This is a genomic window from Sinorhizobium sp. M4_45, assembly GCF_002885915.1.
GTDB lineage: Bacteria > Pseudomonadota > Alphaproteobacteria > Rhizobiales > Rhizobiaceae > Sinorhizobium > Sinorhizobium meliloti_A.
Genome location: NZ_NWVE01000012.1, coordinates 1 through 115,343 on the forward strand (window position 1 = coordinate 1; position 115,343 = coordinate 115,343).

Genomic DNA, 115,343 nt, shown 5'->3' on the forward strand with positions numbered 1-115,343 from the left:
GACGGATTTTACCAAGGATCCGGTGGTCATCGCAAAGCGCCAGCAAGCCCTCGCGCAGCTGAAAGCGGCGGAGTGACCGGCGTGTCAAAGCTAAAGTTTATCTTGCACCTCAAGCCATCCGCCGCCGACCGGGCTGCGCAACCCTGACCAGCTCCACCCGGCCGGCGGCTTGCGTCTCCGTACTTTGTAAATATAGCAACTTGCAAATGCAGTAGTAATGGATAGGATGTTGTCGCGTTTCTAAGTTGACTACTTTGTCTCATCTTTAAATAGCTGTGACAATGCATGTAGCCGGGTACATTCTATTTCCAAGTGCGACATGGCAAGAAAAACAATGGCTTGCCTCTTGGAGATTTTTGGATGTCGCTCTGCTATTCGCAGCTCACCCTTTCCGATCGCCGACGTTTGCATCAGCTCATGGAACGCAAGGTTCCTGTCGGTGAGATCGCCCGCCAACTCGGTCGGCATCGATCAACGATTTATCGTGAGCTGAAGCGCAATAGCTTTCATGACGCCGAGTTTCCGGAATACAGCGGCTATTACGGCGGCATCGCCAACGACATCTCGAAGGAGCGTCGGCAACGGCTTGGCAAGCTCAGGCGCCACCCGCAATTACGCGAACTTGTCATCGAGCAACTGAAGGCGCTTTGGTCGCCGGAGCAGATCGCCGGTCGCCTGCTTGCCGATGGCGTAAGCGCCGTCCGTGTCTGCACCGAGACGATCTATCGCTTTATTTATGGCAAGGAAGATTATGCGCTGGAGCTCTATCGGCATTTGCCGGAAGGCCGCCGCAAGCGCCGCCCACGCCGCGCCCGCAAGCCCCGTGACGGCTTGATCCCGTTTGACTGCCGGATCGGTCAACGTCCTGATTTTATTGCCGATCGTTCGCAGTTCGGCCATTGGGAGGGCGATCTCCTGATCTTCCAGCGCGCGCTCGGGAACGCCAATGTCACCTCGCTGGTCGAGCGCAAGAGCCGCTACACGGTGATGATCAAGAATGGCAGCCGCCACTCGCAACCGCTCATCGGCAAGATCGTCGATGCCCTTGCACCGCTGCCCGCCTTTGCTCGGCAGAGCTTCACTTTCGACCGCGGTACCGAGTTTCGCGGCTTCAGGGCTTTGGAAGATGGACTCGGCGCCAGGAGCTGGTTTTGCGATCCGAATTCACCTTGGCAGAAAGGCGCCGTCGAGAACGCCAACAAGCGGTACATTCTATTTCCAAGTGCTACATGGCAATAAAAACAATGGCTTGCCTCTTGGACATCTTTGCACGTGCCTCAAGAGACAGTGATCTCGGCTTCCGTATCGGATTCCAACTCTAAACAGGCTGTCCATAGAGGTGTTTTGTAATAGGTACCGTCCTGCAGAAAATCTAGCCCTTCGCGCTCTTCCTGCAGCAATCCCAGCCAGCACAGGGGCCGAATAATGTCGTAGCGGAACTCCCCTCTGATCGTCGTAGCTTGGATAATCATTTCTGCTTGCGCCAGCGAGTACGACTGCCTCGGGTATAACTCGCTCACCAGGTCGTCCAGCGAACAGCCCTTTCTCGCCTTGATATTGATAAGATTGAGAAAGACGTGCCACCACCGCATCCGCACACGCACATCGTCCCGTGTCTGCCCGTAGTCGATATAGGCATAAAGATAATCCGTCGCGATCTGATCGAAGAAGGTTTGGGGTCTTGCAAGAAAATCCCGACCGCGTTTGGTGGGAAGCAGTCGGTCTTTTTTTCGCCGCACAAGCCTTAGGTGCTTGAGCATGTCGTGGACCACCGAAAGCGGCGGCATGTCAGCTTCGTTCAGAACCTTGTTGACGCTGTATAGATCCTCCGGCGTGTTGCCGGGCCAATCGAAGTGAACAGCGGCCCAGTGCACAAACTTGCGGTTCATCGCACCGGACGCAGTCAGACCGATGCCGCCTTCGGTCTCGGCATAGGAGATGGCCATGACCATGCCGCGAACCAGTGGCGACATAGCCACTACGTCCACGTCCGCAACGAGCTTAATTTCCGGAAGCATTGGGCGCGCTCCTGGCGAATCCGGTCGTTTGAATTTATCCGGAACGATCTCCCAAGAGCGCGGAGATTGAAACCCCGAAAAGCTAAGCAAAGGAAAGAAAGCCCCTCACCCGGCCCGGCTCTTGCAACCCGGACCAGCCCGTCACATTCTACCCGATAGACATGCGACAAGCCGCACCTCTCGGGGTGCCGGACAACGTCAACGCTGAACCGCTTGATTTAAAGGAGACACGGTATGGACCGATTCACAGGCGGTTGCCTGTGCGGCAACTTGCGATTTGTGGCGTCGGGACGACCATACCGAGTCGGTCTCTGCCATTGTCTCGACTGCCGCAAGCATCACGGGGCCCTTTTTCACGCGTCCGCCATTTTCCCTGAGGATTCTGTGACGGTCGATGGCGAGACACGCGATTACGTCGGTCGGCATTTCTGTCCCCGTTGCGGCTCGATCGTCTTCGCACGCACCGGAGACGAAATCGAGGTGAACCTGGGATCCCTGGATGCCCCGGATCAATTGATGCCAACCTACGAAAGCTGGACCGTCCGTCGCGAATCCTGGCTGCCGCCGTTTCCCCTCAAGAGACGATACGAGCGGGATCGTGATGAAACGAGTCGCTTCGAGGATTAGCCCCGCGAACGGACGATGGATGCGCGTCACTCCGGTAGGCCCGCCTTGCGGTAGCCGTCAACGAAATGCGCAAGCGTCACAGGGTCGCGGAACGGCTCCGTACTCGCCCAGTGTCGCGTTGTAAAATGCGGGTTGGCGACGAGGAACAGCTCGACCTCAGCGCGCGCCTCGTCGAGCCGGCCCAGTTGGGCAAGGCTTGCCGCCAGGAAACGTCGCGAGCTGGTGCGATACGTCTCGTCCCTCCGCAGTGTCTCGACGGCGGCTTCGTATTCGCCGGCGGCATATTGGGCCTGGCCGAGCGTCAGATAGTACCAGCTTGCCGGAAACGGGTTCAGCCGGAACGCCTTGCGGATGTGCTCAAGGCCCTCATCCACCCGCCCGGCCAAGACCGCTATGTCGGATAAAGTCGCCCAGGTATCGGCCTCATTCGGGTCGAGCTCGATCGCCTTGGCGAATTCCGCATCCGCCTCGGCGAAGCTGCGCTCATATGCAAGCAGGTTGGCCAGCACCCAATGGCAGCCGGCATCGTTCGGATCGATCGCCACGGCTTTGCGTGCCAGTTCCAAAGCAATGCTACGGTTCGGCTCGACCGGTTCGCCCCAATGCACCCATCTCATCCAGTGGTTCATGGCAAGCCAGCGATTGGCCTCGGCATATTCCGGATCAAGCGAAATCGCGCGCGTGAGCATCAGATGCGCTTCCCGCGCCGTCTGAGGCGAATCATCGATCAGCTTGCGCGCCCGCACGCAGAGATCGTAGGCCTCGAGATTCTTGGGGCGATTGCGCGGCGGCTGTGGGCGCAGCCGGCCGAGCAACGCCTCCACGATCTTGCCGGTGACCTCGTCCTGAACTGCAAAGATATCTTCGAGGCTGCGGTCGAAGCGTTCCGCCCATAGATGATTGCCGCTCACCGCATCGACCAGCTGTGCGTTGATGCGCACGCGCCCTGCGGCGCGTCGTGCGCTACCCTCCAGCAGATACCGCACGCCAAGGTCCGCAGCGATCTCGCGCACGTCCCTCGCCTTTCCTTTGAAGGCGAAGGCCGAGTTGCGCGCGATGACGAAAAGGCCGGAGATCCTGGACAGGTCGGTGATCAGGTCTTCGGTCAACCCATCAACGAAGGATTCCTGCTCCGGATCGCTGCTGAAATTAACGAAAGGCTACACGGCGATCGATGGTTCGTTGGGCAGCGCCAGTGGATTTCGCTTCGCGCCACCGACCTGTTCGACAGGGCCAGTGAAGCGGTAGCCGACCCGCGGAACCGTGGCGATCCATTCTCCGCCGTCGGGGGGCGCACCAAGCATTTTCCGCAGCTGCGCGATCTGGACGGTGAGGTTGCCTTCCTCGACCGCCCTGCCCGGCCACGCCGCATCCATCAACTCGGCTTTTCCCAGGATTTCGCCCGGCCGTCCGGCGAGCGCCTCAAGCAGCTTCAGCCCGCGATAGCCGACGGCGACGGGATCATCGTTCCGGACGAGCGTTCCCGCACCCGGGTCAAGGACGAATGGACCAAAGACGATGCGCGATCGCTGCATAGGCGCATCTATAGTGCGTTTGGAAGTTTTTGAGAACTTTTTGGAGGAGCTTAATTACGACGCTTTTCGTATCCTGCAGAATTCGTCCTCCCCAGGTCGAGGGCTCTGCCCCTCAAACGTATGGAGGTTGCCATGAACGATATTCCCTCCGTTATGACGGAAATGCCGCGTTGCCGCCTCGCGACCCTTCGAAGCATTGTCGCGACGTGGGAGGAGCGAAAGCGCTTTCGCTGCGAACTTGAGCAAAAGTTGAAGGACGATCCGCATCTGATCTGCGACATCGGTCTGACGCGGCTCGAGGCCGAGGCGGAGATCGCCAAGCCCTTCTGGCAAGTATAGGCGTAGTCTGCATGACGACTGAAAGCACGACATTATCGCTCCACGAGCGGATCCCATGGGCCGCCATGGCCGGCATCATCGCGACCGTCACGGTGTTCGCCGTGGCACAGGGGCTTACCTATCCCCTGCTCAGCTTCATCCTGGAGCGGCGGGGGACGACGCCCGGCCTGATCGGCTTGTCCGCGGCGATGACCCCGCTGGGTTTCATCGTATCCGCCCTCTTCATACCGGCACTGGTGCGGCGCATTGGCGGGGCGCGGCTTGCGATCCTGTGTTCGGGCCTGGCCGCGCTCACGCTGCTCGCAATCGGCTGGTCGCGGGAGGTCTGGATCTGGATGCCGCTGCGTTTCCTGCTCGGCTTTTTCGCCAATCCGCTTTACGTGATCAGCGAGACCTGGCTGCTCTCGATCACGCCCGCGCGGCGGCGCGGCCGCATCATGGGCCTCTATTCGTCGATCGTCTCGGGCGGCTTCGCTATCGGCCCGCTCTCGCTCGGTCTTGTCGGCACGCAAGGGTGGCCGCCCTTCATGGTCGGCATCGTGGCCTTCCTTCTCTGCGGGCTGATCGTGCTTGCGGTCGTGCCGCACCTGCCGAAGATGCCACATGAAGGCGAAGCGACATCGGTCGGAGGCTTCTTCGCACTGGCGCCGCTCCTCTTGTTCGCGGTTTTCGCCGCAGCCGCCTTGGAGCAGACCCTGCTTTCCCTGTTCGCGGTCTATGGAGCGGCGCTCGGCAGCACAGAAGGGCGCATCGCCTCGCTCATCACCTGTTTCATCGCAGGCAATGCCGTGCTGCAGATATTGCTCGGGCGGGTGGCCGAACGGTTCGGGTCGCTGCGGACGATGATGCTCTGCGCCCTGGCTTCACTGGGTGGCTGCCTGCTGCTGCCGGCGATCTTCGAATCATGGCTCATCTGGCCGCTCTTTTTCGTCTGGGGCGGAGCCTCGTTCGGAATCTACACAATGTCGCTGATCCAGCTCGGCGAACGTTTCACCGGCCAGGCCCTGATCGCCGGCAACGCGGCCTTCGCCTTCGTATGGGGCATCGGCGGCATCGTGGGCTCGCCCGCGACCGGACTGGCGATGCAAGTGATCGGACATCAGGGGCTGCCATCGTCCCTTGGCCTGCTTTGTTTCGTTCTGGCGGTGCTTCTCGTGGCAGAGAGACGCCGGATCTGACCGGGACTTGCGTCGTGCCGCGGTCCAACATTTTGAAACCATGCACTTCCGGACGGAATGCCGCTATCCCGGAAGTGCTCTAATGTGCCGTAAAAGCACCGTCGACCGGATGATAGCTGCCGGTGATGAAGCTCGCCTGCTCCGACAGCAGGAAACAGACGAGAGCCGCAACTTCCTCCGGTTTTCCCCGCCGGCCGAGCGGCTGCAGCGCTTCCAGGCGTCGTGTCTTCGCCAATTCCGAATGTCCCGACAGAAGCGGCGTTTCGATCCAGCCGGGGCCGACCGCGTTGACGCGAATCCCCATTCTTGCATATTCGATCCCGGCAGCTTTGGTGAGCCCCACCACCCCGTGCTTGGCGGCGGTGTAGGCAGACGCGGTGGGCAAGGCGACCGCGCCGAGAATCGAGGACATATTGACGATGGCGCCCCCGCCCTTTGCGAGCATGGCGGCGATCTGGTATTTCATACAGTAGAAGACGCCGTTCAGGTTGACTTCTATCAGCCTGCGCCAATCTTCGAGCGGGTAGTCCGCGGTCGCTTTGCGCGGCCCCTCTATGCCTGCGTTGTTGACCGCCAGATGCAATCCGCCGCATTCCCGCACGGCGAAGGCGACCATTTTCTCCACCGCCCCCGCGTCGGTGACGTCGACGGTGAAATCTCGCGCCCTACCCCCGGCTGAGCGAATCTCGGCCGCGACGCTGCGCGCCGCGTCGGCGTCGCGGTCGGCGACGATCACTTCCGCACCCTCGCCGCCAAGTTGCCTGGAAACGGCGGCGCCGATGCCGGAACCCGCGCCGGTCACGATTGCGATTTTTCCTTCCAGGCCGAGTTTCATCGTGCCGCTCCTTGTCTCCGCTGCTTCCCCGAACCAGTCGATCAGACGCCGGTTCCGGTCGCAAGAGGTTTCATCCTTGCGGTCGTAACCGTTGCAAGGCTTGGCCGACACGCGCTTGGGTGTTAAACACGAAATCGTAGGGACTCACAATTTACTCAGCAGGTGAGAATGGAGAACGATCGCATTACGCGCCGGGTACTCGTGCTGGGTAGCCTGGCTCTATTGGCCTCCGGTTGCAGTTCGTTGCGACCAGCCGACAGCCCGCAAACGGCCAGGACCCGTATAGACCCACGATACCGCAGGCAGGAGGTCGCCTATTATGGCGGCGAAGCGCCCGGAACGATCGTTGTCAATACGGGAGAACGCTATCTCTATTATGTTCAGGGTGGCGGTTCGGCGATTCGCTACGGGATCGGCGTAGGTGAGGAAGGCCGCACTCTCAAAGGCCGGGCGAAAATCGGCCGCAAGGCGGAGTGGCCCTCGTGGACGCCGACTGCAAACATGATTCGCCGCAAGCCGCATCTGGCACAATATGCCGGCGGCGTGAGCGGCGGGTTGCATAACCCGCTTGGGGCCGCGGCCCTCTATCTTTACCAGGGCGGAAACGACACTATGTTCCGGCTGCACGGGACGAACGAGCCCTGGACGATCGGGCAGGCCGTATCGAGCGGGTGCATTCGCTTGACGAACGACGACATCGTCGATCTCTACAGCCGTACCCCGGTGGGTACGACCGTGCTGATCATATGATGGCGTTTTCCGTTACATTTCGGTATAAATGACTAAGCCCCGTGTGTTCCGACGCGGTTGATAACCCGGTAACCATAAAGCGGTTATCAACTGTGTCCTTTCTGCACTAGGCCCCGGCGCAAATCGCCACTATTACTTGAAGTGTTGCCTTCGATAACCCATTCCGACTATTGAGGAAAGGACTACTTGATGAGCCGAATTCTAGTTGTGATGATTGCGTTGCTTTCCGTTGCCGGCCTCACCGCGTGTGATACGATCGGCAAAGGTAAGGGTAAGGCCCCGCCGCCTGCTGCCGTCGATACGGTAGAGCCGGCGCCGGTATACAAGTAACAGTGACTTTGCGCCGTGGGAGAGCTCAACGAGCGCTCTCCCACGGCGCGTTATTCAGGGTTAGACCGGCTGTGAGACTGACGGCATAGTACGTGTCAAGAACTCCAGCAAGCCGGCCCGAGGTCTGGATTGTCAGAACTCGGAAGACAATCTAAGTGGTGTGATGACGCTTGCACGAGGCCGCATATCCTTTGTGATCTTGGTCGCACTGGCAGCAGCAGCATGCCAGACACAAGACAAAAATCCCGAACCGCGCTACGTTTCCAGCAGCCTGAATGCGCCGGCGAAGCTTGAATCTCAAGCGCGAGAGCAGGGTTATTTCATCGAATTTCGCTCCCGCTACGCGCTGAGCTATGGCCACACCTACGTCATCTACGGGCGCACGAACAAGTCTGGCGCGGTCGTTCAGCGTCAGGTTGCCGGCCTTGCACCCGCCACGCTCGATCCGACGCCGTATGTCCTCGGCCATTTTGTGCCCGTTCCCGCCGAAACCGGCGCGAGCGACGGTGACCTCGAGGAAGAATACCGCTCGGCAAGCTGGCGCGTCATGCTGACGGAGGCGGAATACAAGAAGGTCGTGGCTTTCATCGACAAACTGAAAGCCAAGTCGAAGGTCTGGCACGCGTCGCTCTACAACTGCAACGCCTTCGTGGCCGAAATCGCCCGCTCCATGGGCTATAAGACGCCCGGCATCTGGCTTCGACCGCAGGAATTCATTACAAGGCTTCGGGAGATGAACGGAGGTTGAGAGGCGACGGGCACAGAGCTCGCGATCCAGCCGTCACCGTTCGACATAGAATCACGCTGCGAAGCATCGGCTGAAGAAGGTTCCCGCCCGATCGTTGACGCCAGGCGCATGCTAAGGATTTGGGGAACTAGACATGTCGGTATCCTCCATCGGCGAGATCGCCTGGGTGCTCGGAATCGTTGCCTGGTACTTCATTCGCCGCCCTTATGAACGCCGGGCCAAGCGCGTGCGAGTCGTCAGCCATCGCCGCTCAACCTCCGAGATGCTGGGGCTGGCGGCAGCCCTGCTCGGCCTCGCGATCATTCCCGCTTTTTATGTCGCAACCGGCATCCCGGAAGGAGCCGACCACCCTGCCCGGCTCTGGGCCGTCGTGGTCGGTGCCGCTATTTTCTGTCTGGCCATGTGGGTCTTTCGCAGAACCCACAAGGAACTCGGGCGCAACTGGTCGATCACGCTCGAGATTCGCGACAAGCACGAACTGATTCGCCGCGGTCCTTACGCCCTGGTCCGCCATCCCATGTATACTTCGTTCCTGCTGATGGGCGTCGGCCAGGCGTTTCTTCTGCCGAACTGGGTCGCAGGGCTGGCGGGTCTTGCCGGTTTCGCGGTCCTCTTTCTTCTGAGGGTGGACAAGGAGGAACGCATGATGATGGAAATGTTCGGCTCTGAGTATCGCGACTACATGGCGGACACCAAGCGGATCATTCCGTACATTTACTAGAGGTGCATGATGCGAGGCCGAGCCCTCAAGCTTTCAGCGTCTCGGCGCCTGGTCGGGGATCTCATGCGATTTTCGATGAAGGTGCCGCGGGTGAGCGTGCAGCGGCGGATGAATCTCGGGCCGTTGCTCAAGGCCAGAACATCGCTTGAAAGCAGGCCATCCTGGACGGCGCTCTTCCTCAAAGGATACGCCCTTCTCGCGCAGGAGACGCCCGAGTTGCGGCGCGCTTACGTCAAGTTTCCCAGACCGCAGCTCTACGAGTATCCGGGAAGCATCGCTTCCATCGCGCATGAAAGGGAGTACGAGGGCGAACGAGTCGTGCTTCTGACGACGATCAAGAATCCGGAGCGCCGTTCGATCACGGAGCTGGGCTCCTTGATGCAGACGGCGCGAACCAGCCCCGTGCTGGAGGTCAAGGAATTCCGGCGCGCCTTGAAGATCGCCCGCCTCCCCGGCCCTGTCAGATGGCTTCTAATGTGGCTCGGTTTGAATATCGGCCGGCAAAGGGCGCGCCGTTTCGGTACATTTCAGCTGTCGGTCTATTCGGGCCTCGGCGCAGAATCGCTCAACCCTCTCACGCCTTTGACCTCACTTCTGAATTACGGCCCGATCGACAAGGATGGCTCGGTCACGGTGCGTATCCATTATGACCACCGGGTCATGGACGGCGCCAACGTCGCGCGCGCCCTCGAGCGGTTCGAGAGGATATTGAACGGCGAAATCACCGCCGAGCTGGAGGGGCTTGCATTTGGGCGCGACGTGACCGCTGCGGCAGGTTCCGGGGCAGCGCGATGACTTCGGGCGGTCAAAGTCGTCCGGCCGTAGTCATCGTCGGTGCATCGCGGGGAATCGGCAAGGCAATCGCCGAAGTGGCCGCGAGGGATGGCACGCCGGTCGTAATGGTAGCGCGTTCGGCCGAATCACTGGCGGCCGCCGCCGACGGTATCCGGAAGGCCGGAGGCGAGGCGTTCACGGTCCCGCTGGATTTCCTGGCTGATGATGCGACGCTCGGTCTCGAGAACTTCCTGTCCGCAAACGGCCTGTTCTGCGACGTACTCGTCAACAGCGCCGGTTATGGATTGCGCGGAGGGGCGACGGTACTGCCGCTCGATGAACAGCTCGGCCTCGTCGACCTCAACATCCGCGCCCTTACCGAACTCACCCTGCGTTTCCTGCCGGCAATGGTCGCGCGCGGTCGCGGCGGCGTCATCAATCTCGGTTCGGTCGCAAGCTTCACGCCGGGTCCGTATATGGCGCTCTACTATGCCAGCAAAGGTTTCGTCCGCTCCTTTTCGGAAGCGCTGCATCAGGAACTGCGTCGCACCGGCGTGACCGTCACATGCGTGGCACCAGGGCCGGTCGCGACGGAATTTCTGGCAACCTCCGGCGCCAATCGCGTCGCGCTGTTCAAGATCCTGCCCAAGCTCGAATCGGGCTATGTCGCTGAAAAGGCCTGGCGCGGCTACAAAGCAGGCCGCCGCCTCGTCATACCCGGCATTGCGTCCAAGCTGACGATCCTGTTGGCGGCACTGGTCCCGTCGGCGATCATGCTGCCCCTGATCGGCCGATTGCAGCGCAGGAGCAAGGATCCGTGCCCTTGCGGATCCGGAAAAAGTTTCACCTCATGCTGCGGTGCCCGCAGCAATTCGCTCGGAATCACCACGCAGAGTCGATAGCGGAGTATTCGCGGAGTGGCGAGCGATCATGAAACACCGGCGCCTCTACGATCGCTGAATAAACAGATTAAATGGCGTCCATATGCCCTTGATGATCAAGCGACATCGTCAAAGTCCCCCTTCTATAGCGTTTTACTGTGGCATTGAAACAGTGAGACGCTATAGCCCTCTGAAACTACGCGCTTTCGGGCAGAGAACCGCCACACCTTTCTAGCAAGTGCTCTAACAAAGGCCAGTTTAGATTCGGGATTCCCGCAGCGGTTTGTTTTGTTTGATCTCCTCATTCCTGTGCTTGTCACAGGAATCCAGCCAGACCAAGGCCTGAAAGAACGTTTCCCGCGCCGCAGACGCGGCGCTGCTGGATCTCTGTGACAGGCACAGAGATGAGGGTAGAGAGGGTGCGGTCCCTCGGCGCGTTTCAGGAACCGTAAAGATAGTAAGGCGGCGCGGAAGCTCCCGCCCGTATACAGCGTCCCGCTTCGCTTCGATGTAGTGGCCGCACATCTCGGTCCCTCATTCCTGTGCTTGTCACAGGAATCCAGCCAGACCAAGTCCTTGGGCTGAAAGAACGTTTCCCGCGCCGCAGACGCGGCGCTGCTCTCATCTCTCTGTGACAAGCACAGAGATGGCGAAGGAGGAGAGGTTGCATTGAAGCAAGCACGTCCGGCGGGAAACTGCTACGACGCGATCGACTGACTTCCAGATCCGAAACGCATCGTTCGGGGATTGGCCAGGCTCCCATGGACGGCCGGGCGGCCTTTCCCTGACACGGGAAGAACCAGAGCATCCGATCCTGGAAGACCGGATGCTCTGGTCGTGGCTTCAGCACCTCCGTGATGTTGTCAGTCCTTGCTGTAGTCGGCGCCGTACCACTTGGTCGTCAGTTTTCCGAGTGTGCCGTCTGCCTTCATCGCTTTGATGATTTCACCTATTTTGGCAGTCCATTCCGGGTCGCCTTTATCGGCAATGACGACCGCGGGCGACCGAAAGGGATAGACATCCTCGAGGATACGGACGGGATAGTCGTTTCTGACTGCATTTTTTGCGGTCTGCTCGGGGGCGATGACCGCGTCCAACCGAACACCGTTGCCAAGACGCAGGTCGTCGAAGGGCATCATGGAATCGGGAAACGTGCGCACCTCGCCCGGTTCGAGATTATATTGAACCGGTGGCAAGCCCGGCGCATCGATCTCCAGGCGACGGTTGATGAAGTCTTCGGACGCCGTGCCTGTCTCGACGCCGATAACCTTGCCATTCAGATCTTCTTCCGATTGAATGCCGCTTTCGGCATGAACGACGTAGACATAAGGGCTGTAATAGTAGATTCCGGCGAAATCGATGACCTCTGCGCGCGCCTTGGTCGGAGCGACGGAACCGACCCCGAGATCGAAACGTCCCTGCCAGTGCCCCCCGGTCATGGTTGCCCATTCCGGAGTTTCGAAACGCACGCTCACGCCCAACCGGTTGCCGATTTCCTTGGCGACATCAATGTCAAAGCCGACAAGGACGTTGTTTTCATCGAGGAAACCCTGCGGTGGCCAGCCGACATTGGTGGCGACGACCATCTCTTTTCTCTCGTTGACGCGATCAAGCGTAGGGCCCGCCACTGCCGAGCTGCAAAATATAAACAGAGACGCCGATGCTATAGCAGCAATTCTTTTCATGTTTTCTCCTACCCCCCGTTGAACGGTCAACAACGTCCTAGACGTTTTTTTGCTGGGATAGTTCTACAAACGGACGCCGTCCGCAAACCCATTTATTAGAATTGTGCTATCGGAATTTCCGATTCCACCTTCCAAAATCGGTTCTGATAGCTTCGGGTTGTCGAAATGAAACCATCGCCGCCGGCGGGTCCATTTCGTTTCTGTCGGTGGAAGGCCGTCGGTGACGGCCTCGTTCAGGGGGAGCCAAACTTTCGGGCGCGCAGATCGCAGTTACCGGCGGGCCACGCGAAGATCACACCGGTGGCAGATCGCCGCGCTGCCAGCCTTCCATGGTCTCCGCCATGAAATCGGTATAGCGCCCTTCTTCGATCGCCTTGCGGATGCCGGCCATCAACTCCTGATAATAGGCCAGATTGCTCCAGCTGAGCAGCATGCCACCGAGCGATTCGTTTGAACGGATCAGGTGGTGCAGGTAGGCGCGCGAATAGTCGCGAGTCGCCGGACAGGAAGACTGTTCGTCGAGCGGGCGCGTGTCTTCCGCATGTCGTGCATTGCGCAGATTGATGCGGCCGTAGCGCGTGAAGGCAAGCCCATGGCGTCCGGAGCGGGTCGGCATGACGCAGTCGAACATGTCGATCCCATGCGCGACCGACTTCAGGATATCGTCCGGCGTCCCGACGCCCATCAGATAGCGCGGCTTGTCGGCCGGCAGGACGGGGCAGGTCACGTCGAGCATGCCGAGCATGACCTCCTGCGGCTCACCAACGGCCAGCCCCCCGACGGCATAGCCCTTGAGGCCTAGATCCCTGAGGGCCAGGGCCGAGCGTTCGCGCAGCCTGGGAATATCGCCGCCCTGTACGATGCCGAACATCGCCTTTCCCGGCTGATCGCCGAAGGCGACCTTGCAGCGCTCTGCCCAGCGCAGCGACATTTCCATCGCGCGCTCGATCTCGTCGGGTTCCGCCGGCAGCGCCACGCATTCGTCGAGCTGCATCTGAATGTCACTGCCGAGCAGGCCCTGGATCTCGATCGAACGTTCGGGCGACATATGATAGAGCGCGCCGTCGACATGGCTCTTGAAGGTAACGCCCTGTTCGTTGAGCTTGCGCAGGCTTGACAGCGACATGACCTGGAAGCCGCCGCTGTCGGTCAGGATCGGCCGCTCCCAGCGGATGAACTTGTGCAGTCCGCCAAGCCTGGCGACCCGTTCGGCGCCCGGGCGCAGCATCAGGTGATAGGTATTGCCCAGAATGATATCGGCGCCCAGATCGCGCACCTGGTCGAGATACATCGCCTTGACGGTGCCGACGGTTCCGACCGGCATGAAGGCAGGCGTACGGATCGTCCCGCGAGGGGTCACGACTTCGCCACGGCGCGCATTGCCGTCGTTGGCAAGCAGTTTGAATTGAAACGCTTCGGTCATCTAATCTTTCCGGAAGAGCAGGCTCGAATCGCCATAGGAATAGAATCGGTACCCCGTTGCGATCGCATGCGCATAGGCGGCGTGCATCGTCTCGAGCCCCGCAAAGGCCGAGACGAGCATGAACAGGGTCGATCTCGGCAGGTGGAAATTGGTTATCAGCATATCAACCGCGCGGAAGCGATAACCCGGCGTTATGAAAATCCCGGTTGCGCCCGACCAGGGACGGATGCTTCCGTCTTCGGCGGCTGCGCTCTCGATCAGCCGAAGCGATGTCGTGCCGACACAGACGATGCGGCCGCCGCGTTCGCGCACGGCATTGAGCTTCGCAGCGGTCACCGGATCGACGTGACCGATTTCCTCGTGCATCACGTGGTCGGCGGTATCGTCTGCCTTGACCGGGAGGAAGGTTCCCGCACCTACATGCAGTGTGACGAAATACCGTTCGATCCCGGCCTCGTCCAGGCTGGCGAAAAGCCGGTCGGTAAAGTGCAGCCCCGCAGTCGGCGCGGCTACCGCCCCTTCCTCGCGCGCATAGACCGTCTGGTAGTCGGTCCGGTCCCGTGCATCGTCGGCACGCTTGGATGCGATGTAAGGCGGCAGGGGAATGTGTCCGACGGCCATGATCGCCTCATCGAGCGAGGGGCCCGAGAGATCGAAGCGAAGCGTCACCTCGCCGGCATCGCCTTTCTCCTCGACCACGGCCTCCAGCGATCCGAGCAGGCAGGCATTGCCGCCATGACCGAAGCTGATCCGGTCACCCGGCTTCAATCTGCGGGCCGGACGGGCGAAAGCTTTCCAGCGACTGGGCGCGACCCGCATATGCAGCGTCAGCGACACGGGCGTGCTTATGTCCTCACCCCGGTAGCGGACGCCTTCGAGCTGCGCCGGTATGACCTTGGTGTCGTTGAAAACCAGCGCATCGCCCGGCCGCAGGAATGACGGCAGATCAAGGACGCCGCGATCTTCGAGAACCGGTTCGCCGTCGGGGCGAACGATGAGCATGCGGGCGCTGTCGCGCGGGCTTGCGGGCCTCAGCGCAATGGAATTTTCCGGCAGGTCGAAATCGAACAGGTCTACGCGCATCTATGGTATCAATTAAAAGCAAACCCGCCCCGGCGGCTCGCGCGCGATCGGGGCGGGCAGGTCAGTGCGCTACAGCGCCGCGCGTCTGACGAGACGCGCAAAGATCGCCGCAGCACGTCGAACCGCTGCATGTTACGTCCTTGGATCGGGGACGATCCAAGGAAACATGCAGTAGCGCAGATCAGGCGTCGGCGGCAACCCGCATCGAAACAATGGTATCCGGATCGCGGACCGGTTCGCCGCGCTTGATGTTGTCGATATTCTCCATTCCTTCGACGACCTGGCCCCAGACGGAATACTGCTTGTTGAGCCAGGGAGCGTCGGTGAAGCAGATGAAGAACTGGGAATTGGCCGAGTTCGGCATCTGGCTGCGCGCCATGGAGCACGTTCCGCGCACATGTGAAACGTCGGAGAATTCGGCCTTCAGATCCGGCTTCGAGGAGCCGCCCATGCCCGCGCGGGACGGGTTGAATTGCTCGCCGCCGGTCTTGCCGTATTGCACGTCACCGGTCTGGGCCATGAAATCCTCGATCACGCGGTGAAAGACCACCCCGTCATAGGCGCCTTCACGCGTCAGTTCCTTGATGCGGGCGACATGGCCCGGAGCCACGTCCGGCCGCAGCTCGATCACCACCCTGCCCTTTGTGGTTTCCATGATGATCGTATTTTCCGGATCCTTGATCTCGGCCATGATTCTTCTCCTTCTGTTTCAGTCTTACCTGCCGACCTTAACGCTGATCATGCGATCTGGATCGGCAACGGCACCATTATTGGCGTCATCGCCGAGCTTGATCTTGTCGACATTCTCCATGCCTTCGACCACCTTGCCGACGACCGTGTATTGGCCGTTGAGGAAATCGCCCGGTGCGAACATGATGAAGAACTGCGAGTTGGCACTGTTTGGATCCTGGGCGCGGGCCATACCGACCGTGCCGCGCTCGAAGGGAACGTCGGAGAACTCGGCCGGAAGGTTGGGCTTGGACGAGCCGCCGGTTCCGGCGCGATCGGGCTGGTAGCCGTCCTTCACGTCGCCGAACTCGACGTCGCCGGTCTGGGCCATGAAGCCCTTGATGACGCGATGAAAGGCGACATTGTCATATTCGCCCGCCGCGGCCAGTTCCTTGATCTGCTGGACGTGCTTCGGTGCGATATCCGGACGCAGTTCGATGACCACCGGACCATCCTTGAGCTGAACCGTCAGAATGTTTTCGCCGGACTGCGCCAGCGCACCTCCCGTGAAGGTTGCGAGCGCCAAGGCTCCGGCAAAAGCGAATTGGAGAATCTTCATTGGGACTCCTTGCGTGATGTAAAGCTTTATTTGCGCTTTGCCTGCAGCGCCTGGTGAACCGCCCCAGGGACGAAAGCGCTGACGTCACCGCCCATAGCCGCGATCTGCCGAACCAATGTGGCCGTAATGGGCCGTGAGGCGGTACCTGCCGGCAGGAACAGGGTCTGAATGTCAGGGGCCATCTGCCGGTTCATGCCCGCCATCTGCATCTCGTAGTCCAGGTCCGTTCCATCGCGGAGCCCCCGGACCAGCAGCCTTGCGCCGTGCTTGCGGGCGGCATCGACCACGAGATTGTCGAAAGAGACGACGGAGATGTCGGCTGCCCTCTCCGGCAACGTCTCCTCAAGCGCGGCCCGAATGAGATCCGCCCTTTCGTCGAAGGTGAAAAGCGGCGCCTTACCGGGATGAACGCCGATCGCGACGATGACCTTGGCTGCGACGTTCAATGCCTGGACGAGTACATCGAGATGCCCGTTGGTGATCGGATCGAAGGAGCCGGGATAGAAAGCCGTGGTCATCGCGCCTGTTTCCGTTTGGTGAAGCCTTTTGTCACGGACGGCCGCGGACCGCAAGGGTTGTACGATCCTTGCTTCCTGTTCCCCCGGAAACAGCGGCGGCAAAATGGTGAATGCTAGATGAATGCAACGTTCAAGAGGGTTTCACATCGCAAGTCATAGTGTGGAACCAAGTCGACGGGAACTTTTTTCAGTACATGCCGTTTAAAACCACGAAAGGAGACGGCCATGGGACTTGCTCTATTTTCGATGGCGATGTTCTTCGCGATGGTCGTTGCGACGATCCATGCGCTGCGAGACGAGGACCGTGACCGCGCGACCGTGCTGTTGCCGCTGGTCGATAGACGCAGGCGCAAATGACGAATTCTAATATCGTGGCTTGCCACAGTTGAAACCAATGCCTCCAGGAAACTTCTCGCCGGAAGTTTCACAAGCGATCCCATTCTTCCCCTGATGCGATCGCTTCTACAAGCCGGACGGTCTCCCCTGCCCGTCCGGCTTTTTCTTTGCGCAAATGCCCTGCCTTTCTGGCTGGATACCTGTGACAAGCACAGGAATGAGGTAATCGAACAAGACGCCGCTTGTATCCGATCTCGACAGGCCTTAGCCGGCCGGGGCCACGCTCACCCTGCGGAGGAGACGGAAGAAGCGCCAGTTGAGCAACAGCGCCGCAGACGCAAGACCGAGGACGAAGCCGAACCAGACGCCGACGCCGCCGAAACCAAGCGGAAAGGCAAACGCCCAGGCGCAGAAAAACCCGATCGGCCAATAGGCGATCATCGCCAGGATCATCGGTATGGTCGTGTCCTTGAGGCCGCGCAACATGCCGGCGGCAATGGCCTGCAGGCCGTCGACGAGCTGGAAGGCACCGGCGATGACGATCAGCGGTCCTGCAAAGGCGAGAACCTCGGCTGCATCGGGCCGCCTCGTATCGAGGTAGAGACCGGCAAGCTCGCGCGGAAACAGGGCGAAAATCGTGCTGCCGACGGCAGCAAAGCCGACGCCGAGCGTCAGCACGGCGATTGCGGCACGCTTCACGCCTACCATGTCGCCGCTGCCATACGCCAATCCTATGCGAACCGTTCCGGCCTGCGCCAGCCCAAGCGGAATCATGAAAGCGATGGACGCGAACTGGAGTGCTATGCCGTGGGCAGCCAGTTCGATGGTTCCGATCGTGCCCATGAGCAGCGAAGCCACGGTAAACAGGCTGACTTCCGCGAGAATCGTCACGGAGATCGGAATGCCGAGATAGACCACCTCTCCGAAAGCCGGCCAATCCGGCCGCCAGAAGCGGACGAACAGCTCGTAGCGATGCAGTTCCGGCTGCCGGCGGATATAGCCTATCGTCAGGGCCGCACCGAGCAGGGCCACGCCGAGAGCGGCGACGGCCGCTCCGAAGATGCCCAGCTCCGGAAAACCGAAATGGCCAAAAATCAGAACATAGCAAAGCGCGGCATTCAGAACCAAGGTCACGAGGGTCACGTAGAGGATCACCCCTGCCCGCTCGAGCCCGCTCAAAAATGCCCTGAGGACCATGAAAATGAGGCTGGGGAAGATCGCCCATTGGGCGATACGCAGGTATTCTCCCGCAAGCGCAGCAACTTCGGGTTTCTGCCCGGCAAAGAGAAGGATCGGCTCGGCCATCCAGAGGACCGGCGCAGTCAGCACGCCGTAAAGCAGCACCACCCACATGCCCATGCGTACCGAGCGCCGCACGGAGACCTGATCGCCCCGGCCCTGCGCCTGAGCGACCATGGGAACCACCGCATTGGCAAATCCGCTGCCGAAGATGAAAACCGTGAAGAAGACCTGCGTCGCGAGGATGATCGACGCCAGCTGGGTGGCGCCCAGCTGGCCGACCATGAGCACGTCCGTCGTATTGATCGCCAACTGGGCGAGCTGGGCGCCGATAAACGGCACGCCAAGATAGAGGCTCGCGCGAAAATGCGTGGGCCATGAATTGTCGCTCTGCGCAAGCACGAGGTCTTTGGTCGCGGTCAGCATGAGGAATCCTGGCTCTGCACCGGCAATGGGCAAAGGGAAAAATGAAGAAGAGAGAACGAATTAGAGCACCACCAGGGCTTGCGCCAGCGGTAAAGGCCGAACTGCTCGATTTTTCATCGATCGATCAAGAATATTGATCAATCTGGAGGCAGGGAAGCCACGGACCGCTATGCCTCCGTCACGCTCGGAACGGCATCCCGGATGACATTTCCCCGGCCGGCGCGGACCTTGGCAAGGAAAATCACCAGCGCGGCGACGATCAAACAGCCTGCCAGGGCATAGGGGGCGCCTGAAAAGCGATAGGCGGCTGCAGGGTCGGTGAAAAAGGCGAAAATTTGCGTGAACATCAGAGGCCCGAGGATCGTGGTGATGCTGGATATGCTGGTGAGCGCGCCTTGCAGCTCGCCCTGTGCCGAAGGCGGGACATGGACGGAGGCTATGCTGCGGAGCGGCGGGTCGGCGAGGCTTTCGAGCGCCGTCGCGACGATCACCGCATAGACCATCCAGCCTTCCCAGGCGGCCGCATAGCCGGCCATCCCGAGGGCTGTGAAAGTGAGCCCGAGTGCTGCCGTGCGCCTTTCTCCCAGTGCGGGCACGACGCGGGGGAGCACCAGCGCCATCACGATTGCGCCGCCGACGCCGAAGATCCCCAGCGAAAGTCCGATCTGGCCTTCGCTCCACCCGTAGCGATAGGAAGCAACGAAGGACCAGACGGCCGGGTAGACGGCGTGAGCCAGCCAGTAGAGGAAGAAGACGAGGCCTACCCAGCCGATCCCCGGATAACGACGCATCTGCTTGAGCGCGCCGAGCGGATTGGCCCGATGCCATTCGAAGCGGCGCCGGTTGGCCGGGGCGAGCGTTTCCGGCAGGAGAAAGACCCCCATGATGAAATTGACGAAGGAGAGCGCTGCAGCACCATAAAAGGGCACTCTCGGGCCCAATTCGCCAAGGAAACCTCCGATGACCGGGCCGAGCGCAAAACCGGTGCCGAAGGCAATGCCGATCAGCCCGAAATTCTTGGCGCGGTTCTCATCGTCGCTGACATCGGCAATGTAGGCGGATGCGGTGCCGAAGCTCGCGCCGCTGATGCCGGCTAGGCTGCGTCCGATGAAGAGCATCCAATAACTGGTAGCAAGCGCACAGATCAGGTTGTCGACAGCGAATGTCAGCACTGAGGCGAGCAGGACCGGCCGACGCCCGAATCGATCGCTCAGATTCCCGATAAGCGGTGCGAAGAGAAATTGCATCGCCGAATAGACGAGCAACAGCCACCCGCCGTCGATAGCGGCCTCGCCGACATCCGCGCCCGTCAGCTCCTCCAGATAGGTCGGCAACACCGGGACGATGATTGCGATACCCATGATGTCGAGGAAGAGGATGAGGAAGACCAGGAACAGGCCGCGTCTCACGAATTTCTTGTCGAGCATGAAGCTCCCTCCCCGCTTTCCGCCGGAGCGGAGACAGAACGTGAACGACGTTACCAGAATAGGTGTAACGGCTTGCCTGATCCGAAACAATACGTGAACATGTCAAAGTTTAAGATGGTACCGATCGGTTGTGCTGATAGCTCGTATAGCCTCCGCGTGCATCATTGCCCCGCATGCCGCTGCTCCGACTTCAGGAAGTCCACGAAGGCGCGCACGGGCACCGGCAGGTGCCGGCGACCGGCATAGTAAAGGAACGGCCCGGGAAAGCTGGTCTCCCATGCTGCGAGTATGCGAACCAGTCTCCCGGCCTCGATCTGCGGCATCAGGAACTCCTCGAAGGTACGTATCACCCCCAGGCCGTCGACGGCCGCGCCGAGCTCGAGGTCGACCGAGTTGGCGAGCACTGCCGGCGGCGGCGCAATATTCATCGCCATTTCTCCCTCGCCAAATTCCCACGGCAGCGAAACGCCGTTCTGGAATCGGTGGCGGATGGTCGCGTGGTCGAGAAGATCGCGCGGATGCCGCGGTTCGCCGTGACGGGCGAGATAGTCCGGAGCGGCCGCGGTGATGTAGCGCTGCACGCGCGGACCGATGGGAATTGCGATCATGTCCTTCTCGACGCGTTCCTCGTAGCGCACGCCGGCATCGAAGCCCGCGGCAAGCACATCGATGAAGCCATCCTCGGCGGTGACCTCCAAGGTGATCGCCGGATGCGCTTTCATGAATCGGCCGACGAGCGGCGGCAGGATGACCCTTGCGACGATGGTCGGAACGTTCAACCGCAATGTACCTGCCGGACTGTCGCGCTCGCTCGCCACCTGATCGAGCGCTCCGGCAATCTCCCCGAGCGCCGGCGACAGCCGCTCGAGCAAGCGCTTGCCCGCTTCCGTCGGCGTGACGCTGCGCGTCGTGCGGTTGAGCAATCTGACGCCGAGTCTCGCCTCCAGCCGTCGCAGGGCTTCGCTGAGCGCCGAAGCGGAAACGCCGCGCTTGCGGGCGGCCGTACGAAAGCTGCGGTCGCGTGCAACCGCTGCAAAGGCGTCGAGATCGGCAAGCGGCAGATCATGCATTGTGCAAAATTCAGAACAAGTCGTTTGGCTTGTGGGTGATTATCGCACACTGCCTTCCGAAGTAAACATTGCATCGACGCAAGCGGCCGCGGGACGGCCTCATCAAAGGAGAAACGAGATGCATATGGTTTCGCTCGGGAATTCCGGTCCGAATGTCTCGGCAATCGGGCTTGGCTGCATGGGAATGTCGGGCATGTACGGTCCGTCCGATCGCGCGGAAAGCATCGCCACCATTCATGCTGCCCTCGATGCGGGAATCACCCTGCTCGACACCGGCGACTTTTACGGCATGGGGCACAACGAGATCCTGATCGGCGAGGCGCTGAAGGGACGCAATCGAGACCAGGTGCAGTTGAGCGTCAAGTTCGGCGCATTGCGGGATCCGGCCGGCGCATGGCTCGGTTACGATGCACGACCGAACGCTGTACGCAACTTTCTCGCCTATACGCTGCAGCGCCTCGGTGTCGAATATATCGACGTCTATCGCCCCTCCCGTCTCGATCCGAACGTGCCGATAGAGGAGACGATCGGTGCCATTGCCGACATGGTAAAGGCAGGCTATGTGCGCCATATCGGTCTCTCCGAAGTCGGCCCGGACACGATAAGGCGGGCGGCAGCCGTTCACCCGATCTCAGACCTCCAGATCGAATATTCGCTGGTTTCGCGCGGCATCGAGGACGAGATCCTGCCGGTCTGCCGCGAACTCGGCATCGCCGTCACGGCCTACGGTGTGCTGTCGCGCGGGCTGATCAGCGGCCACTGGCAGAAAGATGCCGCAAAGGGCGGCGACTTCCGAGCGATGAGCCCCCGGTTTCAGGAAGGAAATGTCGAGCGAAACCTCGCCTTGGTCGAGGCGCTCAGACGCATCGCCGAGGCCAAAGGCGTTACCGTCGCCCAGATCGCCATCGCCTGGGTCGCCGCTCAAGGTCACGATATCGTGCCGCTCGTCGGTGCGCGCCGGCGGGACCGTCTCGCCGAAGCACTTGGCGCGCAGGCGGTCCGACTGGACGCTGACGACATGTCTGCGATCGAAAGCGCCGTGCCGAAAGGCGCCGCCGCCGGGGCGCGTTATCCGGAAGCACAGCTCGTGCACATGGACAGCGAGCGGCAGAGATGACGAAGGAACGCCGGACCGGGCAGCCCGGTCCGGCATTGTGATCAGATAGCGCCGGAGAAGGTGTCGCAATCCGACATCTTGCCGCTGTCGAAGCCCCGCTGGAACCACCGCATCCGCTGCTCGGACGTGCCGTGATTGAAACTTTCCGGGACGACATAGCCCTGCATGCGCTTCTGCAGCGTGTCGTCGCCGATCTGGGTCGCAGCGTTCAGCGCCTCCTCCAGATCGCCACGCTCCAGCAGCCCCTTCTGCTCGGTGTACTTGCCCCAGATTCCGGCGAAGCAGTCCGCCTGCAGTTCGACCCGGACCGACATCTGGTTCGCTTCGGCCTCGCTCATGCGTTGCCGCATTTCATTGAACTTGGGCAATACGCCGATCAGGTTCTGGACATGATGGCCGACTTCATGCGCAAGCACATAGGCCTGGGCAAAGTCGCCGGAGGCCTCGAACTTCTGGGCCAGCTCGTCGAAGAAGCTCATATCGAGATAGACCTTGCGGTCGCCGGGGCAATAGAAGGGACCCGAGGCGGACGAGGCAAAGCCGCAGGCCGAGCGGACCGAGCCGCTGAACAGCACCAGCCTCGGTTCTTCATATTGCTCGCCGCTTGCCTGGAAGATGCCGTTCCAGGTGTCCTCCGTTTCGGCAAGAACCGTGGCCATGAAGGCCTTCATCTCTTCTTCCTCGGCCGTGCCCTGCGGCGCCCCGGAGCCGTCGCTCTGCTCGAAGCCCGGCATGTTCGCCGGGCCCCCACCCTCGAGCACCTGGAGCATGTCGATGCCCATCGCCTTCAGGACGAAATAGAGAATGACGAGGAAGATGAGCGTGCCGAAGCTCATGCCGCCACCGGCGCGACGCATTCCGCCGCCACCACCGGGCAGGCGGAATCCACCGCCACGACCGAAAGGACCGCCTCCCCGGGGGCCGGCCCCGCGTTGATCCTCGATGTTTCCGGACTGGCGGCGGCCCTTCCATTCCATGATCTGTCCTCCAGAAGGCGTCGCCTCTACTTTAGCGCGCTGAGTGATTTTATAAGCCGGGGCGGCGATCCTTGTAAAACGCAATCGCCGTCACCCGGTTGCATCCGACGCATCGTTTTGTCGAGCGGAGCTGCCGGCGCAAAGGGCAAGGGCCGCAGGATTGACGCTCGCGCCGTGTTCGGCTCCAATGGAAAGCAAGCGACGGGAGGAACAGATGAAGGCAGTGCGTCTGGAGTCGGTGGGCAATATCTCCGTTCGGAACGTCGAGATTCCCGTGCCCGGGCCTGACGATCTGCTCGTCAAAGTGGAAGCCTGCGGCATCTGCGGAACCGATCGTCATCTTCTTCATGGAGAATTTCCGTCGACGCCGCCGGTAACGCTCGGCCACGAATTCTGCGGCATCGTCGTTGAAGCCGGGAGCGGCGTTCGAGACATCGCACCGGGTGCGAGGATTACCGGAGATCCCAACATCTCCTGCGGTCGCTGCCCCCAGTGCCAGGCGGGCCGGGTCAATCTCTGCCGGAACCTGCGCGCGATCGGCATCCATCGCGACGGCGGCTTCGCCGAATACGTCCTGGTGCCGCGCAAGCAGGCGTTCGAAATTCCGCTTACTCTCGATCCCGTGCACGGCGCTTTCTGCGAGCCTCTCGCCTGCTGCCTGCACGGTGTCGATCTTTCGGGCATCAAAGCGGGCTCGACGGTGGCGATCCTGGGCGGCGGCGTGATCGGCCTGCTGACGGTGCAGCTCGCGAGGCTCGCCGGCGCCACGACGGTCATTCTGTCGACACGCCAGGCAGCGAAGCGTCGTCTGGCCGAAAATCTCGGCGCCACCGCATCGGTCGACCCGTCGGCCGGCGACATCATCGAGGCGATCGCGGGTCCGGCAGGTCTCGTCCCCGGAGGGGTCGACGTCGTCATCGAGTGCGCCGGGGTCGCGGAAACGGTGCAGCAGTCGACGCGCCTCGCCAAAGCGGGCGGTACGGTCGTGATCCTCGGCGTGCTGCCGCAAGGCGAAAAGGTCGAAATCGAACCGTTCGACATTCTTTTCCGCGAGCTCCGCGTGCTTGGTTCCTTTATCAATCCCTTCGTCCACAGCCGCGCGGCCGACCTGGTTGCGACAGGCGCGATCGAGATCGACCCGTTGATTTCACGACGCATATCGCTCGATGAGGCGCCTGATGTCATTTCAAATCCCGCCGCTGCCGGCGAGGTGAAGGTATTGGTGATCCCGTCCGCCAAGCGGGTGGCGCAGCAGTAGCGATTCCATAGGAGAACCGTTGGTTCGAGAGGCGGAACAAATATCTTCGCTTTCTTGTCGATTCCCGAATTTTCGGGGTTCCGCTGGCGAAAACATTTGCCTATAAGCCGCTTCTAGCCTGAAAAGACCATCAATGCGCGACCCGGCCGGTGACCTCCCAACCTGGCCGGTTTTTCGCGCAGCTAGAAACGGATGATTGCCCATGCCGAAGCGCCAAGATATCAAATCGATCCTCATCATCGGCGCGGGGCCGATCGTCATCGGTCAGGCATGCGAATTCGACTACTCCGGCACCCAGGCGTGCAAGGCGTTGAAGGAGGAAGGCTACCGCGTCATCCTGGTCAACTCCAATCCGGCGACGATCATGACCGATCCGGGCCTGGCGGACGCGACCTATGTCGAGCCGATTACGCCCGAGGTCGTCGCCAAGATCATCGCCAAGGAGCGCCCGGACGCCCTGCTGCCGACCATGGGCGGACAGACGGCGCTCAACACGGCCCTGTCGCTGCGCCGCATGGGCGTGCTCGACCGCTACAATGTCGAGATGATCGGTGCGAAGCCCGAGGCGATCGACAAGGCGGAAGACCGTGCCCTGTTCCGCGAGGCCATGGCGCATATCGGCCTGGAGACGCCCAAGTCGCGGCTGGCGAACGCCACGGACATCAAGGACCACGACCGCAAGTCACACGAGGCGGAGCGCTCGGCCCTCAAGGCGAAGCTTTCCGGTGACGAACTCGACAAGGCGCTGGACGAACTCGAAAACCAGTGGAACCTGGGCGAAGGCGATCGCAAGCAGCGCTATGTGAACCATGCCATGGCGATCGCCGCACAGGCGCTCGACGATGTCGGCCTCCCCGCGATCATCCGGCCGTCCTTCACGCTCGGCGGCACCGGCGGCGGCATCGCCTATAACCGTTCGGAGTTCTTCGAGATCGTGGGCAGCGGTCTCGACGCGTCGCCGACGACGGAAGTCCTGATCGAGGAATCGGTCCTCGGCTGGAAGGAATATGAAATGGAGGTCGTCCGCGACAAGGCGGACAACTGCATCATCATCTGCTCGATCGAGAACATCGATCCGATGGGGGTCCACACGGGCGATTCGATCACCGTTGCGCCGGCGCTGACCTTGACCGACAAGGAATATCAGATCATGCGCAACGCCTCGATCGCGGTGCTGCGCGAGATCGGCGTCGAAACGGGGGGCTCGAACGTGCAGTTCGCCGTCAACCCTGAAAATGGCCGCCTCGTCGTCATCGAGATGAACCCGCGGGTCTCGCGCTCCTCCGCACTCGCATCGAAGGCCACCGGCTTCCCGATCGCCAAGATCGCCGCCAAGCTCGCCGTCGGCTATACGCTCGACGAGCTCGAGAACGACATCACCGGCGGCGCGACGCCCGCATCCTTCGAACCGTCGATCGACTACGTCGTCACCAAGATCCCCCGCTTCGCCTTCGAGAAATTCCCGGGAGCCGAGCCGACGCTCACGACCGCAATGAAGTCGGTGGGCGAAGTCATGGCGATCGGCCGGACCTTCGCCGAATCGCTGCAGAAGGCGCTGCGCGGACTTGAGACCGGGCTGACCGGACTCGACGAGATCGAGGTTCCCGATTTCGACGACAACGGCGACGGCCGCAATGCCATCCGCGCTGCGCTCGGCACGCCGACGCCGGACCGCCTGCGCATGGTCGCCCAGGCGCTGCGTCTCGGCATGAGCGAAGCCGAAGTGCATGAAGCCTGCAAGATCGACCCCTGGTTCATTGCCCAGTTCAAGGCGATCGTAGACATGGAGGCGCGCATCCGCGAGCACGGCCTGCCCACCGACGCCGAGAACCTCCGCATGCTGAAAGCGATGGGCTTCTCCGACGCCCGGCTCGCGACGCTTACCGGCAAGCGTCCGAAAGAGGTGGCAGAGCTTCGCAACGCACTGAACGTGCGCCCCGTCTACAAGCGCATCGACACCTGCGCGGCCGAGTTCGCATCGCCGACCGCCTACATGTATTCGACCTACGAGACGCCTTTCGTCGGTGCCGCCCGGTCGGAGGCGCAGGTTTCCGATCGGAAAAAGGTCGTCATCCTCGGCGGCGGACCCAACCGGATCGGCCAGGGCATCGAATTCGACTACTGCTGCTGCCATGCCGCCTTCGCACTGAAGGACGCCGGCTACGAAGCGATCATGATCAACTGCAATCCGGAGACGGTTTCGACAGATTACGACACCTCCGACCGGCTCTATTTCGAGCCCCTGACGGCAGAGGACGTGATCGAGATCATGCGTGCCGAACAGGAAAACGGCACTTTGCACGGCGTCATCGTCCAGTTCGGCGGCCAGACTCCGCTGAAGCTTGCCGAAGCGCTAGAAAAGAACGGCATCCCGATCCTCGGCACCGCGCCGGACGCGATCGACCTCGCCGAGGACCGTGATCGCTTTCAGAAGCTCCTGATGAAGCTCGACCTCAACCAGCCGAATAACGGCATTGCCTACTCCGTCGAGCAGGCCCGCCTCGTCGCCGGCGAAATCGGCTTCCCGCTGGTCGTGCGCCCGTCCTATGTTCTCGGCGGTCGCGCCATGCAGATCATCCATTCGGAAAGCATGCTGCAGAGCTATCTGCTCGATACCGTTCCGGGGCTGGTTCCTGAAGATATCAAGCAGCGCTATCCGAACGACAAGACGGGCCAGATCAACACCCTGCTCGGCAAGAACCCGCTCCTCTTCGACAGCTACCTGACGAATGCGATCGAAGTGGACGTCGATTGCCTTTGCGACGGCAAGGATGTCTTCGTTTCGGGCATCATGGAGCATATCGAGGAAGCCGGCATCCACTCGGGCGACTCCGCCTGCTCGCTGCCGGTGCATTCGCTCGGCACGGAGATGGTCGACGAGCTGGAGCGTCAGACGGGGGCGCTCGCCAGGGCGCTGAATGTCGGCGGTCTGATGAACGTGCAGTTCGCCATCAAGGACGGCACCATCTATGTGCTCGAAGTGAACCCGCGCGCTTCACGCACCGTTCCTTTCGTCGCCAAGACGATCGGCGCGCCGATCGCCAAGATCGCCGCCCGCGTCATGGCCGGCGAAATGCTCGACGAGGCGATCGCCGCCTATGGCAAGAAGCCGGATCCGCGCAACCTGAAACATATCGCCGTCAAGGAGGCCGTCTTCCCCTTCGCCCGCTTCCCGGGCGTCGATACGCTGCTTGGCCCGGAAATGCGTTCGACCGGCGAGGTCATCGGCCTCGACACCGATTATGCCCTGGCCTTTGCCAAGTCGCAGCTCGGTGCCGGCGTCGACCTGCCGCGCGACGGAACGGTTTTCGTTTCGGTTCGCGACGAGGACAAGAAACGGGTGCTGCCCGCGATCCGCATTCTCGCCGATATCGGCTTCAAGGTCATGGCGACCGGCGGCACGGCGCGCTTCCTGGGCGAGCAGGGCATCGTGGCAACCAAGATCAACAAGGTCCTGGAAGGACGGCCCCATGTCGAGGACGCCATCCGCAACCGGCAGGTCCAGCTCGTGATCAACACGACCGACGGCAACAAGGCGATCTCCGACTCGAAATCGCTTCGCCGTGCGACGCTGATGCAGAAGGTGCCCTATTACACGACGATGGCCGGCGCCGAGGCCGCGGCACTCGCGATCAAGGCACTGAAGGCAGGCAACCTCGAAGTGCGTCCGCTGCAGAGCTACTTCGAAGCCTGACCATTGCGGATTTACGCTTCTGAACGCAGCCTGAACGTCCGATTCAGGCTGCGTTCCATTGCCGCATGGTTCCATGCCCCGACATGCGGAAACGGATCACCCGTGACGCGCATGGTTGGGGCAACGACATGCAGCTATATTTCTTCGATCTCCATTGGGATGACGATTGTTTCACCGATGACGAGGGCATCCTTCACTTCGATGAGGGATCGGCGCTCTATTACGCCCAGCGTATTGCCGACAGGATCGGCCGCGACGCGGATTATGGTTCCCTGAAAGTCGCGATACGCTCGCAGGCAGGCGCGCTCCTTGCAACGGTCACGCCTTCGCAGGGCCGCGCCGCCGAACAGGAAGCCCTGCTCGGCCGCCGCCCCGGCCTGTTCCCGCATCCGTTCAAAGCCGGCCTTGCGCCGGCCGCCGCTCGGTGAACGCTACCGGATGGCTGCCCTGTCCTCGCATCGCGCCAGCCGCAGGGTCCTGATCCCGAAGAAGAGCGACGCGGCGGCGAGAACGCAGCCGAGCGCGAAAACGCCCAGCATTGCCGTCGAAATCACCCGAGCGCTGACACCTTCGGCGAATCCTCCGGCATTGGCGACCGCTCCGAAAACGGCCGCACCGATCGCGTAGCCGGCGGATTGCAGCGTCGGCAGCAGCGCCGAGGTCTTGTCGCGTTCCTCGATGGTTGAGACGTTCATCAGCAGCTGGCTCAGCGTTCCCCAGCAAAGGCCGAAACCGGCTCCGACCGCGCTCTGGCTGACGAAGACGAGGCCGTATTCGCCGGAGCCGACGGCGAGCGTCAATCCGCCGAGGCCGAGGCAGAGGAACAACGGCCCGGTCCAGACCAGCCGTACGCGCGTCTCGTGAGAGCGAAGGCTCGCGACGATGATTGCCGTCAGGCTCCAGGATATGGCCATCAGGGCGTTCGAGAAGCCGGCGGCGGTCGGGCCGAAACCCCAGAGATGTTGCAGGGTGTAGACGAGATAGACGGAGCCCGAGGCCTGTGCCAGAGGCATCAGCAACACGACCCAAAGCCCCGTTCCAAGCGGGCGGTCGAACGAAAACGCGCCGAAGGGGAGGATGGACTGCGGCGATCGGCGGTCGAAGCGAACGGTCGCGACGAAGACCGCGAGTGCCGCCGCCAGCAGCGCCGACATCCTGTAGCCGTCGGCAGCCGTATTCGAGAGCGAGATCAGCATTATGCCGAAGCCGAACGCCACAAGGCGCAGCAAGGGAACCGGTCCGGCCGCCCTTGGACCTTGTTTTGGCTGACGAAGGATTGCGACGACGAGCGCTATGAAGATTGCGGCTGCCGGTATGTTGACGAAGAAGGCGGCGCGCCAGGACCAATATTCCGTGAGCAGGCCGGATATCAGCGGCCCGCCGAAGGCGGCGGCAGCCCATACGATCGCTTCTGCGCCGAAGATCTTGGGCACCAGCCGCTGTGGAAAGAGCTCCGGTATCAGCGCGTAGCACAGGGCGGCAATGATACCCTCCCCAAGGCCCTGGAGCACCCTCCCGGCCAGAACCTGCGGCATGCTGCTCGCCATCGTCGCGATGGCCGTGCCCGTCGCGAAGACGAGCGCGGCAACGATCAGCGTGTTGCGCGCACCGAACCGGACCTTCAGGCTTGCCGCCAAGGCGCCACCGACGATGGCGAAAACGAGGTAAAGCGTGAAGGCCCAGGACAACAGGGCGGCTCCGCCAAATTCCGCGACGGCTGTCGGCAACGCCGTCGAGACGAAGAACTCGTTGAAGGCAAAAAGCGCGACGCCAAGGCACAGCGTCACGGTTGCGGCGAGGTGGCGCGGCCGAAGGAGCTCGCTCCAGCTCCCCTCCTCCACGTCGATCTCCGTCTGCGGCGCCGGATCGGCCACTTGTGATTCCTCTTCGACTAAACTCATGATTCGGCTCCGTGTGGTTGGTATGGAGCCGGCACTGATACGACCTCAATCGCGGTTGAGGTAAAGAGGCTTGACTGCAGAATCTCACCTTTACCCCAACCCGCCGGAAGCCGCGGATCGATATGACGTGCGGCGCGAGGATCGCGAAAAATCTGGCTTTCGGACTTCGGATTCTGTTATAAGATCGGTTCGGTTTGTTCGGACGGTTCCGGTGCTTGCGCTCCGGAGGCCGTTTTCTTTTGCGCTGGCGCCGCCGAAAGGCGGCGCCGCGTGTTTGATGAAGGATGATGAAATGGTCGACAAGGTGCCCATGACACAGGGTGGATTCGTCAATCTGCAGGAGGAGCTGCGCTGGCGCCAGCAGGAAGAACGGCCGCGCATCATCGAAGCGATCGCCGAGGCCCGCGCCCATGGCGACTTGTCGGAAAACGCCGAATATCATGCGGCAAAGGAAGCCCAGAGCCATAACGAGGGAAGAATTTCCGAACTCGAAGACCTGATCGCGCGCGCCGAAGTCATCGATCTTTCGAAAATGTCCGGATCGAAGATCAAGTTCGGCGCCAGGGTGAAGCTCGTCGACGAGGATACGGAAGAAGAAAAGACCTATCAGATCGTCGGCGATCAGGAGGCCGACGTCAAACAGGGACGCATTTCCATCTCCTCTCCGATCGCCCGCGCGCTGATCGGCAAGGAAGTCGGCGACTCGATCGAAGTCAATGCGCCCGGCGGGTCCAAGGCATATGAGATTCTCGCCGTTCAATGGGGCTGACCTGCCTTTAGGGGCGCGCCGGCCCGTGCCGCCCCTCCTCCCTTGAATTGATTGTCGCAGGCGCAAGGAGAGCGCACAGGTGGTCGATATCCGCGACGTCGAAGTGATCGCGCCCAATTTCAAGCAGCGCCTGTCCGGCGTTACCTCGACAATCATTCAGCTGGTGCCTGTGCAGCGTGCCCTTGGACAGAAGATCGCGGTTCTCGGGCCGGGCCTGCCCAAGAGCCTTCCTTCGGTCCGCTTTCGCGATCTCATTCATCTCTGGAAGAGGCCCGAAGGCCGGCCCTGCCGCGTTTGGCACGCGCGTCGAAACGTCGAAATGCTTCCGGCCATCCTTCTGCGCGACCTGCTGCGCATGAAGATCCGGATCGTCTTTACCTCCGCTTCGCAACGCCGGCATACCGGCTGGAGCAAGTTCCTCATCCGCCGGATGGACGCGGTTATCGCCACCAGCGGCAGGACGGCCGCCTATCTCGATGTACCGAACACCGTCATCCTGCACGGGATCGACACCAAGCGCTTTCAGCCACCCTTCGACAAGACGGAGGCGAAGAAGGCACTCGGCCTCGATCCCGCGAAGAAATTCGTAGGATGCTTCGGGCGCGTACGACATCAGAAGGGGACCGACCTCTTCGTCGACAGCATGATCGCCCTCCTGCCCTGCCGGCCGGGCTGGGGCGCTATCGTTGCCGGGCGGGCCACCGGCCCTCACCTCGCCTTCGAGTCGGAACTGAAGGAACGCGTCGCCAAGGCCGGTCTCGCCGACCGGATCCTGTTCGTAGGCGAACACACGAATATTCCCGACTGGTACCGCGCCCTCGATCTCTTCATCGCCCCGCAACGCTGGGAAGGCTTCGGCCTGACGCCGCTCGAAGCAATGGCGACCGGGGTCCCCGTCGTAGCAACCGATGTCGGCGCGTTTTCGGAACTGGTAACCAGCGGTTCCGAAGAGACCGGCCTCATCATCGCGGCCGACGATCTCAAGGCGATGGTCGATGCGGCAGCCGCCTTCATGGACGACCTGCCGCGGCTTGCCGCCGCCGGCGCCAACGGCCTGGCACGGACCGCCGAAAACTTCGCCATCGAGCAGGAAGCGCGCGCGATCGGAGCGGTTTACGAAAGCCTGATGCGCTGATCTGGCTACGGCTTCGAGGCAAACAGCTGCAGATAGGCGTCAGTGATCGCTTCCCTTGAGAACTGACCGACAAGCGTCTCGTGTCCGCGCTCGGCCAAGCGCGTGCTCAGGGAATTGTCGGCCACGATCTGCTCGATGGCGCGGGCGAAACCTTCGGCATCGCCGATATCGACCATCAGGCCGTTTTCGCCGTCGCGCATGAACCATTGCGGCCCCTCGGAATGGGTCGATACGACTGGCGTTCCCTGGGCCCATGACTCGAGAATGACGTTGCCGAGCGGCTCGTGGCTGGACGACATCACGAAGACATCGGCCGCAGCCAGGAAGGGCCTCGTGTCTTCCTGCCAGCCGGCAAAGCGAACGCGGCTGGAAACGCCTAGGTCCGTCGCGAGCTTGTGCAGATTGTCACGCTCCTCTCCATCGCCAAGCAGCCAGAGATAGATCCCCGGCAGTCTGGCGACCGCTTCGATCAGCGTATGAAATCCTTTCCGCTCGACGAAGCGGCCCATGGACATCACGACGGGCGCATCGGCTGGCGTATCGAGCATTGCCCGGTCTATCGCCTCGACGCGCCCGGTGCCGGTGAAATTGGAGATGACCCTTATCTCCCGTTTCCAGCCGAGACCTCGAACGCGCTCGGCAATTCCCGGCGTGTTGCACACGATGCAGTCGGTGTTTCTGAAATAGCTCAACCGTGTCGGATAATCGCCGAGGCGCGAGATCTTGAGTGCGCCTTTGTAGTTCGGCATCAACTCGCTTGCCCGGGGCGCCCAAGCCATCAGGACATCGGGCTTCTCGCGCCGCGCCATGTGCTTCACCTTCAGCGGCAGCAGGATCCGATCGAGCGAGAGGTTGCGAAAATGGCTTTCCCGGATCGTCGCGGCGCCTTCGATGTCTCGCCGCCAGCCGCGTCCGGGGCGGATGATCGCCGACTGCTCGACGCCGCGTTCCGCAAGCGCATTGACCAGGTGTACGAAGAAACGCTCGGCGCCGCCGTCCTTGCCGAAATGAAAGTGAGTGACTTTCATCGCTTTGCGACACCTCTGTCGAAAAGGTCGAGATAAGCGTCGGTGATCGCTTTTTCGGAGAAGCGCGTGCGCAAGGTTTCGCGGCCGCCGGCGCTCAGCCTCTCGCGAAGTGCCGGATCGTCGCGTAGCCGGCGAATGGCCTCCGCAAGACCCACGTCATCGCCGCGATCGACCATGAGAGCATCGCTCTCATGCGTCATCACCCAGGATGGCCCCTCAGCGCGAGAGGCTATCGTGGGCTTTCCGGCGCCCCAGCCTTCAAAGCAGACATTGCCGAGAGGCTCGTGCGACGAATTGATGACGAAGGCGTCGCCGGCGGAGAGAAAACCATAGGCGTTGGTCTGCCATCCGGTGAAGCGGACGCGATCGCGAAGCCCGAGTTCGTCGGTCAGCTGCTCGAGCTGCTCTCGTTCCGGACCATCGCCGACCAGCCAGAGATAGGTGTTGTCCACCTCCTTCACGGCGCGGATGAGCCCTGCGAAACCCTTGCGTTTGACGAAGCGGCCCATGCCGACCACAACGAAGGCATCCGCCGGTGTCTGCAGGTCGGCCCGCGCTACGGGCGGTGCAGGCTTTGCGCGGGTGAAGTTCGCGATCACCTCGATGTCGCGCTTCCAGCCAAGTTCGCGAACCTTGGCGGCCATATCCGGTGTGATGCAGACGAGTGTCTCGACATTGGTATAGTAGCCGAGATGTTCGGGATAATCCCCCAGCCGGGAAATGCGAAATGCCTTGGCATGAGCCGGCATGAAGCGGCTCGCCCGCAACTGCCAGGCCATTATGACGTCCGGCTCGAACTCGCGAAGGACCCGGTTCATCCGCCATTTCAGGAGGAAGCGAGAAAGCGAAATGCGCCGAAAAACCCCTTCATAGATCGTAGCACTGTTCTCCAGGTCCTTACGCCAGCTGCGGCCCGGGCGGATCAGTGCCCGTTGTTCGACGCCCCTCTCATGCAGCGCATTGACGAGATTGACGAAGAACCGCTCCGCACCGCCCTCCGTGCCGAAGTGAATATGCATGACCTTCATGCCGAACCCCCTGATCGATCAGTGCGAAAGCGCATCATCCACATTCGGGCGCACCTTCAGAGCGTGCCGCTGGTAGATCTTCGCCGCCGTCAGGAAGGCATAGACCGCCCCGGTCATGGCCTCGATGAAGCCCGACAGGCCGCAGCGCCAGAGACCGTTGCGGAAATAGAGCCTGAGAAAATAGATCGGCGGGGTGAAGATGAGCTTGTAGAAGCGCGGCCGTTTTCCGGATTCGACCTGCTGGTCCGCTTTCAGCGTCGAGTAATTGTTTTCCTTCAGGATCTGCTCGTCCATGACCAGCGGGCGGAAATGAAGGAGACTGCCGGTCCGGGCATTGTCGACGTTTCCCTCGGGAACGATGCCTTCATGGACTTTCTGGCTAAGGTCGTAACGTCCCTTGCCGCGCCGGATCAGCCGCAAGTTCCGCCGCTCGCGGACGTTTTCGGGGGTGTAGCCATAGCCGATCAGATAGGGACGGCGCGCCACGCGCCAGCCGACGATTTCGGCCGATGCTGCGAGCAGCTCAGGCAGCAATTCCCGCAGCGCCTTGTCCAATCTTTCGTCCGCATCGATGTTGAAGCACCAGGGCTGGCTGCATTGCTCGAGCGCGAACTGCTTCTGCCCGGCATAGCCGCGCCACGGCTCGTACATGAAACGAATGGGCCATCCCGCGTCGATATAGGATTGAACCAAAGCGGCGGTGCCGTCCGTCGATCCGGAATCGACGATCACGATTTCCGCGCACCGCTCGAGGCTCTCGATGCATTTGCCGAGATAGGCCTCCTCATTCAAGCAGATGATGAAGGCTGAAAGCGGAAGCTTGGGGGTCGTATGGCCGTCCCGCGTCGCCGGAATCGGCAGGGTTCCCTCGCTCTCGTCCTGGTAATTGCTCAATTCATTCGGTCCGCGGGGCGTTTGGTTGCGATGCTCGGCGGCCGGGCCGACCTGCACATCAGATTTCTACCTGACATGCGTCCTTCACTTGACGGATCGTCAGCATCGTCCGCACCGTGTCGACATTCTCGGTGGCGGTCAGCTCTTCAATAACGAAATCCTGAAAGCTCGCAAGGTTTTCGGCCACGCACTGCAGCAGAAAATCCGATTCCCCGGACACCATCCAGGCCTCGCGAACAAGCGGCCACGAGGCGGTGCGGGCGGCAAACGCCTTCAGATTGGCATCGGACTGGTGCTTGAGGCCGACCATGCAGAAGGCGACGAGGTCGTATCCCAGCGCGGACGCGTTCAGAAGCGCACGATAGCCTCTGATGACGCCGGCCTCCTCGAGCTTGCGCACGCGGCGCAGGCACGGAGGAGCCGAGATCCCCACCCTCTCGGCCAGCTCCACATTCGTGATTCGGCCGTCGTCCTGCAGTTCGCGCAGTATCTTCATATCGATGGCATCGAGTTCGACGCGTACGACCATTGCCCAAATCCCCAATCCCTACCGGCCTTGCGGGGAAGGCCCTATTTTATCCGCCGATCACCACAGGCGAAACCGCAGCGCCTATCCGTCCGCACCAGAAGGGCGTTTGGCGGCGGCTGCCCCCCGGGCTGCCTCCGTGCTTGGGTAGCACGTAACCGAATGCCGATACGAGAGCGCTTGCAGGTGCATGCACAAAAACCTTGTGCGCCCGGGCGCTGGAGCGTGTTATGCCGGTGCCGCGGGTCAAAACCGATGCAAATATGCCCGATCTGGTGTCAAATCGACGCTGACCACGCAACCACTTGTGTGTATCAGAGGACGCGCCCTTGAAAGTGCGCGCTGTGAATACCTAAAGTAAGGCAATATTTGCATTAGCGGATTGCACCGGAGGACGCTCCCGGCTCTCTCCGGCGGACGAAGGACAAAAGCATGACTGCGCGCCACACGAAAGTGTTGATTATCGGTTCCGGCCCTGCCGGTTATACCGCGGCCATCTATACGGCGCGGGCCATGCTTTCGCCGGTCCTCATCGCCGGTATGGAACAGGGCGGCCAGCTGATGATCACCACGGATGTGGAGAATTATCCGGGCTATGCCGATCCGGTCCAGGGGCCCTGGATGATGGAGCAGATGCTGAATCAGGCGATCCACGTCGGCACCGAAATCGTCAGCGACCTCGTAACCGATGTCGACCTGTCCGTCCGCCCCTTCCGCATCAAGACGGATAGCGGCACGGATTGGACGGCGGACGCTTTGATCATCGCCACCGGCGCCAAGGCGAAATGGCTCGGCATCGAAACCGAGCCGACCTTCATGGGATTCGGCGTTTCCGCCTGTGCCACCTGCGACGGGTTCTTTTATCGCAATAAGGATGTCATCGTCGTCGGCGGTGGCAACTCCGCCGTGGAGGAAGCACTTTATCTCTCCAATCTGGCGAAGACCGTCACCGTCGTTCACCGCCGGGATGCTTTCCGCGCGGAAAAGATCCTGCAGGAGCGCCTTTTCGCAAAGCCGAACGTCAAGGTGATTTGGGACCACGAGGTTCTGGAATATCTCGGGACGCCTGCAAAGCCGCCGATGCCGGCCTCGGTCAACGGCGTGAAGCTTCGCAACACCAAGACCGGGGAAACATCCGACATGGCCATCGACGGTGTTTTCGTCGCGATCGGTCATGCGCCTGCGGTCGAGCTCTTCAAGGGCAAACTTCGCCAGAAGCCGAACGGGTATCTTTGGACTGCGCCGGATTCCACCGCGACCGACGTCCCGGGCGTCTTCGCCGCCGGCGACGTGACCGACGACATCTATCGGCAGGCGGTTACCGCCGCCGGCATGGGTTGCATGGCTGCGCTCGAAGCGGAGAAATACCTGGCGGGTCATATGCCCGTCGCAATTGCAGCCGAATAGAAGCTGCTAAACAGGGCACGCGCCGGGATCGGGGCGCGGCTCTGCTAGCGCGGGATGAGGAAAAGTGCGTGCGGTTTTCCGCCCGCATCCCGCGCCTTAACTTATTAGAATCGATCACGTTCATGATCTTAGGTCGGTCCGACCTAAGATCATCGTGATCTAGGGAACAGATGCATCGGTCGTCTCCGGAGAAAAGTGGCAAGCTTTTCCGGCTGAGCCTTTATGGGGGATTCTATGTCGCTGGACTGGGACAAACTGCGCATTTTCCATGCGGCGGCCGAGGCTGGCTCGTTCACGCACGCGGCAGACAAACTCCACCTTTCGCAGTCGGCGATCAGCCGGCAGGTCAGTTCGCTCGAGCAGGACGTCGGTATCAAGCTCTTTCATCGGCACGCCCGCGGCCTGATCCTCACCGAACAGGGCGAAATGCTCTATCGCACCGCGCACGACGTGCTGATGAAGCTCGAAAGCGTCAAGGCGCAGCTTAGCGAGACGACGGACAAGCCGAGCGGCAAGTTGCGGATCACGACCACGGTCGGCCTCGGCCAGGGGTGGCTGACCGACAAGATCCAGGAATTCATGTCCTTGTATCCGGAAATCCAGGTACAGCTCATCCTCGACAACGAGGAACTGGACGTGAACATGCGTCATGCGGACTGCGCCATCAGGTTGCGGCAGCCGCAACAGTCGGATCTGATCCAGCGCAAGCTCTTCACCGTGCACATGCATGTCTATGCCGCGCCGTCCTACATCAACAAATATGGCGAGCCGCAGTCGCTTGACGATCTCGACAATCACCGGATCATCACCTTCGGCGAGCCCGCCCCCAACTATCTGCTCGACGTGAACTGGCTGGAGATTGCCGGACGGGATTCCGACAATCCGCGCATATCGCATCTGCAGATCAACAGCCAGACATCGATCAAGCGCGCCTGCCTGCTCGGCATCGGCATCGCCATGCTTCCGGACTATATCGTCGGCCGCGATCCCGGTCTCATTCAACTGCCGATAAGCGCAGACATCCCCTCTTTCGATACCTATTTCTGCTATCCGGACGAATTGAAGAACGCGGCGAAGCTGAAAGTCTTCCGCGATTACATCGTCGCTAAAGCGAGGAACTGGAACTTTTGACGTTCCGTTCAATTGCCCGATTTGTGAGCAATTGCCAGCTTCTTGCGTAAGCCTTTGTTATTGCCTGTCTCTTTTCGAGCCAGAGCGAAGCTCCTCGCGAAGCGCATCCTTGTGCGCTGCAAAAATGAGCAGCGATGCGCAAACGGCATGGCTGTCATGCATATTAAATGATTGCCGACAGCCCAAAAAAGCAGCATACCAAACTCAGCTGATGCATCTTTGGTGGCTTCTCCTCCCAGTGCCACCGCAGCAGCTGTTCCCCTCTGGAGGTTTTAATTACCTTCACAACTACAAGGGCCCAAGTTTTCTTGTGGCCCTCTTTTTTTGCCTGCGGGAGCCCCACAGCCCTCAGTTGCGAAAATCTTGGGAACGGCTATTGAAAGCGGCTACGGCCCTCCCCATATCTCTTTCAGCTGGTGCATCTAGCGGCTTTCTCCTCCCCAGCCGCTGCAGCAGCTGTTCCCCTCTGGAGGTTTGAAACCTTCACAACTGAAAGGGCCCAAGTTTCTTGTGGCCCTCTTTTTTTGCCCGCGTTTTGCCCGGCATTCACAGGTCCTTTGGGCCCGGTATTCACGACGTTGTGACTTCCTGTATCGAATTTTAGCGATATATATATCGAAGAAACTAAATACATCGAAATATGATGGATAGAGACGAAATTCTCAAAGCACTGGCGCATCCGACGCGCATGGAGATTCTGACCTGGTTGAAGGAGCCGCAGGCGCATTTCTCCGGCCAGGAGCATCCGCTCGACATGGGCGTCTGCGCAGGGCAGTTCGAAAGATGCGGCCTGTCGCAGTCGACGGTTTCATCTCATCTCGCCGTGCTGCAGCGCGCCGGTCTGGTGACGACCCGCCGCGTCGGCCAGTGGGTCTTCTATCGGCGCAATGAGGAGACCATCGCAGCGTTTCTGAAGACCATCGGCGATCTCTGATTTCCCCCACTTCCTCCCAAGTCTCAACCGCAATGGAAAGGACAATCCATGGCCTCTCTCTTCGACCCGATCACGATCGGCGATATCAGCCTCAGCAACCGCGTGGTGATGGCACCTCTGACCCGGAACCGTTCACCCCAGGCCGTGCCCAATGATCTGAACGTCGCCTATTACGAGCAGCGCGCATCCGCCGGCCTGCTGATCACCGAAGCGACGGCGATAAGCCACCAGGGCCAGGGCTATGCCGACGTGCCGGGCCTTTACAAACCGGAGGCCCTCGCCGGCTGGCGCAAGGTCACGGATTCGGTTCACAAAGCCGGTGGCAAGATCGTCGTGCAGATGTGGCATGTCGGGCGGATATCCCACGACTCGCTCCAGCCGCAGGGCGGCAAACCGGTCGCCCCTTCCGCTATCCGCGCCAAATCGAAGACCTATCTCGTCAATCCCGATGGGACCGGCAGCTTTGCCGAAACCTCCGAACCGAGGGCGCTCGAACTGGCGGAGATCGGCGGCATCGTCGAGGATTACCGCAAAGCTTCTCGGGCCGCGATCGAAGCCGGTTTCGACGGCGTCGAGATCCATGCTGCCAACGGCTATCTGATCGACCAGTTCCTGCGCTCCGGGTCCAATGAACGCACGGACGCCTACGGCGGCTCGATCGAGAACCGCGCCCGCTTCCTCTTCGAGGTGGTCGATGCCGTTACCAAGGAGATCGGCGCTGGTCGGGTCGGGATCCGCATCTCTCCCGTGACCCCCGCCAACGACGCCTTCGATCCGGATCCGCAGCCGCTCTTCACCTATGTCGTCGAGGGCCTGGCCCGCTATCCGCTCGCCTATGTGCACGTGATCGAGGGCGCTACCGGCGGGGCGCGCGTCCATCAGCAGGGTGACTGGCCCTTCGACTACACAAGCCTCCGTGCCGCCTACGCAGCCGCCGGCGGCAGGGCGGCCTGGATGACGAACAACGGTTACGATCGCGATCTGGCGCTGAAGACGGTCGAAAACGGCGAAGCCGATCTGGTTGCTTTCGGCAAACCCTTCATCGCCAATCCGGATCTCGTTCGTCGTTTGAGAGACAACGTGCCCCTGAATGCGCCGGACCAGGCGACCTTCTATGGCGGCGGCGCCAAGGGTTATACGGATTACCCATCGCTCGAAAACGTCGCCTGAATCGATAAAGACCAAGGAGGCCCGCCCAATGCGCGGGCTCCTTGCGCAGCGAATCGATTATGCTGCCCCGATGTTCACGTCCTTCATCGATGAATGGTCTCTAGAGCCCGCAGGCGACCCTATCCTCACGCGGACGAGCCATCTCCTGCCCGTTCGCTGGCGCGGCCTGCCGGCGATGCTCAAGGTGGCAGACGAGCCGGAGGAAAGATTTGGTGGGCAGTTGATGCGATGGTGGGATGGCCACGGCGTCGCCCGGGTCTACGCCGCAACCGAAAGCGCCATCCTCCTCGAACGGTCGGAGAGCCGCCGATCGCTTTTTCATATGGCGATGACCGGCAGCGACGACGACGCCACCCGGATCGTCTGCCGCACCGTTGCCGCGCTGCATGCACCACGGCCCTCCACGCCGGCGGGTCTCGCACCGCTCGAGCGCTGGTTCCAGGCGCTGGACCCTGCAGCCCGCGCCCATGGCGGTATTCTCAGGACCTGTGCAGACGCTGCCCACCATCTCCTATCCGCGCCCGAAGTCCCGGTCGTCCTGCACGGAGACATTCACCACGGCAACATTCTCGACTTCGATGCCCGGGGCTGGCTCGCCATAGATCCCAAGGGCCTCTATGGCGATCGCGGTTTCGATTACGCCAATCTCTTCTGCAATCCGGAGCTTCCCGTCGTAACCGCTCCGGGGCGGCTATCCGGACAGCTTGCAATCGTCGCCCATGAGGCGCGGCTGGAGCCGAAGAGGCTCCTTCAGTGGATCGTCGCCTATGCCGGCCTGTCGGCGGCCTGGTTCCTTGGCGACGGAGAAAGCCCGGAAAGCACTTTGGCAGTGGCCGCGATTGCAGCCGCGGAGCTGAGCGGCTAGTGGACGGGGAGAAACTCGGCTGTTGAGCCGACAAGTCCGCTGGACCCGGAGGAAGAGTATGGAAATCAGAGATGCCGCAGAAACCGATCTTCCGGCGATATGCGCGATCTACAACGACGCTGTGGCGAACACGACGGCGATCTGGAACGAGACCCTTGTCGACGTCGCCAATCGGAAAACCTGGCTGAAAGCACGCAACGCTGCCGGCTTTCCGGTGCTTGCCGCCCTTTCCCCTGACGGCGAGGTCGTCGGCTACGCCTCCTTCGGCGAGTGGCGCGCCTTCGACGGATACCGGCACACGGTCGAGCACTCGGTCTATGTGCGGACGGACCAGCGCGGCGGCGGCATAGGCCGGGCGCTGATGCTCGAGCTCATCGATCGGGCCGAAGCACTTGGCAAGCACGTGATGGTCGCGGGGATAGAGTCGGCAAACCAACCGTCGATCCGTCTCCATGAGCAACTCGGTTTTCGTGAGACCGGCCATATGAAGGAGGTCGGCACGAAATTCGGCCGCTGGCTCGACCTCACCTTCATGCAACTGATCCTTCGCACCGGTTCTCCGGACTGAAAGCTTTGCAGCCCGATTTGTCGTCCGCAACGAAGATGCTATCTATATGCACTCGTTGGTCGCCGAGGGCCGCATGGTCGAGTACGAAAAGGCAGGCACAAGCTTTATTCGGAGCACCCTGAAGGGACGTCTGGCACGCGTCGCCGCGGCCGTATTGTCCGTGGTCATGTGTTTTGTCTCCGCCCACTCCGGGGCTGCGGAGGCACGCACCGACGCGCCGGCTGCGCCGCGGAAGTGCCTCTACTCGGGGGTGTCGACGGCAAACCCCTTCCTCCGTCTCTGTATCAGCCCCGATAATTTCGCCCGCGACGTCTGCGGCATCATCGAACATTATGCCAAGGCGAACGATCTGCCCGCCGCTTTCTTCGCCCGTCTGATCTGGCGCGAAAGCCTTTTCCAGCCGGACGCCATCAGCCCCAAGGGCGCAGAAGGAATTGCCCAGTTCATGCCCGCGACGGCAAAGCTGCGCGGCCTGGCGGACAGCTTCAACGCGGTGGCGGCGCTCGGCAAATCCGCCGAGTATCTGAGCGAGCTCAAGTCCCGGTACGGCAATCTCGGCTTTGCGGCGGCGGCTTACAATGCCGGCGAAGCAGGCCTGGAGCGCTTCCTGGAAAAGGACCGTCTACCCTATGAAACGCGGGATTACGTGCTGGCGATCACCGCCTATTCGGTCGAAGACTGGCGCGACAACCCACCGAAGTCGCTCAACATCGAACTCGACAAGGACAAAAGCTTCCTCGATGGCTGCGTCGCGCTTGCCAATACGCGGCGCTTGCGCGAGCTGGTTATCGCCGATGAAGCCGTCTGGGCGCCCTGGGGCGTTCAGCTTTCGGCCCACTATCAGAAATCCATGGCGCAGCGGCTGTTCCTGAATGCCGTGAAAAAATTGCCCGCTCCGATCAACAGCGAAAAGGCAGTTCTGGTGCGGGAGCGCAATGCCAGCTTCGGGTCCAGGCGCCGCTACGCTGCCCGCATCGGCCGGCAGACGCGCGCCGAGGCAGACCAGCTTTGCGCCGCCATCCGCAAGAGCGGTGGCGTCTGCGTCGTGTTCAAGAACTGACGGATGTACGCCCCAGCGCGTTGCCGCTATGCCCGGCAGTGAAATTGTTGCTCGTTTCACTGCGCAGGCAATCAAGAGACGCAAGCGTCGTTGCAACGGCTTGGTCGATCGGCGTATGCGGCTCTTCGCCCAGCAGCGCGACAAGGCGATCGTTGCGCATTTCAAGCGGCTTCCGCCACAGGTAGCGCATCTCCTTAAGTTCCCGAAAGAACGGGACGAAGGGCGACGCGAGCGTGACGAGCCACCACGGAAAGGTCCGAACCCTTAGGTGCGGCTTGTCCGCCGCACGTCTGATCGCCGCGATCATTCCGGTGCCTTCATCGTCGAAGTGTCCGCGCATATGGTAGACGGCGAAGGGCGGGAGGGTTTCCGCACGCTCGATCAGGCGTGCCATCGTCTCCGCCATGTCCGGCAAATAGACCCATTGGTGAGCGACCCCTTGCGCGCCGGGGTAAGTTACCGTCGTCAGCGGCTTTCCAGGCTTCACCAGCCCTTGCGAGAACCAGTTGTTCCCAGCATTCGGCCCGAAGAAATCCCCCGCCCTGAGGATGATGACGCCGGTGCCTTCCTCAGAGGCAGCTTTCAGCCGGGCCTCCATTTCCTTGCGAATCGTCCCCTTTTTCGTCAGTGGCCGCTGCGGTGAATCCTCACGAAGAATTGGGAAAGCGTCGGGACCGAAGTTATACATCGTGCCCGGTAACACGATGCGGGCGGCAGCCTGTCTGGCCGCACTTATGGTGTTGTCGAGCATCGGCAGCACCAGGCGTTCCCAATCGCGGTAACCGGGCGGATTGACCGCATGAACGATGAACCCCACTCCCTCTGCCGCGGCACGAACATCCTCCGCGTTCATCGCGTCGCCTTGAATCCACTCGAGGGCCGGCATTTCTGCGGATACCTTCGCAGCGTTGCGGTGCAGTGCGCGGACTTTCCACCCACGCGCATTCAGGTTTTGCGCCACGGCGCCACCGATTCCGCCTGTTGCACCCAGCACCAGGACCGTTCCTGTATTCTCTTTCGTCGCGCTCATCATTCTCTCCATCGCTTGACGAAGGGAGCATCGGCCATCATTCGGCTAAACGGAATTGTCTAAATAGGTCTTGCCGCTATACTGAAATGCATGAACCTCATTGAGCCGAGTTGGGACTTCTACCGCACCTTTCTCATGGTGTTGCGCGAGCGCTCGCTATCGGCCGCGGCGCGCCAGCTCGGCCTGACCCAGCCGACCGTTGGCCGGCACATAGATGCCTTGGAGACGTCGGTGGGGTTTCCGCTCTTCACGCGTTCGCCGCACGGATTGATGCCGACCGACGCCGCGCTGGAGTTGCGGCCCTATGCCGAGACCCTGGCAGCGACAGCTGCAGCCCTGTTGCGTGCCGCATCAGGACAACACGGTGCGATCGGCGGAACGGTCCGTATCAACGCCAGTGAGGTCATCGGCGTTGAAGTCCTGCCCCCGATCCTCGCCGAATTGCACAGGGACTACCCGGACCTCTCCGTCGAACTTTCCGCATCGGATGTCGTCGAAGACTTGCTTCGCCAGGAGGCGGACATCGCTGTGCCGATGGTCGCGCCAGCCCAGGAGGCATTGGTTGCGCGCCATATCGGTGCGGTTCCGCTCGGCTTCCATGCGCATCGCTCCTATCTGGAGCGCCGTGGGATACCGCAGACGCTTGAGGATCTCTCGCGCCACAGCGTGATTGGCTATGACCGGGAAACGCCGGCGATCCGCTCGATCAAAGGAAGAGCACCGGACTTGCCGATCGGGCGCTTCGCTTTCAAATCCGATAGCAACCTTGCTCAACTCGCGGCGATCCGCGCCGGTTTCGGCATCGGCATTTGCCAAAACGCGCTTGCCGCCCGCGATCCGGATCTCATGCACGTGCTGGCGGATGCCTTTGAACTGAAGCTCGAGACCTGGCTCGTAATGCACGAAAATCTGCGTGCGACGCCACGTTGCCGCGTGGTTTTCGATGCCCTTGCCCGCGGGCTTCTCGACTACCTGCGCCAATAAATCGATTCCCAAAAAAAGAGACCCGCCGCTGGAAAGCGGCGGGCCTGAACTTATTCCTGTGCTTCGATCACTCCTCCGGTGTCGACGTGGTGTCCGGTGGCAGCTCCGGTTCGGCCATGACGCCTTCGGCACCTACGGCTTCGATCTCCTCGTCGCCATCCGGCTCACTGATCCGCTCGACCGAAACGACCTTCTCGTCCTTGGCGGTGGAGAAAATGGTCACGCCCTTGGTGGCGCGGCTCGCCAGGCGAATGCCTTCCACCGGAACCCGGATGAGCTGACCTCCATCGGAAACGAGCATGATCTGGTCGTTGTGCTCGATCGGGAAGGCGGCGACGAGTTCGCCGATTTCCGCCGTCTTCGAGGTATCGGTGGCGCGAATGCCCTTGCCGCCGCGGCCTGAAGTGCGGAAGTCGTAGGACGAGGAACGCTTGCCGAAGCCTTTCACCGAGACCGTCAGGATGAATTGCTCGCGCGCCTTCAGTTCCTCGTAGCGCTCATTGGTGAGTTCGCCGCCATTGGTGACCTCCTCGCCGACAAGCACGATTTCCTCTTCTTCACCGGTCAAGGCGCGACGCTCCGCGGCCGACCGCTTCAGATAAGCGGCACGCTCCCAAGGCTCGGCTTCAACGTGAGCGACGATGGCCATCGAGATGATCCGGTCGCCGTCACCGAGCGAAATGCCGCGAACGCCGATCGAGTTGCGGCCCGCAAAGACGCGGACATCGGCAACCGGGAAGCGGATGCACTGGCCGAGTGCCGTCGTGAGCACCACGTCGTCGAACTCGGTGCAGGTGTCGACCGAGAGGATTTCGTCGCCCTCCTCTTCGAGCTTCATCGCGATCTTGCCGTTGCGGTTGACCTGGACGAAGTCTGAGAGCTTGTTGCGACGGACCGTGCCGCGGGTCGTCGAGAACATGACGTCGAGGTTTTCCCAGGTCGTCTCGTCCTCGGGCAGCGGCATGATCGTGGTGATGCGCTCGCCGGGTTCCAGCGGCAGCATGTTGATCAGCGCCTTTCCGCGCGACTGCGGCGTGCCGATCGGAAGGCGCCAGACCTTCTCCTTGTAGACGATACCGCGGGAGGAGAAAAACAGAACCGGCGTGTGCGTATTGGCGACGAACAGCCTGGTAACGAAATCCTCGTCGCGCGTGGCCATGCCCGAGCGGCCCTTGCCGCCGCGGCGCTGCGCCCGATAGGTCGTCAGCGGCACACGCTTGATGTAGCCGAGATGGGACACGGTCACCACCATGTCCTCCTGCGCGATCAGGTCCTCGTCGTCCATGTCCGGACCGCCGTCGGCAATCTCGGTTCGGCGCAGCGTGCCGAACTCGTCGCGGACTGCGGCAAGTTCGTTCTTGACGATCTGCATGATACGGAGTCGGGACGACAGGATGTCGAGGTAATCCTTGATCTCCTCGCCGATCTTGTTGAGCTCGTCGCCGATCTCGTCGCGGCCGAGCGCAGTCAGACGCTGCAGGCGCAGGTCGAGGATCGCGCGAGCCTGTTCTTCGGACAGGTTATACGTAGCGTCGTCATTGATCCGGTGGCGCGGGTCGTCGATCAGCCGAATGAGCGCATCGACGTCGTGCGCCGGCCAGCGGCGTTCCATCAGCTGTTCGCGCGCGGTCTGCGGATCCGGCGCCTGGCGGATGAGCTTGATCACCTCGTCGATATTCGCGACCGCGATCGCGAGACCGACCAGCACATGCGCCCGCTCGCGCGCCTTGCGCAACAGGTATTTCGTGCGCCGGCTGACGACATCCTCGCGGAAGGAGACGAAGGCGCGCAGCATATCGAGCAGCGTCATCTGCTCCGGCTTGCCGCCGTTCAGCGCCACCATGTTGCAGCCGAAGGAGGTCTGCAACGGCGTGTAGCGGTAAAGCTGGTTGAGAATGACCTCGGCGTTGGCGTCGCGCTTCAGTTCGATGACGACGCGATAGCCCTGGCGGTCGGATTCGTCGCGAAGATCGGAAATGCCCTCGATCCGCTTCTCGCGGACGAGTTCGGCCATCTTCTCTATCATCGTCGCCTTGTTCACCTGATAGGGGATCTCGGTGATGATGATCTGCTCGCGATCGCCGCGCATCGGCTCGATATGGGCACGCCCGCGCATGATGACGGAGCCGCGGCCGGTCTCGTAGGCCTGACGGATTCCCGAACGGCCGAGGATCAGCGCCCCGGTCGGAAAATCCGGCCCCGGAATGATCTGCATCAGTTCCGGCAGTTCGATCGCGGGATTGTCGATCAGGGCGATACAGCCGTCGATCACCTCTACGAGGTTATGAGGTGGGATATTGGTCGCCATGCCGACGGCGATGCCGCCCGCGCCGTTGACGAGCAGGTTCGGGAACTTTGCCGGGACGACGACGGGCTCGTGCAGGGTGCCGTCGTAGTTGTCGCGGAAATCGACCGTGTCCTTGTCGAGATCGTCCAGCAGCGAATGCGCCGCCTTCTGAAGCCGGCACTCGGTATAACGCTCTGCCGCCGGCGGATCGCCGTCGACGGAGCCGAAGTTGCCCTGGCCGTCGATCAGCGGCAGCCGCAGAGACCAATCCTGCGCCATGCGTGCGAGCGCATCGTAAATCGCCATGTTGCCGTGCGGATGGTATTTACCCATCACGTCACCGGTGACGCGGGCGCATTTTACGTATTTCTTGTTCCAGTCGATGCCGAGCTCGCTCATCCCGTAGAGGATGCGGCGATGAACGGGTTTGAGACCGTCGCGCACGTCGGGAAGCGCGCGCGACACGATCACGCTCATGGCGTAATCGAGATACGACCGCTGCATTTCCTCGATGATGGAAATCGGCTCGATGCCTGGCGGATTCTTTCCGCCGCCGGGGGTGCTTTGCTCAGTCAATGGCGATCACGATCTTTGTTCAGAATCAATCGGTTTTTTATAGCCGAATGCGGCTCGGAGCGCCAATTTTCGGCCGGTGTTTTGAACAGTCTTTTGCCGCAGGAACAGGCTTTTCTAGGGCAAGGAAAGGAGCTCGCAAGGAAAGCTGCGCGCCTCGGGGATGGCGCTGGTTTAAGCCATTGCGTTGCACTTGGCTACCCGCTCTTTCCAAGCTCGCATCGCTTGCCTAACAATGCGGGCCGCACCACCGGGAATAGCCGGGGTAGAAATCCGGAAGGGGATACGGATGTTCGATGTCGATCTCTTGGTCAATGCGCTGACGACGCTGCTCGTCACGCTTGATCCGCCCGGCCTTGCGCCGATCTTCCTGAGCCTGACCGTCGGCTTGAGCCGGCAGCAGCGCTTCCAGGTCGCGACCCGCGGCTCGCTCATCGCTTTTTCCATCCTCGCCGCCTTTGCGCTTTTTGGCGACGGCATCCTCGGTCTGCTCGGCATCTCGATCGGCGCCTTCCGGATCGCCGGCGGCATGCTGCTCTTCTGGATCGCTTTCGAGATGATTTTCGAGAAACGCCAGGAGCGAAAGGAGAAGGCCGGGGAAACGGCGATCACGAAGGACCACCTTCACAATATCGCGGTCTTCCCTCTCGCACTGCCCCTGATCGCCGGGCCGGGAGCGATCTCGGCAACCATCCTTCTCGGCAGCTCCTTTCCCTCGGCATTGGATCGGGTGCAGCTCATCGTCGTCATCGCCGCATCGATGGCCATATTGTTCCTGGCGCTGGTGATCGCCGAGCGCATCGACCGGTTCCTGGGCGTCACCGGCCGGGCGATCCTTACCCGCCTCCTCGGCGTCATCCTTGCCGCCCTCGCCGTTCAATTCGTCGTGGACGGCGTGCGCTCGGCGTTTCAGGTCTGAAGGCATAACGAGAACGGCCCGCGACGAAGCGGGCCGGATGGGTCTCGGACTGGCTGGAGCAGTCGATCAGAACGGAATGTCGTCGTCGAGATCGCGCGAGAAGTTGCCGCCCTGGTTCGGCTGGTTCGATTGACCGCCGGACCGGGCGCCGCCCGAGGAGGACCGCGACTGATCGTATTCCTCGTAGCCGCCACCGCCGTAGTCGCTGCCGCCGCGGCCTGCGCCGCCGCCCTCGCCTCCGCGACCGTCGAGCATCGTCAGGGTCGAGTTGAAGCCCTGAAGGACGACCTCGGTCGAATAGCGGTCATTGCCGGTCTGATCCTGCCACTTGCGCGTCTGCAGCTGGCCTTCGATGTAGAGCTTGGCGCCTTTCTTCACATATTGTTCGACGACCTTGCAGAGGCCTTCGTTGAAGACGACGACCGTGTGCCACTCCGTCTTCTCGCGGCGCTCGCCTGAATTGCGGTCGCGCCAGGTCTCGGAGGTGGCAATTCTGAGGTTGGCGATCGGCCGGCCGTCCTGCGTGCGCCGGATTTCCGGGTCGGCCCCGACGTTTCCGATCAAGATCACCTTGTTGACGCTACCAGCCATATCGCTTTTCCCGTTTCTGCCGCCGGACCGCTCGGCCGGCTCTCCAATGTCTCATGTGCGAACACCTTAGCGGCCCGCCGCCGCCGATACGCCCCGTATCGCGCATAATCCACAGTTGATTTGGCGTGGATATGGCAGAGTTTGTTCTTTTTTTGTTCTAGTATTCCTCTATGATCCTGTCAACCGAATCGCAATTGAACCGCCTCTTTTGCCGATTGCGCCTCGACATGGGCGCGGCCGTCATTACATAGGGGGCTTTCAACCGACATACAAAGCTGGCCTTCCGATGAGCGAACTCAAGACCATCTCCATTCGCGGCGCTCGCGAGCACAATCTCAAGGGCATCGACCTTGATCTGCCGCGCAACAAGCTGATCGTGATGACCGGCCTTTCGGGCTCCGGGAAGTCCTCGCTTGCCTTCGACACGATCTACGCCGAGGGCCAGCGGCGCTATGTCGAGAGCCTTTCGGCCTATGCGCGCCAGTTCCTCGAAATGATGCAGAAGCCCGACGTCGATCAGATCGACGGGCTCTCGCCGGCGATCTCGATCGAGCAGAAGACCACGTCGCGCAACCCACGCTCGACTGTCGGAACCGTTACCGAGATCTACGACTATCTGCGCCTGCTCTTCGCGCGCGTCGGCGTGCCCTATTCTCCCGCTACGGGCCTGCCGATCGAAAGCCAGACCGTCAGCCAGATGGTCGACCGGGTGCTGGAGTTCGGCGAGGGAACGCGCCTCTATATGCTGGCCCCGCTCGTGCGCGGGCGCAAGGGCGAGTACAGAAAAGAACTCGCCGAGCTGATGAAGAAGGGCTTCCAGCGCGTAAAGGTAGACGGGCAATTTTACGAGATTGCCGACGTGCCGGCGCTCGACAAGAAATACAAGCACGACATCGACGTGGTCGTCGACCGTGTCGTGGTGCGGCCCGATATCGGAACCCGTCTCGCCGACAGTATCGAAACCTGCCTTACGCTCGCCGACGGCTTGGCGATCGCCGAATTCGCCGACCGCCCCCTGCCTCCGGAAGAGACCTCCGCCGGCGGCTCGGCCAACAAGTCGCTGAACGAAACCCATGAGCGGGTGCTGTTTTCCGAGAAGTTCGCCTGTCCCGTCTCGGGTTTCACCATTCCCGAGATCGAGCCGCGGCTTTTCTCCTTCAACAATCCCTTCGGAGCCTGCACGACCTGCGACGGGCTGGGCAGCCAGCAGAAGATCGACGAGGCGCTGATCGTTCCGGAGCCGAACCGCACCCTCAGGGACGGCGCCATCGCACCCTGGGCGAAATCCACGTCGCCCTACTACAACCAGACGCTCGAGGCCCTCGGCACGGTTTTCGGCTTCAAGCTCGGCAGTCGCTGGAGCGAGCTTTCCGAGGAAGCACAGGACGCGATTCTCCACGGCACGAAGGACAAGATCACCTTCCACTATCAGGACGGCGCCCGATCCTACAACACGACGAAAACGTTCGAGGGCATCGTGCCGAATCTCGAACGCCGCTGGAAAGAGACCGACAGCGCCTGGGCGCGCGAGGAGATCGAGCGCTATATGTCGGCAGCGCCCTGCCCCGCCTGTGCCGGTTACCGGCTGAAGCCGGAAGCGCTTGCCGTCAAGATCCACGCGCTGCATATCGGCGAGGTTTCCGATATGTCTATTCGCGCCGCACGCGACTGGTTCGAGGTCCTGCCCGAGTATCTCAGCACGAAGCAGAACGAGATCGCCGTGCGCATCCTCAAGGAGATCCGCGAGCGCCTGCGCTTCCTGAACGACGTCGGCCTCGAATATCTGAGCCTTTCGCGCAATTCCGGGACGCTTTCGGGCGGAGAAAGCCAGCGCATCCGGCTCGCGTCGCAGATCGGCTCAGGGTTGACGGGCGTTCTCTATGTTCTCGACGAGCCCTCGATCGGCCTTCACCAGCGCGACAATGCCCGCCTCCTGGATACGCTGAGGCATCTGCGCGACATCGGCAACACGGTCATTGTCGTGGAGCATGACGAGGATGCGATCCTGACGGCCGATTACGTCGTCGACATCGGCCCGGCGGCCGGCATTCACGGTGGCGAGGTCATTGCGGAAGGGACCCCTTCCGATATCATGTCCAATCCGAAATCGCTGACGGGGAAATATCTCTCCGGCGAGCTTTCCGTTGCCGTGCCCGGCGAACGGCGCAAACCGAAGAAGAAGAAGGAAGTCACCGTCGTCGGCGCGCGCGCCAACAATCTGAAGAACGTGACCGCATCGATCCCGCTCGGTGTCTTCACCGCCGTCACCGGGGTATCGGGCGGGGGCAAGTCCACTTTCCTGATCGAGACGCTCTACAAGGCTGCCGCCCGCCGCGTCATGGGCGCGCGCGAAAATCCGGCCGAACACGACCGGATCGACGGCTTCGAGCATATCGACAAGGTGATCGACATCGATCAGTCGCCGATCGGCCGCACGCCGCGCTCCAACCCGGCGACCTATACCGGAGCCTTCACGCCCATTCGCGACTGGTTCGCCGGGCTGCCGGAAGCAAAGGCGCGCGGCTACCAGCCGGGCCGCTTCTCCTTCAACGTCAAGGGCGGCCGCTGCGAGGCCTGTCAGGGGGACGGCGTCATCAAGATCGAGATGCACTTCCTGCCGGATGTCTACGTCACCTGCGACGTGTGTCACGGCAAGCGCTACAATCGAGAGACCCTGGACGTTCACTTCAAGGGCAAGTCGATCGCCGATGTGCTCGACATGACGGTGGAGGAAGGCGTCGAGTTCTTCGCGGCCGTTCCGGCGGTGCGCGACAAGCTGGTGACACTGAACCAGGTGGGCCTCGGCTATATCAAGATCGGCCAGCAGGCGAACACGCTTTCAGGCGGCGAAGCCCAGCGCGTCAAGCTCGCCAAGGAACTGTCGAAACGCTCAACCGGGCGCACGCTCTATATTCTCGACGAGCCGACAACAGGCTTGCATTTCCACGACGTAGCCAAGCTTCTTGAAGTTCTGCATGAGCTGGTCAATCAGGGTAACTCCGTGGTGGTCATCGAGCACAATCTCGAAGTCATCAAGACGGCCGACTGGATCATCGACTTCGGCCCGGAAGGCGGCGACGGCGGCGGCGAGGTCATTGCGCAGGGGACGCCGGAAGAGGTCGTGAAGGAGCAGCGCTCCTATACCGGCCAGTTCCTGAAGGAGCTTCTGGAGCGCCGGCCAGTAAAGAAGGTAGTTGCGGCGGAGTGATGTGGCCGGGCCGGACGCCTCGTGAAATCGGGTGGCGTCTCTGATTCGCCCCGGCTACAGCGGTTTTGCGCGTCTGAGTGAGCATCGAGGAGGAAGAGGATGGCAAATTCGGGACAAATCCGCATCGGCATCGGCGGATGGAACTTCGAACCCTGGGAAGGCGCCTTCTATCCGGACGATCTTCCGAAGAAGCGGCAGCTCGAATTCGCCGGCAAGGAATTGCGAACGATCGAGGTCAACGGCACCTATTACAGCTCACAGAAGCCGGCGACTTTTGCCAAGTGGGCGGCGGAGGTTCCCGACGGCTTCATTTTTTCGCTGAAGGCAAGCCGCTTCGTGACCAATCGCAGGGTCCTGTCCGAAGCCGGTGAATCCATGGAGCGGTTCCTGACCCAAGGACTGACGGAACTCGGCGACCGCCTCGGTCCCATTCTCTGGCAGTTTGCGCCGACCAAGAAATTCGACGCGGAGGATTTCGAGGGATTCTTGAAGCTCCTGCCGGATAAGCAGGACGGCCTGAAGCTCCGCCACGTGGTCGAGGTCCGCAACCCCAGCTTCCAGGTTCCGGACTTCGTCAAGCTCATTGAAAAATACAAGGTTGCCGTCGTTCTCGCCGAGCATGCGGACTACCCGATGATCGCCGATGTCACGAGTGATTTCGTCTATGCACGGCTGCAGAAGGGCAGCGATGAGGTGAAGACCTGCTATCCGCCGAAGGATCTCGATCGCTGGGCCGAGCGGCTGAAGACCTTTGCCGCCGGCGGTGAGCCGGACGACCTGGAGAAAGCTGCGTCGGAACGCAAGCCCGAGACGGCACCTCGCGACGTCTTTGCCTTCTTCATCTCCTCAGGCAAGGTCAACGCGCCGAACGGCGCCAGGGAACTGCAGAAACGCGTGGCCTAGGCGTGGCCATCGCCGAGGTCTTGTTGTTGAGCCCCTCTGGCAGGCCAGAGGGGCAGCAAGATCACCGCATCCGAATCACCAAACGGGCCGCTTCACACACCCACCTGATTCGCAATCGCGAGTAGCGCTGGGCCACGTCTTTTACCCGCTTTTTCATCCATAAAAATTTGAATTTCGGCCTGCCGCTAGCTCATCTTCGCAGGCAAGCGGTGGAAGTCCCTGTTTTTCAACGGATTGATCGATGTCCCCGTTTTCCACAGTCGACCCACACAAGATATAGCGCCCAAACTTCCGTCACAAACCACCCCTTGACGCCCCGAGGCGATTCACGGTTAATGGATTTCACGTTGCGACGGCGGCGGACCGGGAAGTTTAGAGGCCGGTTCACACCCCCAAATCGTCGGTTCCGACATGCGGCCCGGGCGAATGAGCCCGAGCGGCTGCAGTGGCGGAATTTTGCGCGAAATTTGGGTCGCCAAAGCGGCATTTCGAGCTGGCGTAAAGAGCCTGTTAATACTATATTTAGTGTTTGCAGCCAGCATCATCACAAGATACAGGGTTACCCAGGAGCTGGGTTTCCTCACATCGACAGAAATTTTCAGGCTGGCTGCGAGATCCATCGCGGCCGGGCGAGGTTAACTGCGCTTTAGCGCATGGCAACAAAGGACGGGACAATGAAGATCGAGCGTCGTTTCACGAAGGCAGGGCAATCCGCCTATGCCGAGATTGAGTTCCGCAAGGCGACGAGTGAGATCAAGAACCCGGACGGGTCCGTGGTCTTCCGCCTTGCGGATATCGACGTGCCGGCGCAGTTCTCGCAGGTCGCCGCCGATATTCTCGCCCAGAAATATTTCCGCAAGGCCGGCGTGCCGGCAAAACTGAAGCGCGTCGAGGAAAACGACGTGCCGTCCTTCCTCTGGCGCTCGGTTCCGGACGCCGACGCGCTGAAGGCGCTGCCGAAGGAAGAGCAGTACGGTTCCGAAACCGATGCCCGCCAGGTTTTCGATCGTCTGGCCGGCACTTGGGCCTATTGGGGCTGGAAGGGCGGCTATTTCGACACGGAAGAGGACGCCAGCGCCTTCCGTGACGAGCTCGCCTACATGCTCGCCACCCAGCGCGTTGCTCCGAACTCGCCGCAATGGTTCAACACCGGCCTCCACTGGGCCTATGGCATCGACGGCCCCGGCCAGGGCCACTTCTACGTCGATCCCTTCACCGGCAAGCTGACGAAGTCCAAGTCTGCCTACGAACACCCGCAGCCGCACGCCTGCTTCATTCAGTCGGTCGCGGACGACCTCGTCAACGAGGGCGGCATCATGGATCTCTGGGTGCGCGAGGCGCGCCTCTTCAAATACGGCTCCGGTACCGGCTCGAACTTCTCGCATCTGCGCGCCGAAGGCGAAAGGCTCTCGGGCGGCGGCAAGTCCTCGGGCCTCATGAGCTTCCTGAAGATCGGCGACCGCGCCGCGGGCGCCATCAAGTCGGGCGGCACGACGCGCCGCGCCGCCAAGATGGTCGTCGTCGATATCGACCATCCCGACATCGAGGAATATATCAACTGGAAGGTCAAGGAAGAGCAGAAGGTCGCCGCCCTCGTCACCGGCTCGAAGATCGTCGCCAAGCACCTGAAGGCGATCATGAAGGCCTGCATCAATTGCGACGGCAGCGACGATGCCTGCTTCGATCCCAAGCAGAACCCGGCGCTGAAGCGCGAGATCCGCGCCGCCAAGCAGGCGCTGGTTCCGGAAAACTATGTCAAACGCGTCATTCAGTTCGCGCGTCAGGGTTATAAGGACATCCAGTTCAAGACCTATGACACGGATTGGGATTCGGAGGCCTATCTCACGGTTTCCGGCCAGAATTCCAACAACTCGGTCTCGATCAAGGACGACTTCCTGCGCGCCGTGGAGGCGGATGGCGATTGGCACCTGACCGCCCGCAAGGACGGCCGCGTCATGAAGACCCTGAAGGCGCGCGATCTCTGGGAGTCGATCTCCCACGCCGCCTGGGCCTCGGCCGATCCGGGCCTGCACTTCAACACGACGATGAACGACTGGCACACCTGCCCGGCTGCAGGCCCGATCCGCGCATCGAACCCGTGCTCGGAATACATGTTCCTCGACGACACGGCTTGCAATCTCGCCTCGCTCAACCTGATGCAGTTCAAGGATGCCGCGACCAAGCGGATCAATATCGGCGACTACGAGCATGCCGTCCGTCTTTGGACGGTCGTTCTCGAAGTCTCGGTGATGATGGCGCAGTTCCCGTCCCGCGAGATCGCAGAGCTCTCCTACGAATACCGCACGCTCGGCCTCGGCTATGCGAATATCGGCGGCCTGCTGATGTCGTCAGGCATTCCCTATGACTCCCCCGAGGGCCGCGCCATCGCCGGCGCGCTGACCGCGATCATGACCGGCGTCGCCTATGCCACCTCGGCCGAGATCTCCGCAAAGCTCGGCCCCTTCCCCGGCTTTGCGCCCAACCGCGACAACATGCTGCGCGTCATGCGCAATCACCGCCGCGCGGCTCACGGCGAGACCGCCGGTTATGAGGGCCTGTCCGTCAACCCGGTCGCGCTCGTCCACGGCGATTGCCCGGACCAGGACCTGATCGCCCATGCCAAGAGCGCCTGGGACAAGGCGGTCGAGCTCGGCGAGAAGCACGGCTACCGCAACGCCCAGGCCACCGTGATCGCGCCGACCGGTACGATCGGGCTCGTAATGGATTGCGACACGACCGGCATCGAACCCGATTTCGCCCTGGTGAAGTTCAAGAAGCTCGCCGGCGGCGGCTACTTCAAGATCATCAACCGTGCCGTTCCCGAGGCGTTGCGCACGCTCGGCTACTCGGAAAGCCAGATCGCCGAGATGGAGGCTTATGCCGTCGGCCACGGCAACCTCAACCAGGCGCCCGCCATCAACCCGACGACGTTGAAGGCCAAGGGCTTCACCGACGAGAAGATCGAAGCCGTCAATGCGGCGCTTAAAGCTGCTTTCGACATCAAGTTCGTCTTCAACCAGTGGACGCTCGGCGCCGACTTCCTCAAGGCGACGCTGAAGGTCAGCGACGAGCAGCTTGCCTCAATGGACTTCAACCTGCTCGAGCATCTGGGCTTCTCCAGAAAGGACATCGAAGCCGCCAACATCCATGTCTGCGGCGCGATGACGCTCGAAGGAGCACCGTTCCTGAAAGCAGAGCACCTGCCGGTCTTCGATTGCGCCAATCCCTGCGGCAAGATCGGCAAGCGCTACCTCTCGGTCGAAAGCCATATCCGCATGATGGCGGCCGCCCAGCCCTTCATTTCGGGTGCAATCTCCAAGACGATCAACATGCCGAACGAGGCGACCGTCGAGGATTGCAAGAACGCCTACATGCTCTCCTGGAAGCTCGCGCTGAAGGCGAATGCGCTCTACCGCGACGGTTCCAAGCTCTCGCAGCCGCTGAACGCCTCGCTGATCGAGGATGAGGAAGACGAGGACGCGATCGAAGAGCTGATGCAGGCGCCGGCAGCCGCCCAGGCGGTCGCCGTCACCGAGAAGATCATCGAGCGCGTCATCGAGAAGGTAGTGCGCGCCCGCGAGAAACTGCCGAACCGTCGCCAGGGCTATACCCAGAAGGCGATCGTCGGCGGCCACAAGGTGTATCTGCGCACCGGCGAATTCGGTGATGGACGCCTCGGCGAGATCTTCATCGACATGCACAAGGAAGGTGCGGCCTTCCGGGCGATGATGAACAACTTCGCCATCGCCATTTCGCTCGGCCTGCAATATGGCGTGCCGCTCGAAGAATATGTGGAGGCCTTCACCTTCACCAAGTTCGAGCCGGCCGGCATGGTCCAGGGCAACGACGCGATCAAGAACGCGACGTCGATCCTCGACTATGTCTTCCGCGAGCTTGCCGTTTCCTATCTCGGCCGCCACGACCTTGCTCATGTCGACACCTCCGACTTCAGCAACACCGCGCTCGGCCGCGGCATTCAGGAAGGAAAGACCAACCTCGTCTCCACCGGCTGGACCCGCGGCTACAAGCCGTCCATCGTGGGCGGCACGGGCGAGCGCTCCGAACCGAAGGGGGCTTCGACGGCCGCCCCGGCCCGCGCCTCGGCCGGCGCTTCCGTCACTTCGATCTCCGGCAATGCCGTGCGCAAGCTGGAGCCGGCAATCGCCGCCGCCACCTCCGAAGTCGTCGCCTTCAAGCGCGATTACGAGGAACGGGCCGTCGAACTCGCCGAGGAGATTGCCGAAGAAGCGGAACAGGAGGTGACTGCCCTCTTCTCCGACAAGGCCGCGGCAGAGGCCGCTGCGGCGAAGTCCGAGGCAAAGAAGGTCGAAGCAGAACGCCGCGCCCGCTCGATCATGCAGGGCTATACCGGCAACATGTGCTCCGAGTGCCAGAACTTCACAATGGTGCGAAACGGCACGTGCGAGAAGTGCGACACATGCGGCGCCACGAGCGGGTGCAGCTGAGACAGGCGGCGGAAGTTGTAATCAGCCATTGGTTACGACGCACTCCCACTGAAATGACGCAGTAATAGATATGGCCGCCTCCCTGGAAGCGGCCATATCTCTGTTCTGCGGAGGGATTCTCAAAGTGGCAGCGGCTGAGAATAGTCCTATGCGTCGTTCGAATATGATCGATCGGCATTGAGCTGTTCTATCCGCGGGCTTCACGGAAGAGGAAACTCGGACTAGGCCGGCCGCGTCTCCTCCATCGAGCGCCTCACCGACATCCGCGCCCACCACGCAGCCAGATTCTCATGTTCCCGGAGCATCTCCTGCCCCTCCCGCGCCCTTAGGAAATAATCGAATATCGGGGCGGCATAGAGGTCGGCGAGCGACATGGTCTCGCCTGCGAGCCATGGCGACGCCCCCATGAGATCGGACATCGCCTTCAGGCAGGTCCTTGCTTTCGGCAGCGCTGCAGCGAATACCGCTTCGTCGGCAACTGCGCCGCTTGCCGGCTTTGAGACGCGCTCGACGTAGATCCCCCAGACCAAAGCGGGATAGGCGTAGTTGTCCGCGATGCTGACGATCTGGTTGGAGCGGGCGCGTTCCCGTGGATCGAGGGGCTGAAGCTGCCTCCCTTCGAATACCTCGTCGACATAGCGCGCTATCGCGCCGGTCTCATAAAGCCTGAAGCCTGCATGGTCGAAGGCGGGAATGCGGCCGAAGGGATGTCGCTCGAGGTAGTGCGGTGGCGGCCCCTCGGAAGCGAAGATGTCGACGGGGACGAGTTCGTAGCCGATCTCCTTCTCGGCCAGCACCAGCCGCACGATCCGCACGTAGACACTGTAGTCCGCTCCGAACAGGCGCGGTCTTTCCGTCATTGCATCCTCCCCTTGCATCAATATTTCGTCCTAAGATGTAGCCGGCCTTCGCGGCATCGATGCGACGAGACGCGGCAGCGTTCGTCTCACGAAGGAAAAAGCAAAGGAGTCAATGTGAAAGCGATGGACTGCCGCCTCGGGATACCGCAATTTATGCGCGTCTGACGAAGCAGAATCGGAGAGTTCATGTCCCTCAAATATTTGACCGCCCTATTGGCGCTTGCCGTCCTGTCGGGGTGCACCAGCACCGGCGGAAACAACACGACCTATGCTCAATGGTACGGACCGAATCCGGTTCCCAATTTCAGCGCCGCGAGCCCCGGCGGTGTTCGCGTAGGCTATTAAGCACCTGGACCGGCCAGGGAAGCTCGCGGAATTTCGCAGCCGCCTATGTTTTCAAGGTGTGGATTAACCGGTTCCCCTGACGGAGGCGGCACAGTCGCAGCGCCTCCGTTTTGCCGTTGCGAGCCGCCGCCGCTTGGGTCGCATTGGATTTGGCCGCGCAGAGGTGACGATGATCTCGGAGGCGATCACCTCGGCGGGATTAGACCGTGATAGTAATCCCCGTCACCGCCGACCACCCGGTCCCCGGTGTGCGAGCACGCCGCCAGCGTGGCGAGTGCGAGCAACAACACGATCTTGCGCATAGGCCCCCATACCTTTCCTAACAGTTTGACGGCCATTGATATTCTGCCATTCGCGCCGGATCAATTCCAAACCTGTCGATCTGCAACTTCTGCGACCAGTTGCCGGCCGAAGTTGGGACATGCGGTGCGCGGGCGCCTCCCGTGAGGCGCACCGCGACAGCCCTCTTCCTACGCGACTGAAACGAGTTCGTGCGCCGCGTTTCGGGCTTCGCTTCATGCTGTCGTTCTTAAAGCCGCTGTAGGGCTGGGCGACATGCTTCAGAAAGGCGTCGGGGGTACGACGCCGGTATAGTATTGGCCTTCCCCCGCATAATACCGTTCGGCGCTGGGCCTTCCCGTTTGCGAGCACGCGCTGAGAACAAAGATCGCCAACAACAATACGATCGCGCGCATTGATTTACGTCCTTTCGTGAGTGACCTTCTTCAATATGACTTTTATGAACTAAATTTCCTGCCGGCGCAGAAGCCGCGCCGGTTCTCGGTTACGGCTGCGATTGTACATACCGTTCAACCGACGGTACACAAAATTGCGCAACGTTCAGCCCGCAGCCCTCGAATCGTTACGATTTTCTTAAAATTCGATCACCCGATTTCACCTGCTCGCAATCGCAGTCTGGCACAGGAAAGGATTATCGTGCCCGAGGACTGACAGGATGACCCAGGTCGTTACCATCTCCGCGACGACGGCGGCCTATGCGGCGGACGCATTGAAGCCGCCCACACGCCTGCGTAGCGATGGACCTGTCGACGAGGCAATCACACTGCTTTCCGCGCGCGGCCAAGAGCAGGCGCCGGTCCCGAAGATCAGAAGCGCGCTGCCGCTGCACCTCATGCTGATCGGCGCAGAGCGCCGTCTGCCGCAACAGACGCAGGCCGAAACGCTTCGCCGCTATCTCGAAAACGCGGAGGACGAAGACGGCCGCGAAGAAGATCGCCGGCAGGAAGATGGACCTGCCGGCGACGAACCGGAGCAAGTTGCGCTCACCGACATGCTCGACCGGTTCATTCAGGGAACCTGAACCGATCAAGGTTCACGCCGGCAGCTATTGATGGCTATGCCCGGAATGAGCGCTGCCCGCCGCCGTGCCGACCGGCAGGACATAGTCGACCTCGCCGGCCTTCTCGAAGGTAAGCGTCACCGGCACCATGTCGCCCTCGGCAAAGGGCTTCTTCACCTCCATGAACATGAGATGCAGGCTGCCGTTCTTCAGCTCGACTGCTTCACCGGCGGGAACGGCGATCCCGTCCTCGAGCTTGCGCATTTTCATGACGTCGTTCTCCATCGTCATCTCGTGAAGTTCGACTCGACCCGCGGCCGGGCTCTCGACGGCAAGCAGGCGGTCGTCGGCACTGCCGTCGTTCCTGACCACGAAGCCGCCGCCGCCGACCTTGGCACCGGGCAGCATGGCCTTCACGGCTCCGCCCGAGATCTCGAGGTCGCCGACCTTGACCGCTTCGGCCGCGGACTGATGATGCCCCGCGTGAGCGGAGTGCTCATCGCCGCCTGTCGCCATGGTGACGGTGATCGTGGGCGCCGGATGCTCGAGGGAATGGGCGTCCTGGCCCTCCGCCGCCACCTGATCCCAGACCACCTTGCCGTCGGCGCCGCAAAGCTGCGTCGTCGGAAAGGTAAGCACGGTCTCCTTGTCGAAACCCGCGAGTTTCCCGCGCATGACGAAGGTGTCGTAATGTTCGTCGGGAAGGTTGCCGCCTTTCCAGCGGATTTCCAGCGGACCGGAGGAAACCTTGGTGCCGTGATCGTCATAGGTCTTCCGGTAGTCGCCCTTGATGATCTCCAGCTCCCAGCCGGGCTTCGGCTGGGGCTTGGCAAAGACGAACCCCTCCGGCAACTGCACCCGTACTTCGGTCGTCGCCTTGCCGTCGCAGCCATGCGGCACCTGAAGGGTGGCGTTGACGGTCGTTTCGGCCGGCGCACTATCCGTCTCGAATGTCGCATGGGCATGGGCGGGACCGGCCACGGCAACTGTGAGGCCGGTGGCAAGCAAGGAAAGTCTGATCTTGTTCATGTCGTAATCTCCGAACCACGTGCCGGAACGCGGCCTTCGTGGGTCAATGCCGCATAGCGGCGCAAGAAACTCTGGGTTGGATTCGAGGAGATCTACGGTTGGGCCGGCGGACCGCGCGGTGGCGGCAACAGGCGCAGGGGCAGAAGCACCGCCTCGGCGGCGACGATCGGCGTTCCGGCAATCCAGTTGCCGTTTTCGGCCGTCGAGCTTTCATCGGGCGCCGCCGGCAGGAGCACGGAGGCGGCGAGCCGGCACGCTTCGCAAACGGGAGCCGATGACGACGACTTGCCGTGGCCGGTGTCATGATCGACGCCGCCCGTGCCGAAGCAGATATCGGCGAAGGTGCCGTCGGGGAGAAGATATTCGGCGGAGATCGCCGGGCCGATGGCTTTCGCAAGGGCTGGCTTATGAGCGAAGGACAGGAATAGGAGTGCGAAGGCTGCGAGCAGCCGCACCCCAATTCCCCATTTCCGCTCGCGCCCCGTCATGGCCACCTCTCTTCGGTCTTCCCTATCCGCTGCCCAGGAAAATTGCAAAGGCCGATTTTGCCGCACCGGTCGCGGAGGATGAAGCCAGGGCGACAAAAATATGTTTGGTCGCGACATAGGCCCTTGCCAAAATCCGGCCTTCGCCGTTATCTGGATTCGACCTTGTTGGGAGAAACCGGTTCGATCCGGTGCCGAAGGAGCAACCGCCCCGGAAACTCTCAGGCCAAAGGACCAGCAAGGTGCCGGTAGGACTCTGGAGAGAAGCGTTCGCGCTCGCCGAAGGGATAACAATCTCAGGCAAAGGGACAGAGGGGGCTCGAATTTGTCGGCGCATGACGCCGGTATTGTGAGCCGGCGCGAAGACGCGCCAGACCTGGAGGCCGGACTTGGAAGACGTTTCCACCTTGAAACACACGCCGTTGCACGCGCTGCATCTTTCGCTCGGTGCGCGCATGGTGCCCTTCGCCGGCTATGACATGCCGGTCCAGTACCCGGAAGGCGTATTGAAGGAGCACCTGCATACCCGCGCCGCCGCCGGCCTTTTCGACGTGTCACACATGGGGCAGATCGTCGTGCGGCCGAAATCGGGAAAAGTCGAGGACGCGGCGCTGGCGCTCGAAAAGCTCGTGCCGGCGGATGTGCTCGGCCTCCGGGAGGGCCGGCAACGCTACGGCCTCTTCACCAATGCCGCAGGCGGTATTCTCGACGACCTGATGATCGTCAATCGCGGCGATCATCTCTTTCTGGTCGTCAACGCGGCCTGCAAGGATGCCGATCTTGCGCATCTCAAGGACGGTCTCGGCAGCGCCTGCGACGTGACCATGCTGACAGACCGTGCCCTGATCGCCCTTCAGGGGCCCCGGGCCGGAGCGGTTCTGTGCGAGCTGTGGGCGGACGTCGCGTCGATGCGCTTCATGGATGTCGCCGAAGCCGACCTTCACGACGTGAGCTGTATCATCTCCCGCTCCGGCTACACCGGAGAGGATGGCTTCGAGATTTCCATTCCCGCCGACGCGGCTGTGGATGTGACGCAGCGCCTGCTCGAACATCCCGACGTCCTGCCCATCGGGCTCGGCGCGCGCGACTCGCTCCGCCTCGAAGCGGGGCTTTGTCTCTATGGCAACGATATCGACACGAATACGAGCCCCATCGAAGCGGGCCTCGAATGGGCCCTCCAGAAAAGCCGCCGCGCCGGCGGTGAGCGCGCCGGCGGCTTTCCGGGCGCCGGCCGGATACTGGCCGAGCTCACGGACGGAGTTTCCAGGCGGCGTGTCGGCCTGAGGCCCGAAGGCCGGGCGCCCGTGCGCGGCAATGCCAATCTCTTTGCCGATGCGGAGGGCAGGACGGCGGCAGGAACCGTCACCTCCGGCGGCTTCGGACCGAGCGTGGATGGACCGGTCGCCATGGGCTATGTCGCCGCCGAGCACGCCGAAATCGGCACCAGACTGTTCGCAGAGGTGCGCGGCAAATACCTGCCCATCGCCGTCACTGCCCTGCCCTTCATCAAACAAACCTACAAACGCTGATCAGGAGAACCTGCGTATGCTGAAATTCACCGAGGAACACGAATGGCTGAAGATCGACGGCGACGTCGCGACCGTAGGCATCACCGAGCATGCCGCGGGCCAGCTCGGCGATCTTGTCTTCGTGGAGCTGCCGGAAGCGGGTGCCAGCTTCTCCAAGGGCGACTCGGCCGCGACGGTCGAGTCCGTCAAGGCGGCATCGGACGTCTATTGTCCGCTTGATGGCGAAATCGTCGAGGTCAATCAGGCGATCGTCGACGATCCGTCGCTCGTCAACAGCGATCCGCAAGGCGCGGCCTGGTTCTTCAAACTGAAGCTCGCCGATCCGGACGCTGCCAATGCGCTCCTGGACGAAGCGGCCTACAAGGAGTTCGTCGCCTGATGAGCATGCCCAAGGACTTTACCTTTACCGATTACAAGCCTTACGACTTCGCCAATCGACGTCACATCGGCCCTTCGCCGGCCGAGATGGACGAGATGCTGAAGGTCGTCGGCTATCCCAGTCTCGACGCGCTCATCGACGACACCGTGCCGCCGTCGATCCGCCAGCGGACGCCGCTTGCCTGGGGCGAGCCGATGACGGAGCGCGAGGCACTCGACAAGCTGCGCCAGACGGCGAACCGCAACCGGAAGCTCGTGTCTCTGATCGGTCAGGGCTACTACGGGACCATTACCCCGCCGGTCATCCAGCGCAATATCCTCGAGAACCCGGCCTGGTACACCGCCTATACGCCCTATCAGCCGGAAATCAGTCAGGGGCGGCTGGAAGCCCTGCTCAACTACCAGACCATGGTTTGCGATCTGACCGGGCTGGACGTCGCGAACGCCTCGCTGCTCGACGAGGCGACGGCAGCAGCCGAAGCCATGGCCATTGCGGAGCGCGTTGCAAAGTCCAAGGCGAAGGCGTTTTTCATCGATGAGAACTGCCATCCCCAGACGATTGCGCTCCTGAAGACCCGGGCGGAGCCGCTCGGCTGGCAGATCGTCGTCGGCGATCCCTTCGAGGATCTGGACGCTGCCGGCGTCTTCGGCGCGATCTTCCAGTACCCCGGCACTTACGGCCATGTCCGCGACTTCTCGGGCCTGATCGCCAAGCTCCACGAGCAGGGTGCAATCGCCGCCGTCGCAGCCGATCCGCTGGCGCTGGCGCTTCTGAAGTCTCCGGGGGAAATGGGCGCCGACATCGCGATCGGTTCTACCCAGCGCTTCGGCGTGCCGGTCGGCTACGGCGGTCCCCACGCCGCCTATATGGCGGTCAAGGACGCCTACAAGCGCTCCATGCCCGGCCGCCTCGTGGGCGTGTCGGTCGATGCACGGGGCAACCGCGCCTACCGGCTGTCGCTCCAGACCCGTGAGCAGCATATCCGGCGCGAGAAAGCGACATCGAACATCTGTACCGCGCAGGTACTGCTTGCCGTCATGGCCTCCATGTATGCGGTCTTCCATGGTCCGGACGGATTAAAGGCGATCGCCCAGAGCGTGCACCAGAAGACGGTGCGGCTTGCCATGGGATTGGAAAAGCTCGGCTATACCGTCGAACCGGATGTCTTCTTCGATACGATCACCGTCGAAGTCGGCAAGCTGCAGGGCATCATCCTCAAAGCCGCCGTGGCCGAGGAGGTAAACCTTCGCAAGATCGGAACGACCAGGATCGGCATCAGTCTCGACGAACGTTCTCGGCCGGTCACGCTCGAGGCCGTCTGGCGCGCCTTCGGCGGCGATTTCAAGGTCGAGGAATTCGAACCGGACTACCGCCTGCCGCAGGAACTGCTGCGCACCAGCGCCTATCTCACCCATCCGATCTTTCACATGAACCGCGCCGAGAGCGAGATGACGCGCTACATGCGCCGCCTCGCCGATCGCGATCTTGCGCTCGACCGCGCAATGATCCCGCTCGGCTCCTGCACGATGAAACTCAACGCGACAGCGGAAATGCTGCCGATCACTTGGCCGGAGTTTTCGGAAATCCATCCCTTCGTGCCGACCGACCAGGCACTCGGCTATCAGCATCTGATCGAAGACCTGTCGCAAAAGCTCTGCGCGATCACCGGTTATGATGCGATCTCGATGCAGCCGAACTCGGGCGCCCAAGGTGAATATGCCGGGCTGCTCGCGATCCGCGCCTACCATATCGCCAACGGCAACGCACATCGCGACGTCTGCCTGATACCGACATCGGCGCACGGCACGAATCCGGCCTCGGCGCAAATGGCCGGCATGAAGGTGGTGGTCGTCAAGGTAAGCGACGCCGGCGAGATCGACATGGACGATTTCCGCGCCAAGGCGGAGCAGTATGCGGACTCCCTCTCCTGCTGCATGATCACCTATCCCTCGACGCACGGCGTGTTCGAGGAGAACGTCCGCGAGGTCTGTGAGGTCGTGCATAAGCATGGCGGCCAGGTTTATCTGGACGGCGCCAACATGAATGCGATGGTTGGCCTTTCCCGCCCCGGCGACATCGGCTCGGATGTCAGTCATTTGAACCTGCACAAGACCTTCTGCATTCCGCATGGCGGCGGCGGTCCCGGCATGGGCCCGATCGGCGTCAAGTCGCATCTCGCCCCCTTCCTTCCGGGACACCCGCAGACCGACGGGCACGAGGGCGCCGTTTCCGCCGCACCGTTCGGGTCGGCCTCGATCCTGCCGATCTCCTGGAGCTACTGCCTGATGATGGGCGGCGAAGGCCTGACGCAAGCGACCAAGGTCGCGATTCTCAACGCCAATTACGTCGCCGCCCGGCTGAAGGGTGCTTATGACGTGCTCTACAAGTCGGCGAAAGGCCGGGTCGCGCATGAATGCATCGTCGACACCCGTCCGCTCGCCGAACGCGCCGGCGTCACGGTCGACGACGTCGCCAAGCGCCTGATCGACTGCGGCTTCCATGCGCCGACGATGAGCTGGCCGGTCGCGGGCACACTGATGATCGAACCCACGGAATCGGAAACGAAGGCCGAGCTCGACCGCTTCTGCGACGCCATGCTGGCAATCCGCGAAGAGGCCCGCGCCATCGAGGACGGCCGGATGGACAAGGTCAACAATCCGCTGAAGAACGCGCCGCATACGGTCGAGGACCTCGTCGGCGACTGGGACCGGCCCTATTCGCGCGAGCAGGCCTGTTTCCCACCAGGCGCCTTCCGCGTGGACAAATACTGGTCGCCGGTCAACCGTGTCGACAATGTCTATGGCGACCGCAATCTCGTCTGCACCTGCCCGCCGATCGAGAGCTACGCGGAAGCGGCGGAATGACGATGTGATCCGATCGGGTGCGGTTCAAGGGCCGCGCCTGCCTGCTACGTCAAAAAGCCCGGCTAAGCCGGGCTTTTTGCTGGTCTAAGCATTTCCAGGAGAAGTGTGCAGCGGTTTTCGGTCGGGAAGGTAATTTCAAGGCCTTAGACTAGAGGGGTTCACCAACGGTTCCTCTAAAAAAGAAAAAGCCGCCCGGAGGCGGCCTCTTCCTATCCTTGAGAGATGCGATTACTCGGCGCTCTCGTCCGCAGCCTTCTTCTTGGCCGGGGCCTTCTTCTTCGGCGCGGCGGCTTCTTCGCCCTCGCCGGCTTCGGCCTTGGCGGCCGCCTTCTTCTTGGAGGCCGTCTTCTTGGCCGGCTTTTCGTCGGCTTCGTCGTCAGCCGTCAGCTCTTCCTTCGAGACCTTCTTGTCGGTCACCGAAACCTCGGTGAGCAGGTGGTCGACAACCTTCTCCTCGAAGAGCGGTGCGCGCAACGAGGCGGCAGCACCGGGCGTGTTGCGGAAGTATTCGAGGATTTCCTTTTCCTGTCCGGGGAACTGGCGCAGCTGCTCGAACAGCGAACGCTGCATCTCGTCATCGCTGACCTGGACGCCGGCCTTTTCGCCGATTTCGGAGAGAACCAGGCCGAGGCGGACGCGACGCTCGGCGAGCTTGCGATATTCGGCGCGCGCTTCTTCTTCCGTCGTGTCTTCATCGGCGAAGGTCTTGCCGGCCTGCTGCAGGTCGGTGTTGATCTGGCGCCAGATGTTCTCGAACTCGGCATCGACGAGTCGCTCGGGCGTATCGAACTGATAGAGTTCGTCGAGCTGATCGAGAAGCTGGCGCTTGACCTTCTGGCGGGTGATCGAGCCGAACTGGCTTTCGATCTGGCCGCGCACGATTTCCTTCAGCTTGTCGACGGATTCGAGGCCGAGCTTCGTTGCCAGCTCGTCGTTGATCTCGATCGGGGCAGCGGCAGCGACATCCTTGACGGTGATGTCGAAGGTTGCTTCCTTGCCGGCAAGGTTGGCTGCCGGATAATCGGCCGGGAACGTGACCGTAATGGTCTTTTCATCGCCGGCCTTTACGCCGACAAGCTGCTCCTCGAAGCCCGGGATGAAGCGGTTGGACCCGAGCACGAGCTCCGCATCTTCGTCCTTGCCGCCGTCAAAGGCTTCGCCGTCGACCTTGCCGAGATAGTCGACCGTGACGCGGTCGCCATTGGCAGCCTTGCCCTTCTTCGATTCGTAAGTGCGGGCGCTCTCGGCGATGCGCTGGATCTGCTCGTTGACTTCATCCTCGCTGACGTCGACGACCTCACGGGTGACCTTAATGCCGCTTGCATCCTTGAGTTCGATCGGCGGAATGATTTCGTAGGCGACCGTGAATTCGAAATCGGCTTGGGCGCTCAGGATCTTGTCGGCTTCTGCCTCGTCCTCGGTCATCGCGATTTCGGGCTGGGTGGCCGACTTTTCGCCGCGGCTCGTGAGGATTTCCGTCGGCTTTTCACGAACGATCTCGTTGACGAGATCGGCCATGATCGACTTGCCGTAAACCTTCTTGAGGTGCGCAACCGGCACCTTGCCGGGACGGAAGCCGTTGATGCGAACACGATCCTTCACTTCGACGAGGCGCTCGTTCATCCGAGCCTGCATTTCGTCGGCCGGGATAACGACCTTGAGTTCGCGCTTCAGCCCTTGAGCGAGCGTTTCGATAACCTGCATGTTAAAACCTTCACTTCACGTTGACAGTGCTCTTCCCTTGAAAGGCTAGGCGAGCACGTGAGCCGATCCATTTGCCGGGAGTGGCTTTACGCAATTCCGACCGCTTTGCAAGCAAAATGGCGCCTTGCCGGCCCTCCCAGCGCCGAATACCGACGCGTGACTGCTATATCGTCCTGGTGCGGGTAGAGAGACTTGAACTCCCACGCCTTGCGGCACCAGAACCTAAATCTGGCGTGTCTACCAATTTCACCATACCCGCGTTCAGACGACCGCACCGCCCAATCGCATTCCTCACAAGATCTCATCAGCGGAATGCCGCGGATATTCTTGGGCCATGCGAAAGGTTCAGGGCTCCCGAGCGCGGCGTCTCTATAACACTCGTTTTCATCGGATCAAAGGGAAAATGCTCGCGCCCGTTGCCCGCTCGCAGCCACGGCTTCGAACGGGCAGCTCGAGGCTCCTTAGCAAAGGATGCCGGCAGAAACGTGATGCTGCGTTCCACCGCATGACAGCTACTGGATCCTCGCCCTCCATCGGCGGGACGGCGAACGGCAATCCGCGTTGCGCAATCCGCATATCTTCCATGTGGACATTGCACTGCACAAATCGATTTAAGGCCACTATATTCCAGATCAACGAAGCGCCGCGGTGATAGCCGAGTGGACGCCGGCGGGCATGATCGCCCGCAGCGGGAAATCCCGCGAAGATCCGAGCCTGAGCTCGACAGAATTCGAAGCAGCGCACTCCTCCTCCCATCGCCGCTTCGATAGGATTGGCAACACTCCTCCTCCCGGTTGCCAATCGCATTTATGACGCCCGCCGGTCCTCCTCCCCCCGACGGGCGTCATTTTCCCCTCAGATATTCCGTACGGCACCTCCGTCTGCCCATTATTTCGGCATTTTGCGATCGTCCGACGCTTGAGCCATGCACCATTTGCATAGGTGCCATTCCGGGCGGCCCCTAGCAGAATCCGGGGGTTCGGCCTATATTCCAATCATCGATCGGGCAGCGCACTCCTCCTCCCAGCGCGCCCGATACGGATTGGCGACACTCCTCCTCCCGGTTGCCAATCAGATCAAGCAACGCCCGCTGGACCTCCTCCCCCAGCGGGCGTTGTTTATTTCTGCCAACTCCCTTGCTCCGAGAATCGCACTACGTGCCGCGCGCTCTGATAGACCGCCAAGGTCTTTGGAACGGTCTGGAAATGCGCAAGAGGCCGGCATCGGCAACAAAAGGTTAAGCTCTGGTTAATGCCACCGAAAAGCTTTGCACGCCGCGCATGGGTGCGATGCAGCATTAGCTCTGTAATCCTGGCTCAAACCGATTATATTCCGGTTCATAAGATGACGGCCAGCAAGAGAGATAGAGCGCTGGCGAACGACCTAGAAAGGAATAGGATCATGAACCTCGCACGTTCTTTCAATAACTGGCGCAAGTATCGTCAGACCTGCAACGAGCTCGGCCGCATGAGCGACCGTGAGCTGACTGACCTTGGCATCGGCCGCGCAGACATCCCCTACGTTGCCCGTCAGGCAATCAAGTAAGCATCAAGCTTTCGCCAGATAATGGCCGTTCAAACGCCTTCCGGTTCTCCGGCGGGCGTTTTTTTATTCTGTTGAGTCGTTCTGATCTCGTGCAGCAATCCCTGCAAAAGCAACTTAACCGAAACTTAATCGATGGCGCATTTTCGGACCGGCCGAGATGCATGCCCACGAAATGATCGATGCACTGCACAAATGCATAGCAGATGCATCTACTTTGCACTCCATCTTCCAGTTAGACGAGCGTATAAGAACCTCAACGACGCAGACAATCACTGTCGCGAGCGATCTTCTTGAGGAAACGACCATGAACCCGATTCGCATTGCAAAAAGCTGGATCAACTACCGCCGTACCGTTGCCGAGCTGGGCAGCCTTTCCAACCACGCTCTGAACGATATCGGCATTACCCGCTACGACATCCGCAACATTGCGGCTCGCTCCTTCCGTTAATCGGATCGAGCATTGCTTGGCTTGAAGACGGCGCCCTCGGGCGCCGTTTTCGTTTCTTGGAAGCGACGGATGCCTGTGGTAGGAAGCCGCCCATGAACAAAACGACGTCCTCCCATTCGCCCATCCACATCATTGGCGGCGGCCTCGCCGGGTCGGAAGCCGCCTGGCAGATCGCCGAAGCGGGCGTGCCGGTCATCCTGCATGAAATGCGCGGCGTGCGCGGCACGGATGCGCACAAGACCGAGAGCCTCGCCGAACTCGTCTGCTCGAACTCTTTCCGCTCCGACGATGCGACCAGCAATGCCGTCGGCGTGCTTCATGCGGAGATGCGTCTTGCGGGCTCGCTCATCATGCGATGCGCCGATCTCAACCAAGTGCCCGCAGGCGGTGCGCTCGCCGTCGATCGCGAAGGCTTTGCCGAGGCCGTCAGCGCAGCGATCGCAGACCACCCGCTGATCACGGTTCTGCGGGAAGAGGTCGGGGGCCTGCCGCCGAAGGACTGGGATCTCGCCATCATTGCGACGGGCCCGCTTACAGCACCGGCCCTCGCCGAGGCGATCCGCGCGGAGACCGGCGCCGATGCCCTGGCCTTCTTCGACGCCATCGCACCGATCGTCCATGCCGACACGATCGACATGGATATCTGCTGGCATCAGTCGCGCTACGACAAGGTCGGCCCGGGCGGCACGGGCAAGGATTATATCAACTGCCCGCTCACACAGGAGCAGTATGACGCCTTCGTCGATGCGCTCATCGCCGGAGACAAGGCCGGCTTTAAGGAATGGGAAGGCACACCCTATTTCGACGGCTGCCTCCCGATCGAAGTCATGGCGGAGCGCGGCCGCGAGACCCTGCGTCACGGGCCGATGAAGCCGATGGGCCTCACCAACGCCCATAATCCCTCGGTCAAGCCCTATGCCGTGGTTCAGCTTAGGCAGGACAACGCGCTCGGCACGCTCTACAACATGGTCGGGTTCCAGACGAAACTGAAATACGGCGCGCAGGGCGAAGTCTTTCGGATGATTCCGGGGCTCCAAAACGCCGAGTTTGCGAGGCTCGGCGGCCTGCACCGCAACACCTATATCAACTCGCCGACGCTCCTCGACAATTCGCTGACGCTCAAGTCACGTCCGGGCTTGCGCTTTGCCGGCCAGATAACCGGCTGCGAGGGCTATGTGGAAAGCGCGAGCATCGGCCTCCTGGCGGGCCGCTTCGCCGCGGCGGAACGCAAAGGCGCCTCACCCGTCCTACCTCCGGTGACCACGGCCTTCGGTGCTCTCCTCAATCACATCACCGGCGGCCACATCGTCTCCGACGACGAACCGGGCAAGCGCTCGTTCCAGCCGATGAACATCAATTTCGGACTGTTTCCGCCGCTCGAACCGGGCGCCCTGACGAGGCCGGAGGGTGCCAAACGCTTCCGTGGAAAGGAGAAGGCGCTCGCCAAGAAGCAGGCGATGGCGTCACGCGCGCTGAGCGATTGCGCAAGCTGGCTCGGCAACGCCGTCTGACGAGCGACGAGAACTCCGTTGCGGATTCAGCCGGTCAGTCCAGACCCTGCGCCGCGTCACCCGGTGCTTCCAACTCCGATTTCGGACTGAAGGTGCCGAGCAGCCAGAGCGAAACCTCGGCTGCCTCGGCAGCCGTCCGAAATTCGAAAGCGTTGTCCAGATAGGCGAAATCCGGGAAGTGGACAATCAGCCCGCGCCCACTCTCGGACGTGTTGACCCGCACCTTGCCGGGCTGAATGACGTGGCAGACATAATGCGTGCCGTGCGATTGTATGAATCCGGCCTTGCCATCGTGCAGACGCAGGAAGATCGCCGTTCTGTCGACGGTCGAATGCAGCGCCCGGATCGCTTCGTCCGGGAATGCCCGGCCGAATTCCACGATCGCCGACCCGGCATCAGGATTGTCGGCGTCGCGCTCGGCGCGTGCGTTCATCCGAATATAAAACACGCAGACGGCGGCGATCGCCACCAGGAGCAGTAACCAAAGCATCGCGTGGGTCCCTTGATCGCGACGGGATTTCGATTGAGAAGGGTCATATCCCGCGAGACTTGCGCCAGCGTGACGGGCGAGCGCCTAGCGAATGAATCCTCGTCCAAGACGGGCGCTGTAGCACTTTTCGAAGGACTGCAATCTCTCCTCCTTCATCCCTGTGCTCATCACGGGGTGAGAGCAGCGCCGCGTCTGCGGCGCGGAGAGAGTTCTTTCAGCCCAAGGACTTGGTCTGGCTGGATTCCTGTGACAAGCACAGGAATGAGGGACCGGGGATGTGCGGCCAATACAACTCCGTTACGAATATGCGAGGGAACGGTCAACCTGTCACGCAATGAAAGGTCACGTCTACATTCTCGCGTCCAAACGAAGCGGGACGTGGTATACGGGCGTGACTTGGGGCCCTCCGCGCCGCCTCGCTATCTTCACGGTTTATGAAACGCGCCGAGGAGCGCGCCCTCTCCACCTCATCCCTGTGCTCGTCACAGGGATCCAGCAGCGCCGCGTCTGCGGCGCGGGAAGCGTTCTTTCAGCCCAAGGACTTGGGCTGACTGGATTCCTGTGACAAGCACAGGAATGAGGGCCGGGGATGTGCGGCTACTACATCGAAGCGAAACGGGACGCTGCATACGGGCGTGACCCGGGACCGTCCGCGCCGCCTCGCTATCTTCACGGTTTATGAAACGCGCCTAGGGACCGCACCCTCTCCACCCTCATCCTGTGCTCGTCACAGGGATGAGGCGATCAACAAGCGGCGGCGGGTATCTCAGCGGGCCTTCGTCTAAAACTGCCGGCGCCGGCTCGCCCGCCACATCCGCCATTGCCGCTGCCATTGCGGCGGCCGCAGTGGCTGACGGAGGATTCGTACTCCGGCGGCCTCCGCGCGATCGAACACCGGTTCGGCCAGGGCCACGGGAAGGAAAGCGGAGAAATTCCGGGCGGAGATCGCGCCTGCACTTTCACGTGCCTTGGCGAGATGATCGCGACCGAGGCCGCAGAAGGCGCGAACGGCCCTTTCGATCGCACTCTCGTCGGTTCCGGCAAGAAGCGTTTCCCGGTCGAGGCCCGTTGCGCTCAAAAGCTCGGCAGGAAGATAGACCTGGCCACGCCCGGTATGAACCGGCAGAAGCAGCAGGAGACCGGCGACCGTCTGAGCAACCCCGGCATGACCGGCTGCGTCTGATGATTTCGCAGCATTTTCGGGGTCCAGGATGAGAGATGAAAGCTGAATGAGCGCCGATGCGGTTTCACCGGCATAGCCCTCCAGCGCCGCCCTGTCCTGCATCGGGTCGTCGTAAAGATCGAAAATGCGTGCATCGATCATGTCCTGCAGAACGCGGACAGGAAGGTGATGCTCGCGGATGCAACGCAGGAGCGCTTCGGCCAGCGGATGCCCCGCGCCGTCCGACTGCTGGTTTTCGAGAATGTCACGCCACCACTGCAGCCGGATCTCGCCGGGGAGCGGCTCCTTGACCGTGTCGCGGACACGGGCGATCTCCGCGTAAAAGGCATAGAGCGCCGCGAGCGAGTGGCGCTTCTCTGCAGGAGAAAGCAGACAGGCCAGGTAGCGATCGCGGTCGGTGTCCCGCAAGGTTGCGAGAATCTGATCATCGGACTGTTGCACGCAGGGTTTCCTTCGAACGCCTCACACCGCGATCAATGCCGCGGCGACGGCCCGCGATTCCGCCAGCATCACGTTATAGGTCCGCACCGCCGCCCCCGTGCTCATCGGATCGGACGAGATGTTGGCGGCCCTGAGCGCCTCCTTCAGGTCTCCCGGCAAAGGGCGGATTTCCCGGCCGGTGCCGACGAGCAGCACCTCGACGTCACGCGCCTCATCGAAGATGCGCTGGAATTTCGCGACCGCGAGCACGTCGCCTTCGACAACGTCCCAGGCGTAGATGCCGGAAGGCAACATCAGAACCGACCCGCGATGCGACATGTCGGCGAAGCGGAAGCCGCCATTGCCGTAGGCGTCGACAGGCGCGCGTCCCGGAAAGTGCGCTTCGCGCATTTCGATCCCTTTTGCCATGGTCACACCGCACCCTTTGCTTCCGTCTCCGACGAGGCATCCCGGTCCGCCGGATCCTCCGTGCCTCCAAGACGATTGTTTCGGCGATTGAAGAGGATGAGCAGCGGTCCCGCGACATAGATCGAGGACACGGTGCCCACAAGCACACCGAATATGAGTGTCGCGCTGAAGGACTGGACGAGACCACTGCCTCCGAACAGATACAGCGCAACGAGAGCAAGGAGCGTCGTCAAGGCGGTCAGGACGGTCCGCGACAGGGTCTGGTTGATCGACGTGTCGATCAGGACGGAAAGCGGCATCCTTCGATAGCGCACCAGATTCTCCCGGACTCGATCATAAATCACCATGGTGTCGCTCAGCGAGTAGCATACGATCGTCAGCAGCGCTGCGATGCTGGCGAGATTGAATTCGATGCCCGTCACGACGAGGAACCCGAGCGTCAGCAGGACATCATGCAAGGTCGCGACAATGGCTCCGACGGCAAATCGCCGGCCGAAGCGAAGCCACACGTAAAGCAGCACGGCCAGCACGGCTGCGGCAACGGCGAGCGACCCTGCCCTCGTCAACTCGCCGGAAACCCCGGGGCCAACCACCTCGACACGCCGGAAGACATACTGATCCTCGAGTTCGGAGCGAACCAGCCCGACGGCCGTCTGCTCGGCATTGTCGCCGGCTTCCTGCGACGGGATACGGACGAGAACGTCTCGCGCCGATCCAAGTTCCTCGACTTGAACGTCTCCGAGGTTCAATTCATCGAGACGGGCACGGATGTCGGCACCATCGGCGACGCCGGTCCGTGCCCTCAATTCGATGACGGAGCCGCCCCTGAAATCTGCTCCCATGTTGAGCCCGAGGCTCGTCAGGAGAACCAGCGAAGCGAGCGACAATGCTGTCATCAGAATGAAGACCGGATTGCGGATCGCCATGAAACGGAAGTCCGCCCGACTGAAAAATCCCGTCCGGATGCCGCGCGGCAGACGCCGCGGCAGGCGGCGGCGATACCACCCGCGAATGAGGCGGCGTGTCAGGCTGTGCGCCGTCAGAATGGTGGTGACGCTGCCGATGGCAAGCGTAACCGCAAAACCCCGAATAGCGCCCGACCCGAGATAGAGGAGGATTACGCCCGCGATGAATATCGTCAGATTCGCATCGACGATGCTCCTCAAGACGCGCTCGAATCCGTCGTCCAGCGCCCTTCGCAAGGGTTTACCGCTGGTACGCGCTTCTTCCCTCAGCCGCTCATAGATGAGAACGTTCGAGTCGACCGCAATTCCGATCGTGAGGATGATCCCGGCAATTCCGGGCAATGTCAGCGTGGCGCCGGTGACGGACAGGACCGCGATGATCAGCACGACGTTGACGATGACGGCAATGACGGCGACGACACCGAAGAAGCCGTAGAAGCCAATCATACAGGCGGCGACGGCAATGGCCGCGATCAGGCCCGCCGTGAGGCCGTTTGCCACCGCGTCGGCGCCGTCCTCGGGACCGACGGTACGCTCTTCGATGACGGTCAGCGAAACGGGAAGCGGGCCGGCACGCATCAGGGCGGCAAGGTCGTTCGCCCCGTCCTCCGAGAGATTTCCGGCAATCCGGACGCTATCACCGGAAAGCGCGCCGTCTAGAACGGACGTCGAGATAACCTGCCCGTCGAGCACGATCGCGAACTGCTTCCGTGGATCCGACTGCAGGACCGGCGCGATCCGTGCGGCGGCCCCGGCAGTAATCCTTGCATTGACGACAGGTTCGCTCGTTGCCGGATCGAAGCCCGGCTGCGCCTCGACGAAGTCCGGTGCCGCAGCAAAGGCATGTCTCTCGACCAGGTAGGGTATTGGTGGATCGTCCAGCGAATAGAGGACCTCGGACCCCGCAGGCGGCCTCGTATCCACGGCCTGTTGTGCCGGCATCGAGGAATCCAGCCACTTCAGGGCGACATCTCCTCGCTGCCCGAGGAGATCCTTCAATCTTTGCGGCTCGTCCAGACCGGGGACCTGCACGCTCAGCCGGTCACCGCCGCGACGCTCTATGATCGGCACGACCGCGATGACTTCGCCGACCCGCCGGCGCACGACCTCGATGGACTGGGCGACGGCATCTGAGACCCTGAGATCTATGCCCTCGTCCGTCAGGCGAAGCCGAAGCGTGTCGCTGGTCGCGCTTCCCTCATAGACCAGTTCCTGTATGGAACTCCCGAAAAATCCGCCCTTTCGAACGGGGGCGACCAACGCCTTCAGCGCGTCGCGTGCCGCTGGTGCTTTCGTTGCATCGCGGAGACGAAACTGCAGGCTCTGCCCGCTTCCTGACAGCCCCGTATAGCGGATATCCGCCTGTCTCAGGGCATCGGCGATCGTGTCGATGGTCGATTGCAGGCGTTCCGCGACGATGTCTTCGCGGCTGACCTTCAGGACGATATGGGAACCGCCCCTGAGATCGAGCCCGAGCGGCACCTGCCGATGCGGCAGCCAGGTCGGCCAGTCGGCAAGCTGCTCTCTGGAAAGGAGATTCGGCAGTGCGAAGGCGAGGCCCGCAAGAACGACCAGCCAGATGAGAATGTTCTTGAACGGCGACAACCTGGGCATATTTCGAAATGCTCCAACCGCCGGTCTCTGCCGGTCGCGGCCCTTGCCCTAACCACGGTGATTTTGACCTCGCGTCGGACCAAAATCAAACCGTGATCGATGCCGATAGCAAGCGCGGTATGCGGGCAAAGCCGCGCACGCTTCTTCACGTTCCCCCGCCGGAGTTATTCCTTGACGGGCTCGCCCTTCACGCGAACTTCGGATACGCCGCTGCGCACAACGCGGACTTTGGTGCCCTCGGCGATCTCCACCTCGAGCTCCGTATCGTCGACGACCTTGGTCACCTTGCCGACGATGCCGCCGCCGGTGACGACCTGATCGCCGCGCCGGATGTTCTTCAGGAGCTCTTCGCGGCGCTTCATCTGCGCCCGCTGCGGTCGGATGATCAGGAAATACATCACCACGAAAATCAGCAGGAATGGCAGGATGGACATCAGAATATCGGCGCCGCCGCCCCCAGGGGCCGCCGTCTGCGCGAAAGCTTCGGTAATAAACATCGATCACTCCTTGAGTTCAAATTGCGCGCTTGCCCCCGCGGCAAACCTGCCGGAATATAGGCAAGCCGTCCCGTAACGCAAATCGTCGGTACACTTCCCCGTTTCTCCTGCCTCTGGCACAAATTCCGCAGCAGGAGAACCCCCTGGTTGCAGGCTGCCGGTCTTTTCCAGCGCAAACCGCCGTGCTACCGAGAAAAACGCCGCCGGCGGCAGCTTCAACGGATTCGACCGGAGGATGAACGTCGCGGCGATTCAAGGATTTGGGTTAAGCCGGCGCACGCCCGTTATCGCGCGGGTCGGCCGCCCATGTTCGAAATCCAGCCTGCCGGAGATAGATGAAATGCCCGAAAGCAAGATCGACGTCCTGCTCAACGAAATACAGAAGCTTTCGGCCGCGATGGAGCGCATCGCCGGACCGGCATATGCCGTCAACGACTGGCATGAGGCGGAGTGTTTCGTCTGGGCACCGGCCACACGCCACCTGCAGCCCGTCCCGAACCCGAATCGCATCGATCTCACGCTCATTACCGGCGTCGACCACGTCCGCGACATTCTCTTCGACAACACGCTTCGCTTCGCTGACGGCTATCCGGCAAATAACGTGCTCCTCTGGGGCGCCCGCGGGATGGGCAAATCGTCGCTGGTCAAGGCCGTTCACGCAAAGGTCGCCCAGGACACCGGAAACGCACTCAAGCTCGTCGAAGTCCACAGGGAGGATATCGCCACCCTGCCCGTGCTGATGGAAATCCTGAAGGCGGCGCCGATGCCCGTGATCGTCTTCTGCGACGATCTCTCCTTCGACCACGACGATACCTCCTACAAGTCGCTGAAGGCGGTGCTCGACGGAGGCGTCGAGGGGCGGCCGGCAAACGTTCTGCTCTATGCGACGTCCAACCGCAGACACCTGCTTCCCCGCAACATGATGGAAAACGAGCAATCCACCGCCATAAACCCCTCGGAAGCCGTCGAGGAAAAGGTGTCGCTGTCCGACCGCTTCGGGCTTTGGCTCGGTTTCTACAAATGCAGCCAGGACGACTATCTGGCGATGGTCGACGGATATGCGCAGTACTTCAAATTGCCTCTCGAGCCGGAAGCGCTGCATGCCGAGGCTCTTGAATGGGCGACGACGCGAGGGTCGAGGTCCGGCCGCGTCGCCTGGCAATTCATCCAGGACCTGGCCGGTCGCCTGCGCAGAAAGCTCGACGCTCCTGCGTAATCGCACTTGCCGTCTGCCGGCGTGATCGCGAAAGCGCCGCGCGTCTTGCCAGACACGCGGCGCTTTCGGTTTGCGCATAAGCCGGAAGCGACCGGTGCCACGGCTTATTCCAGATAGGTCGCAGGGTTGACCGGCGTCGCATTCTTGCGCACCTCGAAGTGAACTTGTGGCCGGGTCGCTCTGCCTGTCATGCCGGAGGATGCGAGCGTCTGGCCGCGCTGGACTTTCTGACCGCGTTGAACCTTGAGTTCGGCAGCGTTGCCGTAAACCGTCACCGTACCGTCGTCGTGGCGCACCAGAACGGCATTGCCGAGTTCTTTCAGGCTGCTGCCGGAGTAGATCACGACGCCGTTCTCGGCTGCCTTGATGGGCGTCCCCTCCGGCACCGAAATGTTGATGCCATCGTTTCGGTTGCCGTCGACATTGGCGCCATAGGCCGCGACGACCGCGCCACGGACAGGCCAACGGTACTTTCCGATGCCGGTCGATTTCGGAAGATCCTCGTCACCATCCGACCGGATGGCGACCTCCGAAACGCTTTCCTTGGCGGCAGGCGCCTTGGATTCGGTCAGCTTGCCCTGCTCGGTCGAAGCCGCCTGGGCCTCGTTCTTCTTGGCCGAAACAGAAGCCGTGACCACCGCATCGGTCGCCGGCGTTTTCGCCGAAGCGCTCGGGATGTTGAGTTTCTGCCCGATGCGGATGGCTTCTGTCGTAAGCCCGTTCGCCTGTTTCAGGGCAGCGACCGAAACGCCGTTCGCCTTGGCGATACGGTTGAGCGAGTCGCCCGGCTTGACCGTATAGGCACCATCTCCACCGCCCTCGCCGGCGCTGTTGAGCTTGCCCGCCGCGACATCGCTGCGGCTTTCGCTCTTTTCACGCGATTGGGATTGGCCGGGGAGGATCGCCACCTCGCGCTGGTCGGTCGGCAGCGGAGACGGACGCTTCTTGCCGCCCTCCACGTCGGCGATCGAACCCGATGCGGCCGCCTTTGCGGCGCTGCCTGCAGTACCGAACGCCGGAATGACGAGCCGCTGACCCGGCTCTACCTGGCTTGCCGATTTCAAGCCATTCGCCTTCAGTATCTCCTTCTCGGGGACGCCGAAGCGTCTGGAGAGAACGGCAACCGTGTCGCCTTGACGGACCATGATGGTCGGCGCGTTGGAGGCGCTCCAGCCACCCTTGCTGGGAATATCCTTGGCAGCCCCCGCCAGCGGCTCCGCCTTCGGGAGGGCAGCAGCCTGCGACGCGAGGGAGGCGGTCTGAACCTGCGGCTGCCGAGATGCGGAGGATGGTTCATCGAGGCTCGTTCGCTGAACGCTCATCGGCGTCGATGCGACACGGGCGCTGGATACCGGCGAGGCCGCCGCCGTGTTGTAGCCTCCGTTGCCGCCGCCGGAAGGATAGGATTGACCGAGCGCTGCGTTGTTCCCGTAGGAGGGCGCCGCACCGCCGCTCGCGACATCGCCTCTCGGTACCGTACTCGAGCCCTGCGGGATCGCACCCGTCATTATGTCGTCGGACCGCGAAAAGAGCCCGCCGAAGCGGCTGGCGTCAGAACTGCAACCGGTCGCTACACCCGCAAGCAGGATCGCCGCACAGAGACGGATCATGGACTTGCCTGCCTGGGGAGATACAAATTTACGCATGACGCTTTACCCACTCCGAACGCAACTCGCTGTAGAAGGATTAAAGCGCATTAGAGTTACCGCCCGGTTAAAGACGGCACCACTTTGGCGAAATGCTAACCATAGCCGCGCCGAAGCGGGCGTTTTCCGGTCATACGTGCGCTGCGGAACCCGGATACGGATCGCCAGAGCACCTCCAGGAAAAGTGTGTAACGGCTTCCGTGCGGAAGTGCGCAATTCCAAAAGTGGCAGGGTGTTTCACTGTTTCAGCGAAACAGTGAAACACCCTATAGCAGCTCGGAATAAAGCCGTTCGATTTCCGTCATCGGTCTCGGCTCGGGCGCATTTACCTCATAGCTGATATTGGACGCATCCCAGGCGAAAAAGGCGCGCTCTGCCGGCGACATCGTGGTCGAGGCCGGCGAAGGGGCAATCTTGTCTTCTTCGAGAAACACGCTGACCAGGTTCTCGAATTTGGCATCTATGTCGAGACCGCTGTCTGCATCATAGTCGAGCGAACGCAGGCCCGCGACCGCCGCTTCGCGCGTCCCGAAATAGCGCAGGCTGTTCTGATCCTCCGGGCGAAGGCCGTCATAATAGTCGATGAAGGCCCGGTAGTATGCCCTGTAGTCACCGGTTTCTGCGAGCTTGCCGAACGCCTGGTACTCGCGTGCCGCAAGTTGCGGCGAAAGACGATTGTTCCACTCATCCTTCGTAAGCGGCGGCAACTTCTCAGGCGTTCTTTTTGCCCGGCCGAGATAGAGCAACGCGTCGGCGGACAGCGAAATGCGCGGTGTCGGGTCGACGAAGCCCGCAGGCGCAACCAGCGCCCCGCTCTCGCCCTTGTCTGCGGCACCGGCCTGGTCGGCCGAACGCCCGGCGAGATTTCCCAAGCCATCACCGGACGCAGCGGCAGCGTTCAACCTGTTCTCGATCTGCATATGCCGTCTCCGTCTGTCGCATGACGACCGCGATGCGGAGCAAATGCGTACTCCGCGTCATCTCATGCCGCCCCGGCCTGGATCACGATGATTTCAGGTCGGGTACCTAAAGAGGGAAGCTTGCGCGGGGCTGGAGCGGGTTAAGATTGTATTAACCCGCCTCCGGGAGGCGCACGAGATCACGATGCTTCAGGTCGGGTCGGCCTAAAACATGAACGTCATCGATTCCAAAAAAATAGACTAAAGGAACGACGCTACCTGTGGGACGATCGGGAGGTAAGGCGCATCGAACAGGTCTTCCCGGTCGAAGCGGCTACCGGTGCGGTTGACGCGAACGATGCGGCAATGCGTTTCGCTCATCATGATCGGTACCAACAGTGTGCCGCCGGAGACGAGATGATCGGAGAACGTCCGGGGAAGGCTGTTGAACGCGGCGGTAATGAGGATCCGGTCGAAGGTGCCCTCGCCCGGCACTCCTGCGCTGCCATCGGCCTGGCGGACGACGACGTTGCGCACGCCCGCCTTCTCGAGGTTTTTCTGCGCCGAGGCGACGAGTGTCTGGTACCGCTCGATCGTCAGTACGCGCTCGGCGATCCGCCCCATCACGGCGGCGGTAAAGCCGCTGCCGGTTCCGACCTCGAGTATACGCTGGCCCGGCTTGAGATTGAGACAATGCAGAAGCCGCACGGCCATGTCGCAGCCCTCCATGAACGAGCCGCAATCGAGCGGAATCAGCCGCTTGGAGTAGACTTCGTCCTGGTATTGCGGCGGAGCGAAGAGCGTCCGCGGCGTCTGCTCCACAGCCTTCAGCAGCTCATGATTGACGATGCCGCCCGAGCGAAGCCGCAGCGCCATCGCTGCAAACCCCTCCTGCTGCGAAATTCGTCCGCTCAAGCGACACTTCCTTCCCGCAATGCCCGCGCGATGCGCTCCTGAGCGGCATGATCGGTCATGTCCAGTTTAAGCGGGGTTACCGAAATCCTGTTGTCTCGAAGAGCCCTGATGTCGGTGCCGGAACGGAAATCGCCGGCACGCTCGCCGAAACGGAGCCAGAAATAGGGAAAGCCGCGTCCGTCCGTGCGCTCGTCGATGCTGAGACCGAATTCGAGCTTGCCCTGCGACGTGACTTCAACGCCCGCAACGGCATCGACGGCGCAGTTCGGAAAGTTCAGGTTGATAAGCGTTCCGTCCGGCAGGTCGACTCCCATCAATGTGCGGATGAGCGCCGGTGCGTGCGTCTCTGCTACATCCCAGGGAACGTCGCGGCCAACGGCATATTGAAAGGCCTGGCTGAGTGCGATCGAGCGAATGCCCTGCAGCGTTCCCTCGATGGCGCCGGCCACGGTTCCGGAATAGGTGACATCGTCGGCAAGATTTGCGCCGACATTGACGCCGGAAAGGACGAGGTCGGGCTTGCGATCAAGAATTTTCTTGACCGCCATGATGACACAATCGGTCGGGGTACCCCGGAGCGCAAAGCGCCGTTCGGAAACCGGGCGCAGACGCAGCGGCTCCGAAAGCGTCAGAGAATGGGCAAGCCCGCTCTGGTCCACTTCCGGCGCCACCACCCAAACGTCGTCCGATATCGTCCGGGCGATCCGTTCCAGCACGGAGAGGCCCTCGGCGTGAATGCCATCGTCATTCGTCAGCAGGATGCGCATTGCCGGTCTTCTTCCGCTTCATTCGTGCTAGGCCGATTTCTCGATCCGCCGCAGGCCGCCCATATAGGGCACAAGGACGTCCGGCACCGTGATCGAGCCGTCGTCATTCAGGTAGTTCTCGATGACGGCAATCAGCGCCCGGCCGAGCGCGACGCCGGATCCGTTGAGCGTGTGGACGAACTTCGTCCCCTTCTCTTCTTTGCCGCGGTAACGTGCGTTCATCCGGCGGGCCTGGAAATCGCCGCAGACGGAGCAGGAGGAAATTTCGCGATAGGCGTCCTGCCCCGGCAACCAGACCTCGAGATCATAGGTCTTGCGTGCGCCGAACCCCATATCGCCGGTGCAGAGCGTCATGACGCGGTAGTGCAGGCCGAGGCGCTTGAGCACCTCCTCGGCACAAGCGGTCATGCGCTCGTGCTCGTCGATCGAACTTTCGGCGTCGGTGATCGACACCAGTTCGACCTTGTTGAACTGATGCTGGCGCAACATGCCGCGGGTGTCACGACCGGCGGAACCGGCCTCGGAGCGGAAGCACGGGGTCAGCGCAGTGAAGCGCAACGGCAGTTTCTCACCGTCGAGAATCTGCTCCCGCACCATGTTCGTCAGTGGCACTTCCGCAGTCGGGATCAGCCAGCGCCCGTCGGTCGTGCGGAAGAGATCGTCGGAGAATTTCGGCAACTGGCCGGTGCCGTACATCGCATCGTCGCGGACGAGCAAGGGCGGCTGAACCTCGATGTAACCATGCTCCCCGGTGTGCAGATCGAGCATGAACTGGCCGAGTGCCCGCTCGAGCCGGGCGAGCTGGCCCTTCAGGATGGTGAAGCGCGACCCGGCAATCCGGGCCGCTCCCTCGAAGTCCATCAGTCCCAGCGCTTCGCCGATCTCGAAATGCTCGAGAGGCTTGTGATTCCAGCCGGGCTTGGCGCCGACGACCCGCGTCACGACATTCGCGCTTTCGTCCGCGCCGACGGGCACGTCATCGAGCGGCGTATTGGGGATGCGAGACAGCGCGTCCGAGAGCTCGGTCTCGATCTGACGGCTTTCCTCTTCGGCCGCCGGCAACGCATTCTTGAGGTCGGCCACTTCGGCCTTGAGCCTGTCGGCCAGCTCGCTGTTCTTCTGGGCCATCGCCGCGCCGATCTCCTTCGACGCAGCATTGCGCCGCGACTGCATGTCCTGCAGGGACTGGAGGATTGCGCGGCGACGTTCGTCAAGTGCGATCAGGGACGCCGACAATGGCTCCGCACCCCGTTTCGCCAGGGCGTCGTCGAGCCTGTCTGCATTCTCACGGATCCATTTGATATCGAGCATAGTCGTTCCACGCGTTAGTTGCTGCAGGACGTCGGAGCCGCTTACGGCGAAATCCTGCAGCGATTCAGAATGCCACAGCGCCCCTTGCGCGTGCGAGGAGCGAGGGCGCCGTGAACGGCGCAAGACGTCCGCGGTCAGCCCTTGGCGGGGTCAGCCGTCTCGGACGAGCTTTCCTGCTCAGAGGCAGCCTCGCGCTCGAGGGCCTCGGCAGCCCTTCGCCTTTCGACGAGTCGCGCCGTGTAGATTGAAATTTCGTAGAGAAGGATGGCTGGCAGCGCAAGGCCGATCTGGGAAACCGGATCCGGCGGCGTCAGAACCGCTGCGACCACGAAGGCGATCACGATCGCGTATTTGCGCTTCTCGGCGAGGCCCTGGGCGGTGACGAAGCCGACACGCGCGAGGAGCGTCGTGATGACCGGCAACTGGAACACCAGACCGAAGGCGAAGACCAGGGACATGATGAGGCTGAGATACTCGGACACCTTCGGCAGGAGCTGGATCGCAACCTGCCCTTCGCCGCCGCCCTGTTCCATGGCGAGGAAGAACCACATGACCATCGGCGTGAAGAAGAAATAGACCAGCGCGCCGCCAAGCAGGAACAGGAGTGGCGAAGCGACCAGGAATGGCAGGAAGGCAGCGCGTTCGTTCTTGTAAAGGCCGGGTGCAACGAACCTGTACACCTGCGAGGCGATGACCGGAAATGCGATCACCAGCGCACCGAACATCGCAACTTTGATCTGCGTGAAGAAGAACTCCTGCGGCGCCGTGTAGATGAGCTCGACGTTGCGGTGGCTGAGCCCGGCCCAGCTCACGGCCCACTTGAACGGCAGAACAAGGAGGTTGAACAGCTGCTTGGCAAAATAGAAGCAGACGAGGAACGCCACGAAGAATGCGCCCACCGCCCACATCAACCGCGTGCGCAGTTCGATCAGATGCTCGATAAGCGGCTGCGGCCGGTCCTCGATATCGCGGCTCATGCGTCACCTTTCTTGCGCGAAGCCGCGCGCGTCTTCGACTTGCTCGCAGCCGGCGCTTCGCCCGGCGCCTTGCGCGCAGGCGACTTCCTCGGCGCCGTTTCGCCTGCGGCCTTCTTCGTGACGGAAGCGCCCGACTTCTTCGACTGCGCTCTGGACTTGGCGGCAGGTTCCGGTTCGCTCGCCTTCGGCGCGTCGGCGGCACGGTCCATCTGTCTCGATGCCGAGCTCACCGCTGCCGCCGCCACCTTATCCGTGGCTACTGCCGCCGTTTCGCCGGCGGCGTCGGTACTGACCGGTTCGACCAGCGGTTCGGGCGTCGTGGAGGCTGGCGGCCTATCGGGCGTGGTCGCCTTCTGCAGATCGGACTTGATCTCGTTACCGAGCTGCCGCAGCGGATTCATCGCATCCCGCAATGCCGCGGTCGGATTGAGGCTTTGCGCATCGCTGATCGTCTTGCGCACGTCGTCAAGATCGGCTTCACGCAGCGCCTCGTCGAACTGCCGCCGAAAATCGGACGCCATGCCGCGCATCTTGGACGTCATCCGTCCAAACGCGCGCAGCATCGGCGGCAGGTCCTTCGGACCGACGACGATGATCAAGATGATTGCGATAACAACAAGCTCGGTCCAGCCGATATCAAGCATCCGACGCGCCCTAAAAACCCGTGATACGGGCTACCGGGTGCTGTCGCACCCAGCCCCGTCAGCCTCCGACCGTCAGCGGACTTCGTCAGATTTGTGGTCGACGGTCTTGCCGTCGATCGATTTGTCGGCCGAAGCAACCTCGTCGTCGCCCATGCCCTTCTTGAAGTTCTTGATGCCCTTGGCAACGTCGCCCATCAACTCGGGGATCTTGCCGCGGCCGAACAGCAGCAGAACCACCGCCAGGACGATCAGCCAATGCCAGATACTAAAGGAACCCATCCACTTACTCCCTCGAGACCCTAAACAGATTAGAGCCCAGCACGTTGTCATTTTTCAGGCGCACCCTCCGGGCACGCCATCCTCTTGGCGGACCCTAAGGTGTTGATGCGTCTTTTTCAAACACCAATATGTCGCGCTCGTTAACGGAAAGCGTGACGTCACGCAATCCTTGCGGCAGCAAATCGGCGCGGATGCGGGCGCGAACGGTACGTTCGGACTGCGGTACGGCGAGTTCCAGAAGCTCCACGACGCCCAGGAAGCGCCGGGATACGATGCGTGCCGGAATTTCTCCACCGGTCTCGTCGAGCCGGATGCCGGAAAGACGCACCGCTACGCTCAGTGGCTGCCCTTCCGTATATTGCCCTGTTGGCACAACCCCCAGCGGCGTTTCGACATGGCCGTCCCGCACGCGCGCATCGAAGACGTTAATTTCCGAGAAGAAGCCGGCAGTGAAGAGATCGCAGGGCTGGCGATAGAGCTCGTCCGCCGTGCCGACCTGCACCAGCCGGCCGTCTTTCAGCAGTGCGATCCGGTCCGCCATACGCATCGCCTCTTCGGCGTCGTGCGTTACGACGATGGCGGTCGCGCGCGTCTCGCGCAGTATGGCCAGCGTGTCGGCGCGGATGGAATCCTTCAGACGGGAATCGAGGCCGGAAAAAGGCTCGTCCATCAAAAGCACCGCCGGCCGCGGCGCAAGCGCACGCGCAAGCGCCACGCGCTGCTGCTCGCCGCCGGAGAGCACATGCGGATACCGCTCGGCATAATGCAGAAGGCCGACCCGCTCCAGCGCGGCATCGGCCTGCAGCAATGCCTTCTTCTTCGGCAATTCGGTCAAGCCGAAACAGACGTTCTCACGGATGGTCATATGCGGGAAAAGGGCAAAGTCCTGGAACATCAGGCCGACGCCGCGTTGCTCCGGCGGAATGAAGATGGAAGGGCCGGATATTTCCTGTCCATTCAGCAGCAGACGCCCGCCCGTCTGCTTCTCGATGCCCGCGGCGATGCGCAACAGCGTTGTCTTGCCGGAGCCGGAAGGTCCGAGCAGGCAGAGCACTTCGCCGGCCTCGGCCTTGAGCGTAACACCCTTGATCGTTTCCTTGGAATGATACCGATGGCTGATATTCTCGAATGCCAGGTTCGCTGCGAACGACACACCCGAGCGCCTCGTCATCGTGACGGCGCCGCTACGCGCATCTGAAACCATGCTTGCATTCCTCGACCCGAAGATCCGGCTCTAACCTAAAGCCGATATCCATACTCAGGATTTTTAATCGTCTTCTTCAGCCTTCGGTGTCAAGAGGCCCAGTTCTTCGAGGTCCATCTGCGTGATGGGATCCTCGTTTTCGGCAAACTCGTCGTCGCCGATCGGAACCGGAATGTTCAGATTGGAAGGGACACGCCCGGACAGCAGGCCGGCTCCCTTCAGCTCCTCGATGCCCGGAAGGTCGCGGATCTCTTCGAGGCCGAAATGATCGAGGAAGTCTCTCGTCGTGCCGAAGGTCACCGGACGTCCGGGTGTGCGTCTGCGACCGCGGAACCGCACCCATCCCGCCTCCATCAGCACGTCGAGGGTACCCTTCGAGGTCTGGACCCCGCGGATATCCTCGATCTCTGCGCGCGTCACCGGCTGGTGATAGGCGATGATCGCCAGCACCTCCAGCGCCGCGCGCGACAGTTTGCGGACCTCCTGCTCCTCCGTATTGACGACGAAGGACAGATCCGCGGCAGTGCGGAAGGCCCAATGATCGGCGACCTGAACCAGGTTGACGCCGCTGCCGGCATATCGGCTCTTGAGCCGCGCCATAACGGTTGCGACGTCGACGCCGCGCGGCAGGCGGCCGGCAATATAGGTTTCTGAAACCGGTTGGGCGGAGGCAAATACAAGGGCCTCGGCGATCCGCTCGGCTTCCTGCTCGAGCCTCGGATCGAAAGAGAATTCTTCCTCGTAATCCTCGTCACCCGGCACGAATTTTTGGGCTTCAGCCACGTGCCGCCTCCATCTCCGCCAAGGTTGCCGCATCGATCGGATTTGGCCCGCGCCGCAGATAGATCGGCGTGAAAGCGCCCTCCTGACGAATTTCCAAACGCCCCTCGCGCACCATTTCGAGTGAGGCCGCAAAGGAGCTCGCAATCGCCGTCGCGCGCTCCTTCGGGCTCGTCATGTAGCGGATCAGGAAATGGTCGAGCGCGGTCCAGTGGTCAAGGCTGCCGACCATTCTCGCCAGGATCAAACGGGCATCGCCGAGCGACCAGACATGCCGCTTCTCGATCGTCACCTGGGTTATCGCCTGACGCTGCCTGAGCGTCGCATAGGCGGTCAGCAGGTCGTAGAGCGAGGCGTCATAATCGGACTTCCTCTCCGTGACGATGTGCTCGGGCGCGCCGCGCACGAAGATGTCCCGGCCGAGGCGGTTCCTGTTCACGAGTTTCGTCGCGGCGTCGCGCATCGCCTCCAGACGTTTCAGCCGGAATGCAAGCGCCGAGGCCATCTCCTCGCCCGACGGTCCTTCATCCTTTGCCGGCTGGGGGATGAGCAGGCGCGACTTGAGATAGGCAAGCCACGCCGCCATGACGAGATAGTCGGCGGCAAGCTCGATACGGATGGACCGTGCCCGCTCGACGAAGGCGATATATTGTTCCGCCAGCGCCAGCACCGAGATGCGGGAAAGATCGACGCGCTGGCTGCGCGCGAGGTGCAGCAAGAGGTCCAGCGGACCTTCGAAGCCGGCGATGTCGACGACGAGCTCGTCCTCGTGCAATCCGCGACGGGCAGACTCGTCCTGCCACAAAGGCTCCATCGGCGCCTTCGCGGAAGGCATTTCCTGCCTTTCGTCCGATTTGCTCACGACCCTGCCCTTTCAGCAACGGACCCGCGCGCCAGGCTCGAGAGCCTAGGCGAGCGCGAACATTGCGTTGAATTCCGCGCGCAGTTCAGCTTCGACTGCGTCGTCCGGTTCCCGGAAAGCAGCCTCGGCAGCCCTCGCCCGGCGGAGCCTCTCGCCGGAGAGAACTGGAACGACATCTGCCACGGCCTTCATTTCTTCCATAATGCCATGACAATGCAAGACGAGATCAAGACCGGCGGCGATTATTCCGCTGGCACGTTCAGTCATGTCGCCGGCAAGCGCATTCATGGAAACGTCGTCGGACATCAGCAGGCCGTCGAAGCCGATGTGGCCCCGGATGATCTCGCGCACGACCTTCGCAGAGGTCGTCGCCGGGTTGTCCGGGTCGATAGCAGTGAAGACCATGTGCGCCGACATGGCCATCGCTTCGTCTTTCATTGCCGCGAAGGGCAGAAAATCGCTGCTCTTCAACTCATCGATACCGGCGCTGACGACCGGCAGGTTGTGATGCGAATCGACGAAGGTCCGGCCGTGACCGGGCATGTGCTTCATCACCGGCAACATGCCGCCCGCCTTCAAACCTTCGCTCATCGCGCGACCGATCGCGGTTACCGTCGCCGGGTCATGCCCATAGGCACGATTGCCGATGACGTCATGGCTGCCGGGTACCGGCACATCGAGTACCGGCAGGCAATCGACCGTGATGCCGAAGCGCATCAGGTCGAAGGCATGCAGACGCCCCATGACCCATGCGGCACGCAAGCCCCGTTCCCTGTCCCGCCGATAGATTTCGCCGATCGCCGCGCCGTTCGGATATTGCTGCACGAGCGGCGGACGTATGCGCTGAACGCGACCGCCCTCCTGATCGATCAATACCGGAACCCGGGGGTTGCCGATGCTGTCACGCAGGCTCGCCACCAGGTCGCGGATCTGCTCTTCCTCACCGATATTGCGTCCGAAGAGAATGAAGCCCCATGGGCGCTCGCCCGCAAAGAAATCGTGTTCTTCCTGCGTCAGCGTAAGGCCCTTGCAGCCGGATATGAATGCTTTTGATTCGCTCATACCAAAAGCATACTGCATGTTTCCCTAAAGCGTAGCCGACTTGGCCATATAAACGTGCGGCAATCCCGCAACGAAAACGGGCGCGGCATCCCTGCCGCGCCCGTTTCTTGTTTTCTCTTCTCAGGCTTATTTCGTTACCAGGCAGCTTCCGCCGGCGCTTTTATAGCGAGAGCAAAGCGAATTGGCCTCCTCGCGCGAGCCGACGGGGATCCTGACCCGGTAATAGGTGCCCTTGCCAGCAATCTCCGCCTTGCGGATGTCCACCCCGCGACCGCCGATCACGCTCGCGTACTTCGAGGAGAGATTGTTGTAGCTCTTCTGCGCCTCGGCTTCCGAAGGCAGAGAGGCAATCTGGATCACGTAGCTGCCGGCGGGAACCGAAGCCGTCGCCAGCGGTGCGGCTGCCGTTTCGGTTGCGGGCTGGCTTTCCGCGGGGGCCGCGGCGGGAGCAGCCGCCTGCGGCTGAGCGGCCGGGCGTGCCTGCGGCAGCGCGGTCGTCTTTACGCTTCGAACGGGCGTGGCCCCTTCGGAGGCTGCAGCGAGCTGATCCGGCTGCGCGGCAGCCGTTGCTTCGGCTTGTGAACCGGCGGCAACGGCTTCACCGGACGCACGGGCCGGGATCGGCGCCGGACCGCCGGCTGTTGCCGCCGCGCTTTCCTGTTGCGGAGCCGGTTCCTCACGGGGGACAAGCGTACCGTCCGGCTTGACGATCATGGTGCGGACCTTGCGCGGTGCAACGGCGGGAACCGCTTCCTCTTCATCGGCGGCATTGCCGGCATCGGTCCCCGGCAGCAAGCGGGCGACCTCGTCGTCGTCGGCGGGCGAAGCACCCGGCAACGTCTCAACGTCTCCACGTCCCTCGAGCGGCAAAGTCTCCGGCGTCAGCGTCCGCTGCACCACGTCCATCGGCTCCTCCGTCGAGGAGACCAGGCTCTGCTGAAGCGGCGCCTTGCCCGAGACGCCGGCAACGCGGTCGTAAACCGCCTTGTCCTGGTTCGGCACAGTCTTGCCGCCCTTCTCCTCGGGCACGACCTTCACCGGCGTCTTGTCCGCCAGGATGATCTTCGGACCATCGCCGGAAAGCACCGCGTTGCTGCCGCCCATCCAGGCGTAGACGGCGGCGCCGCCGACGATGATGATGCCGGCAACGCTGGCAGCCAGCAACATCGAGCGCTGGGACCGCCGGCCATAACCGTCTTCGCGATATTCCTCGGCCTGAGCATGGGGCATCGCCGTCATGCGCTCGGCTTCCTGCGTTGGGCTCCGGCGCTCCGCCATCGATCGATGGAAGTCTTCCTCCATCGCCTTCTCGAACTCGTCGAAATCATCGGCCGGTGCGAATACAGGATCCGCTTTGTCCGCCGATGCAGCCACGGGTTCGAGGTTTGCGCCGTTCTTGGCAGCAGGCGCCGGCGCGCTGAAAAGCTGCGCCATCTCGGCGTCGATATCCAGATCGTAATCGGCCGGATAAGCCGCTGCTTTTTCCTCCGCCTCGACCGGAGGGAGCTGTGGAACGTCCAGTTCGCCGATCGGTGCGACACCGCTTTCGGTCTCGCCGATCATCGCCGGGTCGAAAGGCAAGGCTACGTCGGCGGTTGGCTTTTCGGGCTCCACCGGCACAGGCATGTCCCGCGACGATACCGACGCTTGATGGACGAATGTCTCGGGCTCGCGTGGCGCGCCCATGGCCTGCAGATACGGCTGCGCAGGCGTTTCCACGAGCGCCGGGTGCGCTACGGCGGCCTGCGTAGCGACAATACTCGCCGGCGCATCGGCGACCGGGCTGTCCGTAAGATCGAGGTCGAGCGCTATGTCGGCCAGTTCGAGTTCGAAGTCCTCGATGTCGAAGCTCGGCTCGATTTCCGCTTCCGGCATCCGGTTTTCGGGCACCTGAGGCGCTGCTTCCGCACGCATTTCGGGCGCTCGTTCCGGCGACACGCTCTGCACGACGACCGCCGGGCTTGCGGCAGCCGGGCTTGTGGCAGCCGGGCTTGCGACAGCCGTCTCGACGGTCGGCGTGGCAAAAGCCCGCTGCTGCGAGACGCCGCCTGACGACGCGACCGGAGTCGCGCGGCTGAACGTCGGAGTAAAAGGATAGTTGTTCTTCTTCACGGCCGCCGGAGCGGACCGATCCTGCGTTTCGGCCACGGCCGGGGCAGCGACTTCTGCGGCGGCAGGCACCGGAAAACGCTCGACATCGGTCAGGAGCCGGTCGGCGTCAGTGGAAGCCGACGGTTGCGACGGCATTTCCGGCGGTGCGACGGCAATGTCCTCCAGCTCGTTGCTCTCGGCCGCACCGGCGAGATCGCCGGCCATGTCGACATAGACGGGCTCTGCAAGCCCGGCCTGCTCGGCGAGTTTGCCGGCTACGGCCAGCTTGGCGGAAAGCGGCTCCTGCCAGTCGGAGAAGACAGGAACGTCGCTTACGCCGGCAGGTACCACATCCGGCTGGGCGGCGTCGGTCGCATCCGGCGATGCATCGTAGCCAAGCGACAATTCGAGCTCGCGCTCCAGGTCGACGGCCGGTTCGTCATGGGGCGCTACGGCGACCGCAGCCAAATCCTCGTTCGACGTCCGTTCCACCGGGGTCTCGATCGAAGGCGACGCGGCGGCCTCGGCGACCCCCTCGAGGGCCGGAGCGACATCGGTGACGACTGCATTCTGAGCGACCTGTTCGTCGAAGACAGAGTGCGGGCCATCGGTCGATACTGGGGCAGACGGATGCTCGACAAGGCCGCTATCGGGCCGAACAGGCGCTGCATGGGGCGTATCGTAGCTATCGAACGCGCGGAGGAGCTCCTCCTCGAGATCGAAGGCCGGCTCGCGCCGCATCGCCTCCTGGTGGCGCTGAAGTTCCTGCAGTTGCTGAACGGCTGGCCGAGCATCGTAACCGACAATGCGGGCAAGTTCGCTCAACGGATCATCATCGGCCAATGGTTCGAATTCTGCCGGCCCGCTTCGTGCGAATTGTTTGTCTGCCATACTCTCCACTCACAACTGCCTGCGTTGAATTGCCAGTGCATTGTGGGGAATTGGTGACACGACTTACCGCATCTCATCCGGTGCAGAAGTGCCTGTGATCGACAGGCCCGACTTCAATACCGAGGCGACAGCATGCACCAGCCCGAGTCTGGCAATGCTTAATTCTCTATTCTTATCGTTAACAAAACGTAATTCCGGGTTTTCCTTACCTTTGTTCCAGTGTCCGTGGAAGACCGCGGCAAGATCATACAGGTAAAAAGCGATCCGGTGAGGCTCGTGCGAGAGTGCTGCCGCCTCCACCACGCGGGGATATTCTGCAAGCTTGGCGACGAGCTGCATTTCGGTGGGGTCGACAATCGCGCCGGCCGCGCCCGCGAGATCCACGGAAGACAGATCAAGATCAGGGAATGCTTCCGCAGCCTGGCGGAAAACGGATCGGCAGCGCGCGTGAGCGTATTGCACGTAGAAGACAGGGTTGTCCTTCGACTGTTCCGTCACCTTTGCGAAGTCGAAGTCGAGCGGCTCGGAGCTCTTGCGGTAAAGCATCATGAACCGCACTGGATCGCGCCCGACTTCGTCGACGACGTCGCGCAGGGTCACGAAATCGCCCGAACGCTTGGACATCTTCACGGGCTCGCCGTTGCGATAGAGCTTCACGAGCTGGCAGAGCAGCACCGTCAGCTTCGCCGATCCGCCGGAGATCGCACGCGCCAGTGCCTCCAGCCGCTTGACGTAGCCGCCATGGTCGGCGCCGAGCACATAGATCATCTCGTGGAAGCCACGATCGAACTTGTCCTTGAAGTAAGCAACATCGGCCGCGAAATAAGTATAGCTGCCGTCGGACTTGATCAGCGGGCGATCGATGTCGTCGCCGACCTCGGTCGAGCGGAAGAGCGTCTGCTCCCTGTCTTCCCAGTCTTCCGGCAGCTGCCCCTTCGGCGGCGGCAGCGTGCCCTTGTAGACGTGGCCCTTGAAGGTCAAATCGTTGATGGCCGTGCGGATCCGCGCCGCACCGTTGTCGTGCAGGGCGCGCTCGGAAAAGAACACGTCATGGTTGACGTTGAGCGCCGCCAGATCCTCGCGGATCATCGCCATCATCGCGTCGATGACACGCTCCTTGACGAGCGGCACCCATTTGTCCTCCGGCATGATCCTGAGGCTCGTGCCGTACTCGTCCGCGAGCGCCTCGCCCACCGGCACGAGATAGTCACCCGGGTAGAGCCCCGCCGGAATTTCGGCGATATCCTCGCCGAGCGCCTGGCGGTAGCGCAGGAATGCCGAGCGGGCGAGAACCTCGATCTGCGAGCCCGCGTCGTTGATGTAGTATTCCTTGGTCACGTCATAGCCCGCAAAGGCCAGCAGGTTGGCGAGCGCGTCACCGACGACCGCGCCGCGGCAATGGCCGACATGCATCGGCCCGGTCGGGTTTGCCGAGACATACTCCACGTTGATCTTGCGTCCGGCGCCGGACGTGCTGCGTCCGTAATCGACGCCGGCACGCGTGATGGCTGCCAGAAGCTTCTGCCAATAGGAAACGGACAGGCGGACATTGATGAAACCGGGACCGGCAACGGAAACGCCGGCAACCTCCGGATCCTGCCCGAGCTTTTCGACGATAAGGTCCGCAAGCGCGCGCGGGTTCATGCCAAGGGGCTTGGCGAGCACCATGGCGGCATTGGTCGCCACATCGCCGTGACTTGCATCACGCGGCGGCTCTACATTGATGCGCCCGAAGTCCAGCTCGGATCGCTTTTCACGAATGATCTCAATCGATTCCAGAATTCTGTTAATTCTTGCTTCGAAGTCTGTGAAAAGGTTCATCTAATCCGTCCGCTTTTTCCAGCCACACTGGAGAATGGCGCAAATTCAAAGGAGGCCGGGTCCATCGAGAACCTGCAGCCTCCACGCGGGGGCGTCACTAGCGCAAATCAGGCGTATGGTCAAACAAGCGCCTATGCACGCTTATCGCGAAAGTGTCGGTCATACCGGCGAGGTAATCGCCGACGTGGCGCGCCCGGGCCGGCACCGCCATACCCGCGATTTGGTCGATCCAGTAATGCTCCTTCATCAGCGACGGATCGTGCATGAAGGCCCGGTAGAGGTCCGTTACGATCGATGCCGCTCCCTGTCGTACCCGCATGACCTCCGGATGCCGATAGATGCGCGTCATCAGCAGATTCTTGATCTGGCGGTCCGTCTCGCTCATCTCGTCCGAGAAGGTTGCCATTACCCTGCCCGCGCGTCGCACGTCTTTCGCGCTTTCCGGCCGGTCTTCACCGAGCCTTTTCTGCGCCACGGCGATGACGTCCTCCACCATGGCGGTGATCTGCCGCCGCATGATCTCATGCGTGAACCGGCTGCTTTCAAGGCCCGGATAGCGGTCGTGAACCTCGCGCATCAACCGAGCGAGAAACGGTATCTCTTCCAGCATTTCGAAAGTGAGATAGCCGGCACGCAGTCCGTCGTCGATATCGTGGGTATTATAGGCGATATCGTCGGCAATTGCCGCCACCTGCGCCTCGAGGCTCGCAAAGCTCGCAAGCTCGAGGTCGTGAAGCGCGCAGTAATCGAGAATCGGCTGCGGAACGGGGCCGCGAAGGCCCTGCCCGTCTGCCGTCATCAGAGGGCCGTTGTGTTTGACGAGTCCTTCGAGACTCTCCCAGGTGAGATTGAGACCGTCGAACTCCGCATAGCGCCGCTCCAGCTTGGTGACGATGCGCAGCGACTGGGCGTTGTGATCGAAGCCGCCATAGGGCTCCAGCACCTCGTGCAAAGCGTCCTCGCCGGTGTGCCCGAACGGCGTATGGCCGAAATCATGGACGAGCGCGACCCCCTCGGCGAGATCCTCGTCCAGTTTCAAGGCCCTGGCGAGGGCGCGAGCGATCTGCGCGACTTCGATCGTATGCGTGAGCCGCGTGCGGTAATGGTCTCCGTCGGCGGCAATGAAGACCTGCGTCTTGTGCTTCAGCCGCCGGAAGGCCGTGGTATGAACGATGCGGTCGCGGTCGCGTTGGAAATCGGAACGCGTGGGGCTCGATGCCTCGGGATAAAGTCTGCCGCGGGAAGCCCAGGGGTTCGATGCATAAGCTGCGTGTTCACCGTAACCGAAACCAAGGGCCTGCCTGTCGACTGTCATTTCACACCTGCGCGCGTCATCCCATTGACGGGACATTCAAGCCTTCATACCTATAGAAAGCGCTACAGGAAAGCGACGCCGGCCGGCGACTCCGTCCCCTCGGGGCGGAACAGCGGCTTGCGGCAAGCCTGAAGATCGCCTGTCACGGCATGCGATTATAGCGCCAGAGCGAAGACGAATCTCTCCGGTTCTTGACCCCGGCAGGAGGCAAATAAGATGCAGGAAACAGTTACGCTTTCGGATGCGGCGGCCAGACGCATTGCCGCAATTCTCCAGGCGGAGAAGGACAAGAGCGCGATGCGCGTCTCCGTCGAAGGCGGCGGGTGCTCGGGCTTCTCCTACAAGTTCGATTTGGTGGACGCCGCAAATGCCGACGATCTCATCCTCGAAAAGGACGACGCCAAGGTCCTGATTGACAGCCTTTCGCTGGTCTATATGGGCGGCTCGGAGATCGATTTCGTCGACAATCTTCTCGGACAGTCGTTCCAGATCAACAATCCGAACGCGGTCGCAAGCTGCGGGTGCGGAACGAGCTTTTCGATCTGACGGCTCGCGCCACATCGTTATCGATTCCAGGACGTTGGAGCGAGATGCGGGCGGAAAACCCCACTAAAGATAGGGCGATCCGAGCCAGAGCAATCGGTTTGCCAGCCGGTTGACGAGCGGCTGCGCGCGGAGCCCCGCAAGGGTCACTTCATCCGCCTTCGCGCGTATGGCGCAGACCTTTTCGCCGATTGCGCGTGCGAAGGCTTCGTCGAGTATTTCGAAGTCGAACTCGAAATTGAGGCGCAGGGAGCGAGGATCGAGATTGGTCGATCCGACATAGACCCAGCGATCGTCGATGACCATCAGCTTGGAATGATTGAAGGCGCCCTTTGCCCGCCAGACGCGGCAGTGACCTTTCAGCACCTGGTCGAACTGTGCCGTCATCGCGCGGTCGACGAGCGTCAAATTGTTGACGGAGGGCACGACGATGTCGACCTCGACACCCTTCCTCGCCGCCGTCACGAGCGCGCTGATCAATTCCTTGTCGGGCAGGAAATAGGGCGACATCAACCGGATATGTTTTCGCGCCATGGAAAAGGCGCCCATAAGCATCTTGTGATTCGTCTCGTTGGTGTTGTCAGGACCTGAGGGAACGGCCCGCATCAGCACCGATCGCTCGTCCGGCTCCGCGGGAAGGCCGGCGAGCCGCCAGCCGTCGCCTGCCAGCACCTCCTCGCTCGAAAACTGCCAATCTTCCGCGGCAACCTGAAAGATATCGGCGACAACGGGTCCCGTAACGCGGAAATGCGTGTCGAAAGAAGCAGCCTTTCCTGCGATTTCAGCGGAAAAGCCCGCACGGATGTTCATGCCGCCGGCGAAAGCAACCGTACCGTCGACAACCATGATCTTGCGGTGTGTCCTGAGATTGGCATAGGGCAGCCTCAGGCCCATGATGATATTGCCGTTGAAGACGGCGGTCGGCACGCCTCCTTCCTTCAGATAGCCCACAATGGACGGCACGGAATAGCGCGCTCCCACGGCATCGATCAGGACGCGCACGGCGACGCCGCGTTTCACTGCGGCGATCAGGGCATTGGCGAAACGCATGCCGATGGGATCGCGGTCGAAAATATAGCTCTCGATGAGAATGCTGCGACGGGCGGACGAGATCTCGTCGAGCATCGCCGCATAGACCGCGTCGCCGCCCTCGAGCATGGTGATGTGGTTTCCCGCCGACATCGTGAAGCGCGCAACGCGGTCTCCAAGCATCTTCATTGCCGCGAAGCGCTGCCCGAAACGGGCCACCACCTGATCATGCGTGACATCGAAGCGCCCGAACGGGTCCCGCTCGGTCGAGCGCAGCAGCGAACGCTGCAGGCCGATAGACGAGCGGCGCATCCGATTGATGCCGGCGACCGCGTAGATGACCGCCCCGATGACCGGTGAGAGCAGCACAACGCCGACCCAGCCGGCGGCCGCACGCACATCGTCCTTCGTCATTGCCGCATGGATGATTGCCGGGACGCCGAGGACGACCGAAAGCAGCGCCAGAAAATGCGGCCAGTAACTCTCTATGAACGCGATCATGCGCGGGACTATAGACGGACGCGGAGCGGAATCAATTCGGCTACTTAAGGGTGAATCCTAACGTGGGGAAGAAGCGGATGATGGGCCGGACCGGCGGCGGCCCGATCCCGAACCCAAATGACGGATCCCGGATTTGTCAAAAGAATTTCCAGCCGCTAGAACGAATCGACCGAACGGACTCAAATGTCGTGAGAGGCAAGGCTGCCCAATGAAGATTGCCACATGGAACATCAACGGCGTCAAAGCGCGTCTCGACGGCCTCGTTGCCTGGCTTAGGGAGTCGAACCCCGACATCGCCTGTCTGCAGGAGATCAAATCCGTCGACGAGACATTTCCGAGAAGCGAGATCGAGGCGCTCGGCTATCATGTGGAGACGCATGGACAGAAAGGCTTCAATGGCGTTGCCCTGCTCTCCAAGACAAGACCGGACGAGATCAATCGCGGATTGCCGGGAGACCCTGCCGACGAACAGTCGCGTTTCATCGAGGGCGTATTCTCCGTCAATGGCGGAGCGCTTCGGGTCTGCTGTCTCTATCTGCCGAACGGAAATCCGGTAGAGACGGAAAAATACCCCTATAAGCTCGCATGGATGCGGCGTCTGGCCGCCTTCGCGGAACAGAGGCTCGTGCTGGAGGAACCGCTCATCCTGGCCGGCGATTACAACGTCATCCCGGAGGCGCATGACTGCTGGGACGTCAAGGTCTGGCGGAACGACGCTCTCTACCTGCCAGAGACACGTGCCGCCTTTCGGCGGCTGCGCAACCTCGGCTTCACAGACGCGGTGCGCGCGACCTCCGACGAGGCGCCGCTCTATTCATTCTGGGATTATCAGGCCGGCTGCTGGCAGAAGAATTTCGGCATCCGCATCGATCATCTGATGCTGTCGCCGGAGGCGACCGACAAGCTCGTGTCGACCTCTATCGAAAAGCACGTCCGCGCCTGGGAAAAGCCGTCCGACCATGTGCCCGTAACGGCTGAATTCGCGTTCGAGACGACCTGAGGCGAGTAACCTACCCTGCCCTGCGGCCGCCATCCTCGGGTCAGGCCGCACAGGACCTCAATCGTCGTCGTTCTGCAGATGCATGTTCTGGGACATGGTTATCGCCACCCGGCGATCGTCTTCTGTGGCGAGAGAGAACGCCTGTTCCTGCATCGCCTGGAGCCAGGGCCGGTCCTTGGGAGAACATTGGCCGAGCGCCGCCGTCATGTATGCGAGACCGCGAGCGGTCTGACCTTCCTGGAAAATGACGTTGCCGAAAACGCCCATGGCGCCGGCATGACCATTCTTGCGCGCCCGGTTCAGCCATTTCTTGGCCTGCTGGACATTGACGCTTCCGCCCTCGCCCGAAAGCAACATGCGCGCGAGCTGGAATTGTGCTTCCGCCACGCCGAAGGTGGAGGCCGCCTGGAAATACAACTGCCTGGCCTGCGACAGGTCGGACCTTACCGGGGTGTCGGGAATGCCGCGCCGGTAGTAGCCGGCAAGCGAAATCAATGCATTGACGAAGTAGCCGGTATCTTCAGAGCCGGGCTCGACACCCTGTTGCGCGATTTCGCTGTAGATCTTGAATGCTTCGAGATCGTTCTCAGCGACACCATCGCCATAGGCATACATATTGGCGAGCGCCCAGCGAGAGCCCGTGTGCCCCTTTTCGGCAGCATATCGATAGGCCTCGACCGCTTCGTCTTTCCGGCCGCTCTTATAGGCGGAAAAACCGAACTTGAAGAGCGCGAAGGGGCCCGACTCCTTGGTCACGCCGGCTCCGGGATCGAAAGCCCGTGCCGGCCCGGCCGCGGTTGCGCCAACCGCCAGCGACATGCCAAGCACCGCAACCCTAAGCGACTTCAATTCACCCGCGCGCATAACAATCAGTTTCTTTCGTTCGAGCCGGCCACGCCGACCCCATCACCGTCGCGAAGATGCTGCACATGCTGGCTCCTGCGCCCACCGGTGCTCCGGCTGCGCGCCTGAGGCCAATTGCTACGGGATGTCATGACGGCACACAAACTCACTTCACCTCAACGCGGGCATGGAACTCGACTAGCCTTCGTCCCTATATCGCTGCTCTCATTTTGTGGCGGGAAATGGACATAATCGACCCGGCCCGGATAGTAGCAAACCGTAGCAGGAAATGTGTTGCTGAATCGTCACATTCACAACCGCTTATAAGCGTGGTTACCAGACATAAAAAAGGCCCGGCGGAGACCGGGCCTCGAGCAGTGGATTTTAGGAGATCAGAACCTGACCTTCAGCGATGTCGAGATCGCACCGACGAAGTCATTATCGAAGTCGTAGGTAACCTCGTTGCCGATCGGCTGTCCTTCGAAATCAACCGGACCGGAACTACCGCTGGTGAGGATACCGACACTACCGGCGAGGCGGAGCTCGACATTTTCTGTGGGCGTATAGGAGACGCCCGTGCCGAGCAGCCAAGTGTCGGTCTGGCTTCCGTAGCCGTGGCTGGTACCGCGATCCCAGGTCAGACTGACCGCCCCGCTCCATTGGTCAGTGAACTTGTGGCCGATACCACCCGAAATGGTCCAACCGTCGCGATAAAGGAGGTCCAGCGTGGTAGGCAGTCTGCCTGGAGCTGGCTCGTCAGGCGTAAATCTCAACACTTGTAGTTGGCTCCAATCGGTCCATTTGACCGAACCGAAAGCGAGCCACCCAGGGGCAATACCTGACTGCACCTTGAGCTCCAGCGAATCCGGCATCGAAGCTGAACCGGAAACATCGTACTTGGTGCCCAATACCCCACCGGGGAATGCAAACTGCCTCAAGTCGATGAAACCAGATAAGTTATCAAGATCGACCTTGCTGTTGTAAACGAGGCTGGCCCGCATTGCGTACTCTGGAATCTCGTAGGCGACACCGGCGCGCCAACCCCAGCCATCACCCTCAAGCTCAAGTCGACCAACGCCTGTGAGTGACAAAGGCAAAAATGCGATTGGCGGCGCAACGAGCCTGTCTTTGAAGCCACTTACTTCCTGGTAGAAACCGCCACCAATGATGCGAACGACACCCGGACCCATCTCCCACTTATAGGAGCACGTAGCCGCATAGTTGTCGCTTTCGACCTTCGTCTCGATATTGTCGTTCGCTCCCATCCAGTTCTTGCCTGGGTTGGTGTGGGCGCCCCAAGGCTGGGAGTAGTCCGCCATACAGTCAATACTGTCACCCAGACCAGCCTTCACACCAATACGGGGCGCCCAATAACTTTCCGTATCCCGAACGCTTGTGCTTCCCCCACCGATCCCGTTTGAGCCAATCCCGTTCGCGGGATTGATGTCGGTAACATTCTTCAACTCACGTTGCGGATTGACATAGGTCGCCGTCGCTTCGGCCGCATAGTCCGACGGGTCGAACAAGAGATCGATATTATAGCCGCTGCGCTCGAGCCCTCCCGCCTGCGCAGCCGAGGCCACGAGCACTCCGGCCACCGCAGCCAGAACACCCCGCTCCAATCCAATTCGAGCCATCAAGCTCCTCCCCTGCATTCCAATTCTGCGGCCATCCGCCTCGAGGCCGCGCTTGAGGGAAGTATCCTCACGATTGCGTGAAATGGCAAACCGGAAGCCCCGGAGCCGACCGGGCGAGACCGGTCATCGGATTTACGTAAGAATTCCCACTTCTCGCCACAATTCAAGAACTTATAGAATTATTTTCCCGCAATACCGAACTGGCGGCCGCGAATCGGAATTAAATTCTACCAAATCGCGGTGTGTGACGCTGGAACAACATCATGGCTTTTTACACGACAGCCTTGCGACGCACCATTGAAACGCCGGCAGCTAAAACCCATGCGTGCATTGTCGATCGCCCCACCTGCGTTGCCGCCGCGCCAGACCAGGAAACGATTCGCCGGATGGGTCAGAAATTGGAAAAATCCGCGGCATTGCTGCCGCGGATCGTGTCTGCCTTCGAGTTTGTCTCGCAGATGAAAAGCTACCCGGCTTCCGTAACGCGGGACAAAGCAACGCCGAGCGAGTCTCTTTGCAGGTCCAGTTCGATCAGCCGCTCGCGCTCGGCCTCGACCAGTTCAGGCTTGGCATTGGCGACGAATTTTTCGTTGGCGAGCTTGCCGAGGATCCGTTGCCGCTCGACGTCGACCTTTGCGATGGCCTTTTCCAGACGCAATTTTTCGGCCGCGAGATCGATGAGACTGCCGAGCGGAAGGCAAGCCGTCGCTTCGCCGACCACGATCTGAGCGCTGCCGCGGGGCGCCACTGACGCGTGCTCGATATTCTCCACTCTCGCCAGACGCTTGATCGCAGAGGCGTGCCGGTCGAGCCGCTCGCTCGTCAGCGCCTTCGCCCCCACGATGACCAGTGGTGCCATCGCCGCCGGAGGGACGTTCATTTCGGCGCGAACCGAACGAATGCCGGAGACGAGATCGATCAGCCAGTTGATTTCGTCTGCAGCCGCGTCATCCGCATAGAAGGCGGCCGGCCATTCGGCATGGCAAAGGAGCGTCGTACGCTCTCGCCCGGGGCCGGTCGTCTTTTCCCAAAGCTCTTCCGTCATGAAGGGCATGAACGGATGCAGCAGCTTGTAGATCTCATCCAGGACATAGGCCGTGCAGGCCTGGGACTCGCGCTTGGCCGCTTCATCGTCGCCATTGAAGACAGGCTTCAGGAGTTCGAGATACCAGTCGCAGAACTGGTTCCAGACGAAGCGGTAAAGGGTTCCCGCCGCCTCGTTGAAGCGGTAATCCTCGATCGCCTCGCTCACGTCGCGGATAGTGCGCGACAATTCCGTCAGGATCCAGCGGTTGATCGTCAGCGACGCTGCCTCGGGGATGAAGCCGTCGCTGCTTACTGCCCCGTTCATCTCGGCAAAGCGGGTCGCATTCCACAGCTTGGTTCCGAAGTTGCGGTAGCCTGCTATCCGGGCCGGGTCGAGCTTCACGTCGCGCCCCTGAGCCGCCATGATCGCCAGCGTGAAGCGCAGTGCGTCGGCGCCGTATTCGTCTATGAGCTCCAGCGGGTCGATGACGTTGCCCTTGGACTTCGACATCTTCTGCCCGTTCTTGTCACGGACGAGCGCATGAACATACACCGTGTGGAAAGGCTCGACAGGTGTGCCGTCCGCATCCTTCATGAAGTGAAGGCCCATCATCATCATCCGGGCGACCCAGAAGAAGATGATGTCGAAACCGGTTACCAGCACATCGGTCTGATAGTATTTGTCAAGCTCCGGCGTCTCCTTCGGCCAACCGAGCGTCGAGAAGGGCCAGAGCGCCGAGGAGAACCAGGTGTCGAGGACATCCTCGTCGCGCGTCAGTATCTCACCCGGCTTGAAGTTTTCGAGCAGGTCTTCGACATAGGCCTTCATCGGTCCTTCATGGGCGATGTAATGCTGAATCGCCGCGTGCAGCGCTTCCTCCTCGTTTCGTTCAACGAAGATCTGCCCATCGGGACCGTACCAGGCGGGGATCTGGTGGCCCCACCAGAGCTGGCGCGAAATGCACCAGGGTTGGATGTTCTCCATCCATTCGAAATAGGTCTTTTCCCAGTTCTTCGGGATGAAATTCGTCCTGCCTTCCTTGACCGCCGCAATCGCCGGCTTCGCCAAGGTCTTGGCGTCGACATACCATTGCTCGGTCAGGCGCGGCTCGATCGGCACGCCACCGCGGTCGCCATGGGGCACCATGTGCTTGTGGGGCGCGATATGATCGACGAGCCCGGCCTCTTCGAGCATCTCGACAATAAGCTTGCGCGCTTCGAAGCGATCCTTGCCCTCCAGTTGATCCCAGGCGCCGTGCAGCGCCGCCGGGTGGTCGAGCCCCTCGAGGAAATCCTCGTTGTTCTTGATCGTTATCCGGCCGTCTGCCGTGAGAACGTTGACCTGCCGCAGTCCCCTGCGTTTTCCGACGTCGAAATCGTTGAAGTCGTGCGCAGGCGTCATCTTCACCGCGCCGGTGCCGGTCGTCGGATCCGGATACTCGTCGGCCACGATCGGAAGGCGGCGGCCGACGATCGGCAGAATGACGTGCTTGCCCACGATGCCCTTGTAACGGGCGTCATCGGGGTGCACGGCGACGCCGGTGTCGCCGAGCATGGTTTCCGGACGCGTGGTCGCGACGACAAGATAGTCGCGCGTCTCCCATTCCGTCGCATTGCCTTCCTCATCGAAGGCGACAGGATGCTGATAGGTCACGCCCTCTTCGAGCGGGTAGCGCAGATGCCAGAGATGGCCGTTGACCTCGACCGGCTCCACCTCGATGTCGGAGATCGCGGTTTGCAGCTTAGGGTCCCAGTTGACCAGACGGGTGTCGCGATAGATGAGGCCTTCCTTGTAAAGGCTGACGAAGACCTCGATGACCGCCTCGGACAGCCCCTCGTCCATCGTGAAGCGCTCGCGCGACCAGTCGCACGAGGCGCCGAGCCGCTTCAATTGATTGAAAATCAGGCCTCCGGACTCGGCTTTCCACTCCCAGACCTTCTCTATAAAGGCCTCACGGCCCATATCGCGGCGGTTCGGAAGCTGACGTTCCATGAGCTGGCGCTCGACGACCATCTGGGTCGCGATACCCGCATGGTCCATACCCGGCTGCCAGAGCACATCCTTGCCGCGCATGCGCTCGAAACGGACCATGATGTCCTGCAGCGTGTTGTTGAGCGCATGGCCCATATGGAGCGATCCCGTCACGTTCGGCGGGGGGATCACGATCGTGAAGGTCTCCGCGTCCGGCTTCGCGTTGACACCGGCGCGAAAGGCATCCGCTTCGTCCCAGGCCTTGGCGATCTTCGGTTCTACCGCTGCGGAATCGTAGGTTTTATCAAGCATTCTTTGGCCGATTTCTGGAGATTGATGTCAGCGTTTGTAAACCGGAAGGCCCGGGGCAAGTCAACCTGAACGGGGAAAAAGCCGCAGCCATCGTGCATGCGGCTTCCATCTTAGATTACTTCCGGGAAAAGTGTGTAACGCTTTTCTGTCCGGACGTGCGCAGGTTCGAATGCGCTACTGGGAAAAGAGCGCGGCGATTTTCCTGAAATCGTCCACGGGCGGCAGACGCAAGTCGGGCACCTCTACCGTTTACGTCAGCGCCGGGGCCCGCGTGCCACGCGTTCGATTTCCTCGCGCACCAGTCTTTCGACCAATGTCGGCAAGTTGTCGTCCAGCCATTCCTGCAACATCGGACGGAGCATCGCCTCGGCGATCTCGTCGAAGGAACGCCGGGGTCCGTTCTCGACGGCATGTGCCAATTCGTCGAAAGCGCGCGCAACCTGACGGCTGACAGCCGGGGAAACGATTGTTCCAGAAGTGCCTTCCGGCTCCGTTGCCTCGTCCGAGGCCGCATGCGCGGCCGCCGACACATCCCCGGCCATGGGAGCCGACCCGGCGTCCGCTGCAGCACTCGCCGGGATGGCCGAAGAGGGAAACGCAGCGATGCGGGACATCATCGCCGGACTATCCGCTGGCGACCGCGCCTCCTCGCCTCCTGCTTGATCCCTCGGCACCGTATGCACCGCCTGCCGCTCCGAAGCCGCCCTCACCCTTGCCGCGACATCGGCAAGCGAAAGTGGTGCAGACGGCGGTACAGGCGCGTCGGTACGGTTATCGACCGCGGATGGTGACGTCCTGACCGCGGAAAATTGGTCGTCGGCGGATCCGAACGCATCCGCTTCGACCTCCAGATCCATCGACAGTTCGACATCGTCGCCGGCGCCGTCCTCGAAGCTCTGCTGCGCGGAGGTTCCGGCCGGACCAGGCTCGTTACTCTCGATGATCTTGCGAATGGATGCCAGAATCTCATCCATCGAAGGTTCACGTGCGACGTTGAGCTGCGCCATTTCAATCCCCGTTTGCTGCGGACGAACACGGAAAAGCCGCTCCGTGTGCCGATTCGAACAAACCTTAAGTGAGTTCGCCGACGAAACAAACGCCGCGAATCAGCTCGGTAAATTCTTGCACAGATTTGTTTTTTTCGGCAGGGGCAATGGCACTTGCGCTCTAAAGCTTGGTGAGATTCGGGCCACCCGCCGCCGCTTGTTTGATTTCCTCATTCCTGTGCGCGTCACAGGGATCCAGCAGCGCCGCGTCTGCGGCGCGGAAGAGCCTTTCCAGCCCAAGGACTTGGTCTGGCTGGATTCCTGTGACAAGCACAGGAATGAGGGACCGGGGATGTGCGAAGCCGGACGGGACGCTGTACAGGGGCGTGACCGGCGACCTTCCGCGCCGCCTCGATATCTTCACGATTTATGAAGCGCGCCGAAGGACCGCACCCTCTCTATCCTCATCCCTGTGCTCGTCACAGGGATCCAGCAGCGCCGCGTCTGCGGCGGGGAAGACTCTTTTCAGCCCAAGGACTTGGTCTGGCTGGATTCCTGTGACAAGCACGGGAATGAGGAAATCAAACGAGCCGCCGCGGATGTCCCGAATCTCAACGGGCCTTAGCGCGAAACGCCGCGGCCCTCGGGGACGCGGCGTTTCGTGTCGAATTGGCTAAGGGCCGTCTAGCGCCCGTCGACGGTGCGCAGGCCGAACCACTTGTCCTTGACGGCCTCGTAATGTTCCTCGGCCCGATATTCGGCCACCTGCAGGCCCTGGCTCCTGACTGTCAGGTGGCCCATTGCGGCGAGCAAGGCATAGCTTGCAACCACCGCATCGCGTTGCGCGCCCGCCAGCGACTCCTGCGCGTCCAGCACGTCCTGCTGCGCGTCGAGCACGTCCAGCGTGGTGCGCTGACCGACCTTGCGCTCTTCGATCACGCCTTCGAGCGCGAGGTTCGCTGCGGAGATCTGCGACCGGCTGGCCTTGATTCGGGCAAGTGCCGATTCGAGCTGCGCATGCGCCGATACGACTGTCTGCTGCACCGAGGCCCGCTCGGAGTCGACGAGGATCCGCTGCTGCCCCAGAATTTCCTTGGCCTGGCGAATCTGGCCGTATTCCGCACCGCCCTGATAGATCGGAACTTCGAGCCGAGCCGTGACGCTCGCCGTCGTGTCATCAAGTCCCAGATTACCGGCATTACCGGTGTTACGGCTCACGGCGCCCTGGAGAACGACGCCCGGCAGCATCGTGCCTTCCGCCGATTTCACCTGGTAACCGGCCGAATCGACGGCATATTGCGCCGCGAGGATTCGCGGGTTCTCGCGCAGCCCCGTCGCCACGGCCTGATCGAGGGACCTCGGCATGGCTTTCGTGGCAGGTCCAGGCTGTCTGATGCCGGTCGGCGCTGCTCCGACGATCTGCACATAGACCGCTTCGCTCTGTTTCAGCTGCGCGATTGCAGCAACGAGCAGCGACTGGGCGTTGGCGAGTTCGGCTTCCGCCTGGCTCACATCCGTCCGCGTGCCTTCGCCCACATCGAGGCGGGCCTGTGCGGCGCTCAACTGCTCCCGAAGGAAGGCGAGGTTCTGACGGCGAATGGAAACGACCTGCTGATCGCGGGCTATGTTCGCATAGGATTGCGCGGCCGAAAGAAGGATCTGGATCTCATTGGCCTTCAGCGTCTCTCGGCTCGAAAACACTTCCGCTTCGGCCGCCCTGACATTGTTCAATGTCTGAAATCCATCGAAGATCGTCTGCGTGATGGAAATCCCGACCTGTCCGGAATGAAAGTCGCGGGTGCCGGTCCGTTCGGCGTCGACCCGTGAGAGCGTCCCCGTGGCGGACGCGGAAATCTGCGGCCGGTAGCCGGCCTTCGCAATCGGAACCCCTTCATCGGTCGCGCGCAGTCCGGCGCGAGCGGCGTTGAGATCCGGGTTGTTCGCATAGGCCTTGGCCATCGCCCCGAAAATCGTCTCCGCGAGAACGGCGTGGGGCGCGAGCAGCACACTGGTCGAGACAGCCGCCCACAAGGCTGCTTTGCGGACAATCGACACCATCTTCCCTCCGATCAATCGGGGCAGCGTCGCCACCCCGCATTTTTCAGCAGGCCCTTTGGCGGCCTGCACAAACACTGCAGTGAAGCCCCGCGCCACCCATGGCGGGCAAATCACCGCTTCCAGGCTCTTTTGAACTCCGGATTCGGGTCTACGACAACTGCGCACCGACCCTCTGCACGGCCATTTCAAAAAGAAACAAATAATACGTTGCCGATTGGCAACATTGCAGTTTTCGCTTCAACACTTATATGTTGAGCTACCTCAATAAGAGGCACATCAAAAAACAAAAGAACGGTCGCGGCGGAAGCCGGGAAGCGGCTTCACGGCGGTGTTGAAGTCAGCTCGCTCCGACGTCATGCCCGATTCGCGCACGTAAAGTTTCGCACGAGATGCGTTACCAAAACCTTCCACGACCACGAGCCGGCCGCCGTCGCGAAGCTGCTCGAACAGCTCGGCAGGGATCATCTCGACGGCACCGTTGATGAAGATGACGTCATAGGGCGCCTCCGCCGCATACCCCTTGGTGAGATCGCCGCTCACCACGGCAATATTGTCGTAGCCGAGGCGTGCCAGCGTCTCCGTGGCCGTGGCGGCCAGGGCTTCGTCGCTCTCCAGCGCCACGACGGAACCGGCGAGAAGCGAGAGCAAGGCAGAGGCGTAACCTGTCCCGCAGCCGATTTCGAGGACCAGGTCCGAGTTGGAGATCTCTGCGAGCTGGAGGAGCTTCGCCAACGGCGACGGCTCCATCAGGTAACGCGGCTGGGGACCGCCGACGAGCTCGATATCGGTGTCGATATAGGCCAGCTCCCGCATCTTGGCAGGCACGAACTCCTCACGCGGGACCGACAGGAAAGCAGACAGGACTGAATGGGAGGTCACATCCGTGGTCCGGATCTGATTGTCCACCATCTTGATGCGGGCTGCTTCGAAATTCATGATATTGCCTCGTGTCGGAATGGGCGCGGCGCCGGGAAGATCGTGCGTTCGGCGGCCGCCAGCCCGTTGCCTGAAGCGCGAAGCGCCGTATTGATGCGTCGCGCCTCAGGTTGTTGTCTCTGTGCCTGTCGTCGGTCCGAAACCGCTCCGCGCTTTCGGACACATTCATAAAGCTCATAGATCGCCGCACGGCCGGTTTCAAGCGACTGCGTCTCCGTGCACGCAAAAAGGCACCGCCAGCCCACATCGGAGCTGGCGGCCGGGCCATGAGGAACCTGCCGAGACGAGGGATGCGGACGGAAAACCGCTAGCGGGCGGGAGCGGCCTCCAGGCCGACGAGTGCGATCTTGCCGTAGCCGGCATTCTGAATGAGGTTCATGACCGTCATCAGTTCGCCGTAGTCGACCAGGCGATCGGCGCGCAGAAGCACACGCGTATCCGTGTTGCCGCCGGTTATCCGGTTCAACTCGGAAACGAAGGCTTCGCGAGGCGCCTCTTCATTGCCGATGGCAAGCGTGAGGTCGGCTTTCAACGTCACGAAGACCGGCTTGTCGTCGCGCGGCGTCGGCTTTGCGACGGATTGCGGCAGGTCGACCTTCATGTCGACCGTCGCGAGCGGCGCAGCCACCATGAAGATGATGAGCAGCACGAGCATGACGTCGATGAAGGGGGTGACGTTGATCTCGCTGTTCTCGTCGAGATCGCCGCCGCTCTCGGAAATTCTTCCAGCCATTTTCGCTTATCCGATTCTGGCGATCGAGTCGGGGCCGTGAACGAAGCCGTCCTGGCGGCGCGGCGGCGCTCTGCGGGCGTGGCGATGATCGAGATCGCGGCTTACCAGTCTTTCGACGGCTGCCGCCGCATCTGCCAGGATGAGCTTGTACCCCCCGACGGACCGGGCAAAATAGTTGTAGATCACCACCGCCGGTATTGCCGCGACGAGGCCGATCGCAGTCGCCAGCAGCGCCTCGGCGATGCCCGGCGCAACGATGGCGAGGTTGGTCGTCTGCGCCTTGCTGATGCCGATGAAGGAATTCATGATTCCCCAAACGGTACCGAAGAGGCCGACGAATGGACCGACGGACCCGATGGACGCCAGGATCCCGGTACCGGAGCTCATCCTCTTGCCGGCGCGAACTTCGATACGCGTGAGCAGAGAGGAGACGCGTTCCTTGACACCTACTGCCGGCGCGAGGTCCAGAACGGCGTCCGAGCGCGTCATTTCGTCGACCGCTGCGGCAATCATCTCCCCAGCAACGCCAGCGCGGCGCTCGAGCTTTGGCTGCACGTCGGCGAGACCGTTCGCGGAAACGAGGGCCGCCACGGCGCGCTTGAGGCGCGACTTGGCATATATGAGCTCCAGCGTCTTCACGAGGAAGATCGCCCAGGTGGCGACGGAGGCGAGCGCCAGAGCGACCATCACCGCCTTTACGACGATGTCGGCAGCGAGAAACATGCCGACCGGCGAAAGGTCATGCGGAAGCACGGGATTTGCTCCCCCCGCCGTTGCGTCGCCCACCGCTGCCTCGGCCGGCGCCGGTGGCGCGCCCGGATCATCGCCGCCGGGAACGTCCGTCGCCGGCGGCTGCGCGTCGACCGAAACGGACGAGGGCTGTTGTGCGGTCTGCGCGAGGCCGGTCGCGACCGGGCCGGCAAGGAAAACAGTCAGCGTTGCCGCCAGCAACATGTTCAATTTCGGCCGGATCCGATCAGACATCTCGTTCCTCGTTTTTCCGTATTCGCCCGAGCGTCACGGGCCTGCAATCGATTTCAACAATCAGGTGGGCGCGGGATGCAAACCGCAGCCGCTCGCGCCCGCCCCTGTCGGTGAAGCGCTTTCGCAACGCTCTTTACGACAAACAATGGCGGGATGACAAGATTGTGGAGTACGATAATCAAGAATATCACGACAGATGGGCGATGAGGAACGCGCGGTGGTCAGGGCGGTGAACCCTGCGGCAAAAAACTGCCCGTCCGCCAGTCGTAGCGGCGATGACGCTGCCAGGGGCGCTCAGTGGAGGAGAACGACGTGACGACGCGCATGCGAGGCGGCACGCCCGGTCGTTCCTGCTGCTCAGCATGGATCTCGACCGCACCCGTCCGCCGCAGCGTCTCGGCGCTTATGACCAGCGATCCGCCGGACGGGCAGGCTGCATACGGCCGGCGGCTGGCGACGACGACCAGATCGGCGCGACCGCACAGGTAGGAGAGCGATTCGGCCTTTTCGATAACAGCCACTGTCCATCCCTCGCGGCTGCGCCCGGCGCACCCTATTCCCTTTCTGCAGGCGAAGACGCCGGGCTGGGCCGAGGTCAGGAAGGCTGCTGTCTCAACGGCGGTGTCCGGCTCCGCCGCAACGTCGAGCGGTGCCTTATGTTCCGCGATCGCAAGTGCGCGCTGCCATTGCGAGAAGATGAACTCCGGCGGACGGCTCCGATTGGTCGCGATTGCATCCGCGGCGATCAGGCCGACCAATTGCGCATCCTCCGATATCGCGATCGATGGGCGCTCCTTCCGCGGCTCGAGCGCGATCGCGCATATACCCAGAGCGATCAGCCCCGCGCCGACGAGCGCCAGCCGCGTTCTCAGAACGCAGACCAGGATGCCGCCGAATGCGATAAGGAAGAATGGCGTGTCGCCCATGCGGCCGGTCATCCACTCCCCGTCGAGCGATGCGACATATCTCGCGACGGCCAGCATCCAGTCCAGCCCCTGCCCCATGACCACGAGGGGATAATATTCGAGCCCGAAGGGCATAAGCAGCATCGCGAACAGCGCGAAAGGCATGATCAGCACGCTGATCAGAGGCGTCGTGAGAACGTTTGCGGCCAGCCCGTAACCGGGGAGCCGGTTGAAATGGGCAGCCGCGTAAACCGCCGTCGCCAGGCCGCCGATGACGGAGGTGGCGACAGTACCGATGGCGAGGCCGGACACGCCCCCCACGCTCCCCCGCTTCTTCGAGGTTTCGGTATCCTTTCTCCTGTGGTCGCGCCAGCGGGAATAGCCCGCAACGAGGGCCAGCGTCGCCGCAAAGGACATTTGGAACCCGGGTCCGGCTACCGCCGACGGCGTCCAGGCAAGGATGATGAGTGCGGCAAGCGCCACGTTGCGCAGGCTGATCGAGACGCGGTCGAAGAACAATGCGACCAGCATGATCGAGATCATGATCCAGGATCTGAGCGCTGAGACCGCACCTCCGGAAATGAGAATATAGAAGAACACCATGAGAAGAGCGCCGACGGCAGCGATCTTCTTGACGGAAGCTCTTTCCGCCAACCCCGGAACGAAGCTCAACAGAGTCCGGGCGCCAATGAGAAACGTGCCCGCCGCCAGCACCATGTTGAGTCCTGAGATCGCCAGGACATGCGACAGGCCCGCGGCGCGCAGCATCTCGACGGCCTTGCGGCTGATCGCGCGCTCCTCGCCGGTCACGAGCGCCGCAGCGATCGCACCGGTATCCCCGCCGATCGCTGTCCGGATGCGGTTGCCGATCGCCTCGCGGATCAGTGCCAGATATGCGGCCGCTTTCGCCGGCAGCGAGGCTTCGGACCGATCCGTGACAGCGCCGGCATCCACCGGCGCTCGCGGGGCGCCATAGAAATACCCGACTGCGCCTACGCCTTTGAAGTAGGAGCCGAACGCGAAGTCGTTGAGACCCGGAAGAGCCGGCCCGGAGGGCGGCGACAAACGCACCTTGCCTTCGATGATCGCTCCGACCGAAAACGGTTCGTGACGGCTCCGCGCCAGCAGCGTCGCCCTTTCCGGCGCCCGGCGCAGCCGCGGGCCGGATGTTTCTTGTATGCGAACGAGATAACGCCAGCGTCCCCTGTCGTCGGGATCCCGGGTGAGGACCGTTCCGCGAACGGTCGTCGTCACGGGCGTGTCGAGAATGATCGTATCGCGCCTCGCTGTTTCGACCGCGGCAAGCAGCATGCCCGCCGTAAAGAGAGCGGGCGCGATCAACAGCGGTCGCCAGCTTCGCAGGTCTCCCCGGCAAAGCACCGCAGATATGCCGAAAACGCAAAGCAGCGCTGCAAGTTTGGCAATTCCGACGGATTCGGGCACTGCGAGCCATGCAAGCGAGCCAAGCGCAAGCATGACCGGGATCAGGACGAAGCCGTGGCCGTATTCCTGCTCTTCCGCAACTGCAGCGCCTATGCCGAGGGAAACCGCCGTGGCCGCCGAGCGTATCCGACGGCGAATGTTTGCCGCATGCCAGCCCGCAGGCGCCCGGAGCCGATGGCGGGCAAATCGCCGGTGAGAACCCGCGTGCCCTCGCTCCGGGGCCACGCACTGCGCTCCTCATCGCGCACGACCGCTCGTGCCCCGCTCTCCCCCATTTCGCTCCGCCCGCGCCTGTTTTCTCGATCCTGCAACCAACCACGCAATCTTGCAACTCGAAGGCTGATGCTCAAAAAAGAGGCAGACTAGATAGAATGGTACCGCATTATCAGCTTAGCGATCATTGATCTCTTCGAACGAATTGCCGTACCATGCGTTTGTTGCATTGCCATATGCGTTTTCGCATCGCACAAGTTTGCCTTTGGTACTGCTTGGCAGTCGAAAATAAATCATATAGCAAATTCGCAACGCTCAAATTCGCGGCACAGAGCTATGCCACGATGTCACAAAAACGGAGGGTCCCATGTCAGAAAAAAGCGCGACAGTAACATTCGGCGGAAAGTCCGCGGACCTGCCGGTGCGATCGGGATCAATCGGTCCGGATGTCGTGGACATCGGCTCGCTCTACAAGCAGACGACGATGTTCACCTACGATCCGGGCTTCACCTCCACGGCATCGTGTGAATCGAAGATCACCTATATCGATGGCGACGAGGGCGTCCTGCTTCACCGCGGATTTCCGATCGAGCAACTGGCGGAGCACGGCGACTTTCTCGAAGTCTGCTACCTGCTTCTCTACGGCGAACTGCCGACAAAGGCTCAGAAGGCCGATTTCGATTATCGCGTCACGCACCACACCATGGTCCACGAGCAGATGTCGCGGTTTTTCACCGGCTTCCGCCGCGATGCCCATCCGATGGCCGTCATGTGCGGCTGCGTCGGCGCCCTTTCCGCCTTCTATCACGACTCGACCGACATCACCGATCCGCATCAGCGGATGGTCGCATCGCTGCGCATGATCGCCAAAATGCCGACGATCGCCGCGATGGCCTACAAGTACCATATCGGCCAGCCCTTCGTTTATCCGAAGAACGATCTCGACTACGCCTCGAACTTCCTGCGCATGTGTTTCGCCGTGCCTTGCGAGGAATATGTCGTGAACCCGGTTCTGGCGCGCGCCATGGACCGGATCTTCATCCTCCACGCCGACCATGAGCAGAACGCATCGACCTCGACCGTTCGCCTCGCCGGCTCGTCGGGTGCCAACCCGTTCGCCTGTATCGCTGCCGGTATCGCCTGCCTTTGGGGACCTGCCCATGGCGGCGCCAACGAGGCGGCGCTCAACATGCTCGCCGAGATCGGCACGGTCGATCGCATTCCGGAATATATCGCCAAGGCCAAGGACAAGAACGATCCGTTCCGTCTGATGGGCTTCGGCCACCGAGTCTACAAGAACTACGATCCGCGCGCGAAGATCATGCAGAAGACGACGCATGAGGTTCTCGCCGAGCTCGGCCACAAGGACGACCCGCTCCTGGAAGTCGCGATGGAGCTCGAACGCATCGCCCTGACGGACGAGTACTTCATCGAGAAGAAGCTCTATCCGAACATCGACTTCTACTCCGGCATCACGCTGAAGGCACTGGGCTTCCCCACCACGATGTTCACGGTGCTCTTTGCGCTTGCCCGCACCGTCGGCTGGATCGCTCAATGGAACGAGATGATCGAAGATCCGGAACAGCGCATCGGCCGTCCGCGCCAGCTCTATGTCGGTGCGACGCTGCGCGACTACGTGCCGATCTCCAAGCGGTAAACGGCGGACGAACTCGACAAAAGCCCATTCCGCCAACCCTCATCCTCGGGCTTGACCCGAGGATGAGGGTTGGCGGAATTTGCAGAGACTGGCGAGGTTCTTGCCCGTCCTCGGGACTTAGCCCGACGACCCACAGCCGTTAGCTAGAAGCACTCGCCTCTCCTCATCCCGCTCGAAGGCAAGCCAGAACGATATCCGCCGCCTTTTCACCGGGCGGACGGTTCGTTTCCATTCGCTGTTGAACGAGAGCGAAGCCGTCGAGCATCGCACGACGTTGCGCCGTATCGCTCGAAAGCCGTTCGAACCAGCGCGTCAGAACGGCCGGGCGGATCGACTTGTTGAAATATTCGGGCACGACCGGGAAATCCGCGATGAGGTTCGGAAGCGCCGCGGTCCATATCCGAATGCGGGAATGCAGGAGGCTGACGATCCAGTCGGCAGAGTAGGTAGAGACGACCGGAACTCCGGCGAGCGCCAGTTCGAGGATCACCGTACCCGAAGCGGCAATGGCCGCGTCGGCTTGGGCAAAAGCCTCCCATTTCCTGTCGGCGGTTATGCTTATCTCGGGCTGGACCTTCCAGGATGCCGTCAACGCCCTCACACGGTCTTCCTGGCGCGGCACGGTCGGCAAGAA

At 61.7% G+C, this 115,343-nt stretch carries 94 protein-coding genes, 1 tRNA gene, 3 pseudogenes and 1 riboswitch (1 of these 99 running past the window's edge); of the genes and pseudogenes, 41 read left to right on the forward strand and 57 right to left on the reverse strand.

Annotation, left to right across the window (positions count from 1 at the left end; all coding sequences use genetic code 11):
* Positions 1–360 precede the first annotated feature (360 nt).
* Positions 361–1,230, forward strand: a pseudogene (locus CN933_RS26405) (IS30 family transposase); the annotation flags it as partial.
* A gap of 47 nt (positions 1,231–1,277) precedes the next feature.
* On the opposite strand, the gene CN933_RS26410 reads toward CN933_RS26405, so the two are convergent.
* A complete protein-coding gene (locus tag CN933_RS26410; RefSeq protein ID WP_018097665.1) occupies positions 1,278–2,018 on the reverse strand; it encodes a hypothetical protein in 741 nt (246 codons plus the stop codon).
* A 234-nt stretch (positions 2,019–2,252) separates the two neighbouring features.
* Between CN933_RS26410 and CN933_RS26415 the strand changes: the two genes are divergently transcribed.
* Positions 2,253–2,645, forward strand: a complete 393-nt coding sequence (locus tag CN933_RS26415; RefSeq protein WP_018097666.1) for a GFA family protein — start codon at positions 2,253–2,255, stop codon at positions 2,643–2,645.
* Positions 2,646–2,671: 26 nt separating this feature from the next.
* Here the strand turns inward: CN933_RS26415 and CN933_RS26420 are convergent.
* Positions 2,672–4,180, reverse strand: a pseudogene (locus CN933_RS26420) (winged helix-turn-helix domain-containing tetratricopeptide repeat protein).
* A gap of 132 nt (positions 4,181–4,312) precedes the next feature.
* Between CN933_RS26420 and CN933_RS26425 the strand changes: the two are divergent.
* Positions 4,313–4,519 (forward strand): DUF1127 domain-containing protein, encoded by a 207-nt coding sequence (locus tag CN933_RS26425; RefSeq protein WP_020487509.1) that lies wholly within the window; start codon positions 4,313–4,315, stop codon positions 4,517–4,519.
* Positions 4,520–4,530: 11 nt separating this feature from the next.
* A complete protein-coding gene (locus CN933_RS26430) occupies positions 4,531–5,697 on the forward strand; it encodes an MFS transporter (protein WP_018097668.1) in 1,167 nt (388 codons plus the stop codon).
* A 79-nt stretch (positions 5,698–5,776) separates the two neighbouring features.
* On the opposite strand, the gene CN933_RS26435 is transcribed toward CN933_RS26430, so the two are convergent.
* Positions 5,777–6,532 (reverse strand): SDR family NAD(P)-dependent oxidoreductase, encoded by a 756-nt coding sequence (locus tag CN933_RS26435; RefSeq protein WP_026168886.1) that lies wholly within the window; start codon positions 6,530–6,532, stop codon positions 5,777–5,779.
* 168 nt (positions 6,533–6,700) lie between these two features.
* On the opposite strand from CN933_RS26435, the gene CN933_RS26440 reads away from it, so the two are divergent.
* The 6 genes from CN933_RS26440 (at position 6,701) to CN933_RS26465 (ending at position 10,757) form a co-directional block, all read left to right on the forward strand.
* Complete coding sequence (locus CN933_RS26440; protein WP_018097670.1) at positions 6,701–7,282, forward strand: L,D-transpeptidase; 582 nt, start codon at positions 6,701–6,703, stop codon at positions 7,280–7,282.
* Between the two features lie 189 nt (positions 7,283–7,471).
* Positions 7,472–7,612 carry a hypothetical protein gene (locus CN933_RS32070; protein WP_003529619.1) on the forward strand — a complete coding sequence of 47 codons (141 nt, stop codon included), beginning with the start codon at positions 7,472–7,474 and terminating at the stop codon, positions 7,610–7,612.
* 163 nt (positions 7,613–7,775) lie between these two features.
* Positions 7,776–8,360 (forward strand): hypothetical protein, encoded by a 585-nt coding sequence (locus CN933_RS26450; RefSeq protein WP_026168887.1) that lies wholly within the window; start codon positions 7,776–7,778, stop codon positions 8,358–8,360.
* A 133-nt stretch (positions 8,361–8,493) separates the two neighbouring features.
* The gene (locus tag CN933_RS26455; protein WP_018097672.1) at positions 8,494–9,081 is read left to right on the forward strand and encodes a protein-S-isoprenylcysteine O-methyltransferase; all 588 of its coding nucleotides are present in this window, start codon (positions 8,494–8,496) and stop codon (positions 9,079–9,081) included.
* A 9-nt stretch (positions 9,082–9,090) separates the two neighbouring features.
* Positions 9,091–9,876, forward strand: a complete 786-nt coding sequence (locus CN933_RS26460; RefSeq protein ID WP_026168888.1) for a hypothetical protein — start codon at positions 9,091–9,093, stop codon at positions 9,874–9,876.
* On the forward strand, positions 9,873–10,757 hold the full coding sequence (locus tag CN933_RS26465) for an SDR family NAD(P)-dependent oxidoreductase (protein WP_018097674.1): 885 nt from the start codon (positions 9,873–9,875) through the stop codon (positions 10,755–10,757). Before CN933_RS26460 ends, CN933_RS26465 begins: the two co-directional genes overlap by 4 nt.
* 842 nt (positions 10,758–11,599) lie before the next feature.
* Here the strand turns inward: CN933_RS26465 and CN933_RS26475 are convergent.
* The 6 genes from CN933_RS26475 to coaD all read right to left on the reverse strand — a co-directional run bounded on the left by CN933_RS26475 (position 11,600) and on the right by coaD (position 16,733).
* The gene (locus CN933_RS26475) at positions 11,600–12,421 is read right to left on the reverse strand and encodes a transporter substrate-binding domain-containing protein (protein WP_026168889.1); all 822 of its coding nucleotides are present in this window, start codon (positions 12,419–12,421) and stop codon (positions 11,600–11,602) included.
* A gap of 292 nt (positions 12,422–12,713) precedes the next feature.
* Complete coding sequence (gene tgt / locus CN933_RS26480; protein WP_018097675.1) at positions 12,714–13,844, reverse strand: tRNA guanosine(34) transglycosylase Tgt; 1,131 nt, start codon at positions 13,842–13,844, stop codon at positions 12,714–12,716.
* Positions 13,845–14,927: a tRNA preQ1(34) S-adenosylmethionine ribosyltransferase-isomerase QueA gene (gene queA, locus CN933_RS26485; protein ID WP_102762912.1), complete on the reverse strand. Its 1,083-nt coding sequence runs from the start codon at positions 14,925–14,927 to the stop codon at positions 13,845–13,847.
* A gap of 181 nt (positions 14,928–15,108) precedes the next feature.
* On the reverse strand, positions 15,109–15,618 hold the full coding sequence (locus CN933_RS26490; protein ID WP_003529604.1) for a peptidylprolyl isomerase: 510 nt from the start codon (positions 15,616–15,618) through the stop codon (positions 15,109–15,111).
* 24 nt (positions 15,619–15,642) lie between these two features.
* Positions 15,643–16,215 (reverse strand): peptidylprolyl isomerase, encoded by a 573-nt coding sequence (locus CN933_RS26495; RefSeq protein ID WP_018097677.1) that lies wholly within the window; start codon positions 16,213–16,215, stop codon positions 15,643–15,645.
* Between the two features lie 26 nt (positions 16,216–16,241).
* Positions 16,242–16,733 carry a pantetheine-phosphate adenylyltransferase gene (gene coaD / locus CN933_RS26500; RefSeq protein WP_018097678.1) on the reverse strand — a complete coding sequence of 164 codons (492 nt, stop codon included), beginning with the start codon at positions 16,731–16,733 and terminating at the stop codon, positions 16,242–16,244.
* A gap of 225 nt (positions 16,734–16,958) precedes the next feature.
* Here coaD and CN933_RS32295 point away from each other — a divergent pair, with 225 nt between their 5' ends.
* On the forward strand, positions 16,959–17,090 hold the full coding sequence (locus CN933_RS32295; RefSeq protein ID WP_018097679.1) for a hypothetical protein: 132 nt from the start codon (positions 16,959–16,961) through the stop codon (positions 17,088–17,090).
* Between the two features lie 243 nt (positions 17,091–17,333).
* Here the strand turns inward: CN933_RS32295 and CN933_RS26505 are convergent, their stop codons facing one another.
* From CN933_RS26505 to CN933_RS26515, 3 genes are all read right to left on the reverse strand, one after another.
* Complete coding sequence (locus CN933_RS26505) at positions 17,334–18,734, reverse strand: MATE family efflux transporter (RefSeq protein ID WP_018097680.1); 1,401 nt, start codon at positions 18,732–18,734, stop codon at positions 17,334–17,336.
* A 167-nt stretch (positions 18,735–18,901) separates the two neighbouring features.
* Positions 18,902–20,161 carry a TCR/Tet family MFS transporter gene (locus CN933_RS26510; protein ID WP_018097681.1) on the reverse strand — a complete coding sequence of 420 codons (1,260 nt, stop codon included), beginning with the start codon at positions 20,159–20,161 and terminating at the stop codon, positions 18,902–18,904.
* A gap of 161 nt (positions 20,162–20,322) precedes the next feature.
* Positions 20,323–21,231: a LysR family transcriptional regulator gene (locus CN933_RS26515; RefSeq protein WP_018097682.1), complete on the reverse strand. Its 909-nt coding sequence runs from the start codon at positions 21,229–21,231 to the stop codon at positions 20,323–20,325.
* Between the two features lie 118 nt (positions 21,232–21,349).
* On the opposite strand from CN933_RS26515, the gene CN933_RS26520 reads away from it, so the two are divergent.
* The gene (locus tag CN933_RS26520) at positions 21,350–22,348 is read left to right on the forward strand and encodes an aldo/keto reductase (RefSeq protein WP_018097683.1); all 999 of its coding nucleotides are present in this window, start codon (positions 21,350–21,352) and stop codon (positions 22,346–22,348) included.
* 41 nt (positions 22,349–22,389) lie between these two features.
* Here CN933_RS26520 and ypfJ read toward each other — a convergent pair whose 3' ends face one another.
* Complete coding sequence (gene ypfJ, locus CN933_RS26525) at positions 22,390–23,325, reverse strand: KPN_02809 family neutral zinc metallopeptidase (RefSeq protein WP_018097684.1); 936 nt, start codon at positions 23,323–23,325, stop codon at positions 22,390–22,392.
* Between the two features lie 214 nt (positions 23,326–23,539).
* Between ypfJ and CN933_RS26530 the strand changes: the two genes are divergently transcribed.
* The 3 genes from CN933_RS26530 (at position 23,540) to CN933_RS26540 (ending at position 28,705) form a co-directional block, all read left to right on the forward strand.
* On the forward strand, positions 23,540–24,583 hold the full coding sequence (locus CN933_RS26530; RefSeq protein WP_020487510.1) for a zinc-dependent alcohol dehydrogenase family protein: 1,044 nt from the start codon (positions 23,540–23,542) through the stop codon (positions 24,581–24,583).
* 202 nt (positions 24,584–24,785) lie between these two features.
* A complete protein-coding gene (carB, locus tag CN933_RS26535; protein WP_018097686.1) occupies positions 24,786–28,277 on the forward strand; it encodes a carbamoyl-phosphate synthase large subunit in 3,492 nt (1,163 codons plus the stop codon).
* A gap of 83 nt (positions 28,278–28,360) precedes the next feature.
* On the forward strand, positions 28,361–28,705 hold the full coding sequence (locus CN933_RS26540; protein ID WP_018097687.1) for a DUF6894 family protein: 345 nt from the start codon (positions 28,361–28,363) through the stop codon (positions 28,703–28,705).
* A 3-nt stretch (positions 28,706–28,708) separates the two neighbouring features.
* On the opposite strand, the gene CN933_RS26545 is transcribed toward CN933_RS26540, so the two are convergent.
* Entirely contained in the window at positions 28,709–30,151 is a 1,443-nt protein-coding gene (locus tag CN933_RS26545) for an MFS transporter (RefSeq protein WP_018097688.1), read from the reverse strand.
* A gap of 319 nt (positions 30,152–30,470) precedes the next feature.
* On the opposite strand from CN933_RS26545, the gene greA reads away from it, so the two are divergent.
* Positions 30,471–30,947, forward strand: coding sequence for a transcription elongation factor GreA (gene greA / locus CN933_RS26550; protein WP_003529568.1), 477 nt, complete (start codon positions 30,471–30,473; stop codon positions 30,945–30,947).
* Between the two features lie 79 nt (positions 30,948–31,026).
* The gene (locus tag CN933_RS26555; protein WP_018097689.1) at positions 31,027–32,082 is read left to right on the forward strand and encodes a glycosyltransferase family 4 protein; all 1,056 of its coding nucleotides are present in this window, start codon (positions 31,027–31,029) and stop codon (positions 32,080–32,082) included.
* A gap of 5 nt (positions 32,083–32,087) precedes the next feature.
* Here CN933_RS26555 and CN933_RS26560 read toward each other — a convergent pair whose 3' ends face one another.
* The 4 genes from CN933_RS26560 to CN933_RS26575 all read right to left on the reverse strand — a co-directional run bounded on the left by CN933_RS26560 (position 32,088) and on the right by CN933_RS26575 (position 35,561).
* On the reverse strand, positions 32,088–33,110 hold the full coding sequence (locus CN933_RS26560) for a glycosyltransferase (RefSeq protein WP_018097690.1): 1,023 nt from the start codon (positions 33,108–33,110) through the stop codon (positions 32,088–32,090).
* Positions 33,107–34,138, reverse strand: coding sequence for a glycosyltransferase (locus CN933_RS26565; protein ID WP_018097691.1), 1,032 nt, complete (start codon positions 34,136–34,138; stop codon positions 33,107–33,109). Before CN933_RS26565 ends, CN933_RS26560 begins: the two co-directional genes overlap by 4 nt.
* Positions 34,139–34,156: 18 nt before the next feature.
* The gene (locus CN933_RS26570; RefSeq protein ID WP_080636667.1) at positions 34,157–34,993 is read right to left on the reverse strand and encodes a glycosyltransferase family 2 protein; all 837 of its coding nucleotides are present in this window, start codon (positions 34,991–34,993) and stop codon (positions 34,157–34,159) included.
* A 97-nt stretch (positions 34,994–35,090) separates the two neighbouring features.
* A complete protein-coding gene (locus CN933_RS26575) occupies positions 35,091–35,561 on the reverse strand; it encodes an Lrp/AsnC family transcriptional regulator (RefSeq protein ID WP_003529557.1) in 471 nt (156 codons plus the stop codon).
* Between the two features lie 429 nt (positions 35,562–35,990).
* On the opposite strand from CN933_RS26575, the gene trxB reads away from it, so the two are divergent.
* From trxB to CN933_RS26615, 7 genes are all read left to right on the forward strand, one after another.
* Positions 35,991–36,965, forward strand: a complete 975-nt coding sequence (gene trxB, locus CN933_RS26580) for a thioredoxin-disulfide reductase (protein ID WP_018097693.1) — start codon at positions 35,991–35,993, stop codon at positions 36,963–36,965.
* 234 nt (positions 36,966–37,199) lie between these two features.
* Complete coding sequence (locus CN933_RS26590) at positions 37,200–38,096, forward strand: LysR family transcriptional regulator VtlR (protein WP_003529555.1); 897 nt, start codon at positions 37,200–37,202, stop codon at positions 38,094–38,096.
* Positions 38,097–38,739: 643 nt separating this feature from the next.
* Positions 38,740–39,030, forward strand: coding sequence for an ArsR/SmtB family transcription factor (locus CN933_RS26595; RefSeq protein ID WP_003529553.1), 291 nt, complete (start codon positions 38,740–38,742; stop codon positions 39,028–39,030).
* Positions 39,031–39,078: 48 nt separating this feature from the next.
* Positions 39,079–40,200: an alkene reductase gene (locus CN933_RS26600; protein ID WP_102762914.1), complete on the forward strand. Its 1,122-nt coding sequence runs from the start codon at positions 39,079–39,081 to the stop codon at positions 40,198–40,200.
* 70 nt (positions 40,201–40,270) lie between these two features.
* A complete protein-coding gene (locus CN933_RS26605; protein WP_026168890.1) occupies positions 40,271–41,065 on the forward strand; it encodes an aminoglycoside phosphotransferase family protein in 795 nt (264 codons plus the stop codon).
* A 58-nt stretch (positions 41,066–41,123) separates the two neighbouring features.
* Entirely contained in the window at positions 41,124–41,633 is a 510-nt protein-coding gene (locus CN933_RS26610) for a GNAT family N-acetyltransferase (RefSeq protein WP_018097697.1), read from the forward strand.
* 46 nt (positions 41,634–41,679) lie between these two features.
* Positions 41,680–42,693 carry a lytic transglycosylase domain-containing protein gene (locus CN933_RS26615; protein WP_018097698.1) on the forward strand — a complete coding sequence of 338 codons (1,014 nt, stop codon included), beginning with the start codon at positions 41,680–41,682 and terminating at the stop codon, positions 42,691–42,693.
* Here the strand turns inward: CN933_RS26615 and CN933_RS26620 are convergent.
* On the reverse strand, positions 42,683–43,723 hold the full coding sequence (locus CN933_RS26620) for an NAD(P)H-binding protein (RefSeq protein WP_102762915.1): 1,041 nt from the start codon (positions 43,721–43,723) through the stop codon (positions 42,683–42,685). The genes CN933_RS26615 and CN933_RS26620 overlap by 11 nt on opposite strands.
* Positions 43,724–43,813: 90 nt before the next feature.
* On the opposite strand from CN933_RS26620, the gene CN933_RS26625 reads away from it, so the two are divergent.
* Positions 43,814–44,707: a LysR family transcriptional regulator gene (locus CN933_RS26625; RefSeq protein WP_102762916.1), complete on the forward strand. Its 894-nt coding sequence runs from the start codon at positions 43,814–43,816 to the stop codon at positions 44,705–44,707.
* Positions 44,708–44,774: 67 nt separating this feature from the next.
* Here the strand turns inward: CN933_RS26625 and gyrA are convergent, their stop codons facing one another.
* A complete protein-coding gene (gene gyrA, locus CN933_RS26630; protein ID WP_018097701.1) occupies positions 44,775–47,570 on the reverse strand; it encodes a DNA gyrase subunit A in 2,796 nt (931 codons plus the stop codon).
* 286 nt (positions 47,571–47,856) lie between these two features.
* On the opposite strand from gyrA, the gene CN933_RS26635 reads away from it, so the two are divergent.
* Positions 47,857–48,486: a MarC family protein gene (locus CN933_RS26635; protein WP_018097702.1), complete on the forward strand. Its 630-nt coding sequence runs from the start codon at positions 47,857–47,859 to the stop codon at positions 48,484–48,486.
* A 66-nt stretch (positions 48,487–48,552) separates the two neighbouring features.
* Here the strand turns inward: CN933_RS26635 and CN933_RS26640 are convergent, their stop codons facing one another.
* The gene (locus CN933_RS26640; protein ID WP_018097703.1) at positions 48,553–49,077 is read right to left on the reverse strand and encodes a single-stranded DNA-binding protein; all 525 of its coding nucleotides are present in this window, start codon (positions 49,075–49,077) and stop codon (positions 48,553–48,555) included.
* Between the two features lie 286 nt (positions 49,078–49,363).
* Between CN933_RS26640 and uvrA the strand changes: the two genes are divergently transcribed.
* The 3 genes from uvrA (at position 49,364) to CN933_RS26655 (ending at position 57,654) form a co-directional block, all read left to right on the forward strand.
* On the forward strand, positions 49,364–52,285 hold the full coding sequence (uvrA, locus tag CN933_RS26645; RefSeq protein ID WP_018097704.1) for an excinuclease ABC subunit UvrA: 2,922 nt from the start codon (positions 49,364–49,366) through the stop codon (positions 52,283–52,285).
* Between the two features lie 99 nt (positions 52,286–52,384).
* Positions 52,385–53,188, forward strand: a complete 804-nt coding sequence (locus tag CN933_RS26650) for a DUF72 domain-containing protein (protein ID WP_018097705.1) — start codon at positions 52,385–52,387, stop codon at positions 53,186–53,188.
* A 674-nt stretch (positions 53,189–53,862) separates the two neighbouring features.
* The gene (locus CN933_RS26655) at positions 53,863–57,654 is read left to right on the forward strand and encodes a vitamin B12-dependent ribonucleotide reductase (protein ID WP_018097706.1); all 3,792 of its coding nucleotides are present in this window, start codon (positions 53,863–53,865) and stop codon (positions 57,652–57,654) included.
* A gap of 221 nt (positions 57,655–57,875) precedes the next feature.
* Here the strand turns inward: CN933_RS26655 and CN933_RS26660 are convergent, their stop codons facing one another.
* Entirely contained in the window at positions 57,876–58,514 is a 639-nt protein-coding gene (locus CN933_RS26660) for a glutathione S-transferase family protein (protein WP_102762917.1), read from the reverse strand.
* Between the two features lie 186 nt (positions 58,515–58,700).
* Here CN933_RS26660 and CN933_RS26665 point away from each other — a divergent pair, with 186 nt between their 5' ends.
* Both CN933_RS26665 and CN933_RS26670 read left to right on the forward strand, forming a co-directional pair.
* Positions 58,701–58,859, forward strand: coding sequence for a hypothetical protein (locus tag CN933_RS26665; protein WP_018097708.1), 159 nt, complete (start codon positions 58,701–58,703; stop codon positions 58,857–58,859).
* Between the two features lie 955 nt (positions 58,860–59,814).
* A complete protein-coding gene (locus CN933_RS26670) occupies positions 59,815–60,180 on the forward strand; it encodes a hypothetical protein (protein WP_018097711.1) in 366 nt (121 codons plus the stop codon).
* Between the two features lie 24 nt (positions 60,181–60,204).
* Here CN933_RS26670 and CN933_RS26675 read toward each other — a convergent pair whose 3' ends face one another.
* Positions 60,205–61,188 carry a DUF1775 domain-containing protein gene (locus tag CN933_RS26675; RefSeq protein ID WP_018097712.1) on the reverse strand — a complete coding sequence of 328 codons (984 nt, stop codon included), beginning with the start codon at positions 61,186–61,188 and terminating at the stop codon, positions 60,205–60,207.
* Between the two features lie 92 nt (positions 61,189–61,280).
* A complete protein-coding gene (locus CN933_RS26680; protein WP_018097713.1) occupies positions 61,281–61,676 on the reverse strand; it encodes a hypothetical protein in 396 nt (131 codons plus the stop codon).
* Positions 61,677–61,832: 156 nt separating this feature from the next.
* Positions 61,833–61,920: riboswitch (glycine riboswitch) on the forward strand.
* A gap of 142 nt (positions 61,921–62,062) precedes the next feature.
* Here CN933_RS26680 and gcvT point away from each other — a divergent pair.
* From gcvT to gcvP, 3 genes are read left to right on the forward strand one after another with little or no spacing between them, the layout of a single operon-like run.
* Positions 62,063–63,202: a glycine cleavage system aminomethyltransferase GcvT gene (gene gcvT / locus CN933_RS26685; protein WP_018097714.1), complete on the forward strand. Its 1,140-nt coding sequence runs from the start codon at positions 62,063–62,065 to the stop codon at positions 63,200–63,202.
* Between the two features lie 16 nt (positions 63,203–63,218).
* The gene (gene gcvH / locus CN933_RS26690) at positions 63,219–63,581 is read left to right on the forward strand and encodes a glycine cleavage system protein GcvH (RefSeq protein ID WP_003529528.1); all 363 of its coding nucleotides are present in this window, start codon (positions 63,219–63,221) and stop codon (positions 63,579–63,581) included.
* The gene (gene gcvP / locus CN933_RS26695; protein WP_018097715.1) at positions 63,581–66,445 is read left to right on the forward strand and encodes an aminomethyl-transferring glycine dehydrogenase; all 2,865 of its coding nucleotides are present in this window, start codon (positions 63,581–63,583) and stop codon (positions 66,443–66,445) included. Before gcvH ends, gcvP begins: the two co-directional genes overlap by 1 nt.
* A gap of 228 nt (positions 66,446–66,673) precedes the next feature.
* On the opposite strand, the gene tig is transcribed toward gcvP, so the two are convergent.
* Both tig and CN933_RS26705 read right to left on the reverse strand, forming a co-directional pair.
* Positions 66,674–68,149, reverse strand: coding sequence for a trigger factor (tig, locus tag CN933_RS26700; RefSeq protein ID WP_018097716.1), 1,476 nt, complete (start codon positions 68,147–68,149; stop codon positions 66,674–66,676).
* 174 nt (positions 68,150–68,323) lie between these two features.
* A tRNA-Leu gene (locus CN933_RS26705) sits at positions 68,324–68,408 on the reverse strand.
* Positions 68,409–69,550: 1,142 nt separating this feature from the next.
* On the opposite strand from CN933_RS26705, the gene CN933_RS26715 reads away from it, so the two are divergent.
* From CN933_RS26715 to trmFO, 3 genes are all read left to right on the forward strand, one after another.
* The gene (locus CN933_RS26715; RefSeq protein ID WP_003529522.1) at positions 69,551–69,694 is read left to right on the forward strand and encodes a DUF1127 domain-containing protein; all 144 of its coding nucleotides are present in this window, start codon (positions 69,551–69,553) and stop codon (positions 69,692–69,694) included.
* Positions 69,695–69,998: 304 nt separating this feature from the next.
* Complete coding sequence (locus CN933_RS26720) at positions 69,999–70,142, forward strand: DUF1127 domain-containing protein (RefSeq protein ID WP_003529520.1); 144 nt, start codon at positions 69,999–70,001, stop codon at positions 70,140–70,142.
* A gap of 92 nt (positions 70,143–70,234) precedes the next feature.
* Positions 70,235–71,653 carry a methylenetetrahydrofolate--tRNA-(uracil(54)-C(5))-methyltransferase (FADH(2)-oxidizing) TrmFO gene (gene trmFO / locus CN933_RS26725; RefSeq protein ID WP_018097718.1) on the forward strand — a complete coding sequence of 473 codons (1,419 nt, stop codon included), beginning with the start codon at positions 70,235–70,237 and terminating at the stop codon, positions 71,651–71,653.
* Between the two features lie 34 nt (positions 71,654–71,687).
* Here trmFO and CN933_RS26730 read toward each other — a convergent pair whose 3' ends face one another.
* From CN933_RS26730 to yajC, 5 genes are all read right to left on the reverse strand, one after another.
* Positions 71,688–72,143 (reverse strand): hypothetical protein, encoded by a 456-nt coding sequence (locus tag CN933_RS26730; RefSeq protein WP_018097719.1) that lies wholly within the window; start codon positions 72,141–72,143, stop codon positions 71,688–71,690.
* A gap of 781 nt (positions 72,144–72,924) precedes the next feature.
* Positions 72,925–73,767: a phytoene/squalene synthase family protein gene (locus CN933_RS26745; RefSeq protein WP_018097720.1), complete on the reverse strand. Its 843-nt coding sequence runs from the start codon at positions 73,765–73,767 to the stop codon at positions 72,925–72,927.
* 21 nt (positions 73,768–73,788) lie between these two features.
* Positions 73,789–74,175: an Mth938-like domain-containing protein gene (locus CN933_RS26750; protein WP_018097721.1), complete on the reverse strand. Its 387-nt coding sequence runs from the start codon at positions 74,173–74,175 to the stop codon at positions 73,789–73,791.
* A 2-nt stretch (positions 74,176–74,177) separates the two neighbouring features.
* Positions 74,178–76,754 (reverse strand): protein translocase subunit SecDF, encoded by a 2,577-nt coding sequence (gene secDF / locus CN933_RS26755; protein ID WP_018097722.1) that lies wholly within the window; start codon positions 76,752–76,754, stop codon positions 74,178–74,180.
* 164 nt (positions 76,755–76,918) lie between these two features.
* On the reverse strand, positions 76,919–77,251 hold the full coding sequence (gene yajC / locus CN933_RS26760; RefSeq protein WP_011975343.1) for a preprotein translocase subunit YajC: 333 nt from the start codon (positions 77,249–77,251) through the stop codon (positions 76,919–76,921).
* A 340-nt stretch (positions 77,252–77,591) separates the two neighbouring features.
* Here yajC and CN933_RS26765 point away from each other — a divergent pair, with 340 nt between their 5' ends.
* Positions 77,592–78,467, forward strand: a complete 876-nt coding sequence (locus CN933_RS26765) for an ATP-binding protein (protein WP_102762918.1) — start codon at positions 77,592–77,594, stop codon at positions 78,465–78,467.
* A gap of 104 nt (positions 78,468–78,571) precedes the next feature.
* On the opposite strand, the gene CN933_RS26770 is transcribed toward CN933_RS26765, so the two are convergent.
* The 15 genes from CN933_RS26770 to CN933_RS26840 all read right to left on the reverse strand — a co-directional run bounded on the left by CN933_RS26770 (position 78,572) and on the right by CN933_RS26840 (position 95,931).
* A complete protein-coding gene (locus CN933_RS26770; RefSeq protein ID WP_018097724.1) occupies positions 78,572–80,113 on the reverse strand; it encodes a LysM peptidoglycan-binding domain-containing protein in 1,542 nt (513 codons plus the stop codon).
* A gap of 266 nt (positions 80,114–80,379) precedes the next feature.
* Entirely contained in the window at positions 80,380–81,033 is a 654-nt protein-coding gene (locus tag CN933_RS26775; RefSeq protein WP_018097725.1) for a hypothetical protein, read from the reverse strand.
* 240 nt (positions 81,034–81,273) lie between these two features.
* Positions 81,274–81,927: a protein-L-isoaspartate(D-aspartate) O-methyltransferase gene (locus tag CN933_RS26780; protein ID WP_018097726.1), complete on the reverse strand. Its 654-nt coding sequence runs from the start codon at positions 81,925–81,927 to the stop codon at positions 81,274–81,276.
* Entirely contained in the window at positions 81,924–82,694 is a 771-nt protein-coding gene (gene surE / locus CN933_RS26785; protein ID WP_102762919.1) for a 5'/3'-nucleotidase SurE, read from the reverse strand. Before surE ends, CN933_RS26780 begins: the two co-directional genes overlap by 4 nt.
* Positions 82,695–82,721: 27 nt before the next feature.
* Positions 82,722–84,005, reverse strand: a complete 1,284-nt coding sequence (serS, locus tag CN933_RS26790) for a serine--tRNA ligase (protein WP_018097728.1) — start codon at positions 84,003–84,005, stop codon at positions 82,722–82,724.
* Positions 84,006–84,139: 134 nt separating this feature from the next.
* A complete protein-coding gene (gene tatC / locus CN933_RS26795; protein WP_018097729.1) occupies positions 84,140–84,982 on the reverse strand; it encodes a twin-arginine translocase subunit TatC in 843 nt (280 codons plus the stop codon).
* Positions 84,979–85,626: a Sec-independent protein translocase protein TatB gene (gene tatB, locus CN933_RS26800; protein WP_018097730.1), complete on the reverse strand. Its 648-nt coding sequence runs from the start codon at positions 85,624–85,626 to the stop codon at positions 84,979–84,981. Before tatB ends, tatC begins: the two co-directional genes overlap by 4 nt.
* 72 nt (positions 85,627–85,698) lie before the next feature.
* On the reverse strand, positions 85,699–85,905 hold the full coding sequence (locus CN933_RS26805) for a twin-arginine translocase TatA/TatE family subunit (protein ID WP_003534564.1): 207 nt from the start codon (positions 85,903–85,905) through the stop codon (positions 85,699–85,701).
* Between the two features lie 94 nt (positions 85,906–85,999).
* A complete protein-coding gene (locus tag CN933_RS26810) occupies positions 86,000–87,109 on the reverse strand; it encodes an ABC transporter ATP-binding protein (protein WP_018097731.1) in 1,110 nt (369 codons plus the stop codon).
* 63 nt (positions 87,110–87,172) lie between these two features.
* Complete coding sequence (gene scpB / locus CN933_RS26815) at positions 87,173–87,892, reverse strand: SMC-Scp complex subunit ScpB (protein WP_018097732.1); 720 nt, start codon at positions 87,890–87,892, stop codon at positions 87,173–87,175.
* Positions 87,885–88,724, reverse strand: coding sequence for a segregation and condensation protein A (locus CN933_RS26820; RefSeq protein ID WP_026168892.1), 840 nt, complete (start codon positions 88,722–88,724; stop codon positions 87,885–87,887). Before CN933_RS26820 ends, scpB begins: the two co-directional genes overlap by 8 nt.
* Before the next feature lie 72 nt (positions 88,725–88,796).
* Positions 88,797–89,831: a beta-N-acetylhexosaminidase gene (nagZ, locus tag CN933_RS26825; RefSeq protein WP_018097734.1), complete on the reverse strand. Its 1,035-nt coding sequence runs from the start codon at positions 89,829–89,831 to the stop codon at positions 88,797–88,799.
* A gap of 108 nt (positions 89,832–89,939) precedes the next feature.
* Complete coding sequence (locus CN933_RS26830; protein ID WP_102762920.1) at positions 89,940–92,795, reverse strand: SPOR domain-containing protein; 2,856 nt, start codon at positions 92,793–92,795, stop codon at positions 89,940–89,942.
* Between the two features lie 63 nt (positions 92,796–92,858).
* Complete coding sequence (gene argS, locus CN933_RS26835; protein WP_018097736.1) at positions 92,859–94,616, reverse strand: arginine--tRNA ligase; 1,758 nt, start codon at positions 94,614–94,616, stop codon at positions 92,859–92,861.
* Between the two features lie 97 nt (positions 94,617–94,713).
* Positions 94,714–95,931 carry a deoxyguanosinetriphosphate triphosphohydrolase gene (locus tag CN933_RS26840; RefSeq protein WP_018097737.1) on the reverse strand — a complete coding sequence of 406 codons (1,218 nt, stop codon included), beginning with the start codon at positions 95,929–95,931 and terminating at the stop codon, positions 94,714–94,716.
* A gap of 216 nt (positions 95,932–96,147) precedes the next feature.
* Between CN933_RS26840 and erpA the strand changes: the two genes are divergently transcribed.
* On the forward strand, positions 96,148–96,477 hold the full coding sequence (gene erpA, locus CN933_RS26845) for an iron-sulfur cluster insertion protein ErpA (protein WP_018097738.1): 330 nt from the start codon (positions 96,148–96,150) through the stop codon (positions 96,475–96,477).
* A gap of 63 nt (positions 96,478–96,540) precedes the next feature.
* On the opposite strand, the gene CN933_RS26850 is transcribed toward erpA, so the two are convergent.
* Positions 96,541–98,004, reverse strand: coding sequence for a phospholipase D-like domain-containing protein (locus CN933_RS26850; RefSeq protein ID WP_018097739.1), 1,464 nt, complete (start codon positions 98,002–98,004; stop codon positions 96,541–96,543).
* 208 nt (positions 98,005–98,212) lie between these two features.
* Between CN933_RS26850 and xth the strand changes: the two genes are divergently transcribed.
* On the forward strand, positions 98,213–99,004 hold the full coding sequence (gene xth, locus CN933_RS26855; RefSeq protein ID WP_102762921.1) for an exodeoxyribonuclease III: 792 nt from the start codon (positions 98,213–98,215) through the stop codon (positions 99,002–99,004).
* Positions 99,005–99,061: 57 nt separating this feature from the next.
* On the opposite strand, the gene exoR is transcribed toward xth, so the two are convergent.
* From exoR to CN933_RS26905, 9 genes and pseudogenes are all read right to left on the reverse strand, one after another.
* On the reverse strand, positions 99,062–99,868 hold the full coding sequence (exoR, locus tag CN933_RS26860) for a two-component system ChvIG regulator ExoR (protein WP_003534542.1): 807 nt from the start codon (positions 99,866–99,868) through the stop codon (positions 99,062–99,064).
* A 371-nt stretch (positions 99,869–100,239) separates the two neighbouring features.
* Positions 100,240–101,484: an OmpP1/FadL family transporter gene (locus tag CN933_RS26865; RefSeq protein WP_026168893.1), complete on the reverse strand. Its 1,245-nt coding sequence runs from the start codon at positions 101,482–101,484 to the stop codon at positions 100,240–100,242.
* Positions 101,485–101,950: 466 nt separating this feature from the next.
* The gene (locus CN933_RS26870; protein WP_018097742.1) at positions 101,951–104,794 is read right to left on the reverse strand and encodes a valine--tRNA ligase; all 2,844 of its coding nucleotides are present in this window, start codon (positions 104,792–104,794) and stop codon (positions 101,951–101,953) included.
* Positions 104,795–105,048: 254 nt separating this feature from the next.
* Positions 105,049–105,801, reverse strand: a complete 753-nt coding sequence (locus CN933_RS26875; RefSeq protein WP_018097743.1) for a PopZ family protein — start codon at positions 105,799–105,801, stop codon at positions 105,049–105,051.
* A gap of 663 nt (positions 105,802–106,464) precedes the next feature.
* Positions 106,465–107,838 carry an outer membrane channel protein TolC gene (gene tolC, locus CN933_RS26885; protein WP_018097745.1) on the reverse strand — a complete coding sequence of 458 codons (1,374 nt, stop codon included), beginning with the start codon at positions 107,836–107,838 and terminating at the stop codon, positions 106,465–106,467.
* Between the two features lie 276 nt (positions 107,839–108,114).
* Positions 108,115–108,774: a protein-L-isoaspartate O-methyltransferase family protein gene (locus tag CN933_RS26890; protein WP_018097746.1), complete on the reverse strand. Its 660-nt coding sequence runs from the start codon at positions 108,772–108,774 to the stop codon at positions 108,115–108,117.
* 307 nt (positions 108,775–109,081) lie between these two features.
* The gene (gene exbD, locus CN933_RS26895; protein WP_018097747.1) at positions 109,082–109,507 is read right to left on the reverse strand and encodes a TonB system transport protein ExbD; all 426 of its coding nucleotides are present in this window, start codon (positions 109,505–109,507) and stop codon (positions 109,082–109,084) included.
* A gap of 6 nt (positions 109,508–109,513) precedes the next feature.
* Positions 109,514–110,491, reverse strand: coding sequence for a tonB-system energizer ExbB (gene exbB, locus CN933_RS26900; protein WP_018097748.1), 978 nt, complete (start codon positions 110,489–110,491; stop codon positions 109,514–109,516).
* A gap of 221 nt (positions 110,492–110,712) precedes the next feature.
* Positions 110,713–113,114: pseudogene (locus tag CN933_RS26905) on the reverse strand (ComEC/Rec2 family competence protein).
* Between the two features lie 305 nt (positions 113,115–113,419).
* Here CN933_RS26905 and gltA point away from each other — a divergent pair.
* Positions 113,420–114,709: a citrate synthase gene (gltA, locus tag CN933_RS26910; RefSeq protein ID WP_018097750.1), complete on the forward strand. Its 1,290-nt coding sequence runs from the start codon at positions 113,420–113,422 to the stop codon at positions 114,707–114,709.
* Between the two features lie 163 nt (positions 114,710–114,872).
* Here gltA and lpxB read toward each other — a convergent pair whose 3' ends face one another.
* A protein-coding gene (gene lpxB / locus CN933_RS26915) for a lipid-A-disaccharide synthase (protein WP_018097751.1) crosses the window boundary here: on the reverse strand, positions 114,873–115,343 show its 3' portion. 699 nt of this gene lie beyond the right edge of the window; only the last 471 of its 1,170 coding nucleotides appear in the window; the start codon falls outside the window, past its right edge — the gene reads right to left on this strand; its stop codon occupies positions 114,873–114,875.

Excerpts from the sequence above, each read along its gene's own strand:
- CN933_RS26560 (WP_018097690.1), bottom strand. The coding sequence starts at position 33,110 with ATGAAAGTCACTCACTTTCATTTCGGCAAGGACGGCGGCGCCGAGCGT.
- CN933_RS26620 (WP_102762915.1), bottom strand. The coding sequence starts at position 43,723 with ATGAGCGCGACGAAAGAGAATACAGGAACGGTCCTGGTGCTGGGTGCA.
- gltA (WP_018097750.1), top strand. The coding sequence starts at position 113,420 with ATGTCAGAAAAAAGCGCGACAGTAACATTCGGCGGAAAGTCCGCGGAC.
- CN933_RS26415 (WP_018097666.1), top strand. The coding sequence starts at position 2,253 with ATGGACCGATTCACAGGCGGTTGCCTGTGCGGCAACTTGCGATTTGTG.
- erpA (WP_018097738.1), top strand. The coding sequence starts at position 96,148 with ATGCAGGAAACAGTTACGCTTTCGGATGCGGCGGCCAGACGCATTGCC.
- CN933_RS26440 (WP_018097670.1), top strand. The coding sequence starts at position 6,701 with ATGGAGAACGATCGCATTACGCGCCGGGTACTCGTGCTGGGTAGCCTG.
- CN933_RS26615 (WP_018097698.1), top strand. The coding sequence starts at position 41,680 with ATGCACTCGTTGGTCGCCGAGGGCCGCATGGTCGAGTACGAAAAGGCA.
- CN933_RS26750 (WP_018097721.1), bottom strand. The coding sequence starts at position 74,175 with ATGGCAAAAGGGATCGAAATGCGCGAAGCGCACTTTCCGGGACGCGCG.
- CN933_RS26595 (WP_003529553.1), top strand. The coding sequence starts at position 38,740 with ATGGATAGAGACGAAATTCTCAAAGCACTGGCGCATCCGACGCGCATG.
- CN933_RS26850 (WP_018097739.1), bottom strand. The coding sequence starts at position 98,004 with ATGATCGCGTTCATAGAGAGTTACTGGCCGCATTTTCTGGCGCTGCTT.
- tgt (WP_018097675.1), bottom strand. The coding sequence starts at position 13,844 with ATGACCGAAGCGTTTCAATTCAAACTGCTTGCCAACGACGGCAATGCG.
- CN933_RS26490 (WP_003529604.1), bottom strand. The coding sequence starts at position 15,618 with ATGGCCGAGATCAAGGATCCGGAAAATACGATCATCATGGAAACCACA.
- CN933_RS26865 (WP_026168893.1), bottom strand. The coding sequence starts at position 101,484 with ATGGCTCGAATTGGATTGGAGCGGGGTGTTCTGGCTGCGGTGGCCGGA.
- CN933_RS26450 (WP_026168887.1), top strand. The coding sequence starts at position 7,776 with ATGACGCTTGCACGAGGCCGCATATCCTTTGTGATCTTGGTCGCACTG.
- CN933_RS26505 (WP_018097680.1), bottom strand. The coding sequence starts at position 18,734 with ATGCTGACCGCGACCAAAGACCTCGTGCTTGCGCAGAGCGACAATTCA.
- tatB (WP_018097730.1), bottom strand. The coding sequence starts at position 85,626 with ATGCTTGATATCGGCTGGACCGAGCTTGTTGTTATCGCAATCATCTTG.
- CN933_RS26875 (WP_018097743.1), bottom strand. The coding sequence starts at position 105,801 with ATGGCGCAGCTCAACGTCGCACGTGAACCTTCGATGGATGAGATTCTG.
- surE (WP_102762919.1), bottom strand. The coding sequence starts at position 82,694 with ATGCGCATCCTGCTGACGAATGACGATGGCATTCACGCCGAGGGCCTC.
- xth (WP_102762921.1), top strand. The coding sequence starts at position 98,213 with ATGAAGATTGCCACATGGAACATCAACGGCGTCAAAGCGCGTCTCGAC.
- CN933_RS26820 (WP_026168892.1), bottom strand. The coding sequence starts at position 88,724 with ATGCCTTCCGCGAAGGCGCCGATGGAGCCTTTGTGGCAGGACGAGTCT.
- greA (WP_003529568.1), top strand. The coding sequence starts at position 30,471 with ATGGTCGACAAGGTGCCCATGACACAGGGTGGATTCGTCAATCTGCAG.
- CN933_RS26455 (WP_018097672.1), top strand. The coding sequence starts at position 8,494 with ATGTCGGTATCCTCCATCGGCGAGATCGCCTGGGTGCTCGGAATCGTT.
- CN933_RS26625 (WP_102762916.1), top strand. The coding sequence starts at position 43,814 with ATGAACCTCATTGAGCCGAGTTGGGACTTCTACCGCACCTTTCTCATG.
- coaD (WP_018097678.1), bottom strand. The coding sequence starts at position 16,733 with ATGACCACGGCTTTCTATCCCGGCTCCTTCGATCCGATCACCAACGGG.
- CN933_RS26805 (WP_003534564.1), bottom strand. The coding sequence starts at position 85,905 with ATGGGTTCCTTTAGTATCTGGCATTGGCTGATCGTCCTGGCGGTGGTT.
- argS (WP_018097736.1), bottom strand. The coding sequence starts at position 94,616 with ATGAACCTTTTCACAGACTTCGAAGCAAGAATTAACAGAATTCTGGAA.
- CN933_RS26430 (WP_018097668.1), top strand. The coding sequence starts at position 4,531 with ATGACGACTGAAAGCACGACATTATCGCTCCACGAGCGGATCCCATGG.
- CN933_RS26530 (WP_020487510.1), top strand. The coding sequence starts at position 23,540 with ATGAAGGCAGTGCGTCTGGAGTCGGTGGGCAATATCTCCGTTCGGAAC.
- serS (WP_018097728.1), bottom strand. The coding sequence starts at position 84,005 with ATGCTCGATATCAAATGGATCCGTGAGAATGCAGACAGGCTCGACGAC.
- CN933_RS26475 (WP_026168889.1), bottom strand. The coding sequence starts at position 12,421 with ATGAAAAGAATTGCTGCTATAGCATCGGCGTCTCTGTTTATATTTTGC.
- yajC (WP_011975343.1), bottom strand. The coding sequence starts at position 77,251 with ATGTTTATTACCGAAGCTTTCGCGCAGACGGCGGCCCCTGGGGGCGGC.
- CN933_RS26575 (WP_003529557.1), bottom strand. The coding sequence starts at position 35,561 with ATGGTCGTACGCGTCGAACTCGATGCCATCGATATGAAGATACTGCGC.
- CN933_RS26650 (WP_018097705.1), top strand. The coding sequence starts at position 52,385 with ATGGCAAATTCGGGACAAATCCGCATCGGCATCGGCGGATGGAACTTC.
- CN933_RS26840 (WP_018097737.1), bottom strand. The coding sequence starts at position 95,931 with ATGACAGTCGACAGGCAGGCCCTTGGTTTCGGTTACGGTGAACACGCA.
- gcvH (WP_003529528.1), top strand. The coding sequence starts at position 63,219 with ATGCTGAAATTCACCGAGGAACACGAATGGCTGAAGATCGACGGCGAC.
- exoR (WP_003534542.1), bottom strand. The coding sequence starts at position 99,868 with ATGCGCGCGGGTGAATTGAAGTCGCTTAGGGTTGCGGTGCTTGGCATG.
- queA (WP_102762912.1), bottom strand. The coding sequence starts at position 14,927 with ATGCGCGTAGACCTGTTCGATTTCGACCTGCCGGAAAATTCCATTGCG.
- CN933_RS26640 (WP_018097703.1), bottom strand. The coding sequence starts at position 49,077 with ATGGCTGGTAGCGTCAACAAGGTGATCTTGATCGGAAACGTCGGGGCC.
- CN933_RS26810 (WP_018097731.1), bottom strand. The coding sequence starts at position 87,109 with ATGGTTTCAGATGCGCGTAGCGGCGCCGTCACGATGACGAGGCGCTCG.
- CN933_RS26870 (WP_018097742.1), bottom strand. The coding sequence starts at position 104,794 with ATGCTTGATAAAACCTACGATTCCGCAGCGGTAGAACCGAAGATCGCC.
- CN933_RS26775 (WP_018097725.1), bottom strand. The coding sequence starts at position 81,033 with ATGCAGATCGAGAACAGGTTGAACGCTGCCGCTGCGTCCGGTGATGGC.
- CN933_RS26665 (WP_018097708.1), top strand. The coding sequence starts at position 58,701 with ATGTCCCTCAAATATTTGACCGCCCTATTGGCGCTTGCCGTCCTGTCG.
- CN933_RS26520 (WP_018097683.1), top strand. The coding sequence starts at position 21,350 with ATGCATATGGTTTCGCTCGGGAATTCCGGTCCGAATGTCTCGGCAATC.
- CN933_RS26670 (WP_018097711.1), top strand. The coding sequence starts at position 59,815 with ATGACCCAGGTCGTTACCATCTCCGCGACGACGGCGGCCTATGCGGCG.
- CN933_RS26410 (WP_018097665.1), bottom strand. The coding sequence starts at position 2,018 with ATGCTTCCGGAAATTAAGCTCGTTGCGGACGTGGACGTAGTGGCTATG.
- CN933_RS32295 (WP_018097679.1), top strand. The coding sequence starts at position 16,959 with ATGGGACTTGCTCTATTTTCGATGGCGATGTTCTTCGCGATGGTCGTT.
- CN933_RS26495 (WP_018097677.1), bottom strand. The coding sequence starts at position 16,215 with ATGAAGATTCTCCAATTCGCTTTTGCCGGAGCCTTGGCGCTCGCAACC.
- secDF (WP_018097722.1), bottom strand. The coding sequence starts at position 76,754 with ATGCCCAGGTTGTCGCCGTTCAAGAACATTCTCATCTGGCTGGTCGTT.
- trmFO (WP_018097718.1), top strand. The coding sequence starts at position 70,235 with ATGAACAAAACGACGTCCTCCCATTCGCCCATCCACATCATTGGCGGC.
- CN933_RS26680 (WP_018097713.1), bottom strand. The coding sequence starts at position 61,676 with ATGACGGGGCGCGAGCGGAAATGGGGAATTGGGGTGCGGCTGCTCGCA.
- CN933_RS26605 (WP_026168890.1), top strand. The coding sequence starts at position 40,271 with ATGTTCACGTCCTTCATCGATGAATGGTCTCTAGAGCCCGCAGGCGAC.
- tolC (WP_018097745.1), bottom strand. The coding sequence starts at position 107,838 with ATGGTGTCGATTGTCCGCAAAGCAGCCTTGTGGGCGGCTGTCTCGACC.
- CN933_RS26540 (WP_018097687.1), top strand. The coding sequence starts at position 28,361 with ATGCGGAAACGGATCACCCGTGACGCGCATGGTTGGGGCAACGACATG.
- CN933_RS26890 (WP_018097746.1), bottom strand. The coding sequence starts at position 108,774 with ATGAATTTCGAAGCAGCCCGCATCAAGATGGTGGACAATCAGATCCGG.
- CN933_RS26830 (WP_102762920.1), bottom strand. The coding sequence starts at position 92,795 with ATGGCAGACAAACAATTCGCACGAAGCGGGCCGGCAGAATTCGAACCA.
- tig (WP_018097716.1), bottom strand. The coding sequence starts at position 68,149 with ATGCAGGTTATCGAAACGCTCGCTCAAGGGCTGAAGCGCGAACTCAAG.
- carB (WP_018097686.1), top strand. The coding sequence starts at position 24,786 with ATGCCGAAGCGCCAAGATATCAAATCGATCCTCATCATCGGCGCGGGG.
- CN933_RS26425 (WP_020487509.1), top strand. The coding sequence starts at position 4,313 with ATGAACGATATTCCCTCCGTTATGACGGAAATGCCGCGTTGCCGCCTC.
- CN933_RS26715 (WP_003529522.1), top strand. The coding sequence starts at position 69,551 with ATGAACCTCGCACGTTCTTTCAATAACTGGCGCAAGTATCGTCAGACC.
- nagZ (WP_018097734.1), bottom strand. The coding sequence starts at position 89,831 with ATGCAGTATGCTTTTGGTATGAGCGAATCAAAAGCATTCATATCCGGC.
- CN933_RS26590 (WP_003529555.1), top strand. The coding sequence starts at position 37,200 with ATGTCGCTGGACTGGGACAAACTGCGCATTTTCCATGCGGCGGCCGAG.
- CN933_RS26730 (WP_018097719.1), bottom strand. The coding sequence starts at position 72,143 with ATGCTTTGGTTACTGCTCCTGGTGGCGATCGCCGCCGTCTGCGTGTTT.
- CN933_RS32070 (WP_003529619.1), top strand. The coding sequence starts at position 7,472 with ATGAGCCGAATTCTAGTTGTGATGATTGCGTTGCTTTCCGTTGCCGGC.
- CN933_RS26720 (WP_003529520.1), top strand. The coding sequence starts at position 69,999 with ATGAACCCGATTCGCATTGCAAAAAGCTGGATCAACTACCGCCGTACC.
- CN933_RS26635 (WP_018097702.1), top strand. The coding sequence starts at position 47,857 with ATGTTCGATGTCGATCTCTTGGTCAATGCGCTGACGACGCTGCTCGTC.
- CN933_RS26610 (WP_018097697.1), top strand. The coding sequence starts at position 41,124 with ATGGAAATCAGAGATGCCGCAGAAACCGATCTTCCGGCGATATGCGCG.
- CN933_RS26675 (WP_018097712.1), bottom strand. The coding sequence starts at position 61,188 with ATGAACAAGATCAGACTTTCCTTGCTTGCCACCGGCCTCACAGTTGCC.
- exbB (WP_018097748.1), bottom strand. The coding sequence starts at position 110,491 with ATGTCTGATCGGATCCGGCCGAAATTGAACATGTTGCTGGCGGCAACG.
- CN933_RS26660 (WP_102762917.1), bottom strand. The coding sequence starts at position 58,514 with ATGACGGAAAGACCGCGCCTGTTCGGAGCGGACTACAGTGTCTACGTG.
- ypfJ (WP_018097684.1), bottom strand. The coding sequence starts at position 23,325 with ATGGAATGGAAGGGCCGCCGCCAGTCCGGAAACATCGAGGATCAACGC.
- CN933_RS26515 (WP_018097682.1), bottom strand. The coding sequence starts at position 21,231 with ATGCATGATCTGCCGCTTGCCGATCTCGACGCCTTTGCAGCGGTTGCA.
- uvrA (WP_018097704.1), top strand. The coding sequence starts at position 49,364 with ATGAGCGAACTCAAGACCATCTCCATTCGCGGCGCTCGCGAGCACAAT.
- CN933_RS26655 (WP_018097706.1), top strand. The coding sequence starts at position 53,863 with ATGAAGATCGAGCGTCGTTTCACGAAGGCAGGGCAATCCGCCTATGCC.
- tatC (WP_018097729.1), bottom strand. The coding sequence starts at position 84,982 with ATGAGCCGCGATATCGAGGACCGGCCGCAGCCGCTTATCGAGCATCTG.
- CN933_RS26510 (WP_018097681.1), bottom strand. The coding sequence starts at position 20,161 with ATGCTCGACAAGAAATTCGTGAGACGCGGCCTGTTCCTGGTCTTCCTC.
- exbD (WP_018097747.1), bottom strand. The coding sequence starts at position 109,507 with ATGGCTGGAAGAATTTCCGAGAGCGGCGGCGATCTCGACGAGAACAGC.
- gcvP (WP_018097715.1), top strand. The coding sequence starts at position 63,581 with ATGAGCATGCCCAAGGACTTTACCTTTACCGATTACAAGCCTTACGAC.
- CN933_RS26435 (WP_026168886.1), bottom strand. The coding sequence starts at position 6,532 with ATGAAACTCGGCCTGGAAGGAAAAATCGCAATCGTGACCGGCGCGGGT.
- CN933_RS26765 (WP_102762918.1), top strand. The coding sequence starts at position 77,592 with ATGCCCGAAAGCAAGATCGACGTCCTGCTCAACGAAATACAGAAGCTT.
- CN933_RS26460 (WP_026168888.1), top strand. The coding sequence starts at position 9,091 with ATGCGAGGCCGAGCCCTCAAGCTTTCAGCGTCTCGGCGCCTGGTCGGG.
- CN933_RS26465 (WP_018097674.1), top strand. The coding sequence starts at position 9,873 with ATGACTTCGGGCGGTCAAAGTCGTCCGGCCGTAGTCATCGTCGGTGCA.
- CN933_RS26600 (WP_102762914.1), top strand. The coding sequence starts at position 39,079 with ATGGCCTCTCTCTTCGACCCGATCACGATCGGCGATATCAGCCTCAGC.
- trxB (WP_018097693.1), top strand. The coding sequence starts at position 35,991 with ATGACTGCGCGCCACACGAAAGTGTTGATTATCGGTTCCGGCCCTGCC.
- CN933_RS26770 (WP_018097724.1), bottom strand. The coding sequence starts at position 80,113 with ATGCGTAAATTTGTATCTCCCCAGGCAGGCAAGTCCATGATCCGTCTC.
- CN933_RS26565 (WP_018097691.1), bottom strand. The coding sequence starts at position 34,138 with ATGAAGGTCATGCATATTCACTTCGGCACGGAGGGCGGTGCGGAGCGG.